This is a genomic window from Nitrosomonas sp. HPC101, assembly GCF_009833125.1.
GTDB lineage: Bacteria > Pseudomonadota > Gammaproteobacteria > Burkholderiales > Nitrosomonadaceae > Nitrosomonas.
This window is the reverse complement of sequence record NZ_QRCC01000009.1, coordinates 57672-143579: the sequence shown is the minus strand read 5'-3', so window position 1 is coordinate 143579 and position 85908 is coordinate 57672. Positions and strand designations below refer to the sequence as shown.

Sequence of the window (85908 nt, the reverse complement as noted above, 5' to 3'; positions counted from 1 at the left end):
GACGGATCATTTGCTCTGTAAACAGATGGAGGAATATGCTTGATTCCTGTTATTTGAGTAGTAATACCGGGACAGTTGAAAGCTGATGGCAACGAAAATCAGTGTAATTCCATTGAAAATATTATTGTTCCAGAAAAGACCGGCCGCCTATAAAATAGTATTTATGTTTTGATTATAGTCAGTAGCACCGATACCAGCAGGATAGGTTGCACGGGTGACTGGTTGCAATCACTTCAGGCTAGGGTTCCGGCTTTCCACAGAAAAGCGACTGGTCCGAGAGCTTGAGGCTTCGCTGTAACGAAGCTCCACGGAGGGACAAAAGCCCGGGAGGTTACATAATGCCAAATGCATTATTGGTTCTTGTCATTTCCCGACTTCCCGGAGATTTGTTATATGTATTATTTCTTGTCTGCTTCCATTTTATACACCACATTTCCTGTATTCACCGTCCACGGCCCGTCCCCTATGGGAAGCAGAAATCTGTCTTCATTTTCGCTGGCTCAGTTAGCGTGTATCGCGGTATAGCCTGCTTGATCAGGTAGTACAGTAAGGAGAATCTATGTTTACAAAAATTCTGATTGCCAATCGTGGCGCTATCGCCTGTCGTGTTATGCGTACCTTGCGTCGCATGGGAATCGGCAGTGTGGCTGTTTTTACGGAAGCGGATGCGTTGTCACGGCATGTGCTGGATGCGGATGAAAGTATTTGTATTGGTGATGGAATGGCCAGTGAAAGTTATCTGCGTGCCGATAAAATACTGGAAGTTGCACATCGTACTGGCGCTCAGGCGATCCACCCGGGGTACGGGTTTTTGAGTGAAAATGCTGTGTTTGCTGAGCAATGCGCGGCAGAAGAAATCTGTTTTCTGGGACCCACGCCTGAACAGATGCGTACTTTCGGCCTGAAACATACTGCTCGTGCACTTGCGCAGCAACTTGACGTACCAATGCTGCCGGGTACCGGATTACTGGATAATATCGAGATGGCCTGTCAGGAAGCGCTTCGAATCGGTTACCCGGTGATGTTGAAAAGTACAGCAGGGGGAGGCGGTATCGGTATGCGCTTGTGCCACAACCGGCAGGAACTGGTTGATGCATATGAATCTGTCAAGAATTTGGCACAAAGTAATTTCAGCAATGCCGGTCTGTTCCTGGAAAAATATATTGATCAGGCTCGTCATGTTGAAGTACAGATTTTCGGCGATGGCCGCGGAAAAGTGATTGCATTAGGGGAACGGGACTGTTCCATGCAGCGGCGTAACCAGAAAGTGATCGAGGAAACGCCAGCACCGGGACTGTCGGCTGCCACCCGGAAGGCACTGCAGGAAACAGCCGTGCGCCTGGGAGAGGCGATTCAATACCGGTCTGCCGGTACGGTGGAATATGTCTACGATCCTGCGGTTGATCGGTTTTATTTTCTGGAAGTCAATACCCGTCTGCAGGTGGAACATGGTGTCACCGAGATGGTAACCGGCATTGATCTGGTCGAATGGATGGTCCTGCTGGGTGCGGATGCGTTGCCGCCACTGGAATCATTGACGATCCAGCCGCAAGGAGTCTCTATACAGGCCCGTGTGTATGCGGAGAATCCGGCCAGGAATTTTCAGCCGTCCAGTGGCTTGCTGAGTGCAGTTGAGTTTCCGGAAACTGCACGGATTGAGACCTGGGTGGATGCAGGTTGTGAAGTGTCAGCTTTCTATGATCCGATGCTGGCCAAAATCATCGTGTATGCCGACGAGCGTGATCAGGCCATTGATCGTTTGATTGGCGCGCTGGAGAACACCGCGCTCTACGGTATTGAGACTAATCTGGATTATCTCGAGCAGGTATTGTCCGGTACAGTATTTCGCAGCGGGCAGGTCAGCACCCAATACCTTGCCGGGTTTCACTACCAATCTAATACCCTGGATGTACTCAGCGCCGGTGTACAGACGACAGTACAGGATTATCCCGGCAGAACGGGCTATTGGAATGTAGGCGTGCCGCCATCCGGTCCGATGGACAGCCTGGCTTTTCGCCTGGCTAATCGACTGGTCGGCAACTCCGATGATGCGGCGGGGCTGGAAATCACGCTGGCCGGGCCTACGCTGAAATTCAACTGCAACAGTCTGATTGCGGTATGTGGCGCGCCCATCGATGTCTGGCTGGATGATGTCCCTCTGGAGCAGTGGCGATCCTACGTCATCAAGGCAGGCTCATTATTGCGATTTGGCAAAATCCATCAGTTTGGTAGCCGATCCTGCCTGGCCGTTGAAGGCGGGATTCAGGTGCCGGATTACCTGGGCAGCAAGTCTACCTTTACGTTAGGGCGATTTGGTGGGCATGCCGGGCGCGCATTGCGTGCCGGAGATGTGCTGCATATTCTGCCGGCGGAAGGTACTGAGCCAAGAGTATTGCCTCCCGAAAATATTCCTGATTACACCAACAGATGGGAGATCGGTGTCCTGTATGGCCCGCATGGCGCGCCGGATTTCTTTACTGAGGTTGATATCGATGCATTTTTTGCGACCGACTGGAAAGTACACCACAATTCCAGCCGTACCGGTATACGTCTGATCGGCCCTAAACCGCAATGGGCGCGCAAGGATGGGGGAGAAGCCGGGTTGCATCCTTCCAACATCCATGACAATCCCTATGCAGTTGGTGCGATTGATTTTACCGGAGATATGCCCATCATCCTTGGCCCGGATGGCCCCAGTCTGGGAGGATTCGTCTGTCCTGCCGTAATTGTGCAGGCGGAATTGTGGAAAACCGGTCAGCTCAAACCGGGTGACAGCGTACGTTTTCACTCGCTTACAGCGGAGCAGGCTCTGCTGCTGGAACAGCAGCAGGATGGGATGATTCGAGAGCCGGATGCCTGCGCGCCTGCGGCGTCTGATATGCCTGTGCTCCCGATTAACCGGGAAAATCCTGTATTACACCGGATTCCTGCAAATAACGGACGGGTGCAAGTGGTTTATCGACAGTCGGGAGACAAATATCTACTGATCGAATATGGCGAGGCAGTGCTCGATATTGCACTGCATTTTCGTGCGCACGCATTGATGGCCTGGCTGCAGCGCTGTATCGAACAGGGCGATCTGCCTGGGATTCTTGACATGACGCCGGGTATTCGCTCTTTACAAATCCATTTCGATTCGCGGCTGCTGGACCGTGACCATCTTCTGGACAGGCTGATTAGCGCCGAGCAGGATTTACCGGCGAGCGACGATATGGAAATGCCTTCGCGTATCGTGCATTTACCCCTTTCCTGGGATGATGCTGCCACAAAACTGGCCATCGAAAAATATATGCAGTCAGTCCGGCCGGATGCACCCTGGTGCCCGAGCAACATCGAATTCATCCGGCGGATCAACGGGCTGGACAGCATTGATGAGGTCAAACGTATCGTTTTCGATGCCCGCTATCTGGTGATGGGGCTGGGGGATGTTTACCTGGGCGCTCCGGTTGCTACACCGATCGATCCACGACACCGCCTGGTCACCACAAAATATAATCCGGCGCGTACCTGGACACCGGAAAATGCAGTCGGGATTGGAGGTGCTTATCTCTGTATTTATGGCATGGAGGGCCCCGGCGGATATCAGTTTGTTGGAAGAACGGTACAGATGTGGAATCGTTATCGTCAAACCCAGGATTTTGTTGCGGGCAAACCCTGGTTGCTGCGCTTTTTTGATCAAATCCGGTTTTATCCCGTTTCTGAACAGGAGCTGCTCGAGCTGCGCCACGACTTTATCACCGGACGTTTTACACTGCGTACCGAAGACACCGTTTTCAGTCTGCGCAACTATCATGCATTCCTGCATCAGCATGCAGACAGTATTCAGGCATTCAAAACCTGTCAGCAAAAGGCTTTTGAGGCTGAACGCGAGCGTTGGAAGGCTGCAAACGTGCAGGAAAGCAGTAGCAGCAGCGACGAGGGAGAAGGTATGTTGGATGAATCCGGTATGCGGAATGAACCTGATTTGCCCGACGGAGCACATGCCATCAGTTCAGATGTAACCGGTACCGTATGGAGATTGCTGATTGGGATCAGACAGCCGGTCAATGCCGGAGATCCGGTTATCATTATCGAATCCATGAAAATGGAAATCACCCTGAGTACCCCGGTCAGTGGAGTTGTGCAACAAATTAGCTGTAAGCAGGGTGATTATGTATGTTCTGGCCAGTCACTGCTGATTGTTCAGGAGGAATAAGGACTGTTAAAGGGCATGGTCAGTTTGAGCGTCAGCTTTTGTCCGATGGAAAGCCGGTCACTTCCTTTGTTCCATAAACGAACAGTGTTGATATCGATCCCGTAACGCCTGGCGATAGCCTGAAGCGTATCGCCTTTTTTGACAGTATATACGAGGTGCTCTGTTCGAGGAGATTTTGTTGATGTCTTGAGCAGGTTGTGCGCCAGATAGGTTCTTTCCCTGATGCTGTTGCCATCCCGTGGTACCAGCAATGTTTGCCCTTTTTTTAGGGTTGCCTGTTCAGAGATTCCATTGGTTTCTGCCAGCTTTGAAACCGGGATACGATACCGGCTGGATAAATCCTGCAAGGTATCTGTTTGCTGAGCCTGGTAAACACGCCACGAAACCAGCGCCTCATCATAATTTTCCAGGTTGTCTATAAAGACTTTGATCTTGGTAGCGGGTAACAGCAAGGTGCGTGGAGAATCTTCTGCTTTGATGATGGGCCGGTGATACGCCGGATTCAATGCATTGAATTCATTTTCCGGGATTCCGGCAAGCCTGGCGGCCAGTTGAACGTCAATTTGCTGAGTGATCGTGATCTGTTCGAAGTAAGGTCGATTCGGAATGGGTTTGAGCTTAATACCGTAGCGGCGAGGATGGGCAATGACATTTCTGATGGCAATCAGCTTGGAAATATAGTGTCTGGTTTCAGTTGGAAGATCAATGTGCTGGTAATTGACCGATTTATCTCCACCGTGGTTTTCGTCGATGGCTTTTTTCAGTGACCCTTGTCCCCAGTTGTATGCGGCCAGTGCCAGTTTCCAGTTGCCAAACATCTTGTAGAGCATCTGCAGGTAATCCAGCGCAGCCTGGGTAGCGGCGATGATATCGCGCCGCTCGTCATGCCACCAGTTTTGCTCCAATCCGAATGCTTTTGCTGTCGAAGGGATAAATTGCCACAATCCTGCCGCATGTCTGTGAGAGTAGGCATCCGGATCGAAGGCGCTTTCAATAATCGGCAGCAGCGCAATCTCGGCCGGCATGTGCCGTCGTTCTACTTCTTCAATGATGTAAAACAGGTAGCGCTGGCTGCGTTCAACAATATGATCTATGAACCGCTGGTTTTTGCTGAAGTTGCTTTCGTGTTGCTGAATTTCCTGGCTTTGTATATTGGTCAGAGAAAATCCAGCTCGTATGCGCGTCCATAGATCATCTTGTTGCTTGTGAGGTTCTGTCTGATATGGCTTTGTTTCCAGGACAGTAATGTCGTCATTTTTTTCTAAGGCTCCGTCAGCTTGTGCCGTAACAGAGAGGAATATCAGTACTACTGTGACAATCAGTACTGGTGAGGTATTCGATGCTATTTTCATCCTGAATGAAATGAACGGTTCGCTCGCATAGTTGGTTTCCCAAAAATAAAAAAGGCTGGTCACCTGTATTTTTTAATTTTAAAGTGAACCAGCCGGCCCGTCCAACATTCTACATGATTTTTCAATCAACAATCGATTGATTAATGCCTTATTCCCAGCTTAATACGCCTCCTGTCTGATACTCGATTACACGAGTTTCAAAGAAATTCTTTTCTTTTTTTAGATCAATCATTTCTGACATCCACGGAAAAGGGTTGCCTGCCTCAGGGAATAGCGGATCAAGCCCGATCTGGTGGCTGCGACGGTTGATGATGAAACGCAGATATTCCTTGAACATCGGTGCATTCAGCCCCAGTACGCCACGCGGCATAGTGTCTTCTGCGTAGCGGTACTCCAGCTCGACCGCCTTGCGCATCAGTGCGCTGATTTCTTCACGGAATTCCCGGGTCCACAGCTGTGGATTTTCCAGTTTGATCTGGTTGATGACGTCGATGCCGAAATTACAATGCATGGATTCATCACGCAGGATGTACTGATATTGCTCAGCCGCTCCGGTCATTTTGTTCTGCCGGCCCAATGCCAGAATCTGCACAAATCCGACATAGAAAAACAACCCTTCCATGATGCAGGCAAATACAATCAGACTCTTCAGTAGTTGCTGGTCAGTTTTCAGCGTTCCTGTCTGGAATGAAGGATCCGTGAGTGTGTCAATGAAGGGGATCAGGAATTCGTCTTTGTCACGAATCGACCCGATTTCATGGTATGCGTTGAAGATTTCACCCTCATCCAGACCAATCGATTCGACAATATACTGATAAGCATGGGTGTGGATGGCTTCTTCGAACGCCTGGCGCAATAAATACTGGCGGCATTCGGGGTTGGTAATGTGGCGATAGGTTCCCAGCACGATATTGTTGGCTGCCAGTGAATCCGCAGTAACAAAAAAACCGAGGTTGCGCTTGACGATACGGCGTTCATCTTCGGTCAATCCGTTGGGATCCTTCCACAGAGCAATATCGCGTGTCATGTTGATTTCCTGTGGCATCCAGTGGTTGGCACAGGCAGACAGATATTTTTCCCATGCCCACTTGTATTTGAATGGTACGAGCTGATTGACATCCGCCTTGCAGTTAATGATGCGTTTGTCTTCCACGGAAACCCGGCGATGGCTTTCTGCCGATCCTGCTTCGTACTGCACTTGCTGTTCCGCAGTTATTTTTTGTGTATGAACACCTGTCGGGATATTTTTCGGTTGAAATACTTCATCTTCAAAAGTCAACATGATTTTGCTCCTTGCATTATCTGGGGGATATTTTCAGTATTTACTGACATGCTTCACATTCCGGATCGTCGATCGCACATTGTTGCGGGGCCGTGTGAGCCAAGCTGCCCGTATGTGGTTCATGCTGCGTGGGAACTGCATTCAGCGTACTGGTATGTACCGTCGATTTTTCGGCAGTGGTTGCTCCCAGTGCACGCAGATAATAGGTTGTCTTGAGTCCGCGTAACCAGGCAAGCTGGTACAGCTCGTCCATTTTTTTGCCGGAAGCGCCCGCCATGTAAAGATTGAGTGACTGTGCCTGATCAATCCATTTCTGTCTTCTGGATGCTGCTTCGACCAGCCACTGAGGATCAACTTCGAATGCTGTGGCGTACAGATTACGTAAATTCTCCGGTACCCGGTCAATTTTGCTGATTGCTCCATCGTAATGTTTGAGGTCGGCGATCATGACTTCATCCCACAAATCCTGTTTCTTCAAATCATTGACCAGCCACTGATTCACTATCGTAAACTCTCCGGAAAGGTTAGATTTGACATACAGATTCTGATAAGTAGGTTCGATGCTGGCGGAGACGCCAATGATGTTGGAAATTGTCGCAGTCGGTGCAATTGCCAGACAATTGGAATTGCGCATGCCATGCTGCCTGATCCGGTCACGCAGCGCATCCCAGTTCTGCGTGGATGAAGCATCAATTTTCACATGGCCGCCCCGTTCCTCACGCAATAGCTCTAGCGTATCCTGCGGCAGAATACCGCGATCCCACAGACTGCCCTGGTAAGTAGCATAGGTGCCGCGTTCTTCCGCCAGTTCGGTGGAGGCCCAGTAAGTATGGTACGCGACTGCTTCCATCGATCTGTCGGCAAATTCAACTGCTTCCCGGGAGGCGTAGGAAATACCCAGTTTGTGCAGACAATCCTGGAATCCCATGATGCCCAGCCCGACCGGTCGATGCCGGAAATTGGCATTGCGGGCTTTTGCCACTGCATAGAAATTGATGTCGATCACGTTATCCAGCATGCGCATGGCTGTCGTGACCGTCTGTTTGAGTTTAGCCTGATCCAGTTTGCCATCAACGATATGAGCCAGCAGGTTGACCGACCCCAGATTGCATACGGCGATTTCCTTTTCGTTAGTATTCAACGTAATTTCGGTACACAAATTTGAGCTGTGCACGACACCAACATGACTCTGCGGCGAACGGATATTGCATGGATCCTTGAACGTAATCCACGGATGCCCGGTTTCAAATAACATGGTCAACATCTTGCGCCACAGTTGTCTGGCCGGAATACGCTTGCACAGTGTCAGATCGCCCCGCGCCGCCTGATCTTCATAGGCAACGTAAGCTTCTTCAAATGCTTTGCCGAATTTGTCATGCAGATCGGGGGTATCGGAGGGCGAAAACAGTGTCCATTCCTGGTCTTCCTGCATGCGCTTCATAAACAGATCCGGCACCCAGACAGCAGTATTCATGTCATGCGTCCGTCTCCGGTCATCTCCGGTGTTTTTACGTAATTCCAGAAACTCTTCAATATCGAGATGCCAGGTTTCCAGATAGGCACATACTGCTCCTTTGCGTTTGCCACCCTGATTGACTGCCACTGCTGTATCTGACACTACCTTGAGAAAAGGCACCACTCCTTGCGACTTACCATTGGTTCCCTTGATGCGTGCACCCATTGCTCTGACCGGTGTCCAGTCGTTACCCAGCCCGCCCGCAAACTTGGACAGCAGTGCATTTTCCTTGATGGCTTCATAGATACCATCGAGACTGTCCGGTACGGTGCTCAGATAGCATGAGGACAATTGTGAGCGCCGTGTACCGGAATTAAACAGGGTGGGTGTCGAGCTCATGAAATCGAACTTTGACAGCAGGTGATAGAACTCGATGGCACGGGCCTCACGATCGATTTCATTCAGTGCCAGCCCCATGGCAACGCGCATGAAGAATATTTGCGGCAGTTCGATACGCCGTTCGGAAACATGCAAGAAGTAGCGGTCATACAGGGTCTGCAGGCCGAGATAGCTGAACTGCAGATCACGATCAGCAACCAGCGCTTCTGACAACAGTGCCAGATCAAACTGTCCCAAATGTTCATCCAGTAATCCGGCCTCGATTCCTTTCCGGACAAACTCCGGAAAATATTCAGCATAGCGTGATTGCATAGCCTCATGGGCCACTTCTTCATCCAGCACTTCATAACGGATGTCGTCCAGCAAAAGCCTTGCCGTCACGAAACTGTAAGCAGGCTCTTTTTCGATCAGCGCACGGGCAGACAACACGGCAGATTTTCTGACTTCTTCGGCCGGCACGCCGTCATATAGATCCTTGAGCATCGATTTGACGATCAGCCCGGCATCAACCGTGTCTCCCAGATTCTGGCAGGCCGATTCGATCCGGATCATCAGTCGGGCTGGATCGAGCGGAATCCTTTGCCCGTTTTCCACGACATGCAGCACGGTAGCAGTCTGACCAGAAGCCACTTGCCCCTTTTGCTGCTTTGCCCGTTCACGCGTACGCTCCTCGCGGTACAGCACATATGCACGTGCGATGTCGTGATCGCCCGAGCGCATCAGTGCCAGCTCGACCTGATCCTGAATATCCTCGATGTGAAATGTGCCGCCTCCCGGACGGCGACGTGTCAGCGCATGTACCACCTCGCCGGTCAACTGTGCCACGATCTCGCGCATGCTGGAAGAAACGGCACTTTGCCCGCCTCTTACGGCGATGAACGCTTTGGTCAGTGCGATGGAAATTTTGCCGGGTTCAAATGCCACCACGGCACCATTGCGTCGGATCACTTTGTATTGGGAATAATCTTGCCGTGCTGCCGGCAAATCGATCGTTTCTGCCAGAAAATTTTTCTGGGAAATAGGGGAAGATGAGAGGGTGTCTGTAGCGATCTGCATGGTTGATTTCTCCTGTGTGATCCGGTATTGCTGATCGAAAAATGGCCAAAAATCAAGTGGCTGTAAGGAAATGGCTGAAAGCTGCTGGATACCTGATAACACAATATATTGTGGTTAACAAGGCGAAACAATAGTACCTGTTGTGGAATGCTGCTGTCAACAAGAAGTCCGGGAAGAGCTCTGCTGGATAGCTGAAAACCAGCTGTCATCGTTAATTTGATTATTTGAACAATCCATATTCTCGACAATATCTGTTACAGAAAAATTAACACTCTCAACGTTTCCTGTTTGTCGAAGTATTGAACGATTACTCAACTATCCGAGCCTCCATCATAAAAATAAAGTGAATAATGATGCTTGTTACACTTTAACGTGTTGTCATATTTCTCATACACTACGTCAAGCTAGGCCGACACACTTTGACAACTTATAGATGCTCTCATCTTCTGCTACAAGCTCTCCGACGGTACGCTGAATGCCGTGGGATTAAATATCTGAGAAATTCGGCAATTGGTGCAGGATTTACACACGAGCCAATCGCTGGAGAGCACGATAGTCAAAGTCCATCCTGTGATGGTATCGGTATATTAAAAAAACGGTGTTCAAGCTATTGGTAAATCACAAGGGGTTGGACTATCAAAATTTACCTGGTTGCGGAAGATGCCAGAACTGCGGTAGTGTTTTCGTTGTCTTCTGGTCAATCCGGTGATGCCAAAAAAGAACGTAAGATGTTGAAATTCATTATGAATAAAGGGTTTTTTGAAACTCACGTGATCACCGATAAAGCGTGCGAAGGAGCTGAGCACGACAGTTGCTGCTTGATCTGGGAATGATCCCTGTGGCGCCGCGAAAAGCGAACCGCGTGTTGCCCTGGGGTATAGCGCTGAAATATATAAAAAGCGCAATGAAGTTGAGCGACTGTTTCGTCGCCTGAAGGAATTCAGAAGAATCTTCTCCCGCTTTGATAAGCTGGATGTAGTATTCCGATTCTTCATCCATTTTGCACTGATTGTTGACAGCTTGATTAGTGTTAACAGGTCCTGGGGTTTCCAGAGAGAGTTCCCTATAATCAGGAAATCACTATCGAGAAGGTTTGTTATGCGCTCAAGTCAATGGAAGCTGCTTTCGAGTAGACGCTTTTTACCCTTTTTCGTGACCCAGTTTCTGGGTGCATTCAATGACAATGTTTTCAAGAATGCGCTGGTCATTCTGATCACCTATACCACCTTGGATAACGCGGGTCTGAGCCCGCAGATCATGGTTACGCTGGCAGCGGGTATTTTCATTTTGCCGTTTTTCATCTTTTCCGCTACTGCCGGCCAGCTGGCGGATAAATGGGACAAGGCGCAACTCATCCGCTACGTCAAATTTGTCGAAATCATTCTGATGGGGGGCGCGGCGGTGGGGTTTTACCTGAATAGCGTTATGCTGCTGATGGTGATCCTGTTTCTGATGGGCGCCCAGTCTGCGTTCTTCGGGCCATTGAAATACAGCATTCTGCCGGATCAATTGCGCGAAGACGAGCTGATTGGCGGTAATGCGCTGGTCAGTGCCGGAACATTTATCGCCATTCTGCTGGGGACGATCATAGGCGGGTTGCTTATTCTGGCCGGGCAGGGCGGAGCAATCGTCTCCGGTATCACGATCGGAATCGCGCTGGTCGGCTGGCTGTCCAGTCTGTTCATTCCTCCAGTCCGCCCGGCGGCGGCAGATACGATTGTGAACTGGCATATCCTTGAAGAAACGCGTGTCATCATCCGCCAGGCACGTGAGAACACCACGGTGTTTCATGCCATTCTCGGAATATCGTGGTTCTGGTTGTTTGGCGCCACGTTTCTGTCGCAATTTCCCACTTTTGCAAAGGATGTCATCGGTGGAAATGAACAGGTGGTTACGCTGTTCTTGACGCTCTTTTCGGTAGGAATCGGTATCGGTGCGCTGCTGTGCGACAAGCTGCTCAAGGGTAAAGTGGCTGCAACCTATGTTCCTCTGGGTGTGCTGGGCATGACGATCTTCACCATCGATCTATATTTTGCTAGTACTGCTATCGTATCTGTACCGGGTGTGGAACTCATCGGCGCATTGCGTTTTCTGGAATCACTCGCCCACTGGCGCATTTTGCTGGATCTGCTGGCCATCTCGATCAGTGGTGGCCTTTATATTGTGCCGCTTTACGCCATTGTGCAGAACTACGCGGAAGCTTCCTATCGGTCGCGTGCCATTGCTGCCAACAACATCATGAATGCGCTGTTCATGGTGGTTTCCGCGCTTGGAATCAGTGTGATGTTGGCGCTCGATTTTACTGTGCCCGAGGTTTTTTTGACGATTGCGCTGCTCAATGGCTTGGTGGCAATCTACATCGCAAAGCTGTTGCCGTATGAACTGGCCAGATCTATTCTGCAATGGGTATTCCATACGTTCTATCGCTTGAAAATCAAGGGATTGAAACATTATCGCCAGGCAGGGGAAAGAGTGCTGATCGTCTCCAATCACCTGTCATTCCTGGATGCCGCACTGCTGAGCGTATGTTTTCCCGAACGCCTGTGCTTTGCCATCAACACCAGCATTGCCCGCAAATGGTGGGTGCGGCCTTTCCTGTTTCTGGCAGATACCATTGCGCTTGATCCGACCAATTCTCTCTCCACCCGTCTGCTGATTGAACGAGTCAGAAATGGTGACAGAGTGGTGATCTTTCCTGAAGGGCGGCTGACATTGACCGGGTCACTCATGAAAATCTACGAAGGCCCGGCCATGATCGCGGATAAAGCCGGGGCAAAACTGTTGCCAGTAAGCCTTTCAGGCCCGCAATACACGCTTTTCTCCAGGCTGAAAGGGAAAGTGAGGATACGCTGGTTCCCCCGGATCAGCGTAACCGTTATGCCGCCGGAAAGTTTTGATCTGCCGGATTCGATTCGTGGCAAACGCCGTCGCCGCGCAGCGGGCCTGAAACTGTACGACATCATGACCACAGCGACTTTTCAGAGCAATGTCCTGCGACAGACCTTGTTCCAGTCGCTGCTCGATGCCGCGGCCATTCATGGCAGAAAGCACATCATCGCGGAGGATGTCGAACGCTGCCCATTGAACTATTCTCAACTGATCACACGCAGCTTTATCCTGGGTATTATGCTGCGTCGTCACACCCACCTGCATGACAATGTGGGAATCATGCTGCCCAACATGGTAAGCAGCATGATCAGTTTTTTTGCCTTGCAGGCTTTCGGTCGTGTACCTGCTTTCCTGAATTTTTCGGTCAGCCCCGGAAATCTCATAACGGCTTGCCGGATAGCGCAGATTCGAACTGTCATCACCGCACGCGGATTCATAGAAGCTGCCAAACTGACCGGTCTGACCGACAGCCTGAAAGCAAAGCAAATTACCCTGATCTATCTGGAAGATCTGAAATATCAGGTGCGCTGGTGGCACAAGCTGGCCGGGCTGGTAGCAGGTCTGCTGCCGGGAGCCAGTTATCGCTATGCCCATTCCCAGCGTAATCCAAATGCACCGGCAGTCGTTCTGTTTACCTCCGGCTCGGAGGATGTGCCCAAGGGCGTGGTGCTCAGCCATACCAACCTGCAGGCAAACCGCTTTCAGGTATCCGCCCGGATCGATTTCGGCCCGACTGACCTGGTATTCAACGCACTGCCTCTCTTCCATTCACTTGGATTAACGGGTGGTATGCTGCTGCCGGTACTGTCTGGTATACGGGTCTTTCTGTACCCGTCCCCCCTGCATTATCGCGTTATCCCTGAACTGATCTACGATACCAATGCAACCTTGCTGTTCGGCACTGATACATTCCTCGCCGGTTATGCGCGCCATGCCAACGCCTACGATTTTTACAGCGTTCGTTATGTGTTTGCCGGCGCCGAGAAACTGCGGGAAAGCACCCGCAGACTGTGGTCGGAGAATTTTGGTGTGCGTATTTTCGAAGGGTATGGCACGACTGAAACTGCCCCTATCCTCAGCTTGAATACTCCTATGCACAACCATCCCGGCTCGGTTGGTCGTCTGTTACCCGGCATTTCCAGCAAACTGGAGCCTGTCCCGGGAATCACTCAGGGAGGCAAATTGTTGGTATCCGGTCCGAATATCATGCTGGGCTATTATTTGGCCGCCAATCCTGGCATGATCGTGCCGCCTGTCGATGGTTGGCATGATACTGGTGACATCGTCGAAATCAACGAGGAAGGTTATATTTTTATCAAAGGGCGCGCCAAACGGTTTGCCAAGATAGGCGGTGAAATGATTTCACTGCCGGCCATAGAAGAATCTATCAACCAGCTGTGGCCAGGTTACGGTCATGCCATCATCCAGATGCCCGATGCCAGAAAAGGCGAGCAGATTGTTCTGATTACCACCCGTCAATCGGCAGATCGCAGCGACATCGTCACTTATTTCAGCCAGAATGGCTTGGGCGAACTGGGGATACCAAAGAGCATCCTGTACATCGATAAGCTGCCGCTGCTTGCCACCGGAAAAACCGACTACGTATCTCTGCACGAATGGGTGCTGCAACAACCCGGTGTGTGATTGCATTAAAGCAGCTACAGATGCGCTTTTCGCTTAGGCAAATGCCAACTGTATGAACAAGGAACAAGCCCAAAGCCATTCCTGCCGTCGCATACAAACGGGCCCGATTGATCTGCCCCATACTCAGCACCGGTCAGGGTGTACCAACCGCGGGCAGGATTCCTTCGAGGAGCAGGAGCATCGTCTTCGCCTCCGGCAACAAAGGCACTTGCATCAAACAACCTGACATAACAGTTCGCCGGTTCAATCTTCAGCACTCCAGCAGCGCCAACAAACCAGGTCGTCAGTCTGCAAATTGTTACGTGATGGAGTGTTTTTGAGATAAGGCACGCAGTATACTTGGGCTGTCTTGATATTAAGGAGAAGTAATAATGAGCGCACGTATAGTGTTAGCCGCATCTTTAATAGCAGCCTGTTCGCTGGTTTTATCTGCCCAAGCAGCGCCGCCTGAAGGTAAGGGCCCAGGCAGCCACGCAAGCAATCCCGATAAGAAGGACAATAGCGGCAAGAGTAACTCGCATGCAGCAGGTAACTCTGGTAAGAAAAATTTGGGCAAGGGTAATTCCGGTCCTGGCAACGCTGATAAGGGTAGGCCGGATATGTCTGGTAATTACGATAAACGATCTCACAGCAGTCGAGGCGGTGATTACGCTTCTGATCGGCGTTACTATGATCGAGGCCGCTACGACGATCGAAGCCGCTACTACGATCGGGGCCATTACGATTCTGATCACCGTTACGACGATCAAGACGATGACGATTCTGATCGCCATTATGACGATCGAGGTCGCTACTACGATCGAGGCCATTACGATTCTGATCACCGTTACGACGATCAAGATGATCAAGATGATCAAGGTGATGACGATTCCGATCGCCATTACGACGATCGAGGCCGCTACTACGACTATTTTGATGACCACAGGGATCGCTACGGTCATTTGCGTGGTGACGATTTGTTCGGTGATCTTGTGTATGCCGGTATTACCGCTGCCTTGGCCCGCGAGTATGCATTGGATTTCGGACTGGGGGGGTACTCCACCTTGCCGCCTGGCATACGAAAGAATCTGGCAAGGGGTAAGCCTCTCCCTCCAGGAATTGCCAGAAAAATGGCGCCTGGCCCGATGGTGAGTCGCCTGCCGAGATACCCCGGTTATGAATGGCGTGTTGTCGGCACGGATTTGATTCTGATTTCTGTAGCCACAGCTGTTGTTGCTGATATTTTGTACGACGTCTTTGATTAGCGCTGCCGCGCCTGCAGCAAAGGATTGGGCGTCTTACACCAATCCAGTGATGAGTCCGAACGACACCAGAACCAGAAGCAAAGATACAGATATTTGAACGGCACGAATGGTGACTTTTTTGAGAACCTTAGCGCCAATATACGCCCCTAGGAATGCGGAAATACAGGCTGCGACCACCAGGCGCCATTGAACATCTTCTCCATTAGATGAAGTTCCGGCACCGTAAACAACTATCCGCGCCATATCAACCATGACTGCAAGGACAATGCCTGTGGCTACGAACGCCTCCTTTCCGAGGCCAGCCTTCAGTAAAAACATGCTTCTGAATGCGCCTTGATGACCTGATAGGCCGCCAAAAAATCCACTGATTGCTCCTCCCAGCGGCAACCACTTCTTGTCTAGTTTGATGTTTGAAAATCGCTCAGAAAGCTCCAAACTCACGAAGAAGATAATCAGTACGCCGATGACCAGTTTGAGCGGTGAAACTGCCAGTTCACGACCGAATGCCATGTACTGGAATACTGGAGGGACTTCGCCAAGCCAGTTGAGGAGACCAGCACCTGCAAACGCCGCGAGAACAGCGGGTAACCCAAATTTCAGCAGGATTGATTTATCTGCGCGATGCCCCATCAATACCAACTTGAACAGATTGTTTGTGAAGTGAACCACTGCCGTGATAGCGATGGCTATTTCAAGTGGAAAGAATATCGCCACCACTGGCATCAACAGTGTTCCCAGACCAAACCCGGAAAACAGAGTGAGGCCGGAAGCAAGAAGTGCAGCAGTACAAACGATGATGTATTCCATATCAGTCTCCTGGATGCCCAACATGGAGTTGAGCCGGAACGTAAACGATCGGCTCTAACTGCTCGTTAGGCAGGCAGTTCACCTTTTTTCTTTACAACTGAATCAGTTCCGCCGTGTTCCCTTTCTGAAGGAAGCTGTATGACCTGGTCAAGGAAATCTTCAACGCTTGGGATTGGTGGATTATTCCTGAGGTAATCCGCGCTCGAAAGGAGCGAGCAGACTTCATGGGAAGCACTGTGCGCTGGCATGAGGTACCCCCTGGAACGCGTTGTTAGGTCTCATCGCTCGACTTTTACCAGTTTGGTGCGGCCAGACGTTCCGGACTTGATGAAAACCGCAGACTTGCGGCATTGAAAATGCTTCGCCACAAGAGCGATGAGTTCTGCATTGGCTTGGCCGTCTACTGGCGGCGCTTTCAATTGAGCTACCCACGAACCATCCGAAGCTTGCACCAGGGATGAGGCTCTGGACCGAGGTTTCACTTTAATCTGCAGAGTAACAGCATGCTGATTGGTCATTATGTTCGCATGGCATTGCTTTGTTATGTATCTGGGTTCGTGGCTGAATTTCAAAATGCTAATATTTTGAACCCTATGAGGATAAGTACTATACCCCCGAACAGTTCTGCTTTACTTTCTAACCACGCACCACTTTTTGCGCCTATGAATACACCGAGCCCACTAAGGAAGAAAGATGTGATTCCCATTATGGTGCAAGCAATGAGTGGATTTATTTCGATGAGCGTTAATGTAAATCCAGCAGCCATTGCGTCGATACTGGTTGCTATCGCAAGAACGAGCAATATTTTATGGTTTATCTGGGCAATATTTTCTTCTACACCCTCAGTAATTGATTCATAAATCATCTTGCTGCCAATCAATATAAGAAGAAGGAAAACAATCCAATGCGCGTAGCCTTCAACCCACCCCAAGACACTTTTACCTCCTAAAAATCCAATTAAAGGCATTATTGCTTGAAACAAGCCAAAGTATATTGCAACCCGGATTGCGAGTGATTTCGTTTTCTGTAAGTGCTGTGAGCCGAGACCGATAGATATAGCAAAAGCATCCATACTAAGCGCCACTGCTAAAGTTAAAACTTCAAACATTCACTAATCTCATTTGCTATTGGTTGAGGTTGAGTGCAACTTATGTACACACATAACGCCTGAATAAATTATGTGCGCCCAGCATAGGCGTGGACATATGGAGTACAAGTCCCCTGTGGGAATATCGACTTGGAGTTAAAAGCTCCCGGTTACCTTTACGAAAACCATTGGGTCAGTGTTTCTTTGGCTTTGGCTACATGCTCATCCTTGATGTGTGCAGCAACGGTGGCAAGGGCAGCAGCGAGTGCTCCAAGGTCGTCGGTATAACCAGCAACAGGAATAATATCTGGAATGGCATCGACAGGCGAAACGAAGTAGCCGAGCGCACCAATAATGATGCCTTTGGCCCAGATTGGCGTATCGGAATCCAGTGCAGCGTAGTACATCTTTAGCGCAGGTTCTATGACACTTTGCCCTGCCATTTTTGCGTACTTCTTGGCTTTATCCCAGAAGTTGCTATCGGAGTAGGCTGCGCTGAATTGCTTTTGTTGCTCGGGCATGGTGCATTCCTTTTGGTTGAAGGCATAACGTAGAGCTAAGCCGATTTGCTGAAGCGTAGTGGAAGCGGGTCGGCTTGAGCAGCATGTTAGACCTAGTGCTTCCTGTGACCGGAGTCAAGCGATTTTGTCACCTTACGAATTTGATAAGACTCATGACACGCAGTGCATTTGCTCATAGAGTCACTCAATTGACGTAGTGTGAGTTTAGGGTCTTTTTTTGATTCCGCGTCCGAAGCGATTTGATCAAAATCCTGATGCAAGGACATGCCCAGCCTCATAAATTCTTTAGGCAACACGTCCTTGAGATGATCGTGATCCTCAGCTTTATGCGCCATGTTCGTGCCAAGTGGTCGGGCGTGTCGAGCAACCGCTGCCATGTCATCTTTGGAAAGAGCAGCCAGGATATTTTGCGTGCCGGATAACAAAGCCCGCATTTCCTTAAGCACATGACCGCGTTGAGCTTCGGAAAGATTGAGAGTTTGGCGATCGTCTTGATCACCTGCAAACGCAGCGGTTGCTAGCAGTGAATAGGCAATAATGGCTACTGATTTTTTCAATTGGAGCTCCTGGCTAAAAGTTAAGTGGTCTAACGTTTGATTTCAGAGGTGCACCGCTTGCGGTGCGTCCTTTGCAACGAGTGGTGAAGCTGCGTTTGGGCTGCCATCAACGCATCTGAAACAGTTCTTGATGGAATCGATCCGGTAGCAGACCATGGGCGAGAAAATCCTTGCGCAGCGATTGACCGAACCCCGTCGGGCCACAGAACCAGATGCTGGCTGATTGCCATTCCGGCACGGCGGCACGAATGCGTTCGCCATTCAAGCGTCCATCCTTGTCATCGACCAGCAGATGCAGGCATACGCCGGCCGCAGCAGCAGCTTCGGTGAGGCGGGCAATGGCATTCTGGTCGAACGTGGCTGTCGGATGAAAGAGATCAATCGTTTTCGCGTCCGGTATTGCGGCCCGGTACTTGAGGCGGGCGATAAAGGGCGTGATGCCGATGCCCGCACCAATCCAGATCTGATGCGGCTGCGCATCTTCGAAGTCGAAACAGCCGTAAGGGCCTTCCACCGTTACTGGCATGCCAATCTTGAAATGTTCCCGCAAACGGCTGGTGTGATCGCCTAGCGCCTTGGTGATGAAGACGAGTCGACGGTCAGCCGGATTCCAGGCCGAGGCGATGGTGTAAGGATGTGCGCCTTCGTTCTTGTCTGAGGTGACGAAGGCGAACTGCCCCGCAGCATGACCGCGCCAGCCGTCCTCCAGCACGACGTCGGTTTCAAGGATGCGCAGCGCGGGATAGTCATTCAGGGACGCGATGGTGCCCTGCACCTTGCGGCCGGCGCCAATCCGGTCGGTCAGAGTTAGAAAGGCGGCCACGCTACCGCCACCAGCAAGGCTGCCAACACCCAGCCAACCGGCTGTGTCCAGTATTCCACCTTGGTGAGCGCGGCAGAATGATAGACCAGCGCCAGGTAGGCGACCGCCAGCCATTTGTGGGTCTTGATGAACAAGTGGTAGGGGAAGTGTTTAACCAGGGCCAGCACGATCAGCACGGCAGCGGCGTAGAACGCCCATTCGCCGACGGATTCGGCAAATCCGCGCTGACTACGTAGCCAAATCTCGATGTCGCCGAGAGGTTTTCCGGCGCCGGCGCCCGTCGGCTTGACCAACCATCCCCAACCCACCATCCATTTGGTGCCTTTTCCCCACCACCAGTGAATGGTGGAAACGATCAGCGCACCAATGCCCAGCCACTTGTGCAGGCGGTACATTTTATCCAGGCCGTCCAGATGCGGCTCCAGCCGCTTCGGGCGCAGCGCCAGCAGCATGGCTACGCTCATTAAACCGATGCCAATCACCCCGCTGTATTGCATAAATACTGTGCGGAACGAAAAGTAGTTGAACGGAGTCGGCGTCAGCGTATCGGCCGCCAGCCAGAGCGCGGTAAGCAGCAGCAGTATTGCCAAAAATGCCAGTTTAATGCGCTTCATGGGCTACCTCCGATGTAGTTGCATGCTGTCTAACGCCTAAAATCAGCGGCACATGGACTGCGTCCGCTGCATTGATTTGTTAGGCCGAATCGACAAAATCAATGAAAGTCGCTCAAGGATTGCCCGCCACTGCAAGCCAGAACGGCAACTTACCGTGTGTGGGGATTTGGGCGACAACTTTCAGTGTTTGGGTATCAATCACCACCACTTTATTGGTGCCCGTGACGCCGACATAGACCCAGCGTCCGTTATGGCTTGCCCGTACACCATGCGGCCCTTGCCCAACATCAATACGCTGGATGACTGTGAATGTATTCAGATCGATCACATCTACGACATGATCCGCAGTGCCGCCTGTAAAGACATATTGACCGCCGGGAATTACGTCGATGCCGGCGTGGCCCTGGCCCACCGGAATAATCGCGAGTACTTTGTGTGACGTGAGATCAACCGCAGCCACCTGTCCAAGAAAATCTCGTATCCATAGAATTTTCCCATTGGCGGCGAGGTCGAGGTTATGTGGGTGCTGGATGCCTGGGACGGGAAATTCGTCAATTTTCTCCAGTGCTTCCATGTCCAGCACTGCTACACTACCGGCCCCTTGCAGGGTTACGTAGGCACGCTTACTGTTCGGTGTGAAGCGCGCGTTGTGTGGGGTCTCGCCGACAGTGATTGTCTTGATTTTTTGCTGCGTACGGATGTCGATCACGGTAACCGTGCCATTGCCAGCGCTGACAGCAAGTCCCCAGTGGCCGTCTGGGCTGATCGTCACACCTTGTGCTACCGGCCCGATGTTGAAGTTTGCCAGCGTCTTGCCATGATGTGCGTCCAGCAGATACGCATTGGATGTGCCTGCACTGCTTACCAGCAAGAATTTGCCGTCAGAACTCGCGGCAACATAGTGAGCATTGGGAACACTCGAGGTCTTTTCTGTCTGCATATTTTCGACAGCTCCGCTAGCTTGCAGCGTCACATAGACGGGCGCGCGAAACAGATTTTGCTCCTCGGCAGCACTGGCTGTGCAGATGAAGCCAGTACTCAGGATAAGCACGGCAGCACATAAAACAGTTAACCGATTGAGTTGCCGGCGGCACGTGCCAATAAATGTGGTCGAAGTATTCATAAAGTCCTCCTGAAGCCTTAGACGGCAACCTGTTCACTGCCGATACCCATCCCGAGCGCGATGGATCTTCGATGAGATTCTGCGCCTGCGGCTTTTAGACTGCCGTGTAGCCCCCGTCGATCAGGTAATAGCTGCCCGTGATAAACGAGGCGTCTTCCGAAAGCAGGAAGCACACAAGCGGGGCGACTTCTTCCGCGCGGCCGAGCCGTCCAAGAGGATGTCGAGCAACAAGCCCTGCGCGTACGGCGTCCGGAAGATTGGCCAACAACGGGGTGTCGATATACGCCGGTCCGACACAGTTGACTCGCAAACCCTTCGGACCGTACTCCGCTGCTGCGTTCTTCGTTAGCCCGACAACCCCGTGCTTGGCCGCGGTATAGGCACCGTTACCGATGGCTGCAACCGTACCGTGGATGGAGGCCATGTTGACGATTGCGCATTTCTCAGGCCCCGTTTCGAGCATAGCGGGGATCTGGTAGCGCATCCCGTACATGACGCCGTTCAGGTTGATGTCGATGACGTGCTGCCAGTCGGCAAGATCTGTCTCTCCCGCTGGAGCCAGTGCGCCGCCGATGCCCGCGTTGTTGACGGCGTAGTGCAAAGCACCATAGGTATCCACAGCGTACCTGACAATCTTTTCAGAATCCTCGGGTTTGGCGGTGTCCTGCTGGATGGCGCTTGCCAGACCACCGGCATCCACAATCTCGCCCGCGACGCGCTGAGCGGCAGCGAGATTGATATCAGATAACACCACTTTGCAGCCTTTCGTTGCCATCGCCTTTCCGATGGCCTCTCCAAGACCAGAGCCTCCGCCTGTGACAATTGCGACCCTGCCGACAAATGAAGTATTCATGTTACCTCCGGGATGTGTTTGGATCATAAACCTTACTGACCTTCAAGGTCAAAAGGCACATTCATCTCTCTGTTCGCTAACGTTCGAGGTAAGCGGCCGCGGAATGCGATCCGTTTGACCGGGATGTGAGGTACCAAGGTTACAACTTAACGCCAAACCACCCAAGTACCCAGATCAGACCAAAGTATAACCCGACTGTTACAGCGCAAGACACAGCGAATGCCGGCCAAAACCCCACGCCGTTTTTGAGCAATGCCGGCAAAATGAGGAACAGCGGCAATGACGCGAGGACCAGCCAGAAAATACCGAGCGAAAGCGATGCGATAGCCTCGATGTCGCCCGTGGCACAGTAGAGCCAAATGAACGCGAGCAGCGACGTGAGCGGCAAAGAGGCCAACACAGCGCCCCAAAAGGAACTGCGTTTACCAAGCTCCGAAATGGCCACAACAACGACAGCCGTGATAAAGATTTTGATGGCGTATTGCAGCATGCGTTCTTGGCCCTGGCGCTTGAATGAATTGTTAGGCGACAAGGTGCCACTCCTCGCGCTTTGAAACCTCAGCTGCCTTGACCCTAATGTTAGAGGGTAGCATTGGGATAAAGCGCTTGAATGATGGCAGACAATTCAGGCATGGTTTCATGGTACACGCCTGAATGGGGGCTGATGTCCCACGGAGCCTTGGAGGCAAGGTGCAAATGAACAGTTACCTCAAGCGACGCCTGATCATCGAAGGCGCCAGCAGGAACCCAATAGTACGGTGTGTTGCGCAGAGGGTTAGGTAAAGTAGAGCCACAAACAGAGCAAAAATCAGAACGAAAGCCAGTGGGTTTGCGATAAGACGAAATGAGGGATTCGCCAGATAGCCAGCGAAAATTTTCAGTCTGAACAATGGTAGCAGTGTTGGAAGTAGAGCCGCTCTGTTTGCGACAAAGCGAACAATGGCACTGATAAAGCTTTGGCACAGTGCCTGAAACCTCGAAGGTGACTACGCCGCAAAGACATGAGCCATGCATGAATATGTCCTCTAACGCCGAAGATCAGCCGCCGCCGGAGCAGGCGAAGCCTGTGCGGAGGGAACCAAACCGCCTAGCGGTCTGGCGGTCGGCTGCAGCGATCTGTTAGCTACTACCACAGGCAACAAGTTTACTGAAGTGACTCAACGTGCTTCGCAAAGTTGTCCAGGATGGCTTGCCATCCCTGACGTTGTTGTTCCACGGGATTTTCACTTTCAGCATCGAACGCTATACGCACCGTGACACCGCTTGCGCCCGGTGCGAACTCAACGACACTGGTGCGATCCCCGAATGAATACTCAATCAATTCATTGGGTACGATCCTGGTGTACGTTCCGGTGAAGTCGAAACCGAAACTACCGTCTTTGGCTTCCATGCGTGACGAGAACTGCCCACCCTCGCGCAAATCGATGGTGGACTGGGTGGTGTGCCAGTCATCCGACGCGGTATTCCATTGTTTAATGTCCTCTGGAGTTGTGTAGGCTCGCCATACTTCGGCGACAGGAGCTTTGACGATGGTTTCAACAGTAATTTTCATAGCTGGATTCCTGATGGGTGGAAGCTAATGTTGAGTTAGGCGCCATACTGTATCCTTACACCGCTCTTCCTTCGACGTGGCTTGAAGGAATAGTGAGCATCCTACCGCTCGGCGCACAAACGATGAACCACTCGCGGTGTATACTTTTTTGTAAAAAGGTGTATAGCAAACGTTTTTCTTTAAATAGCTGAATTAAATAAGTATCTTGCATGAAACACCACTATCATTTGCACCGATTGTGCCCAAGTTGCTTGATCAGCTTCGTGAGCGACTGCGTTTAAAGCACTACAGCATAAGGATGGAGATACAGTATGTCCAGCGGGTACAGCGCTTTATTCTGTTCAGCAGTTTCTTTGCTGTCCAGATGCTTTCTTCACTTTCAGATACATGCTGTTGCAGTCGTACGCCATAAAGGGTGATGCAGTTTTTGTACGTTTGTGGCTGAGAACTTTTGCTGGCATTGGCATACAATGTTTCATGCATTTAACGCTAAGGAAACGCTGGTTAAATTGATATACGTCATCGCGGGCGAATGAAGTAATCCGGATGTTTTTTAGAATCAATCTCTTCTGGATCACTACGTCACTGTGTTCCTCGTGATGACTGAATCAATCAGCGCTTCCCTCAATTTACCGGGAAAGGATATATGCGATTTCTACAGTTTTTGATCGTGCTTTGGGCGGGTTTGCATGCGCAGTGGGCGCTGGCGTTTTTACCGATCCAGCATTGGCAGATGGCAAACGGGGTACAGGTCTATTTTGTTGAAAATCATGATTTGCCGATTCTTGATCTCAGTATTGAATTTCCGGCAGGTAGCAGTACCGATACAGCGGAAACTTCCGGTCGTGCCAATCTGGTGCAGCGATTAATGGGTATGGGCGCGGGTGGGTTATCTGAAGATCGGATTGCCGAAACATTGGCGGATACTGGCGCTGAGCTGGGTGGAACATTTGATCTGGATCGGGCAGGTTTGTCGCTGCGCACGCTGAGCCATCAAAAGGAGCGGTCACGTGCGCTGGATGTACTCGCGCAAATCGTTCAGCGCCCTGAGTTTCCTGAACAAATACTGGAACGGGAGCGTGCGCGCATGATCTCTGCGCTCAAGGAGGCGGATACCAAACCGGAAGTCATTGCTGACCGGGTTTTGATGAAACTGCTATATGGCAAGCATCCTTACGGTTTGCGTGGTTCTGGAGAGCCGGATACGCTTGCGGTACTGAAGCGCCAGGATCTGGTTGATTTTTATCGCGCGCACTACACAGCCGGTAATGCGGTGATTGCTATTATTGGTGATATCAAGCGTGATGAAGCCAATCATATTGCAGAGATGCTGACTGAGAACTTGCCAAGTGGAAAAACAGACAGTAGTTTGCCAGCGGTTGAGAAACCGGAACCCGTTACCCAAAAAATTGCTCACCCAGCTACGCAAAGCCATATTTTGTTAGCTTATCCGGGGTTGAGCCGCAAGGATGCCGATTATTTTCCTTTATTGGTTGGCAATTACATTCTGGGTGGGGGCGGCTTTGTATCTCGTTTGATGAAGGAAATTCGTGAAACACGCGGGTTGGCATACAGTGTTTATAGTGTTTTTATGCCATACCAGGAAAAAGGACCTTTTGAAATTGGTTTGCAGACGAAAAAAGAACAGGCGGAACAGGCGTTGCAATTGACACGGAAAACGCTCGAGGATTTTGTTGAACATGGGCCGACTGCAGCAGAATTACAGGCTGCTCAGCAGAACATTGTGGGCGGTTTTCCTTTACGCATTGACAGTAACCGGAAAATACTTGGTTATCTGGGGGTGATTGGATTTTATGATTTGCCGCTGACTTATCTGGAAGATTATGTAAAGGCCGTAGAAAAGGTAACGGTAGCGCAGATTAAAGATGCATTCCAGCGACGCATTAATCCCGCGGGGATGGTGACGGTGGTGGTGGGTGCAGAGCAGAAGCAGACTGCTCCTGATTTTTCGTGTTGTTAGCAGGTAAAATCCGTATTATTGGCGGGCAATGGCGCAGCAGACTGCTTCAATTCTCTGATGATAAGTTGCTGAGACCAACGCCGGATCGTGTCAGGGAAACATTGTTCAACTGGCTGGGGCAGGATTTGGCTGGTATGCGCTGCCTGGATCTGTTTGCCGGGAGTGGTGCACTGGGATTTGAAGCAGCATCCCGTGGAGCGAAACAGGTAACCATGGTCGAACAAAACATCAAAGCTGTTCGCAATCTGCGCAACACGATTGAAAAACTGGATGCTGCGCAGGTGAAGCTTGAACATGCGGATGCCCGGGTGTTTCTTGCGGGTAATTTTGAACGCTACGATATTATTTTTGTGGATCCTCCGTATGCCTCCGGATTGGCGGCCGAAGTGTTACCACTACTTCCTGAGAAATTGGAGAAAAACGGTCTGATTTATGTTGAAAGCAGCGACAAGCTGTTGCAGGAAAGTAACTGGTCGATCTGGAAACAAGGTCGGGCAAGCCATGTTCATTACTGTCTGTTAACGCTGAATTTTAATGGATAAAGTTATTTACCCGGGCACTTTTGATCCGATTACCCATGGACATGAGGATCTGGTGCATCGAGCATCCAGGTTGTTTGACCAGGTGGTGGTGGCTGTTGCTGCGAACAGTGGGAAAGCCCCTTTCTTTTCGCTGGAAGAACGGGTGGAAATGGCTAGAGATGTACTGGCCGGGTATGTCAATGTTGAGGTAACCGGATTCTCCGATTTGCTGATGGAATTTGCACGGCAGCAGGATGCTCGCATCATTGTGCGCGGCCTGCGTGCCGTATCCGATTTTGAATATGAGTTCCAGCTGGCTGGGATGAATCGCGGCCTGTATCCGGATGTGGAAACGATTTTTCTGACACCGTCTGAACAATATATGTTTATCTCCGCTACGATCGTGCGTGAAATTGCACGTCTGGGAGGAGATGTAAGCAAATTTGTTCATCCCTTCGTGATAGAGCGGCTGTGTCGGAAAAAAATAGAAATGAAGAGTGGAGAGTAACGAAAATGGCGCTGATCATTACTGATGAATGTATTAATTGTGATGTATGTGAACCGGAGTGCCCTAACCGGGCAATTTCACAGGGTGAGGAAATTTATGAAATTGACCCGGATCTGTGCACGGAATGCGTGGGACATTACGATACGCCGCAGTGTGTGGAAGTTTGCCCGGTCAGCTGTATCATTACTGACCCTGGCAGGGTCGAAAATCACGAACAACTGCTGGAGAAATACCGGGGTTTGACTACTGACGCGAACCAAGCTCCTCGGGGATCGCGTAGCGCCGCGGACCAAAAATAGCCGTTCCTATTCTGACCATTGTGGCACCTTCTGCAATGGCATTTTCCAGATCTTCCGACATGCCCATTGATAGCGTATCCAGGTTAAACCCTTGTTGTTTGAGCTGTTCGTAAACCTCGCGCATCATCTGAAATTGTTCACGTTGCAGTGCAGTTACCGCGGTCAGTTCCGGGACCGCCATGATTCCGCGCAGTTGCAGTCGCGGCTGTTCGCTGACAAAAGTGGCCAGTGCTGCCGCTTTCTCCGGATCGATTCCGCTTTTGGTGATTTCTCCGCTTACGTTGACCTGTACGCAGACTTGCAGTGGCGGTAATGATTCCGGTCTTGCTGCTGAAAGACGGGTTGCGATTTTTTCCCGGTCAATGCCGTGCACCCAGGAAAAGTTCTCGGCGATCAGTTTGGTTTTGTTGCTTTGAATCGGACCGATAAAGTGCCATTCGATTGGCAGGTCTGACAGCGCGCGGATTTTCACCAGACCTTCCTGCAGGTAATTTTCTCCGAACACGGTTTGACCTGCTTCCCAGGCTTCACGCAGCTTGTCTGGTGTATTGGTTTTACTGGCTGCCAACAGTTGCACGCTTTCCGGGTTGCGCCCCGCATTTCTGGCGGCCTCAATAATACGGTTTTTGACATTCTGCAGGCGTGAGGCAATTGTAGTCATGATGAATATGGCAATCTGAATGAGTTAAAAAATATGATGGGTATTGCAGGGAAAGTTTAGCCGATGTTCCCGAAATATATTTAATTCTGTCCGATTTGGTCCGTTTTAGATCAGGTCGGCCGGGTGTGGCCGGAAAAAACATCAATCAGTTGTTATCAAGCAACCCGTATTCTACGAGGCAGAAGGGACATATCGGATGAACATAGTAGAACTACTCTCATTTGTGGTCAAGAATAGCGCCTCTGACCTTCATTTATCTGCCGGCATGCCGCCCATGATCCGGGTGCATGGAGAGATCCGACGCATCAATCTCCCTGTACTGGAGCACAAGGAGGTGCATGATATGGTGTACGACATTATGAATGACAGCCAGCGCAAGGATTATGAAGCGCATCTGGAATGTGATTTTTCGTTTGCCATTCCCGGCTTGGCACGTTTTCGTGTCAACGCCTTCAATACCCAGCGGGGAGCCGCTTCGGTGTTGCGTACCATTCCATCCAGAGTGCTGACACTCGAAGAACTGAAAGCGCCCAAAATATTTGCTGAAATTGCACAACAACCACGCGGCGTGGTGCTGGTTACAGGGCCGACCGGATCCGGTAAATCCACTACCCTTGCCGCCATGATCAATGACATTAACGAAAACCAGTATGGCCATATTCTTACGCTGGAAGATCCGATTGAATTTGTACATGAGAGCAAAAAGTGCCTGATTAACCAGCGCGAAGTTGGGCGGGATACGCATAGTTTCAGCAACGCACTGCGTTCTGCCTTGCGGGAAGATCCGGATATCATTCTGGTGGGAGAGCTGCGGGATCTGGAGACAATCCGCCTGGCGATGACTGCAGCAGAAACCGGTCATCTGGTTTTTGGTACGCTGCATACCAGCTCTGCTGCCAAGACCATCGATCGGGTGATTGATGTCTTTCCAGCCGAGGAAAAGGAAATGATGCGTGCGATGCTGTCCGAATCGCTGCGTGCTGTTATTTCCCAAGCGCTGTTGAAAACAAAGGATGGTAAAAACCGGGTGGCTGCTCATGAAATTATGATCGGTACACCGGCCATTCGTAACCTTATCCGGGAAGGGAAAGTGGCGCAAATGTATTCGGCCATCCAGACCGGTCAGGGAGTCGGGATGCAAACACTCGATCAGAATCTGGCAGATCTGGTGAAGCGTGGTGTCATTTCAGCGGCAGAAGCACGTACCAAAGCCATGAACAAAGATAATTTCTACGGCTAATCAACAGGATTCATTATGGAAAAAGAGCAGGCACTCAAATTCATGCATGATTTACTGCGATTGATGCTGAGTAAAAAGGCTTCAGATTTATTCATTACAGCAGGCTATCCTCCGGCGATGAAGATAGACGGCAAAATGACACCGATCACGCAGCAGCCACTTTCCCCCGTCCATACCGCAGCACTGGCACAAGCCATCATGAACGACAGGCAGATGGTGGAGTTTGAGTCTAGCAAGGAATGCAATTTTGCGATCAGCCCGGATGGAATCGGGCGATTCCGTGTCAATGCGTTTGTTCAGCAGCAGCGGACAGGGATTGTGATACGTACGATCACCACAAAAATTCCAAATTTTGATGATCTTGGATTACCCCAGGTGTTGAAAGAAATTGTCATGAGCAAACGTGGCCTGGTGATTTTTGTTGGTGGAACCGGTTCGGGTAAATCGACCTCGATGGCAGCACTGATCGGCCATCGTAACCAGAACAGCCATGGACACATCATCACGATTGAGGATCCGGTTGAATTCGTGCATGAGCATATCAATTGTATCGTTACCCAGCGGGAAGTTGGTGTCGATACGGAATCGTGGGAAGCTGCATTGAAGAATACGCTGCGGCAGGCGCCTGATGTTATTTTGATTGGTGAAATCCGCGATCGGGAAACGATGGAGCATGCCATTGCTTTTGCCGAGACCGGACATTTGTGCATGGGAACCCTGCATGCCAACAGTGCCAATCAGGCACTGGATCGCATTATCAACCTCTTTCCGGAAGAACGGCGTGCTCAGCTGCTGATGGATCTGTCACTGAATATACGGGCATTGATCGCACAAAGGCTGGTTCCCAAAAAATCGGGCAACGGGCGTACTGCGGCAATCGAGGTGATGCTTAATTCTCCGCTGATTTCCGATCTGATATTCAAGGGAAATGTGCATGAAATCAAAGAAATCATGAAGAAATCAAGCGAGCTGGGGATGCAGACTTTTGATATGGCGCTGTTTGAACTCTACGAGAATGGCACGATTTCCTACGAAGATGCACTGCGTAATGCTGATTCCATGAACGAGTTACGACTGCAAATCAAGTTGCGCGGATCAGAAATCCCTGAACGCGATACCGAGACGAATATGGAGAATTTGACGTTTACCTAATGTCATTCCATTTCTAAATCAAGACTGACTTTGTCGGTCTCACCTTGCCGTATTATTTAGACTGTCTGCGGCTCGCCTTCGTGTCATTTTTGATTTGTAAATGGAATCAGTCGTTGCTGCTGGTGATGATACCGCCGCCCAGACAAACCTTGCTTTCGTAGACTACCACTGATTGCCCGGGTGTGACGCCCCATTGCGGTGCCGCGAAACCAATTTGACAGGAATCATGTTCAAAGTGGGTAATTGCGCAGGGTGCATCTGTTTGACGATAGCGGATTTTAGCTGCATAAACCCAGTTCTGTTGAGGTGCGGTGCCGCTAATCCAGGAAAGATCCGCAGCAGTCAGCGAGGAACGCAGCAGTGCAGGGTGATTGTGTCCCTGTACTACATACAGAACGTTCTTTTCCGTGTCTTTGCCTGACACAAACCAAGGTTCCTCACCACCTTCACGTGTGCCGCCGATTCCCAGTCCCTGTCTCTGCCCGATGGTGTAATACATGATGCCCTGATGCTCTCCTACGGTTTTCCTGTCCAGGGTATGAATTTCACCTGGATTGGCAGGCAGATATCGGTTGAGAAATTCGCGGAAAGGACGCTCACCAATGAAACAAATTCCGGTGCTGTCTTTTTTGGTTGAATTGGGCAACCCATGCTCGCGTGCGATTTTACGCACTTCCCGTTTGTAGAGATGGCCAATCGGGAAGATCGTACGTGACAGTTGCTGCTGATTCAGGCGGTAGAGAAAATAACTTTGATCCTTGTGGCCATCCTCGCCCTTGAGCAATTGAAACAGACCACCGATTTCCTGTACCTGTGCGTAATGCCCGGTTGCAATCCGGTCGGCCCCCAGATTGAGCGCATGATCGAGAAAGGCTTTGAACTTGATCTCACTGTTGCACAGCACATCCGGATTAGGTGTGCGCCCGGCCTGATATTCCTTCAGAAACAGGCTGAAAACCCGTTCGCGATATTCAGCTGAAAAATTTACCGCTTCCAGTGGTATATCAAGAATATCTGCTACGGAGGCAGCGTCGAGAAAATCCTGGCGGGAGGAACAGTATTCATCGGTATCATCTTCTTCCCAGTTTTTCATGAAAAGCCCCATCACGTCGTACCCTTGCTGTTTAAGCAACAAGGCGGCAACGGATGAATCTACTCCGCCAGACATCCCGACCACAACACGCAATTTACTCATTTCATCAGCCGAAAAAATATATTCAGTAATTTTACCCTGCTTCCGACTGAATAATCCGACGTGGCAGGTGGATTTTCAGTTGAAGAAACAAAACAGGACGACTGACAAGTACCCTACTTTCATGCAGTTTTAGATTATTGAGCGCTTTATTGTGAGTTGTTATCCAGCAATATGCCAGATTCCGATTTTGGGGAAACAAGCCGCATGGCATGGTATTGTCATGCGGCTTGTTTTCTTGGCAGATTCGTACTTCCCGGTTACTCCAGGCCGACCAGCTCCACATCGAATATCAGCGCTGAATCGGGAGGAATAACGCCCCCGGCGCCATGAGTACCGTATGCCATGGAGGAAGGAATGACCAAGGTGCGTTTTCCACCTACTTTCATACCTAGCACACCCTGATCCCATCCTTTGATAACCCGTCCGGCACCGAGCAGGAATGAAAAGGGCGTGCCGCGATCGTGGGAGCTGTCAAATTTTGTGCCTCTGTGATCTTCCACGGTGGGGTCATACAACCAGCCCGTATAGTGCACACGGGCAGTTTTACCAATATCGGCTTCCTCACCAGTGCCCGCCTGGGTATCTACTTTTTCCAGTGTTGTTACATCTGCTACATTCACATAGTGTGGTGTCATGTGCTCCCCGGCAGCCTGGATATTGATCGATAAAAACAGACATCCTGAAAAGACGATGCCCGCTAGTTTTTTTACATTCATTATCACCTCTATAAAATAGTATTCATGACTTGGCTGGTTGGATAATTCGAGACTTGCTGCTGGAATTTATTTGTTTGACAGCACAATTTCGAATAACGGGAATTATCCCGGATAATTCATTAGGCGGCACGATGCCTGCACGAGTGTCAATGGTCGGTTGCGCCGCTGTTTTGTCGCTGGATCGGCGTCCATAGACTCACTATGGGTTTCTCCCGGGCAATAAACTGTCGCACAGCCGCCTCACTGTTATTTCGCACCCTAATGGATTACTTAGGATAATAAAACAATTTCCACTGGTCTGGTTTGTTCTGAAGACAGGACATGCAGGGTTGGATGGCCACCCTGCACGCCGGGATTATGAGAACGTACCGGTTCTGCGTTGTTTAATAGATGATAAAAAATGTTCTGCTGAAACCGGTGGGGTAAGTAAGAAACCCTGAATATGGTGGCAGCTGGCTTGTTGCAGAAAATCGAGTTGTGCTTTTGACTGCACACCTTCTGCACGTATTTGTATGTCGAGATTCCGGGCAAGCGCGATAATGGCAGTAATGATTGCGGAGTTACCGGATTTGCAGGCGATATCCTGAACCAGTAACCGGCCGATTTTGATGGTATCAATAGGCAGGCGTCGGAGGTAGTTAAGGGATGAATAGTCGGTACCAAAGTTGTCCATCACAATTTTTATACCCATTTTTTTTAATTCTTTCAGAATTCTGATGCTTCTGTCTACATCCTGCATCAGTATTGATTCGTTAATTTCCAGCTCCAGTTTTGAGGGGTCAAGCCCCGTGGCATGTAACGCTTCAGTGACGTGATTGATTAACAGGAGCTGATCCAGTTCCATAGCGGAAAGATTGACAGCAATGAAGGCGGGATCGAAACCCGCATCCTGCCAGCATTTAACCTGTCTGCAAGCTTCAAGTAGTACCCATCTGCCGATTTTGACGATGGCGCCGGATTCAATTGCGAGCGGAATAAATTTATTCGGGAGAAGGAATCCGAGTTCCGGATGGCGCCAACGAATCAGTGCTTCAGCGCCGATAGCTTTTCTTGTCACGAGATCAAACACTGGCTGGTAATGCAGCACGAGCTCTTTATCGTTGACGATTTTCTGTAATGATTGCTCGATTTTGATTTTTTGTAGTGAGGCTTCACCAATTTCCCGGGTATAAAACTGATAGGTGTTAGGCCAGGTTTTTCTGGTAAGGGATAATGCACTCTCGGCATTGGCCAGTAGTACCTCAATTTCCCTGCCATCACGAGGGTAGAGGCAGATTCCTATTGTCAGGGAGATATAAAACTCAAGATCATGAATGATAAAAGAAGCTGTAGCGAGTGCGAGCAGCTGGTTTGCAAATGCTTGTACCTGATCAATGCTGGCCAGACCGGTTTTTAAAAAAACGAAATTGCCTCCTTCAGTGCGTGCCAGAATGCAGTTGTTATCGGGATAGATGGATAAGCGACTGACAAATTGTTGTATCAGTTGATCACTGATGCTGTAGCCATATTTACTATTGATACTCGACAGTCGGTTGATATCAATGAAGTAAACAGCAGCGATCATTCCACTGGTGACAGTGGTGTTTGACAGCAACGAGGCTGCTTGCTCGCAAAACAGGTTATGCTTGGGCAGGCCGGTCAATTCATCATAATAGGTCATGCGGTAAATATGACCGTCGGCCTGGCGTTTCCTGCGCTTCAGATCCATAAGTTCAAGGCTGCGATTGATAGCCAGTATAAGGCGTGCTGCATGTCCCTTTGGTACACAATCACTTGCCCCATTGCGCAATACTTGAAGTATCACCTCTTCGTCTGTTATCGAGGTATACAGAATAAAAGGTGTTGTCTGGTGGTAGGGTTTGAACAGATTCAGCACTTGCAGGGCATCGAATCCGGGTATTGAGTATTCTGCAATAACTGCATCCCAGCTTGATGTATCCAATGCTGACCGGACGTCGCGTAAACTGTTTGCATGTTGGTAAATCAGCTGTTTTCCGCTGCGATTGAAGGCGGTGTTCAGCTGATTTGCATCGGCTTCGGAATAGCCAATGATCAGGAGTTTTAGTTTTTCATAGAACATTTCAGATTTTCCTGGCACGATATCTTTCGGTATCGGCTCGGATATGAAAAACTTGATTTTGCTTGTAAAAGAGACGAAAAATCCGAGTTGTGTAACAATCAGCTCGTGGTGTGACGCAGTTTTGCCAGGCGTGCCAGTTCGAAGTGTATGAAAGCCAGTGCGGTCAGTGTGGGGGCGAAAAAGTTTAACAATGGTATGAATTGCAATAGCCCTGTCAAAAAACCCAGACTCCAGCGTGCCGGCCGATTCATGCTCGATAGTGTGTTGAGTTCGGAGTTGTCGGCATAGTCACATAGTGCATCGTAGAAAAACAGCCGCTGATTTAAATAGGCTGCTGCCAGTAGCGGCCCCAGCAGGCCGATCCCGGTTAACCATAGTGGTATGGTTACTACCCAGATCATGATAAAAATCGCGATCGCCGATATGACATTACGCAAGCTGCCGGCCACTGTGCCACCCCGCATCGGAGTCAGATCAGGATAGTAACGTTTTGCCACAAAACTGACCAAAGCCGGCATGGTAAACAGTGCGGTAATTACCAGGCTGGTTGTGATTGTTAATATCATAAAAATGATCAGATTGATCATGGTTTCCATCCCGTCGGCGATGACCTGCAGACGTGAGGCTTCCAGCCAGTTTTGCAGCGTGTCTGCCGGGATGATGGTCAGCAGCCAGCCTGATAATGGTGTCCAGAAGAATGTCCCAATCAGCCACCAGAAAACAACTGATGCCAGTATGGGCCAACTCCACAGCCATAGCATGCGAGGGTTGAAAAGGTTGATTGTGGCTTTTGAAAGCGCGCTGAACAATCCAGACATCAGAAATCTCCCGGGTCAAACATTAAAACGTCTGATTCAAAAATGTATACCGCAGCCCTCAATCAGAAGAAGGGTACAGGTTTATTTGTACAAAAATACCTGTCCATTCATGTGCTTTTTCAGAGTTGCGTGTACTTGAAACCTTTATCAGGGATGCTGCACTAATAAGCAGTGCAGGCGTATACTTCAAAGTAACTGTATCACGGATATATGGGGAGCAATGAGTGAAAAAAGTCGATTGGCTTTATCTGTCTTTGATGCTGACTGGAATGACAATGAGTGATGTTTCATGGAGCCATAGTTACGACTATGGCCGTAACTATAGTGGATATTCTTACGGGGACCGTGGTTATTCACAGCGTCATTCACCGCGTTATTATTCAAGAAGACCTAAATTTTCCCTGGGTATCAATTTGGCCAGCTCATTCGGATCTTACGGTCGATTCAGCTACCCTGGTCGGAATGTCGGAATCTATGGAGGGTTTGCCTATGGGCAACATTATCCTCGTTACCGGCAACCTTATTATCGCCCCTATGGTTACTTCGACAACCACTTTTACTGGCCCGCATATCCTCCCGTTGCATATCCTCCGGTTGTAGTCGTGCCGCCTGATCCGCCGGTTTATATCCAGCAGCAGCCTGTCCAGCCGGCACCTCCGCCACCTCCTGAGTCAACCGTTACAAATTACTGGTACTATTGCGAGAATCCTGCCGGTTATTATCCGGAGGTGGAACGCTGTTCGGGTGAATGGATAAAAGTCCCTCCCAGACCCGCTCAATAATGCAGGAGCATATAATGCGCTATTTTTCCAGATTGATTGTTTTGCCGGCTGCAGTTCTTCTGGCAGCCTGTGTGAATGTGCCCACCGGACCGAGCATCATGGTATTACCGGGCAATGGTAAAAATTTTGATCAGTTCCGCAGTGACGATTATTTATGTCGACAGTTTGCCGGCCAGCAAACCAATTTTCAGACCCCCAAGAGTGCGGCGGTGTCCAGCGGAGTGGAAAGTGCAGCAGTTGGTGCAGCACTGGGAGCCGCTGCAGGTGCTGCGTTTGGTGGCGGGCGTGGCGCGGCTATCGGTTCGGGAGCCGGGTTGCTGGGAGGTGGACTGGCGGGAAGTAGCTCGGCACACTCATCCGGTTCCATTAGTCAGGAACGTTACGATATCGCCTACATCCAGTGTATGTATGCCAATGGGCATCGTGTTCCGGTTTCTGCCGGGCTGGTTGAAGGATCGGGTGGTAATGTAAATCAGAGAACTTATTCCTACCCACCTGCTGCATCGGGTCGGTATATTCCTCCCCCGCCATCGGGCTATCCGCCATCCCCTCCGCGATACTGATATGATATTTTCGTACCGGGTCTTGATGAATACATTTCATTGATTTTGTGTGTTAAAATCCAAAGCTTGGAATGCCTGCAAGTCGTTCGGGATGCTATAGCATTCCGAGCATAAATCAGGAAATTTCCGTTTTTGAAAGTGTCGTTTTAATGAATCTTGGTTAAGGAGAAACACATGGCATCAAAAGCTGTTTTTTATCATGCGGGCTGTCCCGTCTGTGTGTCTGCTGAGCAGGCTGTCGCTAATGCTATTGATCCTTCAAAATACACGGTTGAAAATGTTCATCTGGGTACAGATAAAGCACGTATCAGCGAAGCTGAAGCAGCCGGAGTAAAATCAGTTCCGGCGCTTGTAATCGACGGAGCGGCATTCCATATTAATTTCGGTGCCGGTATTGATGATTTGAAATAATAATAATAATTAATTCTGCCAGCAGATGATTTTTTTACTGCTTGCATTTTGAAGGGGCCTTGGAGAAGAAAAGGCCCCTTTTTAATTTCCAGGCTCTATTTTGGAGCGCTCCAGAGCAGCGGCAAAGAAGCCGTCAGTATTATGATGTAATGGGGAGAGTTGTAAAAATTCACCCGTATCGGGCAGGTGGATTTTTTGTTGTGCAAGCAGTTCTCCGCAATCAAGTATGGAGAATTGCGGATGATGTGCTAAGAAATATTCAATCACCTGTTGATTTTCTTCTGGCAGCAGGCTGCAGGTCGCATAAACCAGACGCCCTCCCGGTTTTAGCAGCTTCGCAGCAGCTGTGAGAATGGCTGTTTGTTTTTTTTGCAATTCATTGATGCTGTCCGGACTTTGCCGCCACTTCAAATCCGGATTGCGGCGCAAGGTACCCAGCCCGCTGCAGGGCGCATCGACCAATACCCGGTCAATTTTTCCTGCTAATCGTTTCAGCTTGATATCTTTTTCACTATCAATACGTTGCGGGTGGACATTTGATAATCCTGAGCGCTTAAGGCGGGGTTTGAGATTGTTGAGTCGTTTTTCGGAAACATCAAAAGCATACAGGCGCCCACGCGAATGCATCAGCGCGCCAAGCAGCAATGTCTTGCCACCTGCGCCTGCACAAAAATCCACTACCATCTCGCCTCGTTTGGGCGCGAGCAGAAAACCAAGAATCTGACTGCCTTCATCCTGTACTTCAATTTTTCCGGAAAGGAACAAGGCACTTCGGTTGATTGCCGGTTTACCTGTGAGACGCATACCCACGGGAGAAAAGGGAGTGGGGTGAGCTTCAATTCCTTCCTGCTTCAGTGCGACAATGATTTCTTCACGTTTTACAAGCAGGCTGTTGACACGTATATCCAGTGGCGCTGGCTGTTGTAAAACCTGGCCGAGGCGCAGAATATCTTCATCTGACCAGGATTGTTGCAGTTTTGTCACCAGCCATTCCGGGAATTCTGCCTGTATGAACAGTGGTTGTTCTTCCAGCCTGACTGCTTTGATCTGCTGGATCCATTTGGATTCCGCCTCCCGAATGAGTGGTGTTAGCTCCCGCAGATTCATGCCCTGGAATCTGGTCAGATAAGCCAGTACCAGTTTGCGGGCAGTGCCTTTTTCAGCCAGTACTTCCAGGAAAAACCGGTGTCTGAGGACACCAAAAACAGTTTCTGCGATCGCGTTCCGGTCATTCTGGCCCAGTTGTGGACGATCCTGAAAGAATTGCCGTAACAATACATCGGCCGGCGCCTGCAAGGGCAATATCTTGCGGACAGCAGCAATCAGCAGATCCAGTCGTTCTAGGGTGAGTCGCATAGAGGGTTTAAATGAGTTACTGTGCAGAATCTGCTGGAGATTTGTAATCTATTTTCGTAACGATCTGATCTACTTCCATTCCGTGCTTTTCTGTCGAAATAATGCGTACGGGCAGCATATGATGATCTGTTGCCAGCCAGATTTTTTTCCTGAACGAATCTCCCGGTTCCTGCTGTTTCGTGAGTACGATCGTGGCCAGCTTGCCTATTGGCGTATCCAATGTTTCTTGAGTGACAGCATAGCGAACCAGGTGCAGAACGCGGTAGTCGGTTTCATGTATGCTGACTGTTTGTTGAGGAGGAGCAGTAAAAATGAAATGATAGGCGACACTTAATTCATCCAGTGTTCCTTCCGGCAGGTTTTCCGTTATTTCCTGACCTTTACGGCGATAAATAATACGTGCTTCGTTCCAGTCAAATTCAACTGTGCGTGCTGGTTTTTCACCCCGTTGATCTGAAAAATGCAGAGGCTGCATTCCTTTGTTCGGAATAATCGTGCCTTCACTGTGGCGAATAATACTGCCACGCTTGACCAGTTTGAGAAGTCCGCTGGCTGAAATTTCGCTGTCAAGGGTATAGTGCTGGATCCCGTTTTTATTCTGCACAAGCAGCGTTTCATGTGCCTTGCCCTGGCCGATAAGGCCACTGAGCGTGTAGTCGATATCAATACGTTCAGGTAGATCAGTGGCACAAGCGATACTGCCTGCCCAGAAAAACAGGGCTATGAATAGTGAAAATTTCATGATGTGATCCCGGGAGAATAGAGAACTTTTTGTCCGTCACAGGCTATTCCGGTTTCGACGCGATTTTCTGCCAGGGTCAATTGCCCCTGCAGAAACCAGTTTGCCGCCTGCGGGTAAATACGGTGCTCCTGTGCCAGCACTCTCGCTGCCAGTGTTGCAGGCGTATCATCGGCGAGTACGGGTACAGCAGCCTGGATAATGATAGGACCATGATCCAGTTTTGGTGTAACAAAATGAACCGTGCAACCATGAATTTTGACCCCTTCTTGCAATGCGCGAACATGCGTATCCAGTCCGGAGAATGCCGGCAGCAGGGAAGGGTGGATATTTATCAGCCTGCCCTGATAATGGTTGACGAACGATTCGGACAGGATACGCATGAAGCCAGCCAGAGCAACCAGATCAGGTTGGTAGGTATCGATTATTTCTGCCAGCGCAGAATCGAAAGCCTCCCGTCCGGAAAATGCACGATGATCAATCGCATGCGTCGGAATGCCATGTGCTCGGGAAAATGCCAAGCCTTCTGCCGCCGGATTGTTACTGATAACTGCTGCAACCGGCAGCCCGGCTTCCAGCAATGCCTGCATATTGCTGCCGCGACCGGAAATGAGGATGACCATTGATTGCATGGTTCCTTCTTCAGGCAATGACGATCGGCGGTGTTTCGGGTTTGCGGGATTGAATTGTGCCGACTTGCCACACGGTTTCACCATGGTTGTGCAGAATATCGGTGGCAGTTGAAGCGTGTTCCGGCGCCACGATGACAGCCATGCCTATGCCACAGTTGAAAACGTGCAACATTTCTTCTTCCGCTACGTTACCGTGTTGTTGCAGCCAGTCAAACAGGGGAGGGCGCACCCAGGCGCTGCGGTCAATATGAGCCATGACGCCATCTGGCAAAATACGTGGAATATTTTCCAGTAATCCACCACCGGTAATATGTGCTAATCCTTTAACAGGGAGTTCTGCCAGCAGCGCCAGTACTGATTTCACGTAAATACGGGTTGGCGCCAGAAGCGCATTTATAAGCCAGGTTTCATCAAGTCCGGTATCGGGTTGTCCCGCATGACGGTCGAGTATTTTGCGTATCAGTGAAAATCCGTTGGAATGCGGACCACTTGAGGCAATTCCCAGCACGAGATCATTTTCTCTGATACTGGAACCATCGATAATCCGGTCTTTTTCCACCACACCTACCGCAAAACCGGCCAGATCATATTCGCCTTCCGGGTACATACCGGGCATTTCTGCCGTTTCTCCGCCAATCAGTGCGCAACCTGCCTGCTCACAGCCGTGCGCGATACCTTGAATCACCTGTGCGGCCGTTTCCACATCCAATTTGCCGCAGGCAAAATAATCCAGAAAAAACAGGGGTTCAGCACCTTGTACCAGGATATCGTTCACACTCATGGCGACCAGATCGATACCAATGGTTGCGTGTTGCGCATACCGGAACGCCAGCTTGAGTTTTGTGCCGACACCATCCGTTCCGGATACCAGTACCGGTTGCCGGTATTTTCCAGGAACTTCGAACAATGCGCCAAATCCACCAATCCCCCCCAGCGCTTCCGGGCGCAGGGTACGCTGTGCAAAGGGTTTGATGATCTCGATCAGGTGATTTCCCGCATCAATATCAACGCCGGATGCGCGATAGGAAATCGAGTTCTTGTCAGAATCTGTGGAATGGGATGCAGTCAAGTTGAGTTCTCGCAGGGTTAAGGCTAGAGTGCGGTTTTTAAAGCATGATTTTACCATGAACGATAAATATTCCCCGGATTCCCGCCTGCTCTGGTATTTAGTGCTCACTGCCATTGTCGGTGGGTTGATTTATCTGCTCAATCCCATTCTAACGCCCTTTCTTTTGGCAGCAGTGATTGCCTATATCTGCAATCCATTGGTGACCTGGCTTGAAATCAGAAAGATTCCCAGAACATTGAGCACCATTTTTGTCATGCTCCTGACGATGGGAATATTTACCGCCATGGTGCTGATTTTGTTCCCACTGTTCGAAAGGGAGGTTTCCCGGCTGATTGAACGGATTCCGTTTTTTCTTGATTTGGTGAAAAATCAGTTTATTCCCTGGGTGGAAGATCATTTCAATATCGAGCTGCAGATTGATATCGCCTCACTCAAACAAATGCTGACAGAAAACTGGCAAAGTGCCGGCGGGATTGCTGCGCGATTACTGCCTTCCCTGAAGAGTGGTGGCCTGATCATTTTGACATTCCTGATGAACATGGTGCTGGTGCCGGTTGTGCTGTTTTACCTGTTGCGTGACTGGAATAATCTTGTCAGGCAGATAGGAGAGCTGATTCCACCTGTCTGGCAGGAACAGGCCTTTACTCTGGCAAAAGAAACAGATGATGTGCTGGCTGAATTCATGCGTGGAGAAATGGCGGTCATGACCATCATGAGTATTTATTACGTAACGGGGCTGTGGCTGGTCAACCTGGAATTTGCTTTACCGATTGGATTGATGTCCGGCATTCTGGTATTTGTGCCTTATCTGGGAACCATAACCGGACTCGCGCTGGCAACTTTTGCAGCGATCACACAATTTCAGGACTGGAGTAGCGTTATTACGGTCTGGGTGGTTGTCGGATCAGGACAGCTGCTGGAAAGCATGCTGATCACTCCCCGATTAGTAGGGGAACGTATCGGTTTGCACCCGGTGGCGGTCATCTTCGCATTACTGGCTTTTGGTCAGCTGTTCGGCTTTATCGGAATCTTGCTGGCGTTGCCGATCAGCGCAGTTTTGCTGGTTTTACTCAGACATCTGCACGCACAATATATGGAAACAATGAAGAATTAAAGAAGCTGTATCGGCGTTAGGCATGCCGATTACGACGTTACGTTGCACCGCTGGCAAGCTTGCCGCCCTCCATACCGGATCAGGACTGACGCATACTCGGCGCTGTTAATAAAGCTGCACCGGAACCGGGCAGAATTCAGAACACCGTCAGAACACCAGATATGGAAACAACATTTAACGAATGGCTGATCGAGAACGAGGATAAATTCGGCAGCGATTATGAAAAACTGTTTGTGGAGAATGTACTGTCGAAGATCAGGGATATTGATTTTTCTTCAGTTTCCACACAATTCCATTTCACCGATATGGGTGGCAGAACCCGCTACTGCGATTTTGTGCTGCAGGAAGGTGAACTGGTAAAAATCGCGATCGAAATCGATGGTTACGACAAACGCGGCACCGGCAGCGGTATGAGCCGCCAGGATTTTATCGACTGGCAGCGCAGACAGGCGGCGCTGGTTTCGCAGGGCTGGTTTGTACTGCGCTTTGCCAATAGCGATGTGCGTGATTATCCTGGCCGCTGTCGCAAACACATTGAACTGCTGCTGCGCCGCGAGCGACAAAAAAGTGAGCATCAGGCACAGCTGGAGCGCACTATCGGCAAACTCAATCTTCAGCTGGCTGCATTTGAATCTAAATCTGCAGCCACAGCTGAAAGACAAAAACTCGCCGGACAAATCCGGCAACTGCAGCAACAGCTTGAACATGCCCGCCGGGCGGTGCCATTAAACGATCGCGAAACCACCCGGCTGGAAGCGCTGAACCAGGCACTGAATACGATACAAACACTCGAAAAGGAAGCTTCCATCATGAAAACAGCCATTTGGGCATTTGCTGCACTGCTGGCCGTCATTTTTGTCACGCTTATTCTCAGTCTGTCAGCGGACAGATTGTCTGCTGTTCAAACGGCGCAGACACACTTGAAAGCGCTGACTGCTTCCGTCACAGCAGCCCCCGCGCCGGTAAAAGCAACAGATACAGCACAATCGCAAATGCAGGCAGCCGCAGCAAGCCCAGCAGAAACAGCAAAAGCCGATCTGCTCACGGGTGAGATGGAATCATCAGTGCAAATTACTGCAGAAATACCGGTTCCCGTCAGAAAACCGGCAAGAGATCCATCATCAGATCCGCTTGCTGTAAGTCCGGATGGCAGACCGACGCAAACATTTCAGGCTGATCAGCCAGTACAGATCGTGGTAGGCCCATCCTGCGCCAATCCGGTTGGCTGGCGTGAAGCAGTAACATACGTAAACAAACAGATTGCCGTCGCCGGCAAAATTATGCGGATTACCGAGCGCAGGGATATCAAAGGCAGCCCGACCTGGATTGAAATCGGTGCTGCCTACCCTGCAAAAAACCGATTGACTCTGATTATCTGGGGCAACCATCGCGCCGGATTCACGCAGCTGAACGGACAAAACGCCGTATCCCACCTGGCTTGCGCGCAAGGTACCGTCCAGCTGTACCGCCAGCAACTGCAAATCGAGCTGAATCAACCGGAACAGCTGGTGTTGAACGGAATATAGCCCGTTATGAGAAAATACGTCTGGCATGCAATCGGGTGTGTAGCGGTTTCAGGTTGAATACAGTGCTTTATTTTTCAGCAAAACAGCCGTTTAATCTGTTCTTGACTGGCGCAAAGGAGGTAACTTGCAACACCCCATCTGTTTTCTTCATCTCCCTGTGCAATTGTTTGATTTTATGGGTAAAAAACAGAGTGGTCAGAAACACCCATGCCCTGATTTCAAAGGGATTGAGACGTCGAGAATCTTTCGCCTTACTAGTGTTGCGTTGAAACACCCATGCCCTGATTTCAAAGGGATTGAGACCAACCTGGATAGTGCTGTCTCAAGATTGGCATAAGAAACACCCATGCCCTGATTTCAAAGGGATTGAGACGCCATAAATAATAAGGATACTGATACAACTATCCGAAACACCCATGCCCTGATTTCAAAGGGATTGAGACATGGTCCCTGTTTGTTATGCAGCCCAGCAATCTTGAAACACCCATGCCCTGATTTCAAAGGGATTGAGACCTTGATGAGAGAGGGGTTTTTTTGCATCATGGAAACACCCATGCCCTGATTTCAAAGGGATTGAGACTAAGCGTCTATAACGATGTTTGCGGCGATATTTAGAAACACCCATGCCCTGATTTCAAAGGGATTGAGACGTGTATCATAACCGTGTCCTGCTTGGCGATGACTGAAACACCCATGCCCTGATTTCAAAGGGATTGAGACCACGATCCATTTGGCAACTGACAGGCTAAGCCTTTCGAAACACCCATGCCCTGATTTCAAAGGGATTGAGACGCATCGGTTTTGCCGATGTACCCCGGAATTGATTGAAACACCCATGCCCTGACGCGAAAGGGATGATTGCCGGTGGATGCTTGCTCAGGCGCAGATTTCTGCCGGTCTCCATCTGCACCCTCCACCCACCTGAAACACCGCCGGATCAGATATACCCTTAAAAAATCCGCTCCACACGCCGATAACGGTTGCACAACTGTTTTTTGGCAAGCTTGCCGCCGGGCTCGACAACGGTTGACCAGCTCATAATCTGCGCCATCACATCAACAGGAAATTTTTTATGACACTGCTGCAATCCTCCTGCCGCGTTGCTTTTGCGGCGCTGCTGCACGATCTGGGCAAATTTCACGAACGCACCGGCCAACCGGTTTCGGGCAATCTCGGCGCACTGACCACGCTGTATCGCTATTCCCACGCCGCGCATACGGCGGATCAATGGGATGTCATCGAGCAACTGGCGCCCGATGTGCTGCGGGGCGATGTCTCCCCCTTCTCCGGACGTGCCAGTGCTGCTGATATTACCGACAGCATGGCCAATGCCGCTGCCGCGCACCACAAACCGGACACACTGCTGCAATGGATCATCGCCACGGCTGATCGGGCGGCTTCCGGTTTCGAGCGCAAAAAATTCGATGAATATAACGATGATGCTGAAGGGATAACACCCACGCACAAAAACCGTTTTCAGGCGCGCATGGTGACGCTGTTTGAGCAGATCACGCTGAACGGGCAATCTCCCAAAAACAAATTCGAGCATGTTTACCCGCTGCAGGCGCTCAATCCGCAGGCAATTTTTCCAGCAGCACGTTCCGTTGCAGAACCGGATAGCGATCAGGCTGCAAAAGCTGAATACGCCGCGCTGTGGCAACAATTTCTGCAGGCATTGGAAACTATTCCCACATCCCACCGCAAAAACTGGCCGCTGTGGCTGGATCATTTCGATTCTGCCTGGCTGACGTTTACCCAGGCAATTCCATCAGCCACCAACTGGGGCGTGGTGCCGGATGTCTCGCTATACGATCACAGCAAGGCAGTCGCCGCGCTGGCTACGGCACTGTGGCGTTGGCATGCAGCCACCAGCAACACCGGCGCAAATGCACTGGCCAAACTGAAAGATCCGGAACGCCCGGACTGGGATGAACCCAAACTGCTGCTGGTACAGGGCGATTTCTTCGGCATTCAGCAGTTCATTTTTGCCGAAGGTGCGCAAACACAGAAACACGCACACAAACTGTTGCGCGGCCGCTCGTTCCAGGTGGCGTTGCTGGCGGAAATGGCCGCGCTGCGGCTGCTCGATGCGCTGCAACTGCCTTCCACCAGCCAGATTATCAATGCTGCCGGCAAATTCCTCATCGTGGCGCCGAATACTCCGGATGCACAGCAAGCCATCAAAGATTGCCGCCAGCTATTCAACCAATGGTGTCTTGAACACACTTACGGCGAAATCAGCGTGGGGCTGGCTGCCACCCCTGCCAGCTGCAATGACCTGATCAGCAAACAATTCAAAACGCTCACGCAGCGACTGTTTACCGAACTCGATATCGCCAAGCACCGCCGGTTTGATTTATGTGGCGACACCGCTTCCGTGCGTGAAACCCGCTTTCCGTATGGCCCCTGCGGTTATCACGACCGTTATCCGGCAGATCGTGCCGCCGAAGGCGAGCTGCCTGCTTCCTGCGCGCTGTCACGCGACCAGATCGCCATTGGCGAAGCGCTCACCCGCAAGGCACGGCTGCTGGTGCTGAATACGGCGGACAGTTTCAAGAAACCGCTGGAGCTGTGTTACTTCGGCTATCGTCTGGTATTTGTCGATGAAGCGGATATTTCCGGCCATTACAGCAAACTGGCCGAACAAGGCGAACTGGTGCGCACCTGGGATTTTGATCAGCCGGAAGCCAATGGCCATTGTTTCCACGGCTACGCCCGCCGCTTCGTCAACAGCCATGTGCCAATCTGGAATGAAAACGACGAGAAAGAAGATCCAGCTTATAAACGTCTCAATCAGGAAGATATCGGCGACACCTCGCCAGGAAAACTCAAGACACTTCACGCTATTGCTGCCAGCGGTAATAGTGAAATCGCACTGATCACGCTCAAAGGCGATATCGACAACCTCGGCACGCTGTTCCAGAGTGGCCTTGAAGAACCCACCTTTGCCCGCTGGGCTTCGCTCTCACGCCAAGTCAACGCCTTTTTTGCGCTGTGGCTGCCCTGGTATTGCGCACATGGCGAAAACGGGCGCTTCCGCAACACCTACACGGTATTTGCCGGTGGCGATGATTTTTTCCTGATCGGCCCGTGGGAATCCACGCTGGAACTGGCCGGCGCCATGCGACGTGAATTTGCCCGCTATGTAGCGCGGGACGACATCAGCTTTTCGCTCGGTGCAGTCATGACACAACCGAAAGTGCCTGCCCGCCATCTCGCCACCGCAGCCGAAGCCGGATTGGCCGCTGCCAAACAGCATCCCGGCAAAAATGCCGTCAATTTGTGGGGTAGCACCGTGGGCTGGCACGAATGGCACGAACTGATGGACAACCGGCGCAATGCGCTTGAGCACCTGATTAATAAAGCAAACGGACTTTCCACCGGCTTCATCTACAACCTGCTGCGGTTGGCGGATCAGGCCGAACACGATCGGCCGGAAAATGCCAATCGCCGCCCGGAAGATGCGCTGTGGCGCTCACGGCTGGCTTACCGCTGCGCACGCCTGCCCAAACAACAGCAGAGCATCGGCCCGGCGCTGGCGGCCGAATGCGGTAGCGCGCTGAAACAACACCGGGGCGCTTACCGCCTGCCGGTATCCGTACTGCTCTATCGCCAGCGGCAATGACGGCAAGCTTGCCGCCCGGCTTCAAATCCGAACGGCAAGCTATCCTTTTCCACCATAACAACAACGCACCAACTCCGGAGAATACGAAATGACCCCTGATCTGAAAACCAGCCCGCCACCCATCACCCTGTTTTCTGACGATGCAGAAAAAATTGCACAGGCATTTGATGATTCTGCCAAAGCTGACAGAAAAGGCAGAGAAAAAAACAAATACACCCAGATCCGCCGTTTTTACGACGAACTGGTCAGCTGGCAGGAACGCATTGGCACCGATGAACAGAAATTCAAGGATTATGAAGCCTTTATCCACATGCTCAACGCCAAGGCGGTTTATGCCCAAGGACGTGATCTGCTCACCGAGGATTTTGTTAAATGGCTGCGCGGCTGCATCGCCCAAATCGACAGCCCGCGCACGCTCAACCATTTCCGGCTGCATTTCGAGGCGATGCTTGGATTTCTTAAGGGAATCCGAGGATAAAACCCGGCATCACAGCACCATTTTCCAGTTATTTTCCAAAAGGAATCCGATATGCAACTGACCCAAATCCAGAAAATCAAAGGCACCATCGTCCTTCAATCCGGCCTGCACATTGGCGCCGGTGACAGTGAAATGCGCATCGGCGGCACCGATAGTCCCGTCGTCAAGCATCCAGTTACAGGCCAGCCCTATATTCCCGGCTCATCGCTGAAAGGCAAAATTCGCAGCCTGCTCGAATGGCGCCATGGCCTGGTGCAAGCCGCTAACGGAGCGCCCTATTCGTTCAGCCATCTGGCCAAAGATGAAAACAACCTGGCCGGGCGCACGGTTATCCAACTGTTTGGCGGCGCGCCTGACAAAGCGGATGACAAACTCGTCGAAAAAATCGGCCCGACCCGCCTCGCTTTCTGGGATTGCCCGCTGAACACGGACTGGAAAGAAAAAGAACTGGATTCCCGCCATCTGCTGACCACCGAAGTCAAATCGGAAAACAGCATCAACCGCATTGCCGGTACAGCAGAGCATCCACGTTTTATCGAGCGCGTTATTGCCGGCGCGCAATTCGATTTCACCCTCACCCTCAAGGTGCTGAGCGGAGAAGATCTGCTCGATACCGTGCTGCTGGGGCTGAAGCTGCTCGAACTCGACAGCCTCGGCGGTTCCGGCTCGCGCGGGTACGGCAAACTCAAGTTTGAAAAACTGACGCTGGACGGCGCCGATCTGACACCACGCTTTGACGCCATCACTCCTTTTGAACAAACGGCCTGACACCATGACACCCCTGCACGCTGTTCTCCACTTACGCTCCCCGCTGGGCACGCCGCTGGCAGGCGATACCCTGTTTGGCCAGCTTTGCCATACCTGCCGCGAAATCTACGGCGAAGCCCGGCTGGATGATTTGCTCACTGGCTATGGCAGCGGCCAGCCCTGGCTGGTGGTGTCCGACGGCTTTCCGGCAGGCTTTCTGCCGCGCCCTACGGTGCCCGCTGCCTTGCTGACAACCAGGAATGAAGCAGCCGAAAATGACCCGGCCAAACGCAAGGAAGCCAAAAGCAAACGCTGGATTCCGCACGCTGCCATCCACCAGCCATTGCCACAACTGCTTGCCGCCGCTGCCGCAGACGAAGAGGCCTACTGCGCGCAGGGCAAACCCGTGCAGGCCGCCGCATTTCACAACACACTGAACCGGCTCACCGGCACTACCGGAACGGGCGAATTTGCACCCTACACCCAGATGCAGATTTTTCATGCGCCGTGGCAACGCATCGACTTATGGCTGGTACTCGATGAAACGCGCTTCGCACGCACCGAATTGCACACCCTGCTCGGAACCATCGGCAGCCTGGGTTATGGACGCGATGCCAGCATCGGGCTGGGCAAATTTGAAGTACAAAGCCTGACAGACACCCCCCTGTTCCAGCAAACCCATCCGCAGGCCAATGCCTGCTGGACACTGGCGCCCTGCGCGCCACAAGGCCGGGGATTCAATCCAGAACGCAGCTACTGGCAGGTAAAAACCCGTTTTGGCCGCCACGGCGGTGCGCTTGCGCTGGGCGACAACCCATTCAAACGCCCTCTGTTGCTGGCTGCCACCGGCGCCGTGCTAACACCGCAAACCACGCAACCTCTGCCCCTGTTCACCGGTAACGGACTTACCGGCGTTTCAACCGTGCATGAAAAAACCGTTCATCAGGGCTATGCGCCGGTATTACCTGTTTATATCGAGGAGTTCGCATGAGCATGAGCCATCACCCGCTGCGCATCACCACGCTGTCGCCCGTGCATATCGGCTGCGATGAAGATTTTGAGCCGAGCAATTTCGTAATCGACAACGGTTTGCTGCATGCGCTCGACCCGGCTGATCTGGCTGCTGCACTGGATAACAATGACAAGCAGAAGCTGCAGCATTTGGCCGATGAACGCAATCCGATCGGCGCGATACAACAATTCTTCAAGCAGCGCCGTGCGCATCTTGCTCAATTCGCCCGGCAACAGATCGACGTAGTGGCCGACATTGCGCGTGAATACGAGGAAAAGGCTGGTGTGCCGCAACAGCGTAGCCACGATGGCCGGGTTGTTTACAACCTGTTTCCCATGGCCAGAACCGCCTTCAATCCGCTAGATGGCGCACCGTATCTTCCCGGCAGCTCGCTCAAGGGTAGCATCCGTACCGCGTGGCTGAATCAACTGAACAAAGGAAAATCTTTAATCGAAAAGCAGGAAAAATCATCTCAACTTCAGCAGCGCCTGCTGGGCTATCAACCCGGAAAATTCGAAAACGATCCTTTCCGCAGCGTAGCACTGGCCGATGCGCATGCGCCGGAAGAACAACTGGCGCCACCCACACGCATTCTTTACGCGGTCAGCAAAAAGAAAAAAACGAGCGAACGCATTCCTTCCGAACTCAAGGTGTTCCTTGAAACCGTGCGCGAAACCCTGCCGGATGCTTTTAGCAGCGAGCTGCGGTTGACCGGAAAAATCAGCTGGAATGCACTGTGCGATGCCTGCAATACGTTCTACCGTCCGCAACTGGAAAGCGAACTGCGGCATGTGACTTTTGCACCGTTGCTCGATCCGCAATGGCGTGCACTGATCAGCACCCTGCTGGCGAACGAGCTGGGCGAGCTGATCGCAGCCCGGCAAGGATTTCTGCTGCGCATCGGTAAACATTCCGGCGCGGAATCCATCACGCTGAATGGTGTACGCAGTATCAAAATTATGGGTGCCAAAGGGCAACCACCCAGTTATCGCCCCGAAACTACCGAAAAACGTTTTGCCAGTGCTACCCGTGCCGCTGCCGGTAACCTGCTGCCCTTCGGCTGGATCTGGGTGAGTGGTTGCGATGACGCACACCAGTATTTGGCTGTTACCGTACAACAGCAGATTGCCCAACACGCCGCACCGATACTGGAAGCACACGCCGAACGTCTGGCTGCAGCCGATGCCCGCGCCGAAGCGCGGCGTGAAGCCCAGCGTCGTCAAGCCGAGGAAGCGGCTGCCAGACACGCAAAAGAACAGGCACAAGCCGAAGCCGCTGCCGCACGCGAGCAGGCGCTGGCAACCATGACACCCAATCAGCGCCAGATCGAGGAATTTCACCATTTTTGTCAGATTCGCGCAGAACAGCTGGGCAAGCATCAGGAGGCGCTCAACGACAAAATTCACAGCCGGGCACGCGAGCTGCTAGCCAAGGCACGTGATAACGCTGAATGGACTGCAGAAGAAAAACGCGCGCTGGCGGAGGTAATCAGCGAATGGCTGCCCAAGCTGGTGCGGCAGATGGACAAGGATCAGCTGAAAAAACTCAAGCTGGCCGCGCTGCGCGGAAATTGACCGATTAACCGCTGACAAGGAAACAGGCTGGCAGATACATCATGGATGAAATAGCAAACACTCCGCTCACACAGCAGCTGGCGCGCTATCGTTTCGACTGGGTGGTAACCCGTCCGATCCGGCTGCCGGATTATGCCGGTTCCACGCTGCGCGGCGCTTTCGGCCATGCGCTGCGTAACATCGGCTGTATTACCCGCGAGAAGGATTGCACCACCTGCCCGCTACGGCGCGATTGCCCTTACACGCTGCTGTTCGAGCCGGTTCCCCCGGCACACCATGCGCTGCAGGATTTCAGCCGCATTCCGGTGCCCTACATCATCGAGCCGCCCGAATGGGGCGCGCGCGTGCTGCATCCCGGCGATACGCTGTCGTTCCATTTCACGCTGATCGGCCGCGCGCTGCAGGAACTACCCATCGCCATTCTGGCGTGGCGGCGGGCACTGGCACGCGGCATTGGCCCGGATGATGGCACAGCCGAGCTGACCGGCATCGTGCTGGAACAACCGGAAACCGCTATCCCGGTTTATGCACCGGAAAATGGCCAGATCAAGCCGCATGCAACCCGGCTTGCCTGCCCGCCACCGCCTGCCGGCACAATACGGCTGCATATCACCACCCCGCTGCGCCTGCAGAACAACGGTGTGCCGCTCAAGGCGCAAACAGTCACGGAACGCGCCTTGCTCATGGCGCTGGTGCGGCGATTGGCACTGATCAGCGAATTTCATGGCGAAGCGGCCTGGCAGCCGGATTTCCGCTGCCTCGGTGAACTGACTGGCAGTGTAACCGGCAAACGGCAACTCAGCTGGCGCGACTGGCAACGCTATTCCAGCCGGCAAAAGCAAAAAATGGCGCTGGGCGGATTGACCGGCCGCTGGGATCTGCAAGGCGATCTTTCTGCTTTCTGGCCCGCGCTGTGGTTTGGCCAGTGGTTGCATGCCGGCAAGAATGCCAGCTTTGGCCTGGGGCACTACCGGATTGTTGCTGCATGACGATCTGGTTTATCACCCGCCACCCCGGCGCCATCGAATGGGCCGCGCGCCATGGCATCGCGTGGGACAGGTATGTTCCCCACCTCGATCCGGAAGAAGTTGCCGCAGGCGATACCGTCATCGGTTCATTGCCGGTTCATCTGGCAGCGGCTATCTGCGCACGTGGCGCCAGTTACTTCAACCTCTCGCTCGACATGCCCGCCCATCTGCGCGGATGGGAGCTGGATGCTGATGTGCTGGAGGCCTGTGGTGCACGGCTGGAAAAGTATTTCGTTAAAAAGGAGACGCCATGACCATACGCGCAACGGTTAATCATCCATTTGATTCAGACTGCGGTAAAAATTCTCGTGCGGTCCAATCATCAGCAGCTTGATGGTCTGCGCATCCACGACACGGTATGCCAGCAGGCAAGGCTGATGGATCATTTTGAATTTATAGACCTGCACCCCGGCGAGATCACCCGTTTTGGTTTCACCTATGCCCGGGTTGCCGGCAATGGCACGCACTGCTTCATCAAGCATGGCTTTTTGCCGGGGATGCAGTTTTTTGATGATCCGCTGAAAGGTGGGTGTAATGAGGAGGTGCATCAGTTGAAAAGATATTCGCCAATGGGCGCTTCCTGTTCGGCTAGCAGGATGTCACGAATGACACTGAAAGGCAGATCGGGATTTTCCTCGGCAATTTTCCCTATTCTGGACCAGTACTCAATTTGCTTGGGCACGGAACGATGCTGAATAGCGGCATAGTGTTTAGCCAACTCGACCAGTTCTTCGGCCAGTTTGACGTTAACAGACATAGTGAACTCCTTTGAAAAAGGGAAGCATTATAGATCCTTAAGTTCCGATAAGGAACCAAGAAAATATTACTTCTTTCGCTATTGGAAGCTGCCGTACAAAATTCAAACATAATTTCATCACAAGGGAGACGCCATGACCACGCTTATCAGTTTTCTGGGTAAAGGCCAGGTTAAAAATACCGGCTATCGGATTGCCAACTATCGCTTTGAAGACGGCATCGTACGATCTGTCCCTTTTCTGGGGCTGGCACTGACAGAATACCTGAAGCCGCAACGCCTGATCTTGATCGGAACAGCGGGCAGCATGTGGGATGTGTTTTTTGAACAGCAAGGTGATGCTACAGATGAGGAAGTGCTCTCCCTGATTGATGCGGTACATGAATCCCGCGTGGAACCTGCCATGCTCAAGGCACAAGAGGAAAAACTGTCACAAAAGCTTGGTTTTCCAGTGATCTGCCATCTGATTCCATATGCCAGAAATACAGCGGAACAAACAGAAATCCTGTTGACACTGGCCAGGCTGGTGCATAAAGACGAAGAAATCGTGCTTGATGTAACACATGGTTTCCGCCACTTGCCCATGCTTGCGCTGGTCGCAGCGCGCTATCTTACCCATATCGCCAAAGTAAAAATTAGCGGACTTTATTACGGTGCACTAGAAATGACATCGGAAAACGGAGAAACCCCGGTGTTACGACTCGATGGCATGTTGCACATGCTCGATTGGGTTGAATCTCTGGCGACCTACGGCAAGGATGGCGACTATGGTGTTTTTGCTTCGCTGCTGCAGCAGGATGGATTGTCCGCAGACAAAGCCAGACAACTGTCCCAGGCCGCTTTTTTTGAACGCTGCAATAATCCCGTCAAAGCGCGCGAAACCTTGAGCAGCGTTTTCTCGGCGATTGAAATGCACAACGGGCAAATGGGGAAACTGTTTCACAATGAACTGAAAAATCGCATCAACTGGTTTCGCGGCACCGATCGCGCGGCATGGGAATTGTCACTGGCCGATGCCTACCTTGAACGCTGCGATTATGTGCGAGCCGTGATTTATCTTTACGAATCTCTGGTGACACGTGCCACGCTTAAACAAAAATTGAATCCCAATAATTTTTTAGATCGTGATGAAGCATGGAAAAAGCTGCGCCAAGATAACCAGGATGCCTACGACCTTGAACACCTGCGTAATGCGCTTGCTCATGGCGTCAGGTCAGACAGAAATGAGATCAGAAATCTGATCAGTGATGAAGATCGCCTCAAAACGCGGCTCAAGGGATTCCGCCGAACGCTATTTTCCTGATCATCCGATTACTTGATTCTCATGCCAGAACCACGCCAGCCACACGATTACCCGCACCGCATTTTGCTGTGTGTTACCGGATTATCGCCGCAGATCGTCACCGAAACACTGTATGCGCTGGCGATTGAACACCAGCCCGCGTTTGTGCCCACCGAAGTACACCTGCTGACCACCAGCGAAGGCGCGAAGCTGGCACAAGCCTCCTTGCTGCACCCGGATGGTGGACAATTTTTAACCCTGTTTGCCGAATGGCCGCAACTTGCCCGGCCAACAATGGATGCACAAACCATTCACATCATCGCCGGGCCGGATGGCCAGCCGCTCACGGATATTCGCACGCCGGCGGAAAATACTGCTGCTGCGGATACGATTGCTTCGGTGGTGCGTGATCTGACGCGTGATCCGGAAAGTGCCGTGCATGTTTCGATTGCCGGTGGACGCAAAACCATGGGCTTTTATCTTGGCTATGCGCTATCCCTGTACGCCCGGTCGCAGGATCGACTTTCGCATGTGCTGGTATCGGCGCCGTTTGAAAGCCATCCCGAATTTTTCTATCCGCCACGACAACCCCGGCGACTTGCTACGCGCGATGGCCATCATATTGATACCGCCGATGCCAGGGTGACGCTTGCCGAAATTCCGTTTGTCCGTCTGCGCCATGGTTTGCCGGAGGCGCTGCTGCAGGGCGAAGCCCGCTTCAGCGAAGCGGTCAGCGCAATCCAGCAAAGTCTGGCACCCCCGCATTTGTTGATTGATCTTGGGCAGCGGCGCGTGGTTTGTGGCAATACAACCGTTGCCATGAAGCCGCAATTGCTGGCCTGGCTGGCCTGGTGGGCAATACTGGTGCAGGAAGGGCGACCGGAAACGGCCTGGCGTGATGCCGACGCCAATCTGTTTCTTGCCATTTATCGCGCTGTGGTCGGGATTGATGCGGTGGATTACGAAAAAACGGCCGCACTGCTTGGCAACGGAATGGAAAAGGAATTTTTCCAGACCAAAAACGCGAAACTGGTACGGGTGCTAAAGGATGCGCTCGGCCTGGCGGCCACCCCCTATCTGCTGGTGGCTACCGGCAAACGCCCGCATACACGGCGCGGCCTGACGTTGCCGCCGGAGAGCATTCATATCAGTGGTTCAATACCCATGAAACAAAAAATCCAGTGCTGATGTGATTTGAGCTTGCATCTCAGCGAGCGAGGCCACAGGAGATTTCAGGATACGCTGTGGCACCGCACTCATCTTTGGAGTTTCCAGCAAGTAATCCTGACCCCCGATGGTGACCAGCGGCATAAGACGTGTTGGCAATTTGACCGCCGGAAAGTTTTTGACGCTGCGTAGTGGAATCACCATCCGGCTATCCAGTCCATCGAATAAATCGCTCTGTATATCCAGCAAATAGGGTGTTGTATTGGCATGGCTGCCCGGATTGATATAAACATCGAAGCGCGCCATCAGAAACTTTTCCACTCATCCAGCGGCAAACCTTCGGCTTCGATGGTGGCGTTGTAGGCAGCAATAAACTCGGCATGATCTTCGCGCCATTTTCGCCCTTGCTCATAACGGATGACTTCACGCAGGTAGTTGTCACAAACCTGGGAAATGTTGATGTCGAGCTGCCTGGCTGCATCCAGCACATCGCTGCTTAGACTAAGATTGATCGCTCGCTTGCCGGACAGACTGGTGCGAACGTGCCGTTTTTTGTGTATATCTGACACAGCACTCTCCATGCGCATTTGAATATGCGCATATATTAACTCGTATTCTTCCCGCAAACCATACAGCAGAGAATGACTGTGCTCTCGGCCTGTTTGTTACTGCCGGTGGCAAGCTTGCCGCAGCGCAGCCGCAACAGGGCTGCCCCTACAATGCTGCACATGAACCGAAACCTGTATCTCATTGCTTACGACATCTGTGATCCGCGCCGGCTGTACCGGGTTTGCCGTTATCTCACTGGTTATAAAGTTGGCGGGCAAAAATCCGTATTTGAAATATGGGTGACCCCTGCCGAGCTGCGTGAGATTCGTATCCGCCTCAGTGAGCTGATGGATCAGGAAGACCGTCTGCATATTCTCCGGCTGGATCCACGTATGAAAATACGCTGCTACGGTAATGCCAGCACTTTTGCAGCACAGCATTTCAGCATTGTTTGATAACACGGGAGGAGCCATAACATGACCAGTCTGTTTGTTGATCGTCGCGGGGTCGAGCTGGAACTGGAATCCGGTGCTATCGTTTTCCGGGAAAATGGCGAGCGTATTGGCACCGTGCCAATTGCACCGCTGACACGCGTTTTTCTGCGGGGTGACATCAGCTTGCCGGCAGCACTGCTTGGCAAACTGGGAGAACATGGCGTGGGTGTGGTCATCCTCAGCGGTCGGACGGGACGGCCCAGTTTGCTGCTCGCCCGCCCTCATAACGATGCAACCCGGCGCGTCGCCCAGATTCGCATGAGTCTGGATGAAGCAGCCAGCCTGGAGATCGCCCGACAACTGGTCGAGCGTAAAATCACCCGCCAGATCGAATGGTTTGAGGAACTGCACGAAAGCGATATTCGGGTGCGCTATGAACTCAGTCACGTCCTGCGCGGTCTGGAAGAACACCGCAGCCGACTTGGTGCCATCAATAACACAGCCAGCCTGCGTGGTATCGAAGGCGCTGCTGCTGCACGCTATTTTTCCGGTCTGCAGGCGGTGGTGCCGGATTCACTGAATTTCCACGGGCGCAATCGCCGCCCGCCACGCGATCCGTTCAACGCTCTGCTCTCGCTCACCTATACGCTGCTACACAGCGAAATTGCAATCGCATTGCATGGTGCGGGATTTGATCCCTACGTCGGCTTTTATCATCGTCTGGACTTTGGCCGCGAATCGCTCGCTTCCGATCTGCTGGAACCATTGCGGCCGCTGGCTGATCGCTTTGCACATACACTGGTGCGCCGCCGTGTGCTTGGCAAGGATGATTTCAGCACGACCGAATCCGGCTGCCTGCTCGGCAAGGCAGGCCGCGTGCGGTATTACACCGCGTATGAAAAACACAGCGAAACCTTGCGCAAGGCGATCAACCAGGAAATTGAACAACTGGCAGGGCAGGTTGGCAGTGAATTGGTGCCCGTACCCGCCGAGAGGCATGATCATTCTTCTGCAGCAGGCGAATATGAGTGATTTTGTCATCTGCTACGATATTTCCAATCCGCGCAGATTGGGGCGTCTGTACCGCTATCTGCTCAAACGGGCTATGCCGCTGCAATATTCGGTCTTCCTGTTCAGCGGGGATGATCGCCAGCTGGAGTGCTTCATGCAGGACGCCATTGCGCTGATTGATGAAAAACAGGATGATTTGCGTGTTTACCCACTGCCCGGCCGGGGGCTCAAGGCGCGCATCGGCCGACCTGCGCTGCCAGAAGGTATACAATGGAGCGGTATGCCGGCTGAATGGTAATCAAATAATTCGTTGAGGCGAAACAGAGGATCCGGGTTAATATTTCCGGGAAAATGCCGTTTAGCCTGCTCTTGACTAACGAAAAAGGAGGTAACTTGCAGCACCCCACCTGTTTTCCTCAGCACACCGTGCAATCTATTGATTTTACGGGGAAAAAACAGAGTGATCAGAAACACCCATGCCCTGATTTCAAAGGGATTGAGACGTTTTGACATAGATAATTTTCCATTAACTTCTGAAACACCCATGCCCTGATTTCAAAGGGATTGAGACGCGGCTTTGTTCTTGACATTTCTTCACCAAGCAGGAAACACCCATGCCCTGATTTCAAAGGGATTGAGACACACTGTTATATGCTGATGTTGACGATTCACTTCGAAACACCCATGCCCTGATTTCAAAGGGATTGAGACACCATAGAAGTTCTCAAATGCAAATGTTTTTTCCGAAACACCCATGCCCTGATTTCAAAGGGATTACAAGCCACCGGTTGTCCACATGTCTTATGTTATTCACTGCCGATTTTGCGGTGCATGGAAGATGTTTTTGATAGCTCGGCTCGTGCCATCAGGAGTTTGCAGCCCTCAAGTATCAGGAGCAGCCCAATACCCAGGCCCAGGGCCAGAAGCATGTCGTTCCAGGTAATCGATCCGAATTTCAGCAGTGCCTGGGCTCGCGGCAGTAACAGCACCAGGCCGGTTACGCAGGCCACTGCCAATACAACATACCCCAGGGCTGCATTTTTGCGCAGAAAAGCATCGCGCAGCGATGCTCGAAAAGAGCGATTCACCAGGATCAGCGCCACGATCTGGGCAACCAGACCGAAAAAGATCAGCGCTCGCACTTCGACTTCCGGGACACCCGCCGCGGTTTTTGCAAGAAAAACGACTGCCAGCATCGCGAAAGCAATGCCGCCTTGCATGATGCTCCAGAGCAGCATTGAGGGTGAGAACATCCGTTGCGCCGGATCCCGTGGCGCACGCTCCATGACATCGTCCTCAGAATGTTCGGCTTCGAACACGAGCGCACAGACGGGATCGATCACCATTTCAAGCAAGGCGATATGAATCGGCCCCAATAACATGGGCAAGCCAAAGAACAGCGGCAAAAGCGCCAGCCCGGCAATCGGCACATGGACGGCCAAAATAAACGCCATGGATTTGCGGATGTTGTCGTAGATTCTCCGCCCTAGCCGGATGGACTGGACGATCGCGGAAAAATCATCGTTAAGCAGCACCAATGCGGAAGCTTCACGTGCGACATCGGTGCCTCGTCCTCCCATGGCAATGCCGATATGCGCGGCTTTGAGCGAAGGTGCGTCGTTGACACCATCGCCAGTCATCGCAACGACTTCACCATCTGCCTTGAATGCCTGGACGATTCGCAATTTCTGCTGAGGCATGATGCGCGCGAATACTGTGACCCGCTTCAATCGTTGTGCGAGCTGTTCGTCATCGAGTGCTTCCAGGTCGCTTCCTGTCAGCACTTCTCCTTCCTCGATGCCGGCTTGCGAGGCGATTGATCGAGCGGTGGTGGCGTAGTCGCCTGTAATCATCACGACGCGAATTCCGGCCCGGCGGCATTCGGTGATGGCGTCTGGCACACTGGCACGTATCGGATCGGCCAGTCCGACCAGACCAGCCAACGTATAGTGATAGTCCAGTTGTGAATCGGCCCACTGGCGGTCGGGCGCGGTTGAGGTTGCCACTGCCAGCACGCGTATTCCGCGCGTGGCCATGTCTTCGACAGCCTTCAGCACTTTCTGTGCTGCATCGTCTGACAGACGGCACAGGCTGATAATCGCTTCCGGCGCACCTTTGGCGCAGATCGTCAGCGCCTGGTCGTCATCCCATATATTTGACATGGCCGGCAGATCAGGACGCAGTCCATAAGTGTGGATGGGTAGCGTGCTGGAGGATTCAGAACCTGCGAAAGTACCACGGGCGTTGTGAAGTGCGACCTCCATGGGATCGGAGGGATGAGGGTCGCTGGCCAGCGCTGCTGTTTCGATGAGCTTGCGGCAGTCCTTGGAGACGGGCTGACCATGTTTAAGTGTCAGGGCTTCGCCCGACGGCAGCCAGACTTGCGCAAGCGCCATACGGTTTTCTGTAAGTGTGCCGGTCTTGTCAGTGCAAAGCACCGTTGCCGAGCCCAGTGTCTCGATAGCTGCCGCGCGCCGGGTAAGGACACCGACCTTTCCTATCCGCCAGGCGCCCATTGCCATGAATACCGCCAGTACGACAGGGAATTCTTCAGGAAGCAGCGACATGCCAATGGCGATACCGGCCAGCATCGCCTCTAACCATTCACCGTGTAACAGCCCGTAAAGTATCACGACCAGACCTACTACCAAGGCAGCGATGACCGCGCACCAGGTGACGATGCGAGTGATTTCACGCCGCAGGTGAGGCGTTTCAGTGTCCAATTCTGACAACGACTGACCGATTTTGCCGATTTCGGAGCGTACACCGGTCGCCAGGACGCGGGCGACCCCACTGCCCCGTATGACAAGTGAGCCAGAATAGACATAGGGCTGATCTTCTCCGCCAGGGCGCGGCATGCTGGATTCTTCGGGTGCTTCGACCGATGGAATGCCGGTCACCTTGCCCACAGGCAAAGATTCTCCGGTCAGCAGTGATTCGTCAACCTGCAAGTCGGTTGCGTCGACAAGAATTGCATCAGCGGCAATCCGATCGCCTTCTTCCAGCACAAGCAGGTCACCTCGCACGACCTCCCGGCCGGCAATACGCACCCCCGCGCCGTCGCGAATGACGAGGGCGCGGGGTGAAGACAGGTCGCGCAGTGCTTCCAGAACCCGCTCGGAACGGGCTTCTTGAATGACGGTGATCGCGACCGAAAAACTGGCAAAGATGAGAAGAATAAGCGCTTCAGTACGGTCACCAAGAAGCAGATAAACGAGCCCGCCTGCCAACAGCAGTGCAAGCATCGGTTCACGCAATACCCCCAGTATGATGCGAAAGACCGAGCGCTTGCCGGTTCGGGGTAACTCATTAGGACCTTCAAGGCGTAATCGCGCGCGCGCCTCGTCAGTGGTCAGGCCATGATGCTGATTGCCGTCGGTTGTTATCATGGTTCGTGAGTCCTTATTGTGTAAGCCTCATTTACGCGGATGATACGGCCCTCACCGAAGCGACCCGGGTTTTTGAGGAGGTTCCTTAAAGTAAGATGTTCATCAGGATCTGTCCAGAAAAATAGCATTATTGTTAATTTTCTGATATGGAAATGGAATAACAAGGCAAGCAATACACTTGGTAATTACTGAAAGGCTGATTTCCTCTTTTTTCTTCAGACAGAGGAAATTGATACGGGTATACAATTGATTTCATGAACAACTTTACCTTGGGAACCTCTGAAAACTATCTGCGTTAAGAATCGGCTTAGAGTGCTTATTTATTACGTATAAAGCCCACTTTTTCGCCGATTTTGCCTGGGCTGGCTGTCTCGCTGATATTTTTCAGAGACTCTCTTGAATTCAGGAGACATTCTTAATGAACCAATCAACATTCGAACAGAGTTTTCCGGATTTCTTTACCGATGTGCCTGCTGTGATGATGCGAGATCCGCTGGCACGGTTTCTCGGCACGGCACGAGACGGGATTATGGTGTATCGGTATGTCGACGCGGTACGGCTGGCGGGGCATTCCTGCCCCACGGTGGCGGGTACCTGGCTGATGACGATACATGGCCTGCGCGCGCTGTACGGGGATGAATTGCCGGTACGCGGGGAGATCGAGGTATTCATGGCCGATGTACGCGATGCCGGCACGACCGGTGTTGTGGCAACCGTGGTACAACTGGTTACCGGCGCGGCACCAGAAACCGGTTTTCATGGGATCGGCGGTCGCTTCGGGCGTAATGATCTGCTGCATTTCGATCAGCCGATGCAGGGGGAATTCGGCCTGCGCCGCAAGGATACGGGCGCAGCGGTACAGATGGCACTGGATGCTGCTGTTGTACCCTGGCCGAACGAAATGCGCTTGCTTTTCCCGAAGGCGGTGAGCGGACAGGCTGATTCGATCGAGTTACAGCGTTTTGGCAAGCTATGGCAGGAGCGCGTGCGCCAGATGCTGATTGATCATGCTGATGATACAAACCTGGTGAAGGTAAGCAGTTGGATTATAAATTGATTGATTCTTGAGTCTGTTCAAAATCTCCCGTTGAGAATGGAGTATCGCGGCATCTGAATCGAACCCGCGGTGCGTGCGTATACCCTCGAAACGCTTCCCACAGTGGTCCGGCCGGAAACATCGTCTGTCTGGTTTTTCGCTTTACTTGTTATACTGCCCGATCTAAAAAATGACTGATCATAATTATCTTGAGGGAGGAAAATGGATATTCTGAGTTTGGTGACAGGGTTTTTGCTGGGCGTTGGAGCAATGTATCTGATAAACGCTTTTCTGTTGAAACCCAGTCAGCAAAAGGTATATAGCTCGGCTACGGGAGAGGTTGTTACGGGCGATATCAAGAATCTGTTTGATCAATTATGGCAAACACATGAGCATTTGTTGAATGAGATGAAACAGGATGTGGATAATCCCGATTTCAAATTTCATCGGGAGTTTTATGTACTTAAAAAAGGCTGGGGTTGGGGGCGCTGGGGATTTCACCGCAAGGGACCTTGTATTGCCTATTTCCTGGAAGATCATAACGATCTGCTTCCGCTAATGGATACCCTGACTGCGCATGGACTGATCAGTCCGACGGGCGAAGTCGAAAAAAACTCAACCCGGTTTCAGTTGAGTGAAAAACTGGTTGAGTTACTGCGTACGAAAAAAACCAGTTAAACCAGTCTCCGGTCTGAACTTACTGTAGGAGACCCACCGATAACGGGTTGTTGCAGCGCTGCACCAGGGGGTGTCATGCATCCCCTGATGCTTTTGTCAGCTGCATCAATTAAATCATCTGCTACATGCAAATCGTGCTCCAGCATCAAAGTAATAAATTTTCCAGTGCCAGCTGGTAAATTCTGGAAAGACGCTCGATATCTGCTACTTCTACTGATTCGTTGATTTTATGGATGGTTGCGTTACGTGGTCCGAATTCCATCACTTGCGGACATATATCGGCAATGAAACGGCCATCGGATGTTCCTCCCGAGGTAGAAAGCTCCGGCTCAATCCCTGTTACTTCTCGAATAGCTGAGCTGATTGCAGTTGCCAGTGTTCCCCGGGGAGTCAGGTAAGGTTTGCCCGAGAGCTGCCAGACCAATTCATAATTCAGCTCGTGCCGATCAAGAATGTGGTGCATGCGCGTCTTGAGTGAATCGACCGTGCTGGCGGTGGAAAAACGGAAATTGAACAGCAGATTGATTTCTCCGGGAATAACGTTGGTTGCGCCGGTACCTCCATGAATATTGGAAATATGCCAGGTGGTGGTAGGGAAATACTCATTGCCTTCGTCCCATACAGTTTGAGCAAGTTCGGTAATGGCAGGTGCAGCAATATGGATCGGGTTTTTGGCCAGATGCGGATAGGCAATATGGCCCTGAATACCTTTGATCGTCAGATTGCCGGACAGGCTGCCGCGCCGACCGTTTTTGATAGTATCGCCCAGTTGATGAGTAGAGGTAGGTTCACCGACGATGCAGTAATCTATCATTTCTCCGCGTGCCTGCAGTGTTTCCACCACCTTGACCGTACCTTCCACCGCCGGACCCTCTTCATCTGAAGTGATCAGCAGCGCGATCGAACCTTTATGGTCAGGGTGCAGCTCGACAAATGCCTCGATTGCAGTAACAAAGGCAGCCAGCGAGGATTTCATGTCGGCTGCACCGCGCCCGTAGAGAAAGCCATCGCGGATTGTTGGTGTAAAGGGGTCGCTTTCCCAGTGTGAGACGGGACCGGAGGGTACGACATCGGTATGCCCGGCAAAACATACCAGTGGCCCTTCAGTACCTTTTCTCGCCCATAAGTTTTCTACTTCTCCGAAATTCATGGTCTCACTTTGAAAGCCTGACGCTGCCAAACGGTGCATGATCATTTTCTGGCAACCGTTATCATCAGGTGTCAGGGAGCGGCGGGCAATCAACATCTGGGCAAGTGTCAGGGTACTGTTGGACATAAGGTTTTCCTTGGTTTTAACTGGGTTTGGAATTGGAACGAATGATCCTGAATCCGATAGTTGAATGTGCCTGATTAGAATGGTGAAGCTTAGTGCTCACATAGATTTTAAGATGGACGGAAACGGAAGCAATCGGCCACCGGATTCGGGATGATGCGGTAACGCATCAGGATGGTTGCAGAACACGCAATGCATTACGGCCGCGTGTGCCACCAAAAAAAGCTGTGATGAATGGATGGTCGATGGTGATGATTTCTGGTATCGGTCCCAGTGCAACGATATGCCGATCGGCCAGCACCGCCACCCGGTCGGAAATTGCAACCAGTGTATCCAGATCGTGCGTAACCATGATAATCGTTAATCCCAGCTCCTCACGCAAAGAGCGGATCAATTCGACGAAACTTTCACTCAGTGCGGGATCGAGTCCGGCAGTGGGTTCATCCAGAAACAGCAGCTCCGGGTCCAGCGCCAGTGAGCGCGCCAGCGCAACCCGTTTGATCATTCCACCGGATAGTTCGGATGGCCTCTTGTGGACATGCTGTGCTTCAACCCCAACCATGCTGAGTTTCAGCATCACCAGATCGCGAATTATGGTTTCGCGTAATGTATGCAATTCCCGCATGGGCAAGGCAATGTTGTCAAAGACCGTCAGTGCACTGAAAAGTGCACCCTGTTGGAACAGGACGCCTGAGCGGATGCGCAGTTTTCTTTCTTCTTCATGGCCGCAGTTATAGCGTGTCGCCCCCAGTACTTCGACACTGCCTTGTGCGGGCGTGATCAATCCAAGCATCTGGCGCATCAGAGTGGTTTTGCCGCTGCCGGAACCTCCGATCAGCGCCAGCACTTCGCCTTTGAGCACAGTCAGATTGATGTTTTCATGAATGATATGCTGGCCAAAGCGGGTGGCCAATCCGGTAATCTTGATAACGGGTTCAGCGTGTGTCATCAGCCTGCTATCCTGATACCGATATTGGAAAAAGCGATGGCAAAAATAGCGTCAATAATGATCACGGCAGTAATCGAAGTTACGACGGAGTTGGTAGTGCCTTCTCCCAGACTCTCGGTATTCGGTTTGATACGCAGGCCGAAATGGCAGGCAATCAGGGCGATCGCCATGCCGCAGACCACTCCCTTGCCCAGCGCCAGCCATAAATTTGCGATGGGTACCGCATCGGGCAGAGCGGTCAACGCGTAACGGATGCTTAATCCCACTTGTAATTCTGCTGCCAGAAACCCGCCTATCAGCGCAACGGCACTGGTCCAGAGCACAATCAGCGGTAAGGCAAAACCCAGTCCAATAATTTTGGGCAACACCAGACGCAGGCTGTGAGGAATACCCATCACCGTCAATGCATCCAGTTCTTCCGTAACACGCATCACACCCAGTTGCGCAGTCATAGCGGAACCGGAGCGCCCGGCGACCAGTATGGCAGCCAGCATCGGGCCCAGCTCTCGAATGATACTCATGCCAAGAATATTGACGATGTAGACATCTGCTCCGAACATATGCAACTGTTCGGAGGAAAGGTAGCTCAATACAATACCGATCAAAAATCCAACGATTGCAGTAATGCCAAGTGCTTGTGCGCCGGTACGATACAAATTCGCAGAAATTTCTCGCGCAGGAATTCTGCCTGGATGGGCAATCAGGTAAAGAATATCCAGCACGATCTGACCGGAGAGGGTAATCATACCGGCCAGATGATCCAAAAAACGGAGCAGTTGCTGGCCCAGCAGGGAGATGGGCAAAAACCATTTACGCTGTACCGGTTCAGGAAGTAATGCTGTTTTTTCCAGCCGCAGAAACATTTTCTCCTGCTCGGGGCGCAGCAACAGGTGATCAGGGCGCTGCCTGCCCCAGATTTGCCACAGCATGACAGCATTTGCGTAATCGAGCTGATGGATGTTTGTCAGATCCCAGTACAGGCCGGATTGTTTGGCCAGCTGTGCCAGTTCTCCTGCAATTACAGGTAATGACTGGTTAAGTGATATCAGGGTGTAGCTACCGGTAAGTTGCAGGCAGGTAGCGCCTGTTTCCAGGGTAACGAGCTGATATCGGGCACGGTGATCAGCTGGCAGGTTAGAGGGCATGACCAATTTGAACGATTCTGTTCATCAATTCCGGTTTTTGTGCTTGTGCGGTGAATCCGGGGCAATTTTTTTCGGATAGTGGTTATGTTGATATGCCCAGTAAACCAGAGCAGCGCCGGCGACTATCATCGGCAGCGATAACCATTGTCCCATGCTGATTCCCAGCGTCATAATGCCAAGGAAGCCATCATCCGGTTCGCGGAAAAACTCACAGAACGAACGAAAGACACCATAGCCGATCATGAATACGCCGGAGACAGCACCCAGTGGTCTTCGTTTGGCTGAATAAAGCCAGACCAGCGCGAAAAGTGCCAGTCCTTCCAGTGCAAATTCATATAACTGGGATGGGTGGCGTGGCAGAGTGTCCATATACGGAAAAATCATCCCCCAGGGCACATCCGTCGGGCGCCCCCATAATTCACCATTGATGAAATTGCCGATACGTCCCGCTCCCAGTCCAAGCGGAACCAATGGTGCGATAAAATCAGTGACGGCCAGCCATGGCAGTTTGTATTTGCGTGCCAGCCATGCCATGGCGGTAATAACACCGAGAAATCCACCATGGAAAGACATTCCGCCTTGCCAGATGGCAAATATCTCCAGCGGATGCTGCAGATAATAAGCCGGTTCATAAAACAGGATATGACCCAGGCGCCCGCCCAGAATGACACCCAATACTCCGTAGAACAACGCATCATCCAGTATCTCCCGGGTAAATACGCCGCCAGGCTGATGCCGGATACGATAACGCCCCAGCACAATGAACAGAAAAAAACCAAGCAGATACATTAACCCGTACCAGCGGACAGCAAGCGGACCAATGGAAAGTGCGACAGGGTCGAATTGTGGATGAACAAACATGGGTGGCAGCCTGACTTACGGTAAAATGTGCATTATACGGCAACACCTGCTGACTACAGCATACAGCAATCTCGCCCAGCAATCGTTACCTTGCTTGACCCATATTCATTACATCCATCTATGAGGGAATATATATATGTCAGATAATCGACGCAGCCAGGCTATCACCCGGGGTGCGAAACGCGCTCCCAATCGTGCCATGTTACGTGCGGTTGGATTCGGTGATGGAGATTTCGATAAGCCCATTGTTGGCATTGCCAATGGCTTTTCTACTATCACACCCTGCAACATGGGATTGGATGGCCTTGCCAAATGCGCCGAACACGCACTGAAAAATGCGGGTGCCATGCCGCAGATGTTTGGCACGATTACAGTATCAGATGGTATTTCCATGGGCACTGAAGGCATGAAATATTCACTGGTTTCGCGCGAAGTGATTGCCGATTCCATTGAAACCTGTGTGCAGGCAGAAAGCATGGATGGCATCATCGCCATTGGCGGCTGTGATAAAAACATGCCGGGCGCCCTGATTGCGCTGGCGAGATTGAATGTACCGTCTGTTTTCGTTTATGGTGGCACCATCAAACCCGGGCATTACCAGGGGCGTGATCTGACGATTGTCAGCGCTTTTGAAGCTGTCGGGCAGCATACCGCACATAAGATTGATGATCAGGAGTTGCTGGAAGTTGAACGCCATGCCTGCCCGGGCGCTGGCTCCTGCGGCGGGATGTACACCGCCAATACTATGTCCTCGGCGATTGAGGCGATGGGTATGAGTCTGCCTCATTCCTCCACCATGGCAGCAGAAGATGAGGAAAAACGGATCAGTGCAGCGCGCTCTGCTGAAGTACTGGTGGAGGCGATCAGAAAACAAATTCTGCCACGCAGCCTGATCACCCGCCGGTCGCTTGAAAACGCAGTGACAGTTGTCATGGCAGTAGGAGGCTCAACCAATGCAGTATTGCATTTGCTGGCGATTGCGCATGCAGCAGAAGTGGATTTTCATATTGATGATTTCGAGGCCATTCGTGCGCGTGTGCCGGTATTGTGTGATCTGAAACCTTCCGGGCGCTACGTCGCCACTGATCTGCACAGAGCGGGGGGTATCCCGCAGGTGATGAAAATGCTGCTGGTACATGGTTTACTGCATGGCGATTGCCTGACCATCAGCGGACAGACCATTGCCGAAGTATTGAAAGACATTCCCGAACAACCGCGTGCAGATCAGAACGTCATTCGGACCTGGGACAATCCTGTCTATGAACAGGGTCATCTGGCAATTCTGAAGGGCAATCTTTCACCGGAAGGTGCGGTGGCCAAGATCTCCGGTGTAAAAAACCCCAGCATTACCGGGCCTGCCAGAGTGTTTGAGTCTGAAGAAACTTGCATGTCCGCTATTCTTGATCGAAAAATAAAACCGGGCGATGTGGTCGTGATTCGCTATGAAGGTCCGCAAGGTGGGCCGGGCATGCGCGAAATGCTTTCGCCCACCTCGGCATTGATTGGTGAGGGATTGGGTGATTCAGTCGGGCTGATTACCGATGGCCGTTTTTCTGGCGGCACCTACGGAATGGTGGTCGGCCATGTGGCGCCGGAAGCGTTTGTCGGTGGAATAATTGCTCTGGTAGAGGAAGGGGATTCAATCACGATTGATGCCCATCGCCGCCTGTTGCAATTGAATGTATCCGAAGCCGAACTGGAACGTCGCCGGGCAGCCTGGCATCCGCCTGCGCCGCGTTATACCCGCGGTGTGCTGGCGAAATACGCCAAACTGGTTTCAACTGCCAGCCGCGGTGCAGTTACCGACTGATTCTGATTAATCTGAGTGATCATCCAATGCCTAACTATCTTGCCGGAGAAACCAGCCCTTACTTGTTGCAGCATGCAGAAAATCCGGTGGACTGGTATCCATGGGGGAAAGAGGCATTGGCAATTGCACAGACACAGAACAAGCCGATCTTGCTCTCCATTGGCTATTCTGCCTGTCACTGGTGCCATGTCATGGCACACGAATCGTTTGAAGATGCTGAAGTGGCGGCGGTAATGAACGCGCATTTCGTGAATATCAAGGTTGATCGCGAGGAACGCCCCGATATTGACCAGATTTACCAGAGTGCGCATTACGCACTGAATCATCGTTCGGGTGGCTGGCCGCTCACTATGTTCCTGACTCCTGCACAAACGCCTTTCTTTGGCGGCACCTATTTTCCGAAAGAAGCCCGTTATGGCATGCCGGGTTTTCTGGAGCTGTTGCCAAAGGTGGCGGCTGCCTATCACACCCGTGCTGCAGATATCGAGCAGCAGAATACGGCACTTCTAAAGCTGCTTGCTCAATCGCTGCCCACATCCGGAACCGATACTTCTGTGCTTTCCCGGCAATTGATCGAGCATGCCCAAGAACAGCTGAATCGCCAGTTTGATGAAGTGTATGGCGGCTTTGGTGATGCACCCAAGTTCCTTCACCCGGCTGAATTGCAGTTCTGCCTGCAGCGTTATGTTGCTGATAATGATACTCGAGCCCTGCATATCCTGACGCATACATTGGAAAAGATGGCGCAAGGCGGCCTGTATGACCAATTGGGCGGGGGCTTCTGTCGCTACAGCACAGATCGTTTCTGGCGAATTCCGCATTTCGAGAAGATGCTGTACGACAACGCATTATTATTGCCACTCTATGCGGAAGCCTGGCTGATAACTGATAATCCGCTTTTCAAACGGATTGTTGAAGAAACAGCAGCCTGGGTCATGCGGGAAATGCATGCCGGCACCCCGGAAGGAGGCTATTATTCCTCACTGGATGCAGATTCAGAGCATGAAGAAGGCAAATTCTACGTCTGGGATCGGCAGGCCGTTGCGGCAATCCTGACAGTAGAAGAATATCAGGTGACGGCAGCGTATTACGGTCTCGATCGTCCACCCAATTTTGAAGATCGCTATTGGCATCTTGAAGTTACTCAATCCATTGAGGCGGTAGCAGCACGCAATCACATCAGCCAGGAAACTGCGCAGCAACGCATCGAGAGTGCCCGCAGAAAACTGCTGAACGAACGTGAACAGCGTATTCGTCCGGGGCGCGACGAAAAAATCCTGACGAGCTGGAATGCGCTGATGATCAAGGGCATGGCGCGTGCCGGACAGATTTTTGAGCGAGAGGAGTGGATCAGCTCAGCCATGCAGGCGATGGATTTTATCCGTCATACCCTGTGGCGGGAGGGCCGTCTGCTGGCAACCTGCAAAGACGGCAAGGCACATCTGAACGCTTATCTGGATGACCACGCATTTCTGCTGGACAGCCTGCTGACGTTATTGCAGATCGATTTTCGGCAGACGGATCTCGATTTTGCCATCACCCTGGCCGATGTGCTGCTCACCTGCTTTGAAGATGAGGCATCTGGTGGATTCTTCTTCACCAGTCATGATCATGAAATGCTGATTCACCGGCCTAAAACAGGTTATGACGGCGCGATTCCTGCCGGAAACGGTATTGCCGCCATTGCTTTGCAGCGCTTGGGTTATCTGTTGAACGAGCCACGCTATCTCGAATCCGCCAAACGTACACTGGATGTCTTTTCCGATGCATTGTCACACCAGGCTGGTTCGCATTGCAGCATGCTGATTGCACTGGAGGAATTTCTGGAACCAACCAAAACGGTAGTTCTTCATGGTAATAACCGATCAGAGCTGCAAACCTGGCTGAAAGCACTGGTTCCCTGTTCACTGGATATGGTAGCGGTTGCACTGTCTCCCGAACTTTCAGGACTGCCTGACGGCCTTAAAGGACGCTCTGTCCCGGATGGAAAAATCAGTGTTCGGGTGTGTGAGGGCAGACGTTGTCTTCCGGAGATTCATTCACTGGATGAACTGCTGCAAATCTGCAGGGTTCACGGTAGAATGCACTCCCTTAATCGTTCATAAAAGGAAAAAATTGATGAAAACAGCTTGGTTAGGTGTGTTTGCCGCTTCGGCACTGTTGGCGGTCAGCTCTGTGCAGGCAAGTCCTGAGTTGGCAGCACAAAAAAATTGTGTCGCTTGTCATCAGATGGATGCCAAACTTGTTGGTCCTTCGTTTAAAGAGGTTGCGACCAAATATGCTGGCAAGGATGATGAAATTGGCTACTTGGCAAGCAAGATAAAAGGAGGAAGTACTGGTGTATGGGGGCAGATTCCAATGCCACCAAACGTCAATGTGAATGATGATGATGCCAAGGCTTTGGCAGAATGGATCTCCTCACTCAAATGATCTGATTATCAGGGCATAATTTGAGCCGATACCGGAAACTGTATCGGCTTTTTTGTTTTCCGGCTTTGCCAATCCTGGATTTTTGATTCTGTTTCTGTCAGGCATACACCAATTATTCGAAGCTGGACGGAAATGGAAAGGCTGTTTTATTTGACAATACGGTGGGGTTTCAATACATTTTTTGGGTTTTTAATTATCTGATGGCTATGCTGACGGTTTTCCTTGATTTTGGCTCTGTTACACGCGGTGATATTGATCGGGCGATGCTGGAGCAGGCCGTGTCTCCCTGGGTCTACCATGACAACACGCTTCCGGAACAGGTTGCAGAGCGGATCAGGGATGCTGAAATCATTGTCAGTAATAAAACACCATTGGATCGAGCCGCTATATTTTCAGCAAACCGGCTAAAACTGATTTGTATCGCGGCAACGGGTTACAACAACGTTGATCTTGCTGCCGCCGCTGAACGCAATATCCCGGTATGCAATGTACGCAACTATGCCACTGGCTCCGTTGCTCAACATACGCTTATGTTCATGCTGAATTTTGCCTGCCGGTTCGTGGAATACCAACAATTGATTAAACGAGGAGGGTGGCAGGCCAGCCCTTATTTTTGCCCACTGGATTTCGGAATCACGGAACTGGCCGGCAAGACACTCGGTGTTATCGGATACGGGGAACTGGGTAGCGCGGTGGCAAACATTGCCCAGGCATTCGGGATGAAGTTGCTGATCGCCGAGCACAAATCTGTTTCGGCTATTCGGCCTGGACGAGCAGCATTTGATGAGGTCATTTGCCAGGCAGATTTCATTACCCTGCACTGCCCGTTATCGGAAGACACCCGCCATTTAATTGGCAACCGGGAACTGAATCTGATGAAGCCTTCAGCATACCTGATCAATACTGCCAGAAGCGGCCTGATCGATGAAGACGATTTGTTGCAGGCGCTTTATTCCAACCGTATTGCTGGTGCAGCCATTGATGTCCTGAAGGAAGAACCGCCGGTCAATGGTAACCCGCTGCTGGATTACCCTCATCCGAATTTGCTGATCACACCCCATTCCGCCTGGGCCAGTGTGGAATCCAGACAACGCATGCTCAATCTGCTGGCAGACAACATACGCAATTTCCTGCAGAACAAGCCTTTTAATCAGATCAGAGATGCATTGACCTGATACCCGTTATTTTTCCAGAAAAAGAATCTAGCGGGCTCTGGAATGCCTTTCTGTTCCAGCCTGTTTTTGTATCCATTTGACAAATCACCCGATCCTCATTATTTTCGCGTTCCGTAAGCCCAGGATCAGCCTGGTCATCCGAAAGCCTTAAAGGAAAACTGATTATGGTCAGCCCTTTTTGCCAGCATCGCCGTATCCTGGTGGCCAGTCTGGTTGGAACTACCATTGAGTTTTACGATTTTTATATTTATGCCACAGCTGCAGCGCTGGTATTCGGTCCTTTGTTCTTTCCTGCAGAATCTTCATCTGCACAATTGATGCTGTCATTTCTGAGCTTTGGGCTCGCCTTCCTCGCACGACCGTTTGGCGCAATTTTGTTTGGTCATTTTGGTGACCGTATCGGGAGGAAATCGACGCTGGTCGCTTCATTGCTGCTGATGGGCATATCAACTCTGCTGATCGCGTTCTTGCCTACCTATGCGACAGCTGGCTGGATAGCCCCGCTGTTATTGTGCATCCTGCGTTTTGGCCAGGGACTGGGACTGGGTGGAGAGTGGGGGGGTGCGGCCTTACTGGCTGTCGAATATGCGCCTCTAGGGTGGCGAGCCCGGTTTGGCATGGTGCCTCAGTTGGGCGCTCCGATTGGATTCGTTGCGGCGAATGGGTTGTTTTTGCTGATTGGGATGCATTTAAGTGATACGGAGTTTGCGGCATGGGGATGGCGGATCCCGTTCCTTGCCAGCAGCATTCTGATCGCACTTGGCTTATGGGTACGGCTGAAGATCAACGAAACCCCCGAATTTACCCGGGCACTGGCACAGGATCCACCGAGCCCGGTTCCTGTCGGCGAGTTGATACGCAAGCACACTACCATTACTTTTGCCGGAACGTTTACGGTGGTTGCCTGTTTTGCCATTTTTTATCTTTCAACCGCTTTTGCACTCGCTCATGGCACTACGACGCTGGGATACGATCGTGAGCAGTTTCTCATCACCCAGCTGGCCGCTATACCATTTCTCGCCGCCGGCATCATTGTTGCGGGAATACAATCTGACAAAAGCGGTGCAAATCAGGTACTGGTCCGAGGTTGCGCAGCTACAATCGGCCTTGGTTTGATATTTGGGCCGATTCTCGGCTTGGGGTCTCTATGGCTGATCTGGGTGGTGCTTGCACTTGCGCTGTTTATAATGGGTTTTGTGTACGGTCCCCTGGGTGCCTGGTTGCCATCTCTTTTTCCTGCGCGAATACGCTACACAGGCGTATCCGTTGCATTCAATGCCGGAGGTATCCTGGGTGGCGCGCTCGCTCCTCTTGCCGCGCAAGCGCTCAACGATGCAGGGGGTACATCATTTGTTGGCCTTTATCTGACGATAGCCGGGATATTCAGCCTGGCGGGACTGCAGCTGGCACGGCATCTGATGATGGAGGACAGGAAACAAGTTGATTTGTTGGCGAAATAGTGCAGGTACATGCATAAATTCAACATTTCACAATCTTGTTTCTTCCCATACTATATGAGGCCATCTGTCATTCAATAGGAATCTTATGGATCAGCCTATCAAGAAATACAAAAGCAGTAATGATTTACCTATTGGAAGTCAAAAGCTTTTTGATTCGGGTGAAAAAGATAGTTTCGATTTATCCAGAGACTGGTTTTCTTTGTTAGAAACTACAGTGATTCGTCAAACGAAAGAGGTCTGTATTTTCACTCTGGAAACAGAAGGTGTTATACAAGGTATCTGGCCAACCATATTGCACAAAAACGGGAAGTTCAGTCCTAGACAAATCGATGGTTTTACTTGTTTTTATTCTTCGCTTTACCGGCCTCTGATTTCTTCCAGTCTGTCAATTGAAGATCTGGCTGGTTACTTAAAAAAAATGCTATCGGATACCCGGGTTGATGTACTGCGCTTTGACATTATGGATCCTGCTCAGTCTGGTTTTAATCTTCATGAGCAAGCTTTTAAAAAAATCGGTTTTAAAACTGACCGATTTTTCTGTTGGGGAAATTGGTATTTGCCTGTGAACAATCGTTCTTTTTCAGACTACCTCCAAGGACTTTCTTCCCGGGTAAGAAACACCTTGGAACGGCGAAAGAAAAAATTCCTGGCGGGTGGTCGCGGGAAACTGGAGATTCTGACAACACATGACAAGCTTCCCATTGCAATCGATGCCTGGGAAAAAATTTACAACGCAAGCTGGAAAATACCAGAGCCTTATCCAGAATTTATCCCTGCTCTAATCAGCCTTTGCGCAAGCAGAGGTTGGTTGCGTCTAGGCATAGCATATTATGATGAAGAGCCGATTGCTGCCCAGCTTTGGATAGTAAATCATGGCCGGGCAGCGATTTATAAATTGGCGTATGACGAGAAATTTGCCAAATTTTCGCCTGGTACGATTCTGACTGCGCACCTGATGCAACACGCTATTGATGTGGACAAGGTCCATGAAGTTGACTACCTTACTGGAGACGATGCTTACAAAAAAGACTGGATGAGTCATCGGCGTGAGCGTTTTGGATTAGTTGCCTATAACCCTGGATCTTTTTGGGGACTGATTTGTATGTCTAGGCACCTTGCAGGAAAAATCAGAAAAAGGGTGATGCATCGATCGAAATAACCTTGCTTCAACTGCAAGCATTTTTTCTCTTGTTAATCATCTGAAAACATCGTTATCGAATAATAATCAGGTGGCATTCTTAATCACCTGAGCACTTCTCTTTATTCCTGTAGAGAAAGTTCCAAAAATTATCAATGAGACAACTGCTGCTCGATATTACTGAAATTGGTCCGCCGTCCCTGGATAACTTTATTCCCGAAGGAAATGAGGAGTTACTGTATACGTTGAAGAATCTGGTGACTGGTAGCCGACAGGATCGTTTTTATTATTTGTGGGGAAAAGCAGGCAGTGGTAAAAGCCATTTACTTCATGCAGTAATCAATACCTTTTTACAACAAAAACTGAACGCGCGCTACATTGACTGCAGTCGGGCAGATAAACCGGATTTTAATTCGGATGTGGACTGCCTGTCGGTTGATAATATCGAACGACTGGATAATAACGAACAGATTGAACTGTTCAATCTTTACAATCATTTTCGCGAAAGTGGGTCTGGAATATTTCTGGCAGGTGGCACTCAGCCGCCCGCACAACTTGATTTGCGTCCGGATCTGGCCACTCGCCTGGGTTGGGGGCTGGTATATCAAGTACGTGAATTGGCGGATGAAAAAAAAATCGCGGTCATGCAGGATTACGCTACCCGTCGCGGATTTGAGCTGCCGCTGGAAATTTGCCATTATTTACTGAAACATGAGCGGCGAGATTTATCTTTCCTTATCAGGCTGATCCACGCCCTGGATCAGCACTCGCTGGCCAGACAGCGTCCCATCACACTTCCCTTGTTGCGTGAGCTGTTATAATCACGCACCAGCTATGGGTGACTGTCGGCTTCAGCGAATCATGTTTGCGTCGTGAAACGACCCTGAAACGTACTTTGTGCCTGAGTTCATCCGGCTTTATCTCGTCATTATTTTCCAATTCTGAAGTTCCGTATCATGAGACTGGCATTATTTGATCTGGATAACACACTCCTGGCTGGCGACAGCGATTTTCAGTGGGCGCAATTTCTTATCGAGCAAAACGTTCTGGATCGGGAAGTCTACGAAGTCCGCAATGTTGAATTTTATGAGCAATATAAAGCGGGCACACTCGATATTCATGAATTTCTGAATTTTCAGCTCAAACCTTTGACCCGCCATCCCCGCAAACAATTAAATGAATGGCGCAACATCTTCATCGAACAAAGAATTGCACCATTGATTGCCCCTAGCACGCGCGAGCTGATCGCCGGGCATCAGGCTGAAAAGGATTTGTGCATTATCATTACCGCTACCAACAGCTTTGTAACCGCACCCATTGCCCGCATGTTGGGTGTTGATCATCTGATTGCCACCGAACCAGAGCTGGAAAATGGTGAGTTTACCGGCCGCGTAACCGGTATCCCCTCGTTCCGGGAAGGTAAAATAACTCGCCTGGAACAATGGCTGGATGCACATAACCTCACCTGGCTTTCTTTTTTGCAAAGCTGGTTTTATAGTGATTCGCTCAATGATTTGCCGCTCCTCAAAAAAGTAACACACCCTGTTGCAGTGGATCCGGACGCTACACTTCATGAACATGCGCAAAAAAACGGCTGGCGCATTATCAGCCTGCGCCAGTAGTATTTCGAGTTGGACAATTTACAATTTTTAATGAGGAAAACATAAGATGAAACATATTTCCATAGCATTCCTGGCGCCGGCAATTCTGTGCTTTTTATTTGCATTCAATGCGCAGGCTGCCGATAGCTATCCTGAAAAGGCGGGGGAAAAGCTGGCAACAGGCGTTGCCAACATTGTTACCGGTGTAGGCGAAATTCCCAAGAACATGATGATTTCCAGCCAAAAAAAAGGAACAGTCTATGGTGTAACAGCGGGATTTTTTGTTGGTATTGTTCAAACAGTGGGGCGAACATTAAGCGGCGTGTTTGATGTCGTTACTTTTGTAATTCCCACCACATCCCTCGCTCAACCGACTTATATCTGGGATGATTTCAACCGGGAAACCACTTACTCAGCCTGGCGTATGCGCTGATGGTATTAAGTTTGACACTGGTTATTCCTGTTGGAATGCGTTCTGTCAGGCAAAAACACGTGAAGTCAAGTCAGAAAATGCAGCGGGTTCCGATATAATATCGGTTTTGTGAAGGATCGGCAGCATGCGACTCATACAAAAAGCACTCACCTTCGATGATGTATTACTGGTTCCCGCTCATTCCGAAGTTCTACCCAGGGATGTTGATCTCACTACACAGCTGACGCGCACTCTCCGGATCAGAATTCCGGTGGTTTCAGCTGCGATGGATACCGTTACTGAAGCGCGACTTGCCATTGCGATCGCACAGGAAGGCGGAATTGGCATTATCCACAAAAATATGCCGATCAGCGCTCAGGCTGCGCAGGTAGCGCAAGTGAAACGCTTTGAAAGCGGGATTGTCACTGATCCAATCGTGGTTTCTCCGGACATGACTGTTAGCAACGTTCTGGAGCTGATCCGGCAGCACAACATATCCGGCTTGCCCGTGGTAAAGGGTAAAAAGGTTGTGGGAATTGTTACCAACCGCGATCTGCGATTTGAAACCAACCTTGATCAGCCAGTCAAAAATATCATGACCCCGAAGAAACGCCTGGTGACCGTCAGGGAAGGCATTTCTCAGGAAGAGGCATTGGCTTTGCTGCACAAACACAGGCTTGAGAAAGCACTGATCGTTGATGAAAACTTCGAGCTGCGCGGGATGATTACCGTCAAGGATATCACCCGAACTACCGAGCACCCCTATGCCAGCAAGGATGAACGTGAACGTCTATACGTGGGCGCTGCAATCGGAGTGGGGGAAGGCAGCGATGAACGTGCTGCCGCTCTGGTGGAAGCCGGGGTGGATGTAATTGTCGTGGACACGGCACATGGACATTCACAGGGTGTACTGGAACGTGTGTACTGGGTCAGGAAAAATTTTCCTGAAATTCAGGTTATTGCTGGTAATGTCGCCACTGCTGCGGGCGCTAAGGCACTGGTGGATCATGGTGTTGATGCGGTCAAGGTCGGAATCGGCCCAGGTTCGATTTGTACCACACGCGTGGTTGCTGGCGTTGGCGTTCCACAGATTTCAGCCATTGATAATGTTGCCACTGCGCTGCAAGGCTCAGGTGTGCCGGTTATTGCGGATGGCGGCATCCGTTATTCAGGCGATATTGCCAAAGCTATTGCTGCGGGAGCGAGCGCGGTTATGTTGGGCGGTTTGCTGGCCGGAACGGAAGAATCCCCTGGCGAAGTCGAACTGCTCAAGGGGAGAGCTTATAAAAGTTATCGTGGCATGGGTTCATTATCTGCCATGCAACAAGGATCAAGCGACCGTTATTTTCAGGAAGCCGAGCGCCATGAAGCAGACAAGCTGGTGCCTGAAGGTGTGGAAGGGCGCGTTCCTTACAAAGGTGTTCTTGCCAACGTCATCCATCAGCTGACAGGCGGTGTCCGCTCCAGCATGGGGTATCTGGGATGCCATACCATCAGTGAAATGCATGAAAAAGCTGAGTTTATCGAAATCACGTCTGCCGGTATCCGGGAATCCCATGTGCATGACGTTCAGATCACCAAAGAAGCTCCCAATTATCACGTTGAATAATCCTCTTTTACTGATATGCATTCAGCTATTCTTATCCTGGATTTTGGATCGCAATACACGCGCCTGATTGCCCGGCGCATCCGGGAAACCAGTGTTTATTGTGAACTTCACCCTTTTGATGTTGGTTCGCAATTCATTCGGGAATTTGCTCCTGCCGGCATTATTCTCTCTGGTGGACCGGCCTCCATTTTTACCGAGAGTGCTCCACGCGTACCCCAGATTGTGTTTGAGCTGGGTGTTCCAGTGCTTGGCATATGTTACGGGATGCAGGCCATGGCAGCTCAACTCGGCGGGGAGGTGGAAGATGCGAAAACACGGGAATTCGGCTATGCGGAGTTGCTTACAGAACCGTGCAGACTGTTGCAGGATATCAAGGATCGCATCAGCTCGGATGGCAAACCCGCTCTTGATGTATGGATGAGTCACGGTGATCGGGTTAACAAACTGCCATCCGGTTTCACTGCCGTTGCCTCCAATGCGGCTACTCCCTTTGCAGCTATGGCTGATGAAACGCGCCGGTTCTATGGCGTCCAGTTCCACCCTGAAGTGACTCACACCCTCCAGGGTAAGGCAATCCTTGATCGTTTCGTTCACGATATCTGCGGTGCCGGCTACGACTGGAACATGCCGGATTACGTAGAAGAGGCCATTGGCCGGATACGTGCCCGTGTTGGCAGCGATCAGGTTATCCTGGGATTATCCGGAGGAGTGGATTCCTCAGTGGCTGCTGCATTGATTCACCGTGCCATAGGCGATCAACTGGTATGTGTCTTTGTAGACAATGGCCTGCTTCGTCTGAATGAAGCCAAGCAAACCATGGAAACCTTCAGCCGGAATCTTGCAGTCAATGTCATCTACGTTGATGCAGGCAGACAGTTCCTGGAACAACTGAAAGGAATCAGCGATCCAGAGCAGAAACGCCGCACCATCGGCCGTGAATTTGTGGAAATCTTTCAGCAGGAGGCCGCAAAAATTGAAAATGTCAAATGGCTTGCACAAGGCACCATTTATCCGGATGTTATAGAGTCCGCTGGCAGCCACACAAAGAAATCAGGATTGATCAAATCGCATCATAACGTCGGTGGTCTGCCAGAAACACTTCGCCTCAAGCTGCTGGAACCATTGCGTGAACTGTTCAAGGATGAAGTACGGGAGCTTGGCTTGGCGTTGGGACTCCCACGTGACCTGGTGTTCCGTCACCCATTTCCCGGACCGGGGCTGGGTGTTCGTATCCTGGGGGAAGTCAAATACGAGTACACGGAGTTATTGCGTCAGGCTGACGCCATATTTATTGAAGAATTGAAAAATAGCGGGTGGTACGAAAAAACCTCGCAGGCATTTGCCGTTTTTCTGCCAATAAAATCAGTCGGCGTTATGGGAGATAGCCGCAGTTATGAGTATGTCATTGCGTTGCGTGCCGTTCAGACTGAAGACTTCATGACTGCACACTGGGCGGAATTGCCTTACACTCTGCTTGCCAGAATTTCCAGTCGCATCATTAACGAAATTCGCGGCATTAATCGCGTGGTTTACGACATCTCGGGCAAGCCCCCAGCAACAATCGAGTGGGAATGATCCTGCGTCTGGCACGGCCAGGCATCTGAAGGCATAAAAAGCCGCTAAGCCCGCGTAATTGCGGGCTTTTTTGTGTTTGTGTCTGGCACGATCTGGCAACGGGAGGAAGCGCCAAGCACCGTTTGAACATGGCATTAAAGCTGGTACTATCGACTGACGATGCCATGATGGAAGCCGATACCATGCAGCTCTTTTTTATGTTCTCATGGTATTGATTTTTATTAAGTTGTTGTTCTATATAGAAGAAACACCATAAATGTGACGTTTTTTCAGCATGGTATCGAAAACGAAGAAGGACAAGGTACATGCTGACCGATACCAAGCTGCGCAATCTCAAGCCCAGGGACAAGCTCTACAAGGGGAATGACCGGGATGGTCTGTATGTGGCCATCACGGCTGCTGATGCTGTCTCGTTCCGCTACAACTACTCGCTAACGGGCGGCAGGAGACCATTACTTTTGGTCGCTACGGCGTCGGCGGCATCACCCTGGCAGAAGCCCGAGAGCAGTTAGGTGACGCCAGGAAGATGGTTGCGGCGGGCAAGTCACCGGCCAAGGAGAAGGCTCGCGATAAGGCGCGGGTGAAAGATGCAGAGACGTTTGGTGCCTGGGCGGAGAAATGGCTGCGTGGCTACCAGATGGCCGACTCCACCCGCGACATGCGCCGGTCTGTCTACGAACGCGAACTGAAGCCAAAATTCAGCAATCAGAAGCTGGCCGAGATCACTCACGAGGACTTGCGAGCGCTAACCGACGCCATCGTCGAGCGAGGCGCACCGGCCACCGCCGTTCATGCACGCGAAATCGTGCTTCAAGTTTTTCGCTGGGCCATCGAGCGCGGGCAAAAGGTAGAAAACCCGGCGGAGCTGGTGCGGCCAACCAGCATCGCCCGATTCGAGCCACGCGACCGAGCGTTGACGCCTGACGAAATTGCACTGATGTACCAGTACATGGAGCGGGTGGGTACAAGCCCAACAAATCGTGCGGCGGCCAAGCTGCTTTTGCTGACGATGGTGCGCAAAAGCGAGCTGACCAATGCGACCTGGAGCGAGATCAATTTCAGCGAAGCGCTGTGGACAATTCCGAAGGAGCGGATGAAGCGCCGTAACCCGCACCTGGTATTCCTGTCCCGGCAGGCGCTGGATATTTTCATTGCCCTGAGAACCTTTGCCGGTGGTTCTGATTTTGTGCTGCCATCACGGTACGACTCTGATGCACCGATGAGCGTTGCCACCATCAACCAGGTGCTGACGCTGACTTATAAAGCAGCGCAGAAAGATGGCAAGTCCCTTGCCAAGTTCGGGCCGCATGATCTGCGGCGTACAGCCAGCACGCTGTTGCATGAGGCGGGCTACAACACCGACTGGATTGAGAAGTGCTTGGCGCATGAGCAGAAGAGTGTCAGGGCCGTCTACAACAAGGCTGAATACCGCGAGCAGCGCGCCGCAATGTTGCAGGATTGGGCGGATATGATTGATGAATGGACTGTTGGGAGTCGTTGAAATTTTTGGCTTGATCGAACATATATGTTGTCCCCAGTCGACTAGCCACAGATGAGTCTCAAAGACAGGCCTCGTATCGAGATGTATAGAGGCAGGAAAAACCTACTTGTAATAGGAAAGAAATGCAGTTCATAGAAAATGGTCCTGATATCCCCGAGGCTTTATTGCAAGCACAAGAGGAGGGGCGCGTCGTGTTTTTCTGTGGCGCGGGCATTTCCTATCCCGCTGGCCTACCGGGTTTCAGGGGATTGGTAGAGCAGATCTATCGGCTCAACGGGACGGCGCTTTCGGACATTGAACGCAGGGCCTTCGAACGAGAGCAATTCGATGCCACGCTCGATCTGCTTGAGCGGCGTCTGCCGGGCCAACGTATGGCCGTCCGCCGCACACTGGTGCAGGCCTTGAAGCCGAAGCTCCGCCGCAAGGGTGCTATCGATACACACTCGGCGCTGTTGTGCCTGGCTCGCAGCCGCGAGGGTGCACTACGGCTGGTCACCACCAACTTCGACCGCATTTTTCACGTGGCGGCCAAACGCACGGGCCAAACGTTCCAGGACCACGCGGCCCCGATGCTGCCGATTCCAAAGAATAGCCGCTGGAACGGGCTGGTCTATCTACACGGCTTGTTACCTGAAAAGATAGACGACACAGCCCTGAACCGCCTGGTAGTCACCAGTGGTGATTTTGGGTTGGCGTATCTGACCGAACGTTGGGCGGCACGCTTTGTGAGTGAGCTGTTCCGCAATTATGTGGTCTGCTTTGTGGGCTACAGCATCAACGATCCTGTGCTGCGCTACATGATGGATGCGCTGGCGGCTGACCGGATGCTGGGCGAAGTCACTCTTCAGGCCTGGGCACTGGGTGATTGTGAACCGGGGCAAGAATATCGGAAAACCATCGAATGGAAAGCCAAGGGTGTCGCTCCCATTCTCTACAGCGTACCTGCTGGTAGCCATGGCCATTCCGCGCTGCACCAGACTCTGCACGCTTGGGCAGAAACCTATCGTGATGGCGTGCAGGGCAAAGAAGCAATTGTTGTTAAGCACGCCCTGACGCGCCCACAGGAGAGCACGCAGCAGGACGATTTCGTCGGGCGGATGCTTTGGGCCTTGTCGGACAAATCGGGCCTACCCGCGAAACGCTTCGCCGATTTTAATCCAGCCCCTTCACTAGACTGGCTGCTGGAACCCTTTGCGCATGAGCATTTTGGACACGGCGATCTGTCTCGCTTCGGTGTGCCGCCTCGTGACGAAGTGGATACCAAGCTGCGCTTCAGCCTGATTCGGCGGCCTGCGTCCTATGACCGTGCGCCGCCGATGTTGCTTGCCTTCGGCGGCATCACTGGCAGTCAGTGGGATGATGTAATGTTTCATCTGGCTCGATGGCTGGTGCGCCATCTGGATGACCCCAGACTGATCATCTGGATTGCAGAACGGGGCGGGCAGTTACATGATCGTTGGCCGTGGTTGATCGAACACGAGCTGGATCGCTTTGCTTCATTGGAGCGTGAGGGGAAAACTTCCGAGCTCAATGAAATCCGCTTGCACGCACCCATGGCCATTCCTAGCACATCGATGCGTACTTTGTGGCGCCTTCTGCTTAGTGGTCGGATTAAATCATCGTGGCGCGACTCCGATTTGTATCGCTGGAAAGGACGCCTTAAGCGGGAAGGGTTGAGCACTACATTACGCTTGGAGTTGCGAGAGTTACTTGCACCCAAGGTTGTCTTGAAGAAGCCATTTCGCTGGGATGGCGACGACTTAGGCAGCGCTGACGAGCCTACACGGATCAAGCAGCTGGTGGACTGGGAACTCGCGCTGGCCGCTGATCACGTGCATTCCGCTCTGCGTGATTTGGCTGACGAGCGCTGGCCGTCGGTCCTACCAGAACTACTGGATGATTTTCAACTGTTGTTGCGTGATGCGCTGGACCTGCTGCGTGAGTTGGGCGAGGCTGACGATTACAGAGACCGATCACACTGGGATCTACCGTCCATCACCCCTCACTGGCAAAACCGGGCGTTCCGAGATTGGGTGAGCCTAATCGAATTGCTGCGCGATGCATGGTTGTCGGTCCGTGCTAACGACAGTGCGCGTGCGACGCGCATCGCGCAGAATTGGTTTGAACTGCCGTACCCCACTTTCAAGCGTCTGGCCCTGTTTGCTGCCAGCAAGGATGGTTGCATCCCCTCAGGGCAGTGGGTGAGTTGGCTGTTGGCCGATGACGCGTGGTGGTTGTGGTCCACAGATACGGGACGGGAGGTGTTCAGGCTGTTCGTCCTGCAAGGGCAACATTTGGCGGTAGCCGAACAGCAACGTCTAGAGGCAGCCATTTTGGTTGGCCCGCCGCGTGAGATGTACAGAGATGATCTGGAGGATAATCGGTGGCAAGACTTGGTGGCTCGTTCTGTCTGGCTGCATCTGGCCAAGCTAAATACGTCGGGCTTGATCCTGGGGGCAACGGCTGCGGCGCGTTTGGCGGAAATTACGAGTGCCTACCCACAATGGCCATTGGAGACTAACGAGCGCGACGAGTTCTCACACTGGATGAGTGGCACCGGCGATCCGGATTACGAGGATAGCCGAGACGTCGATATTGCTCCCCGCAAGCGGCAGGAACTGGTGCAGTGGCTCACCAAATCTACGCCGGAGCGGCGTCCTTTCTACGAAGATACGTGGCGCGAAGTTTGCCGCACACGCTTCTTTCACAGCTTGTCCGCGTTGTGCGATCTGGCACAGGATGACGTGTGGCCCGCTAGCCGATGGCGCGAAGCTCTGCAGGCTTGGGCTGAAGAAGGCATGGCGTTGCGCTCCTGGCAATACGCCGCGCCATTGGTGCAGACCATGCCCGATGCTGTCCTTCAGGAGATTGACCACGCTGTTACCTGGTGGCTCGAATCCGCATCCAAGTCGATTAGCCGCCACGAAGACATCCTGCTGAGTTTATGCCGTCGTGTGCTGGTATTGCAGCTAGAAGCGGACTTAGATTTCCGGATCACTCGTAAGGGCATTGAAACCTATGACCCTGTTGGCTCTGCAATTAACCACCCCATTAGGCATGTCACGCAAGCCCTGATTAATCTTTGGTTCAAGCGGAATCCGAATGACAACGATTTGCTTCCGGCTGAATTGAAGCCAATTTTCACAGCACTGTGCGACGCGCAGATAGATCGATTCCGCCATGGTCGGGTGTTGTTAGGTTCGCGGCTGATCGCTTTTTTTCGTGTGGATCGCATATGGACCGAACAATACCTTTTACCGTTGTTCGATTGGAATAACCCCATTGAAGCAAAAGCCGTTTGGGAAGGTTTCCTTTGGTCGCCGCGCCTGTATCAGCCGTTGTTGATAGCCTTCAAGCCGCAGTTCTTAGATAGCGCAAACCACTATGCCGATCTTGGCGAGCACCGACAGCAGTTTGCGGCTTTTCTGACCTACGCGGCGTTGGGTCCAACCGACGGATACACCGTTGAGGAGTTCCGCGCTGCGATTGGCTCGCTTCCACAAGAGGGTCTGGAGGAGTCTGCGCAGGCACTGTCCCAGGCGCTTGAAGGAGCGGGGGATCAACGTGAGGATTACTGGAAAAACCGTGTCGAGCCGTTCTGGCAAAAAATCTGGCCCAAGTCTCGTGACTTAGTGACTTCGCGAATCGCAGAGTCTTTGACCCGGTTAGCTATAGCTGCTGGAGATATGTTTCCAGAGGCAGTGACTTCTGTGCGGGACTGGTTACAACCAGTTGAACACCCTTACTATGTCGTGCACTTGTTGTGCGAATCAGGGCTGTGCACACGATTTCCAATGGACGCATTGTTATTGTTGGATGCAGTGGTTGCTGACCAACAGTGGGTGCATAGCAAAGTGGGTCAATGCTTGGATGAAGTTACCCAGGCTGCGCCGAACCTTGCGCGAGATGCTAGGTATTTGAGACTGCAGGAGGGTGTTCGGAGGGGTATGTGATTTGCAAAACGATTCCCAGCGTACTGCCTACCTGGGCAGTTTTTTTAGCCGCTAAATTTTCCGAGGTGCTTTACTTCCTTCAGTTGGAGCATTCGGGGCGTCGAGGCCAATGATTTCAGCGCCTTCAATACTGCCTGGCGTTCGATGCCTAGTTTTCGCGCTATCTCCGATTGATTGAGTCCGCTCCACTGGAGTATCAGTATTTGCTTTTTGCGGTCTGATAGCTTCGAGTCCACCATCAAGCGCGCTTGGTTGCGTAGCTCTCCTTTGTCGGCTGGCTGTACGGTTTGACTCAGCATGTGGTGGTAGAAATAGCGATCCACCAGTGGGTCAGGTATTGCACTCAGATTTAGAAACCGCCCTTCATTGCTTCGGCAATCAGGCCGATCGAATGCAGTCGCAGTGCATGGTCATATACGTCTGACACAATCATCAATTCGTCGACGCCCGTTTCGTCGACGAATGCATCCAGCTCGGTACGCACTGTGGCAGCGGAGCCAAACACCGAGCGCGCTAGCATCCGATTGGCCTGCGCCCGTTCAGTCGAAGACCAATAGGTTTCGATATCGTCGATGGCTGGCTTGCTCAGGCCGTGTCGTCTGCTGACGAGATCAGCGAAGGACATCTGCTGCGTCGTCGCGAGTCGCTTGGCTTCGGTGTCGGTGTCAGCGGCGATGACGTTGATGCCAGCCATCGTGTAGGGTTGGTCGAGCTGCGCGGATGGTTTGAAGCGGCTGCGGTAGATTTCCAGTGCGGGCATCAGCATGTCAGGAGCAAAGTGCGACGCGAAGGCGTAGGGCAGACCCAGCTCGGCCGCTAGCGCTGCCCCGAAATTGCTTGATCCCAATATCCACAGCGGTACGTTAGTTCCGGCGGCTGGTACAGCAACGATGCGCTGATCAGGACTGGCAGGAGCAAGAAAGGTTTGAAGCTCCAGTACATCCTGTGGGAATTGTTCTGACGCGGCGGGCGAGCGTCGCATTGCCCGTATTGCGATCTGATCGGTGCCCGGCGCACGGCCAAGCCCAAGGTCGATGCGTCCGGGGTAGAGTCGTTCCAGTGTGCCGAATTGCTCGGCGATGATATAAGGTGCGTGGTTAGGCAACATGATGCCGCCTGCGCCGACGCGAATCGTCCTTGTGCCACCGGCGATATGGGCGATAACAATCGAAGTGGCGGCGCTGGCTATGCCTGCCATATTATGATGTTCGGCCACCCAGATGCGCTTATAGCCATATTGCTCAGCATGGGACGCAAGGTCTCGTGCGTTGTTGAGGGCTGTTCCGGCGTCTGTATCCTGTGTGACGCGAGCCAGTTCGAGAATTGAAAGTGCGATCATTGCGGTGTACTCCTTTGGGCTGAGTGCTTGATGGTGGAGCTACGATCGAATCTGGTGTATGGAAGTAGGGAGCGGTGTAACCTGTTGGTAAAGATC

75 protein-coding genes, 3 pseudogenes, 2 CRISPR repeat arrays and 1 riboswitch are annotated in these 85908 nt (G+C 51.6%); of the genes and pseudogenes, 43 read left to right on the top strand and 35 right to left on the bottom strand.

Annotation, left to right across the window (positions count from 1 at the left end):
- Positions 1-227: 227 nt before the first annotated feature.
- Positions 228-332: riboswitch (guanidine-I (ykkC/yxkD leader) on the top strand.
- Between the two features lie 227 nt (positions 333-559).
- Positions 560-4195, top strand: a complete 3636-nt coding sequence (uca, locus tag ABO04_RS07065; protein WP_160809971.1) for an urea carboxylase — start codon at positions 560-562, stop codon at positions 4193-4195.
- On the opposite strand, the gene ABO04_RS07060 is transcribed toward uca, so the two are convergent.
- The 3 genes from ABO04_RS07060 to ABO04_RS07050 form a co-directional block, all read right to left on the bottom strand.
- Positions 4183-5547, bottom strand: a complete 1365-nt coding sequence (locus tag ABO04_RS07060) for a transglycosylase SLT domain-containing protein (RefSeq protein ID WP_160809970.1) — start codon at positions 5545-5547, stop codon at positions 4183-4185. The genes uca and ABO04_RS07060 overlap by 13 nt on opposite strands.
- Positions 5548-5695: 148 nt before the next feature.
- Positions 5696-6829 carry a ribonucleotide-diphosphate reductase subunit beta gene (locus ABO04_RS07055; RefSeq protein ID WP_160809969.1) on the bottom strand — a complete coding sequence of 378 codons (1134 nt, stop codon included), beginning with the start codon at positions 6827-6829 and terminating at the stop codon, positions 5696-5698.
- Positions 6830-6869: 40 nt separating this feature from the next.
- Entirely contained in the window at positions 6870-9740 is a 2871-nt protein-coding gene (locus ABO04_RS07050; RefSeq protein WP_160809968.1) for a ribonucleoside-diphosphate reductase subunit alpha, read from the bottom strand.
- 499 nt (positions 9741-10239) lie between these two features.
- Here ABO04_RS07050 and ABO04_RS12320 point away from each other — a divergent pair.
- From ABO04_RS12320 to ABO04_RS11905, 3 genes and pseudogenes are all read left to right on the top strand, one after another.
- Positions 10240-10763 (top strand): annotated as a pseudogene (locus tag ABO04_RS12320) (IS5/IS1182 family transposase); the annotation flags it as partial.
- A 75-nt stretch (positions 10764-10838) separates the two neighbouring features.
- Positions 10839-14273 (top strand): acyl-[ACP]--phospholipid O-acyltransferase, encoded by a 3435-nt coding sequence (locus ABO04_RS07040; RefSeq protein WP_160809966.1) that lies wholly within the window; start codon positions 10839-10841, stop codon positions 14271-14273.
- 371 nt (positions 14274-14644) lie between these two features.
- Positions 14645-15517, top strand: coding sequence for an anti-virulence regulator CigR family protein (locus tag ABO04_RS11905; protein ID WP_205012759.1), 873 nt, complete (start codon positions 14645-14647; stop codon positions 15515-15517).
- Between the two features lie 33 nt (positions 15518-15550).
- Here the strand turns inward: ABO04_RS11905 and ABO04_RS07030 are convergent, their stop codons facing one another.
- The 12 genes from ABO04_RS07030 to ABO04_RS06980 form a co-directional block, all read right to left on the bottom strand.
- Complete coding sequence (locus ABO04_RS07030) at positions 15551-16324, bottom strand: sulfite exporter TauE/SafE family protein (protein ID WP_160809965.1); 774 nt, start codon at positions 16322-16324, stop codon at positions 15551-15553.
- A 278-nt stretch (positions 16325-16602) separates the two neighbouring features.
- On the bottom strand, positions 16603-16842 hold the full coding sequence (locus ABO04_RS07025) for a DUF167 domain-containing protein (RefSeq protein WP_041515096.1): 240 nt from the start codon (positions 16840-16842) through the stop codon (positions 16603-16605).
- Between the two features lie 50 nt (positions 16843-16892).
- Positions 16893-17432 (bottom strand): manganese efflux pump MntP family protein, encoded by a 540-nt coding sequence (locus tag ABO04_RS07020; protein WP_160809964.1) that lies wholly within the window; start codon positions 17430-17432, stop codon positions 16893-16895.
- A 155-nt stretch (positions 17433-17587) separates the two neighbouring features.
- A complete protein-coding gene (locus tag ABO04_RS07015) occupies positions 17588-17932 on the bottom strand; it encodes a YkvA family protein (RefSeq protein WP_160809963.1) in 345 nt (114 codons plus the stop codon).
- A 92-nt stretch (positions 17933-18024) separates the two neighbouring features.
- Positions 18025-18489, bottom strand: coding sequence for a hypothetical protein (locus tag ABO04_RS07010; RefSeq protein ID WP_160809962.1), 465 nt, complete (start codon positions 18487-18489; stop codon positions 18025-18027).
- A 106-nt stretch (positions 18490-18595) separates the two neighbouring features.
- Positions 18596-19312 (bottom strand): hypothetical protein, encoded by a 717-nt coding sequence (locus tag ABO04_RS12100; protein WP_345853120.1) that lies wholly within the window; start codon positions 19310-19312, stop codon positions 18596-18598.
- Entirely contained in the window at positions 19297-19926 is a 630-nt protein-coding gene (locus ABO04_RS12095; RefSeq protein ID WP_240141459.1) for a ferric reductase-like transmembrane domain-containing protein, read from the bottom strand. The genes ABO04_RS12100 and ABO04_RS12095 overlap by 16 nt, the downstream gene beginning before the upstream one ends.
- A 112-nt stretch (positions 19927-20038) precedes the next feature.
- Complete coding sequence (locus ABO04_RS07000) at positions 20039-21049, bottom strand: YncE family protein (RefSeq protein WP_160809961.1); 1011 nt, start codon at positions 21047-21049, stop codon at positions 20039-20041.
- Positions 21050-21143: 94 nt separating this feature from the next.
- The gene (locus ABO04_RS06995; protein WP_160809960.1) at positions 21144-21902 is read right to left on the bottom strand and encodes a glucose 1-dehydrogenase; all 759 of its coding nucleotides are present in this window, start codon (positions 21900-21902) and stop codon (positions 21144-21146) included.
- Positions 21903-22041: 139 nt separating this feature from the next.
- Positions 22042-22434: a DUF3147 family protein gene (locus ABO04_RS06990; protein WP_345853119.1), complete on the bottom strand. Its 393-nt coding sequence runs from the start codon at positions 22432-22434 to the stop codon at positions 22042-22044.
- Positions 22435-22481: 47 nt separating this feature from the next.
- On the bottom strand, positions 22482-22916 hold the full coding sequence (locus ABO04_RS06985; RefSeq protein ID WP_160809959.1) for a GFA family protein: 435 nt from the start codon (positions 22914-22916) through the stop codon (positions 22482-22484).
- Positions 22917-23046: 130 nt separating this feature from the next.
- Positions 23047-23454 carry an SRPBCC family protein gene (locus ABO04_RS06980; protein WP_160809958.1) on the bottom strand — a complete coding sequence of 136 codons (408 nt, stop codon included), beginning with the start codon at positions 23452-23454 and terminating at the stop codon, positions 23047-23049.
- 202 nt (positions 23455-23656) lie between these two features.
- Between ABO04_RS06980 and ABO04_RS12090 the strand changes: the two are divergent.
- From ABO04_RS12090 to ABO04_RS06960, 5 genes and pseudogenes are all read left to right on the top strand, one after another.
- Positions 23657-23797: pseudogene (locus tag ABO04_RS12090) on the top strand (integron integrase); the annotation flags it as partial.
- A gap of 303 nt (positions 23798-24100) precedes the next feature.
- Entirely contained in the window at positions 24101-25435 is a 1335-nt protein-coding gene (locus ABO04_RS06975) for a pitrilysin family protein (RefSeq protein WP_160809957.1), read from the top strand.
- Entirely contained in the window at positions 25426-25977 is a 552-nt protein-coding gene (gene rsmD, locus ABO04_RS06970; protein WP_160809956.1) for a 16S rRNA (guanine(966)-N(2))-methyltransferase RsmD, read from the top strand. Before ABO04_RS06975 ends, rsmD begins: the two co-directional genes overlap by 10 nt.
- The gene (gene coaD, locus ABO04_RS06965) at positions 25970-26464 is read left to right on the top strand and encodes a pantetheine-phosphate adenylyltransferase (RefSeq protein WP_160809955.1); all 495 of its coding nucleotides are present in this window, start codon (positions 25970-25972) and stop codon (positions 26462-26464) included. Before rsmD ends, coaD begins: the two co-directional genes overlap by 8 nt.
- A 5-nt stretch (positions 26465-26469) precedes the next feature.
- Entirely contained in the window at positions 26470-26763 is a 294-nt protein-coding gene (locus tag ABO04_RS06960; RefSeq protein ID WP_160809954.1) for a YfhL family 4Fe-4S dicluster ferredoxin, read from the top strand.
- On the opposite strand, the gene ABO04_RS06955 is transcribed toward ABO04_RS06960, so the two are convergent.
- Entirely contained in the window at positions 26708-27424 is a 717-nt protein-coding gene (locus ABO04_RS06955) for a YggS family pyridoxal phosphate-dependent enzyme (protein ID WP_160809953.1), read from the bottom strand. The two genes, ABO04_RS06960 and ABO04_RS06955, sit on opposite strands and share 56 nt — an antisense overlap.
- Before the next feature lie 196 nt (positions 27425-27620).
- Here ABO04_RS06955 and ABO04_RS06950 point away from each other — a divergent pair, with 196 nt between their 5' ends.
- Positions 27621-28664, top strand: a complete 1044-nt coding sequence (locus ABO04_RS06950; protein ID WP_160809952.1) for a type IV pilus twitching motility protein PilT — start codon at positions 27621-27623, stop codon at positions 28662-28664.
- Positions 28665-28679: 15 nt separating this feature from the next.
- Positions 28680-29816, top strand: coding sequence for a PilT/PilU family type 4a pilus ATPase (locus ABO04_RS06945; RefSeq protein WP_160809951.1), 1137 nt, complete (start codon positions 28680-28682; stop codon positions 29814-29816).
- 106 nt (positions 29817-29922) lie between these two features.
- On the opposite strand, the gene mnmA is transcribed toward ABO04_RS06945, so the two are convergent.
- From mnmA to ABO04_RS06925, 4 genes are all read right to left on the bottom strand, one after another.
- The gene (gene mnmA, locus ABO04_RS06940; RefSeq protein WP_160809950.1) at positions 29923-31011 is read right to left on the bottom strand and encodes a tRNA 2-thiouridine(34) synthase MnmA; all 1089 of its coding nucleotides are present in this window, start codon (positions 31009-31011) and stop codon (positions 29923-29925) included.
- Between the two features lie 257 nt (positions 31012-31268).
- Positions 31269-31727 carry an FKBP-type peptidyl-prolyl cis-trans isomerase gene (locus ABO04_RS06935; RefSeq protein WP_193565786.1) on the bottom strand — a complete coding sequence of 153 codons (459 nt, stop codon included), beginning with the start codon at positions 31725-31727 and terminating at the stop codon, positions 31269-31271.
- 355 nt (positions 31728-32082) lie between these two features.
- Entirely contained in the window at positions 32083-33807 is a 1725-nt protein-coding gene (locus tag ABO04_RS06930) for an EAL domain-containing protein (RefSeq protein ID WP_160809949.1), read from the bottom strand.
- 98 nt (positions 33808-33905) lie between these two features.
- Positions 33906-34625: an EI24 domain-containing protein gene (locus ABO04_RS06925; RefSeq protein ID WP_160809948.1), complete on the bottom strand. Its 720-nt coding sequence runs from the start codon at positions 34623-34625 to the stop codon at positions 33906-33908.
- A gap of 224 nt (positions 34626-34849) precedes the next feature.
- Between ABO04_RS06925 and ABO04_RS06920 the strand changes: the two genes are divergently transcribed.
- From ABO04_RS06920 to ABO04_RS06910, 3 genes are all read left to right on the top strand, one after another.
- A complete protein-coding gene (locus ABO04_RS06920; protein WP_160809947.1) occupies positions 34850-35407 on the top strand; it encodes a hypothetical protein in 558 nt (185 codons plus the stop codon).
- A 14-nt stretch (positions 35408-35421) separates the two neighbouring features.
- Entirely contained in the window at positions 35422-35970 is a 549-nt protein-coding gene (locus tag ABO04_RS06915) for a YMGG-like glycine zipper-containing protein (protein WP_160809946.1), read from the top strand.
- A gap of 174 nt (positions 35971-36144) precedes the next feature.
- The gene (locus ABO04_RS06910) at positions 36145-36381 is read left to right on the top strand and encodes a thioredoxin family protein (protein ID WP_160809945.1); all 237 of its coding nucleotides are present in this window, start codon (positions 36145-36147) and stop codon (positions 36379-36381) included.
- 81 nt (positions 36382-36462) lie between these two features.
- On the opposite strand, the gene ABO04_RS06905 is transcribed toward ABO04_RS06910, so the two are convergent.
- The 4 genes from ABO04_RS06905 to purM are packed head-to-tail and all read right to left on the bottom strand — an operon-like array spanning position 36463 to position 40177.
- Complete coding sequence (locus ABO04_RS06905) at positions 36463-37737, bottom strand: RsmB/NOP family class I SAM-dependent RNA methyltransferase (protein WP_160809944.1); 1275 nt, start codon at positions 37735-37737, stop codon at positions 36463-36465.
- A 16-nt stretch (positions 37738-37753) separates the two neighbouring features.
- Positions 37754-38479, bottom strand: coding sequence for a DUF3108 domain-containing protein (locus ABO04_RS06900; RefSeq protein ID WP_160809943.1), 726 nt, complete (start codon positions 38477-38479; stop codon positions 37754-37756).
- Entirely contained in the window at positions 38476-39108 is a 633-nt protein-coding gene (gene purN / locus ABO04_RS06895; RefSeq protein WP_160809942.1) for a phosphoribosylglycinamide formyltransferase, read from the bottom strand. The genes ABO04_RS06900 and purN overlap by 4 nt, the downstream gene beginning before the upstream one ends.
- A gap of 10 nt (positions 39109-39118) precedes the next feature.
- Complete coding sequence (gene purM / locus ABO04_RS06890; RefSeq protein WP_160809941.1) at positions 39119-40177, bottom strand: phosphoribosylformylglycinamidine cyclo-ligase; 1059 nt, start codon at positions 40175-40177, stop codon at positions 39119-39121.
- Between the two features lie 55 nt (positions 40178-40232).
- Here purM and ABO04_RS06885 point away from each other — a divergent pair, with 55 nt between their 5' ends.
- From ABO04_RS06885 to csx16, 9 genes are all read left to right on the top strand, one after another.
- Complete coding sequence (locus ABO04_RS06885) at positions 40233-41291, top strand: AI-2E family transporter (RefSeq protein WP_160809940.1); 1059 nt, start codon at positions 40233-40235, stop codon at positions 41289-41291.
- A 161-nt stretch (positions 41292-41452) separates the two neighbouring features.
- A complete protein-coding gene (locus ABO04_RS06880; RefSeq protein WP_160809939.1) occupies positions 41453-42817 on the top strand; it encodes a hypothetical protein in 1365 nt (454 codons plus the stop codon).
- Between the two features lie 198 nt (positions 42818-43015).
- Positions 43016-43679: direct repeats of the CRISPR family, unit length 36 nt; unit sequence GAAACACCCATGCCCTGATTTCAAAGGGATTGAGAC.
- Between the two features lie 210 nt (positions 43680-43889).
- The gene (cas10, locus tag ABO04_RS06875; RefSeq protein WP_160809938.1) at positions 43890-46442 is read left to right on the top strand and encodes a type III-A CRISPR-associated protein Cas10/Csm1; all 2553 of its coding nucleotides are present in this window, start codon (positions 43890-43892) and stop codon (positions 46440-46442) included.
- Between the two features lie 88 nt (positions 46443-46530).
- Entirely contained in the window at positions 46531-46920 is a 390-nt protein-coding gene (csm2, locus tag ABO04_RS06870; RefSeq protein ID WP_160809937.1) for a type III-A CRISPR-associated protein Csm2, read from the top strand.
- 51 nt (positions 46921-46971) lie between these two features.
- Positions 46972-47688 carry a type III-A CRISPR-associated RAMP protein Csm3 gene (gene csm3 / locus ABO04_RS06865; protein WP_160809936.1) on the top strand — a complete coding sequence of 239 codons (717 nt, stop codon included), beginning with the start codon at positions 46972-46974 and terminating at the stop codon, positions 47686-47688.
- 4 nt (positions 47689-47692) lie between these two features.
- Entirely contained in the window at positions 47693-48658 is a 966-nt protein-coding gene (locus ABO04_RS06860) for a hypothetical protein (RefSeq protein ID WP_160809935.1), read from the top strand.
- Between the two features lie 2 nt (positions 48659-48660).
- A complete protein-coding gene (locus ABO04_RS06855; protein ID WP_160809934.1) occupies positions 48661-50253 on the top strand; it encodes an RAMP superfamily CRISPR-associated protein in 1593 nt (530 codons plus the stop codon).
- 41 nt (positions 50254-50294) lie between these two features.
- Positions 50295-51242, top strand: a complete 948-nt coding sequence (gene cas6 / locus ABO04_RS06850) for a CRISPR system precrRNA processing endoribonuclease RAMP protein Cas6 (protein WP_160809933.1) — start codon at positions 50295-50297, stop codon at positions 51240-51242.
- Positions 51239-51535: a CRISPR-associated protein Csx16 gene (gene csx16 / locus ABO04_RS06845; protein ID WP_160809932.1), complete on the top strand. Its 297-nt coding sequence runs from the start codon at positions 51239-51241 to the stop codon at positions 51533-51535. The genes cas6 and csx16 overlap by 4 nt, the downstream gene beginning before the upstream one ends.
- A gap of 15 nt (positions 51536-51550) precedes the next feature.
- On the opposite strand, the gene ABO04_RS06840 is transcribed toward csx16, so the two are convergent.
- Positions 51551-51829, bottom strand: a complete 279-nt coding sequence (locus ABO04_RS06840; protein WP_160809931.1) for a type II toxin-antitoxin system RelE/ParE family toxin — start codon at positions 51827-51829, stop codon at positions 51551-51553.
- On the bottom strand, positions 51829-52038 hold the full coding sequence (locus tag ABO04_RS06835; protein ID WP_160809930.1) for a hypothetical protein: 210 nt from the start codon (positions 52036-52038) through the stop codon (positions 51829-51831). Before ABO04_RS06835 ends, ABO04_RS06840 begins: the two co-directional genes overlap by 1 nt.
- Positions 52039-52171: 133 nt before the next feature.
- On the opposite strand from ABO04_RS06835, the gene csx2 reads away from it, so the two are divergent.
- Positions 52172-53338 carry a TIGR02221 family CRISPR-associated protein gene (csx2, locus tag ABO04_RS06830; protein ID WP_160809929.1) on the top strand — a complete coding sequence of 389 codons (1167 nt, stop codon included), beginning with the start codon at positions 52172-52174 and terminating at the stop codon, positions 53336-53338.
- A gap of 21 nt (positions 53339-53359) precedes the next feature.
- On the top strand, positions 53360-54505 hold the full coding sequence (csm6, locus tag ABO04_RS06825) for a CRISPR-associated ring nuclease Csm6 (protein ID WP_160809928.1): 1146 nt from the start codon (positions 53360-53362) through the stop codon (positions 54503-54505).
- Here the strand turns inward: csm6 and ABO04_RS06820 are convergent.
- Complete coding sequence (locus tag ABO04_RS06820) at positions 54473-54805, bottom strand: CcdB family protein (RefSeq protein ID WP_345853100.1); 333 nt, start codon at positions 54803-54805, stop codon at positions 54473-54475. The two genes, csm6 and ABO04_RS06820, sit on opposite strands and share 33 nt — an antisense overlap.
- Positions 54790-55053 carry a type II toxin-antitoxin system CcdA family antitoxin gene (locus tag ABO04_RS06815; protein ID WP_345853097.1) on the bottom strand — a complete coding sequence of 88 codons (264 nt, stop codon included), beginning with the start codon at positions 55051-55053 and terminating at the stop codon, positions 54790-54792. Before ABO04_RS06815 ends, ABO04_RS06820 begins: the two co-directional genes overlap by 16 nt.
- Before the next feature lie 72 nt (positions 55054-55125).
- Between ABO04_RS06815 and cas2 (ABO04_RS06810) the strand changes: the two genes are divergently transcribed.
- The 3 genes from cas2 (ABO04_RS06810) to cas2 (ABO04_RS06800) are packed head-to-tail and all read left to right on the top strand — an operon-like array spanning position 55126 to position 56776.
- A complete protein-coding gene (gene cas2 / locus ABO04_RS06810; protein WP_240141458.1) occupies positions 55126-55488 on the top strand; it encodes a CRISPR-associated endonuclease Cas2 in 363 nt (120 codons plus the stop codon).
- Positions 55489-55509: 21 nt separating this feature from the next.
- On the top strand, positions 55510-56499 hold the full coding sequence (cas1, locus tag ABO04_RS06805) for a CRISPR-associated endonuclease Cas1 (protein WP_160809926.1): 990 nt from the start codon (positions 55510-55512) through the stop codon (positions 56497-56499).
- Positions 56492-56776, top strand: a complete 285-nt coding sequence (gene cas2 / locus ABO04_RS06800) for a CRISPR-associated endonuclease Cas2 (protein WP_160809925.1) — start codon at positions 56492-56494, stop codon at positions 56774-56776. The genes cas1 and cas2 (ABO04_RS06800) overlap by 8 nt, the downstream gene beginning before the upstream one ends.
- A 169-nt stretch (positions 56777-56945) precedes the next feature.
- A CRISPR array of direct repeats spans positions 56946-57259; the repeat unit is 36 nt; unit sequence GAAACACCCATGCCCTGATTTCAAAGGGATTGAGAC.
- 25 nt (positions 57260-57284) lie between these two features.
- Here cas2 (ABO04_RS06800) and ABO04_RS06795 read toward each other — a convergent pair.
- Positions 57285-59867 (bottom strand): cation-translocating P-type ATPase, encoded by a 2583-nt coding sequence (locus ABO04_RS06795; RefSeq protein WP_160809924.1) that lies wholly within the window; start codon positions 59865-59867, stop codon positions 57285-57287.
- Positions 59868-60285: 418 nt separating this feature from the next.
- Here ABO04_RS06795 and ABO04_RS06790 point away from each other — a divergent pair, with 418 nt between their 5' ends.
- Together ABO04_RS06790 and ABO04_RS06785 are read left to right on the top strand one after the other, a co-directional pair.
- Complete coding sequence (locus ABO04_RS06790; protein WP_160809923.1) at positions 60286-60924, top strand: hypothetical protein; 639 nt, start codon at positions 60286-60288, stop codon at positions 60922-60924.
- Positions 60925-61125: 201 nt separating this feature from the next.
- The gene (locus tag ABO04_RS06785) at positions 61126-61581 is read left to right on the top strand and encodes a hypothetical protein (protein ID WP_160809922.1); all 456 of its coding nucleotides are present in this window, start codon (positions 61126-61128) and stop codon (positions 61579-61581) included.
- Positions 61582-61726: 145 nt separating this feature from the next.
- Here ABO04_RS06785 and dapE read toward each other — a convergent pair whose 3' ends face one another.
- From dapE to lgt, 4 genes are all read right to left on the bottom strand, one after another.
- Positions 61727-62857 (bottom strand): succinyl-diaminopimelate desuccinylase, encoded by a 1131-nt coding sequence (gene dapE, locus ABO04_RS06780; RefSeq protein ID WP_160809921.1) that lies wholly within the window; start codon positions 62855-62857, stop codon positions 61727-61729.
- A 166-nt stretch (positions 62858-63023) separates the two neighbouring features.
- Positions 63024-63803, bottom strand: coding sequence for an ATP-binding cassette domain-containing protein (locus tag ABO04_RS06775; protein ID WP_160809920.1), 780 nt, complete (start codon positions 63801-63803; stop codon positions 63024-63026).
- Positions 63803-64948 carry an ABC transporter permease gene (locus ABO04_RS06770; RefSeq protein WP_160809919.1) on the bottom strand — a complete coding sequence of 382 codons (1146 nt, stop codon included), beginning with the start codon at positions 64946-64948 and terminating at the stop codon, positions 63803-63805. Before ABO04_RS06770 ends, ABO04_RS06775 begins: the two co-directional genes overlap by 1 nt.
- 24 nt (positions 64949-64972) lie before the next feature.
- A complete protein-coding gene (gene lgt / locus ABO04_RS06765; protein WP_160809918.1) occupies positions 64973-65809 on the bottom strand; it encodes a prolipoprotein diacylglyceryl transferase in 837 nt (278 codons plus the stop codon).
- A gap of 136 nt (positions 65810-65945) precedes the next feature.
- Between lgt and ilvD the strand changes: the two genes are divergently transcribed.
- From ilvD to dsr1, 13 genes and pseudogenes are all read left to right on the top strand, one after another.
- The gene (gene ilvD, locus ABO04_RS06760; RefSeq protein ID WP_160809917.1) at positions 65946-67619 is read left to right on the top strand and encodes a dihydroxy-acid dehydratase; all 1674 of its coding nucleotides are present in this window, start codon (positions 65946-65948) and stop codon (positions 67617-67619) included.
- Between the two features lie 26 nt (positions 67620-67645).
- Positions 67646-69724, top strand: a complete 2079-nt coding sequence (locus tag ABO04_RS06755; RefSeq protein ID WP_160809916.1) for a thioredoxin domain-containing protein — start codon at positions 67646-67648, stop codon at positions 69722-69724.
- Between the two features lie 13 nt (positions 69725-69737).
- Positions 69738-70049 carry a c-type cytochrome gene (locus tag ABO04_RS06750; protein WP_160809915.1) on the top strand — a complete coding sequence of 104 codons (312 nt, stop codon included), beginning with the start codon at positions 69738-69740 and terminating at the stop codon, positions 70047-70049.
- Positions 70050-70249: 200 nt separating this feature from the next.
- Positions 70250-71224 carry a 2-hydroxyacid dehydrogenase gene (locus ABO04_RS06745; protein WP_240141457.1) on the top strand — a complete coding sequence of 325 codons (975 nt, stop codon included), beginning with the start codon at positions 70250-70252 and terminating at the stop codon, positions 71222-71224.
- 164 nt (positions 71225-71388) lie between these two features.
- On the top strand, positions 71389-72684 hold the full coding sequence (locus ABO04_RS06740; protein ID WP_160809914.1) for an MFS transporter: 1296 nt from the start codon (positions 71389-71391) through the stop codon (positions 72682-72684).
- 85 nt (positions 72685-72769) lie between these two features.
- Entirely contained in the window at positions 72770-73843 is a 1074-nt protein-coding gene (locus ABO04_RS06735) for a GNAT family N-acetyltransferase (RefSeq protein WP_160809913.1), read from the top strand.
- A gap of 134 nt (positions 73844-73977) precedes the next feature.
- Positions 73978-74643, top strand: a complete 666-nt coding sequence (gene hda / locus ABO04_RS06730) for a DnaA regulatory inactivator Hda (RefSeq protein WP_160809912.1) — start codon at positions 73978-73980, stop codon at positions 74641-74643.
- A 135-nt stretch (positions 74644-74778) separates the two neighbouring features.
- Positions 74779-75444 (top strand): HAD family hydrolase, encoded by a 666-nt coding sequence (locus ABO04_RS06725; RefSeq protein WP_160809911.1) that lies wholly within the window; start codon positions 74779-74781, stop codon positions 75442-75444.
- 46 nt (positions 75445-75490) lie between these two features.
- Complete coding sequence (locus ABO04_RS06720; protein WP_160809910.1) at positions 75491-75856, top strand: exosortase system-associated protein, TIGR04073 family; 366 nt, start codon at positions 75491-75493, stop codon at positions 75854-75856.
- 124 nt (positions 75857-75980) lie between these two features.
- Positions 75981-77444 carry an IMP dehydrogenase gene (gene guaB, locus ABO04_RS06715; RefSeq protein ID WP_160809909.1) on the top strand — a complete coding sequence of 488 codons (1464 nt, stop codon included), beginning with the start codon at positions 75981-75983 and terminating at the stop codon, positions 77442-77444.
- Between the two features lie 15 nt (positions 77445-77459).
- Complete coding sequence (guaA, locus tag ABO04_RS06710) at positions 77460-79019, top strand: glutamine-hydrolyzing GMP synthase (RefSeq protein ID WP_160809908.1); 1560 nt, start codon at positions 77460-77462, stop codon at positions 79017-79019.
- 305 nt (positions 79020-79324) lie between these two features.
- A pseudogene (locus ABO04_RS06705) lies at positions 79325-80520 on the top strand (tyrosine-type recombinase/integrase).
- A 122-nt stretch (positions 80521-80642) separates the two neighbouring features.
- The gene (gene dsr1 / locus ABO04_RS06700) at positions 80643-84473 is read left to right on the top strand and encodes an anti-phage defense-associated sirtuin Dsr1 (RefSeq protein WP_160809907.1); all 3831 of its coding nucleotides are present in this window, start codon (positions 80643-80645) and stop codon (positions 84471-84473) included.
- Between the two features lie 44 nt (positions 84474-84517).
- Here the strand turns inward: dsr1 and ABO04_RS06695 are convergent, their stop codons facing one another.
- The gene (locus ABO04_RS06695) at positions 84518-84796 is read right to left on the bottom strand and encodes a hypothetical protein (protein ID WP_205012758.1); all 279 of its coding nucleotides are present in this window, start codon (positions 84794-84796) and stop codon (positions 84518-84520) included.
- A gap of 26 nt (positions 84797-84822) precedes the next feature.
- Entirely contained in the window at positions 84823-85812 is a 990-nt protein-coding gene (locus ABO04_RS06690; protein WP_160809906.1) for an LLM class flavin-dependent oxidoreductase, read from the bottom strand.
- Positions 85813-85908 lie beyond the last annotated feature (96 nt).

Excerpts from the sequence above, each read along its gene's own strand:
- ABO04_RS06880 (WP_160809939.1), top strand. The coding sequence starts at position 41,453 with ATGGAAACAACATTTAACGAATGGCTGATCGAGAACGAGGATAAATTC.
- ABO04_RS06795 (WP_160809924.1), bottom strand. The coding sequence starts at position 59,867 with ATGATAACAACCGACGGCAATCAGCATCATGGCCTGACCACTGACGAG.
- ABO04_RS06955 (WP_160809953.1), bottom strand. The coding sequence starts at position 27,424 with ATGACTACAATTGCCTCACGCCTGCAGAATGTCAAAAACCGTATTATT.
- ABO04_RS06740 (WP_160809914.1), top strand. The coding sequence starts at position 71,389 with ATGGTCAGCCCTTTTTGCCAGCATCGCCGTATCCTGGTGGCCAGTCTG.
- ABO04_RS06980 (WP_160809958.1), bottom strand. The coding sequence starts at position 23,454 with ATGAAAATTACTGTTGAAACCATCGTCAAAGCTCCTGTCGCCGAAGTA.
- ABO04_RS06690 (WP_160809906.1), bottom strand. The coding sequence starts at position 85,812 with ATGATCGCACTTTCAATTCTCGAACTGGCTCGCGTCACACAGGATACA.
- ABO04_RS06950 (WP_160809952.1), top strand. The coding sequence starts at position 27,621 with ATGAACATAGTAGAACTACTCTCATTTGTGGTCAAGAATAGCGCCTCT.
- cas10 (WP_160809938.1), top strand. The coding sequence starts at position 43,890 with ATGACACTGCTGCAATCCTCCTGCCGCGTTGCTTTTGCGGCGCTGCTG.
- ABO04_RS07030 (WP_160809965.1), bottom strand. The coding sequence starts at position 16,324 with ATGGAATACATCATCGTTTGTACTGCTGCACTTCTTGCTTCCGGCCTC.
- ABO04_RS07060 (WP_160809970.1), bottom strand. The coding sequence starts at position 5,547 with ATGAAAATAGCATCGAATACCTCACCAGTACTGATTGTCACAGTAGTA.
- ABO04_RS06750 (WP_160809915.1), top strand. The coding sequence starts at position 69,738 with ATGAAAACAGCTTGGTTAGGTGTGTTTGCCGCTTCGGCACTGTTGGCG.
- ABO04_RS07020 (WP_160809964.1), bottom strand. The coding sequence starts at position 17,432 with ATGTTTGAAGTTTTAACTTTAGCAGTGGCGCTTAGTATGGATGCTTTT.
- ABO04_RS06945 (WP_160809951.1), top strand. The coding sequence starts at position 28,680 with ATGGAAAAAGAGCAGGCACTCAAATTCATGCATGATTTACTGCGATTG.
- guaA (WP_160809908.1), top strand. The coding sequence starts at position 77,460 with ATGCATTCAGCTATTCTTATCCTGGATTTTGGATCGCAATACACGCGC.
- coaD (WP_160809955.1), top strand. The coding sequence starts at position 25,970 with ATGGATAAAGTTATTTACCCGGGCACTTTTGATCCGATTACCCATGGA.
- ABO04_RS06910 (WP_160809945.1), top strand. The coding sequence starts at position 36,145 with ATGGCATCAAAAGCTGTTTTTTATCATGCGGGCTGTCCCGTCTGTGTG.
- ABO04_RS06905 (WP_160809944.1), bottom strand. The coding sequence starts at position 37,737 with ATGCGACTCACCCTAGAACGACTGGATCTGCTGATTGCTGCTGTCCGC.
- ilvD (WP_160809917.1), top strand. The coding sequence starts at position 65,946 with ATGTCAGATAATCGACGCAGCCAGGCTATCACCCGGGGTGCGAAACGC.
- ABO04_RS06935 (WP_193565786.1), bottom strand. The coding sequence starts at position 31,727 with ATGAATGTAAAAAAACTAGCGGGCATCGTCTTTTCAGGATGTCTGTTT.
- csm3 (WP_160809936.1), top strand. The coding sequence starts at position 46,972 with ATGCAACTGACCCAAATCCAGAAAATCAAAGGCACCATCGTCCTTCAA.
- cas6 (WP_160809933.1), top strand. The coding sequence starts at position 50,295 with ATGGATGAAATAGCAAACACTCCGCTCACACAGCAGCTGGCGCGCTAT.
- uca (WP_160809971.1), top strand. The coding sequence starts at position 560 with ATGTTTACAAAAATTCTGATTGCCAATCGTGGCGCTATCGCCTGTCGT.
- ABO04_RS07000 (WP_160809961.1), bottom strand. The coding sequence starts at position 21,049 with ATGAATACTTCGACCACATTTATTGGCACGTGCCGCCGGCAACTCAAT.
- ABO04_RS06915 (WP_160809946.1), top strand. The coding sequence starts at position 35,422 with ATGCGCTATTTTTCCAGATTGATTGTTTTGCCGGCTGCAGTTCTTCTG.
- ABO04_RS06720 (WP_160809910.1), top strand. The coding sequence starts at position 75,491 with ATGAAACATATTTCCATAGCATTCCTGGCGCCGGCAATTCTGTGCTTT.
- ABO04_RS06745 (WP_240141457.1), top strand. The coding sequence starts at position 70,250 with ATGGCTATGCTGACGGTTTTCCTTGATTTTGGCTCTGTTACACGCGGT.
- csx2 (WP_160809929.1), top strand. The coding sequence starts at position 52,172 with ATGACCACGCTTATCAGTTTTCTGGGTAAAGGCCAGGTTAAAAATACC.
- cas1 (WP_160809926.1), top strand. The coding sequence starts at position 55,510 with ATGACCAGTCTGTTTGTTGATCGTCGCGGGGTCGAGCTGGAACTGGAA.
- ABO04_RS06885 (WP_160809940.1), top strand. The coding sequence starts at position 40,233 with ATGAACGATAAATATTCCCCGGATTCCCGCCTGCTCTGGTATTTAGTG.
- ABO04_RS06735 (WP_160809913.1), top strand. The coding sequence starts at position 72,770 with ATGGATCAGCCTATCAAGAAATACAAAAGCAGTAATGATTTACCTATT.
- cas2 (WP_240141458.1), top strand. The coding sequence starts at position 55,126 with ATGACTGTGCTCTCGGCCTGTTTGTTACTGCCGGTGGCAAGCTTGCCG.
- csm6 (WP_160809928.1), top strand. The coding sequence starts at position 53,360 with ATGCCAGAACCACGCCAGCCACACGATTACCCGCACCGCATTTTGCTG.
- ABO04_RS07055 (WP_160809969.1), bottom strand. The coding sequence starts at position 6,829 with ATGTTGACTTTTGAAGATGAAGTATTTCAACCGAAAAATATCCCGACA.
- ABO04_RS06860 (WP_160809935.1), top strand. The coding sequence starts at position 47,693 with ATGACACCCCTGCACGCTGTTCTCCACTTACGCTCCCCGCTGGGCACG.
- ABO04_RS06770 (WP_160809919.1), bottom strand. The coding sequence starts at position 64,948 with ATGCCCTCTAACCTGCCAGCTGATCACCGTGCCCGATATCAGCTCGTT.
- ABO04_RS06725 (WP_160809911.1), top strand. The coding sequence starts at position 74,779 with ATGAGACTGGCATTATTTGATCTGGATAACACACTCCTGGCTGGCGAC.
- ABO04_RS06975 (WP_160809957.1), top strand. The coding sequence starts at position 24,101 with ATGCGATTTCTACAGTTTTTGATCGTGCTTTGGGCGGGTTTGCATGCG.
- ABO04_RS07025 (WP_041515096.1), bottom strand. The coding sequence starts at position 16,842 with ATGACCAATCAGCATGCTGTTACTCTGCAGATTAAAGTGAAACCTCGG.
- ABO04_RS06985 (WP_160809959.1), bottom strand. The coding sequence starts at position 22,916 with ATGCATGGCTCATGTCTTTGCGGCGTAGTCACCTTCGAGGTTTCAGGC.
- lgt (WP_160809918.1), bottom strand. The coding sequence starts at position 65,809 with ATGTTTGTTCATCCACAATTCGACCCTGTCGCACTTTCCATTGGTCCG.
- ABO04_RS06900 (WP_160809943.1), bottom strand. The coding sequence starts at position 38,479 with ATGAAATTTTCACTATTCATAGCCCTGTTTTTCTGGGCAGGCAGTATC.
- ABO04_RS06995 (WP_160809960.1), bottom strand. The coding sequence starts at position 21,902 with ATGAATACTTCATTTGTCGGCAGGGTCGCAATTGTCACAGGCGGAGGC.
- ABO04_RS06785 (WP_160809922.1), top strand. The coding sequence starts at position 61,126 with ATGGATATTCTGAGTTTGGTGACAGGGTTTTTGCTGGGCGTTGGAGCA.
- ABO04_RS07040 (WP_160809966.1), top strand. The coding sequence starts at position 10,839 with ATGCGCTCAAGTCAATGGAAGCTGCTTTCGAGTAGACGCTTTTTACCC.
- ABO04_RS06790 (WP_160809923.1), top strand. The coding sequence starts at position 60,286 with ATGAACCAATCAACATTCGAACAGAGTTTTCCGGATTTCTTTACCGAT.
- ABO04_RS06755 (WP_160809916.1), top strand. The coding sequence starts at position 67,646 with ATGCCTAACTATCTTGCCGGAGAAACCAGCCCTTACTTGTTGCAGCAT.
- mnmA (WP_160809950.1), bottom strand. The coding sequence starts at position 31,011 with ATGAGTAAATTGCGTGTTGTGGTCGGGATGTCTGGCGGAGTAGATTCA.
- ABO04_RS07050 (WP_160809968.1), bottom strand. The coding sequence starts at position 9,740 with ATGCAGATCGCTACAGACACCCTCTCATCTTCCCCTATTTCCCAGAAA.
- hda (WP_160809912.1), top strand. The coding sequence starts at position 73,978 with ATGAGACAACTGCTGCTCGATATTACTGAAATTGGTCCGCCGTCCCTG.
- ABO04_RS06840 (WP_160809931.1), bottom strand. The coding sequence starts at position 51,829 with ATGCACCTCCTCATTACACCCACCTTTCAGCGGATCATCAAAAAACTG.
- dapE (WP_160809921.1), bottom strand. The coding sequence starts at position 62,857 with ATGTCCAACAGTACCCTGACACTTGCCCAGATGTTGATTGCCCGCCGC.
- ABO04_RS06960 (WP_160809954.1), top strand. The coding sequence starts at position 26,470 with ATGGCGCTGATCATTACTGATGAATGTATTAATTGTGATGTATGTGAA.
- ABO04_RS12095 (WP_240141459.1), bottom strand. The coding sequence starts at position 19,926 with ATGAAGCGCATTAAACTGGCATTTTTGGCAATACTGCTGCTGCTTACC.
- guaB (WP_160809909.1), top strand. The coding sequence starts at position 75,981 with ATGCGACTCATACAAAAAGCACTCACCTTCGATGATGTATTACTGGTT.
- ABO04_RS06775 (WP_160809920.1), bottom strand. The coding sequence starts at position 63,803 with ATGACACACGCTGAACCCGTTATCAAGATTACCGGATTGGCCACCCGC.
- ABO04_RS06855 (WP_160809934.1), top strand. The coding sequence starts at position 48,661 with ATGAGCCATCACCCGCTGCGCATCACCACGCTGTCGCCCGTGCATATC.
- cas2 (WP_160809925.1), top strand. The coding sequence starts at position 56,492 with ATGAGTGATTTTGTCATCTGCTACGATATTTCCAATCCGCGCAGATTG.
- ABO04_RS11905 (WP_205012759.1), top strand. The coding sequence starts at position 14,645 with ATGAGCGCACGTATAGTGTTAGCCGCATCTTTAATAGCAGCCTGTTCG.
- ABO04_RS06835 (WP_160809930.1), bottom strand. The coding sequence starts at position 52,038 with ATGTCTGTTAACGTCAAACTGGCCGAAGAACTGGTCGAGTTGGCTAAA.
- csx16 (WP_160809932.1), top strand. The coding sequence starts at position 51,239 with ATGACGATCTGGTTTATCACCCGCCACCCCGGCGCCATCGAATGGGCC.
- purN (WP_160809942.1), bottom strand. The coding sequence starts at position 39,108 with ATGCAATCAATGGTCATCCTCATTTCCGGTCGCGGCAGCAATATGCAG.
- ABO04_RS06930 (WP_160809949.1), bottom strand. The coding sequence starts at position 33,807 with ATGTTCTATGAAAAACTAAAACTCCTGATCATTGGCTATTCCGAAGCC.
- ABO04_RS07015 (WP_160809963.1), bottom strand. The coding sequence starts at position 17,932 with ATGCCCGAGCAACAAAAGCAATTCAGCGCAGCCTACTCCGATAGCAAC.
- csm2 (WP_160809937.1), top strand. The coding sequence starts at position 46,531 with ATGACCCCTGATCTGAAAACCAGCCCGCCACCCATCACCCTGTTTTCT.
- dsr1 (WP_160809907.1), top strand. The coding sequence starts at position 80,643 with ATGCAGTTCATAGAAAATGGTCCTGATATCCCCGAGGCTTTATTGCAA.
- ABO04_RS06925 (WP_160809948.1), bottom strand. The coding sequence starts at position 34,625 with ATGTCTGGATTGTTCAGCGCGCTTTCAAAAGCCACAATCAACCTTTTC.